Origin of the sequence: Allosphingosinicella sp. (genome assembly GCF_036403745.1) — a bacterium.
Lineage (GTDB): Bacteria > Pseudomonadota > Alphaproteobacteria > Sphingomonadales > Sphingomonadaceae > Allosphingosinicella.
Map to the genome: position 1 here is coordinate 1 of NZ_DASWQI010000043.1, position 114474 is coordinate 114474.

Consider the following 114474-nt stretch of genomic DNA (forward strand, 5'->3'; position numbering starts at 1 on the left):
GCCTTGGCGCGGTGCATGTGACGGGCGTCGGCCGGAACGGCGCTCAGGGCGACGGCGACCGCAGTGAACGCAAGCAGCGTTTTCATCTTGTTCTCCATTGTTACGGGAGCGGCCAGGGACACAGCTGAGCGCTCCCTTCCTGAGACCTAAAACGACAGGGAATGCCGCAAGTTGCGGCGTTCATCCCGCGGCAAGCACAATTTAATGTGGGTCCCCGAGTGCGGTTGCGGCGCGCGGGTCACCCGGCTAATCGGGCGCCGCGCTCCATGGACGGCGGCGACTGCTTCGAACCGCCGCGAGACAAGCAAGAAAGGTTGGCAAGCGGCCTCATGGCTCGAAAGACAATCGCGCTGATCGGCGCCGGAATGATCGGCGGCACGCTCGCCCACCTCGCGGCGATGCGCGAGCTCGGCGATATCGTCCTGTTCGACGTGGTCGAGGGCGTGCCCGAGGGGAAAGCGCTCGACATCGCCCAGGCGGGTCCGGTCGACGACTTCGACGTGAGCCTCAAGGGGTCGACCGACTACGCCGACATTGCCGGGGCCGATGTGTGCATCGTTACCGCCGGCATCGCCCGCAAGCCGGGAATGAGCCGCGACGATTTGCTCGGCATCAATCTGAAGGTGATGAAAGCGGTCGGCGAGGGCATCAAGACCCACGCGCCCGACAGCTTCGTCATCTGCATCACCAACCCGCTGGACGCGATGGTCTGGGCGCTCCGGGAGTTTTCGGGCCTGCCGCACAACCGGGTCGTAGGGATGGCCGGCGTGCTGGACTCGGCGCGCTTCCGCCACTTCCTCGCCGAGGAGTTCAACGTCTCGGTGGAGGACGTCACCGCCTTCGTGCTCGGCGGCCATGGCGACACGATGGTGCCGGTGCCGGCTTATTCGACCGTCGGCGGCATCCCGATCCCGGACCTCATCAAGATGGGCTGGTCCAGCCAAGAGAAGATCGACGCCATCGTCAAGCGCACCCGTGGCGGCGGCGGCGAGATCGTCGCCCTCTTGAAGACCGGCTCGGCTTATTACGCCCCCGCCACCAGCGCCATCGCGATGGCCGAGAGCTTCTTGAAGGACAAGAAGCGCGTCCTCCCCGCCGCGGCTTACCTGGAAGGCCAGTACGGCGTCGACGGCCTCTATGTCGGCGTGCCGATCGTCATCGGGGCCGGCGGCGTCGAGCGGATCGTCGAGATTGAACTGGACGAGACGGCGAAGGCCAATTTCGAAGTGTCGGTCGAGGCGGTGCGGGAGCTGCTCGAGGCCTGCAGGAAGATCGACAGCACGCTCGCTTGATGCTGCTCGCCTTCGCCTTGCTGGCGGTCCCCGCCCCCCACGCGCAAAGCGCGGAGGTGATGCAGGTCTACCGCGAGGCCTGCGTCGAGGGCGGCCTTCGCCTCACGGCCGAGCGGGGCAGGGTGGTGCGGTGGGAGGAACTTCCCGAATTCGCCCGTGACCTGCGCTGGGGCGATCTGGAGCCGGACCGGACCACCTATGTGGCGATGAAGGCGCCGCCGTCTACCTACGTGGCGCTCACCCACTTCAAGCCGGGCAATCGCGCGCATCTCGCGTCGGAGTGCATTGTCGCGTCGCGCTCGATCCGCATCGAGGACGCCGCCGTCGCCTTCTTCGAAGGTACTCCCAAGGCGCATCCGATCCGCTATCTGCCCTGGTCGCGCTGGTGGGATATCGACGTTCCCGAGCAGGGCTATCGCAAGACGCTCTGGGTCGCCTCGCACTCCAAATATGTCGTCCTCCAGACGACGCTTTATGACCGGCCGGCGGCTGCGGCCGGGCCTCGTTAGGATGGCATCATGTCGATACTCGTGAATTCGCAAACCAAGGTGATCACCCAGGGCTTCACCGGCAAGCAGGGCACCTTCCACACCGAGCAGGCGATCACCTACGGCACGAAGGTCGTCGGCGGTACTTCGCCGGGTAAGGGCGGCCAGACCCATCTCGGCCTGCCGGTGTTCGACACGGTGCAGGAGGCGCGGGAGGCGACCGGGGCCGACGCGTCCGTCATCTACGTCCCGCCGCCCGGCGCCGCCGACGCCATCCTGGAGGCGATCGACGCCGAGGTGCCGCTGATCGTCTGCATCACCGAGGGCATTCCGGTGCTCGACATGGTGCGGGTGAAGCGGGCGCTGACGGCATCCAAGTCGCGGCTGATCGGGCCGAACTGCCCGGGGGTGCTGACGCCGGGCGAGTGCAAGATCGGCATCATGCCCGGCAACATCTTCAAGAAGGGCTCGGTCGGCGTCGTCAGCCGCTCGGGCACCCTGACCTATGAGGCCGTGTTCCAGACCTCGAACGAGGGGCTGGGGCAGACCACGGCCGTCGGCATCGGCGGCGATCCCGTCAACGGCACCAACTTCATCGACGTGCTCGAACTCTACCTCGCCGATCCTGAGACCCAGTCGATCATCATGATCGGCGAGATCGGCGGCTCGGCCGAGGAGGAAGCTGCGCAGTTCCTCCAGGACGAGGCGCGGGCGGGGCGGTCGAAGCCCGTCGTCGGCTTCATTGCGGGGCGCACGGCGCCTCCCGGCCGCCGGATGGGCCATGCCGGGGCGATCGTCTCGGGCGGCAAGGGCGGCGCCGAGGACAAGATCGCGGCGATGGAAGCCGCTGGAATTCGGGTCTCGCCGAGCCCATCTGAGCTTGGCACCACCCTCACCGCCCTGCTGAAGGGCTGAGGGATAGGGGCGCACTCCCCGCGCGTTGCGCCGACGAGCATTGTGAAGAGGTAGGTGAAGTGGACGGTCTGAGCGGCGAACGGGAGCAAGGCCCAAGCTGGGCGCGCGCCAACTGGCCGCTCGTCGAGTTGGACGAGGTCAATGCCGGCCTCGACCCAACGCTAATGGAAATCGCCCCGGTCGCCGGCAAGGCGAAGCAGGCGGCCGTCCAGGCGGGCAAGACTGAGGCCGAAGTCGAGCAGGCTGCGAAGGACGCGATCCGCGCCTGGATGCTGATCCGCACCTACCGGGTGCGCGGCCACCTCGCCGCCGACCTCGATCCGCTCCACCTCTCCAAGCGCGAATTCCCCGCGGAGATGACGCCGGAGGCGCACGGCTTCACCGCCGCCGATTTCGACCGGCCCATCTATCTCGGCGGCACCCTCGGCTTCGAGTGGGCGACCTTGCGGCAGATCGTGCCGGTGCTGCAGGCCAATTACTGCGGCAAGGTCGGCCTCGAATATATGCACATCAACGACCTTGAGGAGCGCCGCTTCCTCCAGGAGCGGATGGAGGGGCGCGACGCGGAAATCCGCTTCACCCCCGAGGGCAAGCAGGCGATCCTCGCCAAGGTCGTCGAGGGCGAGCAGTGGGAGAAATTCCTCGCTCGCAAATATGTCGGCACCAAGCGCTTCGGTCTCGACGGCGGCGAGTCGATGATCCCGGCGCTGGAGGCGGTGATCAAATATGCCGGCGTCGGAGGGGTCGAGGACATCGTCTTCGGCATGGCCCATCGCGGTCGTCTCAACGTGCTCGCGAACGTGCTGGGCAAGCCCTACCGGGCGATCTTCTCCGAATTCGCCGGCGGCGCGACCAACCCGGCGGACGTCGGAGGCTCCGGCGACGTTAAATATCACCTCGGCACATCGTCCGACCGCGAGTTCGACGGGGTCAAGGTCCACCTCTCCTTGCTCCCCAATCCGAGCCATCTCGAGGCGGTGAACCCCGTCGTGCTCGGCAAGGCGCGGGCCCAGCAGGTGGCGCGCGGAGACGAGCACGGCAATACCGTGCTCCCCGTCCTCCTGCACGGCGACGCGGCCTTTGCGGGGCAGGGGATCGTCGCCGAAATCCTCGCCTTCTCGGGGCTGCCGGGCTACGGCACCGGCGGGACGCTCCACTTCATCATCAACAACCAGGTGGGCTTCACCACCTCGCCGCAATTCGCGCGGTCATCGCCCTATCCGAGCGACATCGCCAAGTCGGTCCAGGCGCCGATCCTCCACGTCAACGGCGACGATCCGGAGGCGGTGACCTACGCCTGCAAGGTGGCGATCGAGTTCCGTCACGCCTTCCACCGCGACATCGTCATCGACATGTGGTGCTACCGCCGCTTCGGGCACAATGAAGGCGACGAGCCGAGCTTCACGCAACCGCTCATGTACGACGCCATCCGCCAGCACCCGCCGGTGTCCGAGCTCTACGGGGCGCGGCTGGTCGAGGAGGGCGTGATCGGGCCCGACTGGCTGGAGAAGCAGGTCGCCTCCTTCACCGCGCAGCTCGAGGGCGAATTCGACGCGGCGAAATCGTATTTGCCCAACAAGGCCGACTGGTTCGAGGGCCGCTGGTCGGGCCTCGGCCGTCCCGACACGCCGGAGAGCGGCCGCCGCAACGTCGACACGGCCATCGCCGACGCGGTCTACAAGGAGGTGGGAAAGGTCCTCACCACCGTCCCGGACGGGCTGACTGTCCACAAGACGCTGCAGCGGATCATCGATGCGCGGCGGGCGATGTTCGAGAGCGGCACCGGCTTCGACTGGGCGACGGCTGAGGCTTTGGCCTTCGGGTCGCTCGTCAACGAAGGTTCGCAGGTGCGCCTGTCGGGGCAGGACAGCGGCCGCGGCACGTTCAGCCAGCGCCATTCGGTCTGGGTCGACCAGAATGACGGCCACAAATACATCCCGCTCTGCCACGCCGGCCCCGGGCGCTTTGAGGTGCGCGACAGCCCGCTCTCGGAGTTCGGCGTACTCGGCTTCGAATATGGCTACGCCCTCTCCGACCCGCGTACCCTGGTGCTGTGGGAGGCGCAGTTCGGCGACTTCGCCAACGGCGCGCAGGTGATCATCGACCAGTTCATCTCGTCGGGCGAGTCGAAGTGGCTGCGCGCCAACGGCCTCGTCATGCTGCTGCCCCATGGGTACGAAGGGCAGGGGCCGGAGCATAGCTCGGCGCGGCCGGAGCGCTATCTGCAGCTCTGCGCCGAGGACAATATGCAGGTCGCGAACTGCACGACGCCGGCCAATTATTTCCACATCCTCAGACGCCAGATGCACCGCGATTTCCGCAAGCCGCTGGTGATCATGACGCCGAAGTCGCTGCTGCGGCACAAGCTTGCGGTCTCGACCGCGGCCGAGTTCACCGGCGACAGCCACTTCCGCCGCATCCTCTCGGACCTGAACGGTCCGCGCGACGAGGACGTGAAGCGTCTCGTCCTCTGCTCCGGCAAGGTGGCGTACGAGCTGATGGAATCGCGCGACAAGGCCGGCGATACGAACACCGCCGTCGTTCGCGTCGAGCAGCTCTATCCCTTCCCCTCCGAGCCGCTGGTCGAGCGGCTGCGGCGGATGACGAGCCTCGAGGAGGTCGTCTGGGCGCAGGAGGAGCCGAAGAACCAGGGCTATTGGAATTTCGTCGAGGACCCGCTCGAACAATGCCTCGCGGAAGCCGGCGCGAAGCCGAAGCGGGCGGTCTATGCCGGCCGTGCCTCCACCGCCTCGCCCGCCACCGGCCTTGCCAAGCGCCACGCGCGCGAGCAGGCGGATCTCATCGCCGAGGCCCTCGGCCACTCCACCCACGAAGCCGAGCCACAGCGCAAGGCCGGATAAAAGGACTGCAATGGCGACCGATGTCAGCGTCCCCACCCTCGGGGAATCGATCACCGAAGCGACGCTCGGCCAGTGGCTGAAGCAGCCGGGCGACGCGGTGAAGGCCGACGAGCCGATCGCCAGCCTCGAAACCGACAAGGTCGCGGTGGAGGTGCCGTCGCCGGTCGCGGGCACGATGGGCGAGCAGCTCGTCAAGGAAGGCGATACGGTCGCCGTCGGCGCACTGATCGCGCGGATCGAAAGCGGGAGCGGCGCCGCACCCGCGCCCGCGCCCGCCGCCCAGCCCCAGGCCGCCGCGCCGCCCCCCTCGACCCCGGTGAACCCGAACGGCCCGGGCGAGAATGTCGAAGTTCGCGACGATGAGGACGGGGAGGGGAACAGCCTCACCTTGTCGCCGTCGGTGCGCCGCCTGGTCCTCGAGCTCGGGGTCGATCCGTCGAAGATCCGCGGCACCGGGAAGGACGGCCGCCTCACCAAGGACGATGTCCTCGCCGCCGCGCGCGACCAGAAGGCCGCCGCGCCGGCGCCCGCCCCGACGCCTCCTCCTCCTCCTTCTCCGCCGCCAGCCCAGGCCGCTGCTCCTGCCGCTCCCCACGCCTCGGGCGAGCGCCGTGAAGAGCGGGTGCGGATGACCCGCCTGCGGCAGACCGTCGCCCGCCGCCTCAAGGAAGCGCAGAACAGTGCGGCGATGCTCACCACGTTCAACGACGTCGACATGACGGCGGTGATGGAGGCCAGGAACCGCTACAAGGATTTATTCGAGAAGAAGCACCAGATCCGCCTCGGCTTCATGAGCTTCTTCGTGAAGGCGGCGGTGCTGGCGGCCAGGGACGTGCCGTCGGTCAATGCCTATATCGAGGGCGAGGAGATCGTCTATCACGATTATGTCGACGTCTCGGTGGCCGTCTCGGCGCCGAACGGCCTCGTCGTTCCCGTCATCCGCGATGCCGACAAACTGAGCTTCGCCCAGATCGAGCAGACCATCGCCGACTTCGGCAAGCGCGCCAAGGCGGGCACGCTGACCATGGCAGACATGACCGGCGGCACCTTCACCATCTCGAACGGCGGCGTCTTCGGCTCCTTGATCTCGACGCCGATCATCAACCCGCCCCAGTCGGCCGTGCTCGGCATGCACCGTATCGAGGAGCGGCCGGTGGTTCGAGACGGGCAGATCGTCGCGCGGCCGATGATGTACCTCGCATTGTCCTACGACCACCGTCTGGTGGACGGCCGCGAGGCCGTCACCTTCCTCGTGCGGATGAAAGAGGCTATAGAGGACCCGACAAGGCTGCTGATCGACCTTTGAGGCGATGATGAACTGGCGCGATCATATTCATTCCGACCCCGGCATTCTCGGCGGAAAGCCGGTGGTCCGCGGCACGCGTATCTCGGTCGAGCTGATCCTCGAATACTTTGCCGATGGTTGTACGCTGGAGGACGTTCTGGAGGCCTACGACCACATTACGGCGGAGGACGTCAGGGCCGCTCTCACCTTCGCCCAGGAGATGGTGGCGGAAGAGCAGGCCGTGGCTAAGAAGCGCGCCGCCTGACTTGAAGCTTCTCGCCGATGAGAACCTGAACCGGCTCATCGTGCGGCATCTGCGGCTGGTCGGCTTCGAGGTGGAGTGGGTCAGGGAATCCTGCCCGGGAGCGCAGGATGAAGACATTCTGTCCCGTCCCGACATCGGCGAACTCGTGCTCGTCACGTTTGACCGTGATTTCGGAGACCTCATCTATCGGCGGGGGTTTCCCACGCCTCGCGCCATCCTCTACAGCCGCCTCAGCAGGGCGAATCCGCAAGCGATCGCCGACCGCCTCGTCGCGCTGATTGAGCGCGGCGTCGTGGATAACCATATGACCACCATTGCCGCTCAGGGCGAGCGGTTGAAGGCATTCCCTGGAGTCGAGGATGGCAGAGACTGAATTCGATGTGATCGTGATCGGCTCCGGGCCGGGCGGCTACGTGGCCGCCATTCGTGCCGCGCAGCTCGGGCTTAAGACGGCATGCGTGGAGAGTCGGGAGACGCTGGGCGGGACCTGCCTCAACGTCGGGTGCATTCCGTCCAAGGCCCTGCTCCACGCTTCCGAGCTTTTCGAGGAGGCGAACCACGGCACGCTCGCCAAATGGGGCGTCAAGGTCGGCCAGGTCGAGCTCGATCTCGACGCCATGCACGGCGGGCGCAAGGAGGCGGTCTCCGGGCTCACCAAGGGCATCGAATTCCTGTTCAAGAAGAACGAGGTGACGTGGCTGAAGGGCCTCGGCCGCTTTACCGCCAAGGACCGGCTGGACGTCGCCGGCACCGAATATAGCGCGAAGAACTTCGTCATCGCCACCGGCTCTTCGGTGACGCCGCTGCCGGGCGTTGCGATCGACCAGGAGCGGATCGTCGACTCGACCGGCGCCCTCGAGCTGCCAAAGGTGCCGGGCCACCTCGTCGTCATCGGCGGCGGCGTCATCGGGCTCGAGCTCGGCTCGGTGTGGAAGCGGCTCGGAGCGAGGGTCACCGTGGTCGAATATCTCGACCAGATCCTGCCCGGCATGGACGGCGAGGTCCGCAAGGAAGCGAACAAGATCTTCAAGAAGCAGGGCTTCGAGTTCCGCCTGTCGACCAAGGTCACCGGCGCCGAGATGAGCGGCGACGGCGTCAGGCTCAGCGTCGAGCCCTCCGCGGGCGGCGCGGCCGAGACGATCGAGGCCGATGTCGTCCTCGTCTCCATCGGGCGGCGCCCGAACACCGACGGCCTCGGCCTCGAAGCGGCGGGGCTCCAGGTCAACACGCGCGGGCAGATCGAGGTCGATCACGATTTCCGCACCGCCATCCCCGGCATCTACGCCATCGGCGACGTGACGCCCGGGCCGATGCTCGCCCACAAGGCGGAAGACGAAGGCGTCGCGGTCGCCGAAATCCTCGCGGGGCAGGTCGGGATCGTCAATCACGACGTCATCCCGAGCGTCGTCTACACCTTCCCCGAGATCGCCGGCGTCGGCCTGACCGAGGAGCAGGCGAAGGCGCATGGCGAGATCAAGGTCGGCAAGTTCCCGATGATGGCCAACAGCCGCGCCAAGACCAACCGCGAGACCGACGGCTTCGTCAAGATCGTCGCCGACGCGCGCAGCGACCGGGTGCTCGGCGTCTGGATCATCGCGTCCGTCGCGGGGACGATGATTGCCCAGGCCGCCCAGGCGATGGAGTTCGGCGCCACCAGCGAGGACATCGCCTACACCTGCCACGCCCACCCCACCCATTCGGAAGCGGTCAAGGAAGCGGCGATGGCCGTGACGGGCAAGCCGATCCACGTCTAGGGTTTCTTGGCTGCGATCAGCAGGCCGAGCTCCGCGAAGACGGTTGGTTTGCAGACCGTGCGCCCGAGCATAGCCTTGCGTTCGAGAGACCGTCTTCACACGTCGTATCCGTACTGAAGCCGGCGACGTCCTGCGCTTCCTGGAACGCGGCGGCGGCGAAGGCGGCGGCCGATCGTGCTTCGCAGCAGCTTGCCTGGGCGGTCACCGTGGCTCATGTTGGGGGCGGGAGGATCCGGCGATCGAAGCGGGCGACCTCGAGGCCATAGGCCTGGCGCTAGGCTGTCCCGCCGAGACGGCCGCGCAGATTCATGCGCACGCGCGGGTGCACAGCTATGCGCCGCGATCGGTGCTGCTGCGGCAGGGCGATCGGCCGGCGATCGCGTTCCTGCTCGTGCTGGGCCGCGCCCACGCTTTGCTCTACGGCGCCGACGGACAGCTCGTGCTTCTCCACGAATATTGCCCGGGCGATCTGTTCGGCGCGTTGGCCGGTGCGCCAGGCGGTGAGGAGGAAGCCGATGTGGTGGCGGTCGAGCGGGTGCGCGCGCTGCTTCTGGAGACGGCGGCGCTGGTCGCGCTGGCGGAGCGGCACGGCTGCATCGGCCTTGCCTTGTCCAGGCTGCTGTTGAAGCGGCTGCGGGCAACCTCGGCGCGGATGTACGAACGGGCGACGCTGTCGGCCCCTGGCCGGGTCTGCGCCGAACTGCTGCGGCTGGCGCGCGACGATCCGGCGCGCGCGATCCGCCCCGCCCCCGTCATTTCGCAGCTGGCGCTCAAGGTCGGCACGACCCGGGAGACCGCGTCGCGAACGGTGAGTGCGCTGCTGCGCCGCGGGCTGGTGCGGCGGGACGGCGACGCCCTTATCGTGGTGGCGCCGCAGCGGCTCGAGGCGGAGCTGGTTTGAGCGCGTAGAGGGCAACCGGATCGGCGCCGGCGGCGGCGAGTTCACCGACCAGTTCGGAATCGATCCCGCCGTCCCGTGCGGCGGCGAGTGCGGCGGCGAAATCGGCGGTGACGCAGACGGTTCCGGCGGGGGCCGACGCGGCGGCGCCGGCGGCGAGCGCGGCCGCATCTCCGGTAATGCGGGCGCCGCTGCCGAATGGGTCCGCGACCGGATCGGCGATGCCATAGTGGCCGCCCACTCCGCTCTCGCCCTCGGCGGCCAGGCGGAGGGCGGCGGCGGCGGCTTCGTGCGCCGACCCGTAGGCGAAGACGATCTCGCGGCCCGTGAAATAGGGCGCCAAGCGGGGCAGGGGCAAGGCGGCGACGGCCCGGGCGGCCGCCTCGGGACCGGCGATGGGGTCAATTGCGACGGTCAGCAAAGCGAGCCGCTGGTGCGGCGCGGGCGGGAGCGGCGCGCGCTCGGCGGCCGGGGCGGTCTCGCGCGGCGCTGGGACCACGCGCTCGCGCCACCGGGAGGCGCGCGAGGGGGCGCCGTCGCCCTCTCCTTTCGGGCGGACGACAAGCCGCAGCGCCTCGCTCTCGAGCCGCCGCCCATTCAGCGCCGCAGCGCCCATCGCGATCTCGTCGCCGAGCGCGACCATCTCCCGATCGGGGGCGATGCCCACGGGAGCGACGGCGCGGACGGTCGCCGCCTGTTTGAGCAGCGCGTCGAAGCGCCGTCGCCAGCCCCGCCCGAACGGATCGACCGAGACGGCGGCGAACGCCTCCGCGCCCCCAGGCAGCACGGCGTGGAGCTCGGCGCCGCGCGCGACCAGCGCCTCGGCGACGATGATGTCGGCCCCCGCGGCGAGCGCGCCGTACCCGAAGCCGACCTTCTCCTCCTCGAGAATGGCGGCGATGCTCTCGTCCAGATGGGCGCGCCGGCCGACGCGGGCGTCGAACGACATGTGGCCGGCGAAATGGAGGGACCGCGGCGGGCGGTGCCGCTCAAGCCAGGCGGCGTCGCGGCCTTGCTCGGCGAGGATCAGGGCGAATTGGCGCAGGGTGGAGGCGTGGTCTTCCCAGGCTTGCGGCGCAAGGTCGATGGCCTCGGCGAAGGCGGCGCCGGCTTCGGCCTCGCGATCGAGGAGGAGGAGGGCTTCCGCGCGGGTCGCGGCGCGCCAATAGGGCGTCTCGGGTTCCTCAGGATGAGCGTCGAGCGAGGTGAGGACGTCGCGGGCGTAGGCGGCGGCCTGGGCGGGGTCGCCGCCAAGGAGGGAGAGGGTGGCTGCGTTGATGAGCGGGTAGGTCGCTCCATCGTGAATCCCGCGCTTATACGCCGCTGCCGCTCTCAGGTACAGATTCTCGCGTTTCGAACCATGCTCGCGGGCAGCTCTCTCTTTCAGGAGACGGCCCTCCACTCGGGCAGCTTCCGGGTCGTCCAATGCATCCGCGAACCCGCTCTCCACGAAAAGCCGCCAAGCATCGTCGAGGGCGCCGGCACCCACTCTGGCGACAACGCGGAGCAATGTGGATTTCGTCATCCCGGAATTTTCGCTTCCTTTCGACCCGCGTTCGTCGGCCGAATATGACGGCAGATATCCTATTGTTATAATCGGGCGTAAACGGGTGTGGTAACGCATTTGCCGCCCGAGCGCTTCGCGAGGCGGAAATGGGTGGTCTGATTACTCACCCGGAACCATTGCCGGGGAAGCGAATATCCGGATCGTCGAACTGGTGGGTGCCACCTGGCCAATCGGTGAAGTAGGCGATTCGCTGCTCATACGACACGCCGGGGCCGCCAATTGGTTTCGCAGCGAAATATGCGATGCGGCATAGCGGTGCTGGATCATCATATATCTTTCCGGTATCGTCTACATACTTAAGTTGGCCGTAGTATGACAGCGGGTTCGGATCGTCGTCAGAAAGCCACAGAAGTGCTATGCCTTCTTGCTTGCCGTCGTGGAGCGACGTGGTGAAATAACAGCCTAGAGCATGGTCTAGCTCAATCACGATGTACGAATCACGCCCAATGGTTAAATCAAGGTAGTTGTTTTCTTCAATATCAGGATCGTTGAGTTTGTGGCCGTTTTTCGCTATGTCGGATACGAAAACCTCGATCGTAGTGAAGTTTTTGCTCGGGATCTTGGTCGGCACATCGACGAAGGCGTACCGTGGAGTTCCATGAGGAAATCTGGTTAGCCTTCTGTAAACGACTTGTTCGGGTCTGAAATTACTAGGAAGATCTTCAGGTATATCGTTGACTGGAAGTTGGTTGAGCAGGGTTTTGCTAATCGCGGGCATTTTGATTCCTTTCTATGAGTGGTTTGCGTGTGCTTTCGCGCTCGCGCGTCGGATGCGGAGCTCCCATTGTTTCCAATTTTCATTACTCGAGTCGTGTGAACGGAGCGCCGCTGCCATTCTTCTTGCCTCGCCGAGTCTTTCTTGAGCTTCAGAGACGTGGCCATTTTCAAGCTCTATCTCGGAAATCCCGAACTGCGCGCGCATCCAAATGTCACGGTAATCAACATTATCGGGGTCGGACTTGAGCAGTGCTGCCATCAACTCTTCCTGCCGTGCCTTGTGATAGAGTACCTGGTCCCAGCGCCCATTCGCGTTCCAAGCCTTCATCATCCAAAGGTGCCGGTTGAGCACTGCTTCCACCGCCGCGGGAGTAGGGCCCGTCAGCCGCTGCGCTTGCTCCATCCGCTTGAGGGCGACGCTGCAAAGGCGAAGCGCGGCCACGGCGTCTCGCGGAGGCTCCAGAGCGATGACGCAAAGGTTGCCAGCCGCGAAACCCGCCTCCCTTATCCATTCGGCTTTGGGGGATCGCACGATCGCATGCTCTGCCAGTGTGCGGTATCGCTCGAAGGCGCTTTTTGCAGCGGCGAAGTTCTTGCGATTGTAGTCCACGGCGCCGACCCAGTACTCGCTTTGCGACTGCGCGAAGATGCGATCAGGATTGTCTGGATCCTTGAGCAGCAGCTCGGCGGTCGTCCGGGCCGCCTCCCGGAATTCGGAGAGAGCTCTGTCTTCCTTGCCTAGGTCCAGATCGTCTTCCCCGATAAGATGAAGAAGTCGCGCCCGCCGCTCGAGTGCGTCGTCAGTGAGTTCCCTCAGGTTTTGGGAGGCATAGTGGCGGAAAACCCGGTGGTTCACTGCAGTGGATATATCCAGTCTCTTTACGCCTTTCAGCTTTGTGCGCAGATCCGTCAGCATGAACTCGACCAGTCCTTCCGCTTCCGCTCTTTGCCGTTGGGCTTCGGCGCGGGCGGTGAGGGCCACCGCCGTCAGTATCGCCATGGCTAGCATCGCCGCGACGGCTGCCGCCGTGACGGCCGTCACGCGGCGCAATCTTCTTTGCGCGTCGCGTTGGACCAAGGCGTCAAGGTGGACCCCTGATAGGCCGGCGACGAGCTTGAGGAGGCCGAGGCGCTTGCCGTCGCCGCCGGGGCGCAGGTCGGCGGCAAGGGGCTCGATGCCGCCCGCCGCGAGGTTGAGCGGGAAGGCGTCGGCGGGTTCGCCGTCGAGGATCGCCGCGATGATCGGGCGGTCGGGGTGGAGGGTGCGGAAGGTGTCGATCTCCTTCGCCACCCATTGCGATGCCGCTGCCGCCGGGGAGCAGAGGATGACGAGGGCATCGGACACCGCGAGGGCGGTGCGCACCCTTTCGCTGAGATCGCCGGCGGCGGGGAGCTCCTCCCTGTCGCGGAAGATCGGGGTGAGCCGCGCCGGGATCGGCCCGCGCTCCCCCTCACGGCCGACCAGCCGGCGCGGGATACGATACGATTCGAGGCGGCGATGAAGCGCGCGCGCCGCCGCCGCGTCCTTGTGGCTGTAGCTCAGAAAGGCGGCGTAGCGCCTCTGCCCCTCGTCCACGTTCCGCACCCCCCTGCGGCCTAGAGTCGCCAGCCTACACCTTTCGGCGAAGAGTAAAAGACCGGCTACATCGTCTCACGTTTGTGGTTCGAGGCGGAATGCAGCGGCGTCGAGGCGACCATCGACTCGATCAAAGGCTTGGTCCGGCTCGCGGTGGCGCTGTGCGCCCCGTACGCCGCGAACCACGTGTCGCAGATCTTCCGCCGCGTCGCCGGTGGAGCTTCTTCCCGAGCTGCTGAAATCGCTGGCGCGCCACGCAGTCATCTGCGAACCCGTCTCACCCGGTTTTACCGGTTTTATCCGGTCGTTTTACGCCGCGGTCCGAACCTGCACCGGCACTACCGTCTGATCGCGTTGAAACGGCGGAGTATTTTCAGGCGCAGTGGCGTGCCTAGCCAGCGACAATCCAGAGGCGATATCGGCGCCTAATCGGTCACGAACCGGTGCATTAGAAGCCAAAGCGGCGCACGCCACGAGGGCTCACTATGGGCGCCGCCCTGTCTGGCCGCACCACAGAGGCGGTGAAGCCGATGAGGCTTCCATGTCGACCGCCCATTTAGCCGCGGGAACGACATCCGATATTGGTGGCACACGCCTTCCAGGAGTAAACCTTCTCACAGCGACGGAAGAATCCATTGATGTCTGAACCTCACCGGACCGTGACCTTCGACAACCTGTCGTATGAAGCCTTCGAGGTGGCAGCGCAGCTGTACGCGGTGCTCGCTTTCCCCGGTGACCAGGAATCTGGTCCCTGTATCGCTGCGGCGAATGCGCTCGCGGCACAAGGCGTACGAGGAGCATCGCCAAAAGTGCGGAGCACGTGGCCCCACTACGCGGTCTTTCCCGCGGCTGAGATCCGCCGGAGCTTACGCACGCTGAAGAGGCGTCTGCGTGATCGTTCATGGGCGGCTTGGATCGCCTTCGGATTTTTACAGAAGTCCCATTACAAGCGGCCAGCGGTCCTGCCGCCGGGGATGCGGAAAATGTCGGTCGGTGCGGCAGCGCGCATCGCCGGCACCCAGACCGGGGAGTCGGATCCAAAGAATTTTGAGAAACGAGGTTGGCGCCAGAGCAAACCCGTTATCCATTTAGCCACGGCTTTGGCGCGCCTGATCGAAATGGGGGAGATCAAGCAGCACCAGGATACCGGCACGATCGATTTCGACTTTGAAGATATCAAGGTCCACCGGCGCCTTGTAGCCCTAGCGGGTGAGCATGCTGAGATGCTCATCGCGCACCCGAAGTGCCCGGTAAGCCGCGAGGATCTCGTCGCGCTCCATTGGATAGAGTGACGCTCTACTTTTTGACCCTATTTTGAGGCCGCGAATGCGCACAGTTGGATAGCTCCACCTTCGATGGACCGACCGATGCCCGCAGACCTCCACGCCCTGCATCTAACCGTTGAGTATGCGTCAGTGGGCGCGCTGAAGTTCAACGAGCAGAATCCACGTGCGCACAAACCGCCGCAGGTCGCGGCAATCGCCAAATCCATCCGTACCTTCGGCTTCAACGTCCCCGTGCTGCTCGATGGAGATGACGCGATCATCGCGGGCCATGGCCGCGTGGCTGCCGCTTTGAAGCTGGGGCTGGCTCAGGTGCCAGTAATCAGGATCGAGCATCTCAGCCCGGACCAGCGCAAAGCCTACATGATCGCTGACAATCGGCTGACCGACATCAGCCGGTGGGACGAGCGTCTTCTGGGCGAGGTGCTTCGAGATCTCACCGTTGCGGAGCTGGATTTTGATGTCGAAGCGATGGGCTTTTCGGTGGCGGGAATCGATCTCAAGATCGATGCCCTGGACGAACCAGCCGGAGAGGATGACCTTGTCCCGCCCGGTGTCGACGGTCCGGCCGTGACAGCGCCCGGTGACCTCTGGCAGTTGGGGCGGCATCGTCTGCTGTGCGGCAGCGCCCTCGAAAGCGAAGCATGGCGCCTGCTCATGGCCGGTGAGAAGGCCGCCATGTGCTTCACGGATCCGCCCTATAACGTGGCCGTGCAAGGCCATGTGTCCGGCTTAGGCTCCGTTCAGCACCGCGAGTTCGCGATGGCGAGCGGTGAGATGGACCGGGATGAGTTTACCGAGTTCCTGTCCGCCAGCTTCCGCCTGATTGCGGCGAACAGCACCGCAGGCTCAATTCACTTCGTGTGCATTGACTGGCGCCACCTGGGGGAGATGATCGCCGCAGGAGAGGGGGCCTACACCGAGCTGAAGAACGTCTGCGTGTGGGCAAAATCATCGCCGGTGATGGGGAGCCTCTATCGCTCGCAGCACGAGCTGGTGTTTGTCTGGAAACACGGCCGCGGCCGCCACCGAAACAACGTCGCTTTGGGCCGATACGGGCGTAACCGGACCAACGTCTGGAGCTACCCCTCTATCGGAGCTTTCCGGCACAGCGAGGACAGCGACCTCCTCGCTGACCATCCGACCGTGAAGCCGGTGAAGCTCGTCGCCGATGCCATCCTCGACGTCTCCGCTCGCGGCGACATCGTGGTCGACCCCTTCATGGGCTCTGGCACAACCCTCATCGCGGCCGAGCGTGTCGGTCGGGTCGCTTACGGGCTCGAGATCGACCCGCATTATTGCGATACCATCATACGTCGGTTTGAGGCGCTGACGGGCGATCGAGCGGTCCACCTAACTGAGGGCATCAGCTTCGGCGAGATGGCGGAGCGGCGCACGGCCGCGGAGCAGGTGGCATGACCGCCGAGCGCGGAAGGAACGGCCGGTTCGGCCCGGCAACTGCGCCAATCCGAACGGCCGGCCGAGAAAGACCCGGTCGGCAGACGCGACTATCCTGAGCGAGGTGTATGCGCCCGTAGCCATCTCCGAAGGAGGGCGGCGGCGCAGGGTCAGCAAGCTCGCCGCGAACATGAAGCAGATCGCGAACCAAGGCGCTTCCGGGGACCTTAGAGCAGCCAAGGTCGCGGTCGACATGGCCATGAAGGTGGCGAGCCGCGCCGTCGTCACACCGGCCCCCCCCGCTCTTGCTGAAGCCGACGAAGCAATTGTCGCCCGGTTCCTGGAGCGGGTGCGGCTCTGCCAGCAACAAGAGGAGGTTCCCGATGCTCCCCCTGCCGAACTTTGACGAATATGATGCGATCACCCGGACCGACTTCAATGTTTTCGTGGAACGGGTTTTCGTCGAGCTCAACGGCTCCGCCACCTACCTCGACAACTTCCACATCGCAGCAATGGTGTCGGAGCTGGAAAAGGTCCGGCGGCACGAGACCCGCCGACTTGCAATCGCGCTCCCGCCGCGGAGCCTGAAGTCCCTGGTAGTGTCAGTGGCCTACTCCGCGTGGGTGCTAGGCCACGACCCCTCAGCGAAAATCATCTGCGCGAGCTATGGACAACAGCTTGCTGACGACCTCGCTCGCGATTGCCGGCAGGTCATGGAATCAGGATGGTACAAGCGCCTATTCCGGAGCGCCCGATTGCGGGCAGATCGGCGCGCAGTGGCGGCGTTCGAGACCACCGCCGGCGGCTACCGTCACTCCACGTCGGTGGGCGGCGTGGTCACCGGGTTCGGCGCCGACATCATCATCGTAGATGACCCAACGAAGCCGGAGGAGGCGATCTCCGACGTCGAGCGGGCCAAGGCGAACGCCTGGGCGTCCCACACGCTGTTCACTCGCCTTAACGACAAGGTGAACGGCGCCATCGTCATCGTCATGCAGCGCCTCCACGAGGATGACATGATCGGCCACGTCGGCCGCGTCAGCGACCTAAAGCTCGTCTCCTTTCCCGCGATCGCACAGCAGGACGAGGAGCATGTCCTCGAGACCCCCTTTGGCAGCTGGCGGCACCTTCGAGCGGAGGGGGAGGCACTCCATCCCAACCGCGAGCCCGTCGGCGTTCTTGAAGAAATCAGGAGGGCCATCGGCAACCAGCATTTTGACGGCCAATATCTCCAGACCCCGTCTCCGCCTGGCGGTCGAATCGTAAAGCCGGAATGGTTTCAGAAGTTCGACCTCGCAAGCCAGCCGCAGTTCGACCAGGTCGTGCAGAGCTGGGACACGGCCAGCAAGGCGAAGCAGCTCGCCGACTACAGCGTCTGCACGACGTGGGGAAAGCGGGGGAAGCACATCTTCCTGCTCCACGTGCTGCGAGAGCGGCTCGAATACCCCGAGCTCAAGCGCCGAGTGATCTCACAGGCGAACATTTTCGCCGCGCAGACAGTCCTCATCGAGGATGCCTCATCGGGGATCGCACTGATCCAGGATCTCAAGAGCGACGGGTTTTACAAGGCCCGCGCGGTCAAGCCGAAGGGGGAGAAGACGATGCGGATGAACGCCCAACCGGTGTCATTGAAGCCGGGATGGTGTCCATTCCGCAGGACGCGCATTGGCTCGCGTACTACCTCCACGAATTGTCGATGTTCCCCGCCGGCCGTTACGATGATCAGGTGGATTCGACGGCGCAGGCGCTTGAGTATCTGACCGACTCCACAGGGTTCGAAGGGTGGATGCAGTATATGGAAGAGGAGCTTCGGCGGCTGAACCCTCAGGATGAGGTGCCGTCGATTCGGGTCAACCATGTCGAGCTGGGGATGACATTTCACCTCATTAGCGGGAGGATCGCGGTCCGAGGCGCCGACGGCAGCTTCCTTGTGACCGAAGAGGAGCTTCGGCCGCTTCGACAAGTCGAGGGAATGATCCTGCCCGTCTCCGCGTAAATGCGCTCATATCGGGCGCTGCAGTCTGCCACCCCTATTGCCGTTGATGGCCGGAGCGGACCGTCTGCTTTGCGCCGGCGGTGGCGGGAAAGCGGACACTCCCAGGGACGCGGCGTCAATGTCCGCTTTCGACCCAAAGTGGACATTCAGGGCGGGCCATCGACGCGTCCGCTAAGCGCCACTAGCGGACGCTCGGGCCAACCGGTTGCACGGTCCAAAGCGGCCGTTCTTTTCCGGCGCGGTCCCCCAGTTCAGCACGGAAACGGGCGCTACAGGAGGCTCGCTCAGATCCGCGAGGGCCGAGCCAGCGACTCGAGTGTTTTGACCAGCGCCGCGACTTCGCTCTCGATTGAATGGATGCGCCCGAACAAGGAGGCGTTGAGCGAGGCGCGTTGGCGGACGATGTGGACGGCGCGCGTCACCGGGTCTGCAATCTCGGCCAGCGCCTCGCGCTCGTCCTTGCCGAAGAAGCTGCCGTCGGGGCGCGGGCCGAGCAGCAGCCAGCCGACCGTTCCCGCGCCGTCCGCGCGCAGCCGCAGCCGCGCCGGGAACATCGGGTCCCCGCGATCGCAATCGAGCGTCTCCGCATCGCCCGGCTGCCACGCCGCCTGCCAAGCTTCGACGTCGCCCGTGGCAACGTGCCGCGCGAAGGCGGGCGACAGCGGCTCGCCGGAGCCGCCGATCAGCACCGCCACCCGGGTCGCGCGCAACGCCTTTTCCACTTCGTCCGCGACCGTCGACAGCAGATCGTCGAGCGACGCGAACTCGCGCATGTCCCCCACCGTCGTCGGCAGGCGCCGGCGCAGTTGCACGAGGCCGCGCTGGAAGCGCCCCTCGGTCCAGCGGTGGACGCGGTTGTGAAGCGGTGCGACCAGCGTCGCGGCGACTGCGGCGCCCAATCCGGCGGCGAGGGCGCGGCTGGACTCGCCGAACATTTCCTCCCCCAGCACTTCGATGATCTTCTCCGATCCCGCGAACGCAGCGCCGAGCAGCAGGGTCAGGAAGGCATAAGCGGCCGAGCGGCTGATCACCGCATCGGCATCGTAGAGCCGGTAGCGCAGGAGCGACACGAGCAGCCCGAGCGCGAGCAGCGCCCAGGCGGTCGGAGCGATGACTGCGTCGAGCAGGCGCAGCCATGCATAGAGGAACTCGTCGTCGATCGAAGGGTAGACCTCCTCAATCACCCCGACGGCCGAGCCCAGCAGGCCTCCCACGGTGAAACCGAATGCGGCCCAGCGAATCTGCTGGCGCTCGATCTCCGATTCGACCCGGCGATAGCGCAGCGCCAGCGCAGCCACGCTCGAAACAATCAGAGCTACGCCCAGCAGGTTAAAGGCGGTCCATGAAGTCTGCTGGGGCAGCAATGCCACCAAAAGAATGCCCACGACTACCCACGAGGCGGTGAGAAAAGCGGCCCACAGCGTCCAGCGCGGCTCGAACCGCCCGCTCGGAAAGGTGAGGATGCCGACGGCCAGCGCGCCGAAACCGGCGATGCGTAGAATGTCGGTGATGCCCCGCGGCCCCCACTCGGCCAGCGTCGAAAAGGCTTGGCCGCTTCCCGCCGTGACACCGAGGAAAGCGAACGAGAGCAGGGCCGCCACCGGGTCCCGCGCGCGCCGGCGGAACAGCAGAAGTGCCGCCAGGATCGCGATCAAATTGGCGGCAAAGCCCAGCCCCCTTTCGATCGAAAGCAGTCCTTTGAAGCCGACGCCGATGCCTCGAAAGGCAAGGTCCAGATGATGCGGCCCTCGCCGGAGCCGATGCTGGCGAACGTCGCCGCCGGGCCCGCGCGTCGTGATCGCGACCACCGGACCCGGCGCCTCGCGCAGCCGCGCGGCAAGCAGTTCCCGTGAGGCGTCGGCCGGGAGCGGCCGTCCCGCCACCGCGACGACGCGCCGACCCGCTCTGATCCCCGCCGCCCGCGACTCGCCGCCCAGCGGCGTGCCGAGGGAGTTTCCACCCCACGAGCGCAGCCCAAGCTCGGCAAAGGGCTGCACACGCTGATCGTAACTCACCCTCTCATAATGAAGCCCGGCAACCGTCGCGGCGAGCGTCAGCACGAACAGCGGCCACCACAAAATGCGGAATGCCGTCAGCCAGGTGCCCGACAGCTGCGGGAGCGCGCGCGGCAGGCTCAGCATCCGGCCGCCCTCCCGCTTTTTGGCGCGCCGAGAAGCCGTGCCACCGTCGCTTCCAGCTCCGCAAAGCGCGTCTCGTGTAGGCGCTGCCGCGCTTCGGCCTGGGCCTCGCGCGCCTCACGCGTCGCGACGATCCGGATCGCCCGTGCGATCGGGTCGGCGATCTCCGCCAACGCCTCGCGCTCGTCCTTCCCCGGCGCGCTGCCGTCCGGCCGCGGGCCGACCAGCAAGGTGCCGATCTCAGCCTGCTGGTGGCCGATCCTCAGCGGCACAACGAGCGGGAAATCCCCCTCGCTGCCACGCCTCGCCACCGTCTCGCCGTCGATCGTCAGCGCGGACCGGACGGCGCGCGTGCCGGCCTCCACCCGCGCCAGCACCTCGTCGAGCAGCTCAGGCATCCCCGCCGTCTCGCGCAAATCGCCGACGCATTCCGGCAGGTCGCGCCTGAAGTGGAGCAAGGCCTTCTGAAAGCGCTGCTCGGTCCAGCGGTGGACGCGGTTGTGGAGCGGTGCGACCAGCGTCGCAGCGACCGCGGCGCCGAGGCCAGCGGCGAGCGCGCGGCTGGACTCGCCGAACATTTCCTCCCCCAGCACTTCGATGATTTTCTCCGATCCCGCGAACGCGGCGCCGAGCAGCAGCGTCAGGAAGGCGTAGGCGGCCGAGCGGCTGATCACCGCCTCAGCATCGTAGAGCCGGTAGCGCAGCAGCGAGACGAGCAGCCCGGCGGGGATCGCCAGTTGGGAGAGCGCCATTGCCAGATGCTTGGCGAGCGTGATCCAGGCGCGCATCCCTTCGCTCTGCACCGGGCGCTCCGCAACAAGCAGCGCGCCCGCGATCACATTCAGCAGTGCCATCGCGACGATTCCGAAGATTACGAACTTTACCTGCTGGCGTTCGATCCCGGCGGGCGTTCGGCGAAACTGCGCGATCATGGCGATCGCCAGCGCTACCGCGGCAGTCGCATAGAGACCTGGGAGGAGGAAGCCGAAGGTTCCAAGCCAATAAAAGCCCGCGATCCCGTATAGCACCAAAACGATGTAGGCGCCCAGCGCTGCCCAGTGCCATCGCGTGCTGAGCCGTCCGTCCGGAAAGAGCAGCACTGCGCAGACCCATGCCAGAAGAGTGATGCTGGTCTTCGCGGTGATGACGGGGTCCGGAACGGCTGCAACCCAGTTGACGATGGCGAATTGACCGAGCACGAGTGAGAAGCTCAGCAGCTGGGCCACGGGGTCGTTCGGCCGTCGGATGAACAGCAGCAGCGCCGCCGCCGACGCCACTAGGTTCGCCAGCGCGTAGAAGCCGAACTGGATCCATCGCCGCGCCTCGAAGGTCATTCCCGACCCGGCATACGCCGCCGAAGCAATGCCGGGATCGCGAGCGACGCGGACGGTATAGTTTTCGCCGGTCTGGCGCCTCAGCGTCAGCGTCGCGGTCGAGCCCGGCGGTCCTTTCAGAACCGCAGCCCGCGCGACCGGGTCGTAGGTGACTTTCCGCCCATCGACCGTCAGCAGAACGTCTCCGTCTTGATAGCCGGCGCGCCTCCCGGCCGTTCCGAAAGGGCCCCCCATCTGGCCCTCGAGCGATTCATAGATAAAGGGTGAGAAGCCCAGCGCGAAAGCCGCGCTCGTTGCGCGCTGTCCCGCCGCCTCTTCCGTTGGCTCAAAATAGATCGTGCCCACCAGTCCGCCGAGGAACAGCACCGCCCAGAGCAGCCGGTAGGCGTTCAGGAACGCACCGCCGAGGCGCGGCAGTCGCTTGGCGATCATGGTTGCATCCCCCTTCCGGCGGGCAGCCGGCACGCGATGGTGAGCGATGTAAGAATGCCGGTCAAGCCGCTGAGACGGGGCGTTAAACAGATAGATAAGATAGCGAGCCGTCGCCGATCGGCTCCGCTTCGCCGAATCGACGGTGGCGTTTAAATCAGTTGAGCGACTGGCATCGGTCAGAAGCTTTTGCCGCTGGCACGCCACCGGACGCACGGCCTGCCGGAAGCGTCCGCTTTCGGCTTCTCGGCGCCCCAACCCGACAGTCCGCTCCCGGCCAACCTCCTCCCAACGAGACACACGGGTTTTCCTCGCGGCCAACTTTGGCCGTTGAGGAGAAACATGATGGGACATTCGATCTACGACCCCGGCCAGGAGCACCGCACCGCGTGGAACGCGGGACACAAGCTGGGTGCGAAGCGCCCGCTGAAGCCGAAGCAGGTCTGGGGGATCCGCTTCTGGCTCGATCGAGAGGCTCGGCTGCGGGATCGCGCCCTCTTCGACCTGGCGATCGACAGCAAACTTCGCGGTTGTGATCTGGTGAAGGTGCGTATTGGCGATCTGGTCAGCGGAGGACGTGTTCGCGCGCGAGCCATGGTGATCCAGCAGAAGACCGGCAGACCGGTTCAGTTCGAGCTGCTCGAGCCGGCCCGCAGTAGCATATTAGCCTGGCTGGAGCGGCGGGGCGGTGCCGTCGACGAGTTTGCATTCCCCAGCCGCACTGAGCGTGAGCGCCACCTCAGCACGCGCCAATACGCCCGGCTCGTGGACGAGTGGGTGACGGCGATCGGTCTGCGGCGTGAGGACTATGGGACTCATTCGCTCCGGCGCACCAAGGCAGCGATAATTTACAAGCAGACCGGGAACCTGCGGGCTGTTCAGATTTTGCTCGGCCACACCAAAATCGAGACCACGGTGCGGTACCTCGGCGTCGAAGTGGAGGACGCGCTCGCGCTGGCTGAGGGAACGGAGGTCTGAGAGTAGAGACGGTGAGCCCTTTGGCACCCGCCGGGGGCTCACTCTCCGCCCGGCCACCTTGCGCCAACAGCGGACGCTCAGGCGGGCTGGCGAGTTTCCCGTGAGCTGACGTGTGCACGTGGCATGGTCTCAGGTCCGCTTTCGACCTGTGGTCGCCACTATCGATCGGGGATACCTTGCAGGTCGGAGGTGCGGTCGCACGCGGCGCCGGGGTGGATCGTCCCTCGATCACGTCCTGGAATCAGTTCTGGCCGTTGGGTACGTCTCGGCCTTCGCCGACCTACGCCTCGGTTAACACCCCCTTGTATTCAGGCTCTTCCAAGGTCCGTCCCGCGCCCTTAGCGACGCAGAGCAGCGGATCGTCGGCAACGGCGACGGGAAGTCCGGTGGACAGCGACAAGGCCTCATCCATACGTTTGAGGAGTGCCCCGCCCCCTGTGAGGACGATGCCCCTGTCGACGATGTCGGCGGCGAGCTCAGGGGCCGTGTTCTCGAGGGCGGTGCGCACGGCTGCGACGATCTGCCCGACAGAGTCGGAGATCGCTTCGGCAATCTCCGACTGGCTGATCACGATCTCCTTCGGCATCCCGGCCGACAGGTGGCGCCCGCGGACGCGGATGGTTGCGGCTTCCCCTTTAATGGGGGGCAGGGCGCTCGCCAGCTCGTGCTTTATGCGCTCTGCCGTCGCCTCTCCGATGACCAGATTGTACCGGCGCCGAACTGTGGCTGCGATGGCATCGTCCATCTTGTCGCCGCCGACACGGACGGACGTGCTGTACGCCAGCCCGTGCATGGACAATATCGCGACCTCGGTGGTTCCCCCGCCGATATCCACCACCATCGCTCCGATGGGTTGGGTGACCGGAAGGCCAGCGCCGATCGCAGCGGCCATCGGCTCCTCGATGAGCCAGACCTTGGAGGCGCCGGCATTCGTCGCCGCGTCGCGAATTGCCCGCCGCTCGACAGAAGTGGAGCCCGACGGCACGCAAATGACCATCTCGGGATGGCGGGTCAGCCGGGATGAGCCGCCGTGGGCCTTGTCGATGAAATGCTTGATCATCTGCTCGGCGACGTCGATGTCTGCGATGACGCCATCGCGCAGGGGCCGGATCGCCTGGATGTGCCCCGGCGTCTTCCCCAGCATCAGCTTGGCCTCGCTGCCCACCGCCTTGACGCGGCGGACGCCATTCGTAGTCTCGATCGCCACAACGGACGGTTCGTTCAGGACGATGCCCTTGCCGCGCATGTAGACGACGGTGTTCACCGTCCCGAGATCGATCGCGATATCGTTGGACGTCAGCCGAAGGAGCCGGGACAGGTACATTTTAAGCCTTTGCGGTACGGTCGAAACTTTGATCCGCTCGCTGCGAGCGGCCATCCCGGTTCAGGCCGCCTTCGACAGGAGGCAGCGCTCGCTCACGCCTTGTAGCGTGGCAGCACCGGCGGAAGCGTTGGCTTTCGCAGCGCGTGCGACGTGAAATTGCCGCTGTGTCGACACCGAAACTCGCTTGCAAAAGCGGCGGGCGCACCGGGCGCCCGCCCTTGTTAGCCCCCGATGGCCGGCGAGAAGTTCAGGCGCTCTTCAGATTGACGGCGCTGGTCTTGCCGCGCTTGTCGTTCTCGAGGTCGTAGGAGATGCGCTGCTCCTTCTCGAGCGTGTTCATCCCCGCCGCTTCGACGGCAGTCACGTGCACGAAGGCATCACTGCCGCCCGCTTCATTCGTGATGAAGCCATAGCCCTTTGAGGTGTCGAAAAATTTCACGGTGCCGATCGGCATAATCCATTCCCTCCTTGGTTAGGGAGCCGAAGGCCGGCGCCCGACGCTGATAGAAGCGAGAGAAGGAATAGGAGCCGCAAAGCACCGAAGACCGTCTGATAGCGACTCTAGCTTCCCCTATATGGGGGCCTGCGCCCCAAAATGACAGGGGCCGGGTGCACGGGGACGCGGTGCCGCATGCCCGGCAATTTTGAGTTTTAGGCGACCCTTCCCGTGAACGCGAAACGGTGCCAAATCAGCGCTGCTTCTTGGCCTTAGTCGCGGTGAAATCGGCGTCCTTGTTCGCTACCCAGTCGACGAATTTACGCACGTTTGGGTTCGCCAGCAGGCCCTCCACGTCCGTCCCATGGCGTTGTTCCTGCTCGGCCGTTCGATATCAAGTGAAGATGCTCTAGCGCCGACCTTGTCGGAAGCCAGACGGAGATTTGGGAAACGTCGATCGACACGATCCTGGGCAAGGTGCCCGACGGTCGCATCGTTCACTGAATTGAGAGGGCGGCTGCGTGAATGGCCGCTTTCGACCCAAAGCGGGCCTCAGGATTACCGGGGTCGACCTGATTTTAGTGCACCATCATCTCCACGCTAACCTCCCTTCGTAGAGGACATGCTCGCTTGCCCGCGGAAGTGTGTATGCGTCGAAAAGAGCATTGCCTCCGAGCGAGCAGGAAGCTCTCCCAGCGCGCTCGTCAGCGTGTACCCTAAGCTGGATGGCGAGGCTTAAGGGCAGCGCGCGGCACGAATACTGAAAGGCCGAATGTCGCCGCTGCGATGAGCAACACGCCCCAGAAGGTGAGGTGTAGGCCTTGCCCCAGTGCCACGCGGGTGGCGAGAACGTCCGCCGCCGAGCCGTGCCCACGGAGCAGGCTCTGCACCTGCTCCAGTGAGCCCGCATGGCCCCACGCTAGGCTCGCGGTCAAAATGGCGCCGAGCACGGTCGCGCCCAATGTGCTGCCGAGGTTGCGCGCGAATAGGTTCGATGCGGTTGCGGCTCCGCGCTCGGCCCAACCAACGCTGTCCTGGATCAGAACGATGGCTGCTGTGCTGAAAAACCCCATCCCCAGGCCCATGACGAGGGATCCAAGGCCCGCGAGGAGGGGGCTTCTCTCGGGCGACAGGAATACAAATGCGAGCCCACCAACAGGGAGCAGCGCGGCACCCGAGACCAAGATCCGCCGAAGGCCGAAACGCGCGAAATTGCGTGCACCGAGCGTCGCCGCGATAGGCCAACCGAGAACCATCGCGGTCAGCATGAACCCGGCGACCAACGGCGATCGTCCCATCACGGCCTGCACATACATTGGCAGAAAGGTAGTCAGCCCGATCACCGCCATGCCGCTGAACAAGGTCGCCGCGTTTGCCGCAGCGAGTGATCGGTGCGACCATAATGCGAAGGAGATCATTGGGTCGCGCGCCCGGCGCTCCTGCCGCACGAACAGTGCTGCGCTTAGAAGGCACACCGCTCCCGCAATAGCTGTCGTTCGCCCGTCCGATGCACCAGCCTGCGTGAGCGCCACCATGAGCGCTGCGACAGCAATCGTGAACAAGGTAGCGCCGGCCGCATCGACACTTCGGGCGTCGGCAGAAACCGTCTCCCGCAGGAATAGGAAGAAGCCGACCGCTGCGGCAATGCCGATCGGCACGTTGATCCAGAAGATCCAGGCCCAGCTCACGTGCTGAATGATCAACCCGCCGACGAGGGGCCCGACGACTGACGAGAAACCCCAAACGCTCGCAAGCCAGCCTTGAACCCGGCCTCGCTCATGGCCGGGATAAAGGTCTCCAACGACTGTCATCGACACGGGCTGGATCGCACCCGCGCCAAGGCCCTGAACGAGCCGAAACACGATCAGCGACGGCATCGACCAAGCGATGCCACACAGTATCGAGCCGGCGAGGAAGATGCCGATGCCCACGAGGAGAATTACGCGTCTGCCGTAAAGGTCGGACAGCTTGCCGAAGATGACGGTAGTCGCCGTCTGGGCCAGTAGGAACGACGAGAACACCCAGGAATAGAGGTGGAGATCCCCGAGCTCACCCGCGATTTGCGGCATGGCAGTCGCTACGATTGTCGCTTCGATCGCGATCATGAAGGAGGCCGCCATGATCGCGGCGAGGATCAAGGGGCGGCGCATGGTGGGCTTCGCCATCTTCGACGCTGATGCGGTGAGCATGTCCACTGCAGACCTTTCGGAGCGGCCTAAATATATCGGCTGGGAGGATTGGAACGCCTCGGGCAAGAACCCCAGAGGAGCTTCTGAACCTGGGAGCGAACGAACTGTTCCTGGCTGAGCACCAGGAGATGCGAGATTTGAAACACGTGGGCCTTTCAAGTCGGCACGCGGGGGGACGCCGGCAGATGGGGAGCAGCACGGAATTCACAAATGCGCTTTTGCAGCGACTGATTGCGGAATGTGCACTTCATTTTGGAACACCGGAACGGCAGCTTGAGGAACAGTCGCGGGAGCAGGAGTTAGACGTCCGCGGGAATTCCGCTCTGTGTCGCTGGGAGCTCGAAAGCGGACGCTCCGAGAGGCGGCATCAATGTCCGCTTTCGACCCATTGCGGACGCTACGGGTCGCGTGCCATCGGGGCCAATCAGAAGACAGGGTCGCGAAGCATGTGGAACATCATCTACGGCATCATTATCGGCGCCTGCCTTCTCGCTGTATCTCTCTTGATTATCGTCCCATACAGTTCAAACTTGCGCAGGGTTCGCAAGGGGGAGGTTGAAGTCTCAGGCCGCCTGTTCACTCGTGTATATAACCGATCGGAGCAGCCGTTTACATATTGGATGGGCATCGCATTTACGATCTTGATGACTGCGTTCGGCCTATTCATTCTCGTTATCTCTTTGGTAGTGCTCGTCCGCGCGTTTTCCGGAAGCCATGCACAGTGAGTGAAGGTCCGCTTTCCACCCATTGCGGACGTTGGGCAGCCTTCGCATCATCCCTCGCTGCTAGCGCTGGAGGCCTTGACCAGACGAATGGCGCTCCAGGGCCGGCGCCGTGTCCATCGGACAGTCACTGCCCGAGGCCAAGAATAGCACTTCGACCGGTGCGCGACAGCGGCACCCTACCTCGCGAAGCTTCTAACTGCCCTTCGGTGAAGGGGGTGGCGAACTCACAACCTGCCTCGGTATCGGTGGACCAGACCACGTGCGTCCGCCGAGCTTCTTGATCGGGCAGCTTGAGCCAGAAGGTTGTCTCTTCCCGCAGGGGGCTGTCACAAAGGATTTTGCACCCGTGACAATTCAGATCGATCACAAGGACGTCTTTCGAAGCACCTGCTTGCAGCGATTCCACGCGTGCTCCGAAGTTGACCAGCCGCCTGGCCGCCACTCGGTTGCCGGCCGGATCGAGCGCGGCCATTTTCGCTTTGATCATGATGAGCGTCTTTCGTTTCCGCCCGAAACGCGGCAGCCGCGGGTGAGAGCAGACTGGCGGTACCTTGCATGTCTTTAGATTTTGCCGCGCCGGCGATTGATCAGAAGCCGAGGCGCGACAGGCGAACACTCCGGACCTGGATGCCTTCGCTGCGGGCTCGCCAGACTCATAAACGACGAAGCGGAAGAACGCCGTCCTGAGCGGGCGACGACGCGGTTCCCGCCCTCCGGACTTTCGCCTGAAGGTCCGCTTTCGACCCATTGCGGACATCGCGGGTTTGCCGCACCATTGAGCGACGGACACTGCGTAGCTGAGGGGCGAAGGGGAACAGCATGTCACTGCTCTTGGGCGCTCTAGCCACAGCGGCGGCAGCGACCCCGGGACTAGCTTCCGTGAGCGGCCTCGAAGGCTGCTGGAGCGCTCCGGGGCAGGTGCGCGGCAAAGATGCGACTTCAGTGCTCCGAGGCGAATGGCACCTTGGGCGGCGCTATTTCGTGCTGCACCTGCGCTCCGTCGCACCAGCGCAAGCGTATGAAGCAGCGATCACCTATCGCGCCGGCGAGAAACCCGGTGGCATCGGATCATTCTGGATGGACACATTTGGCGGTCTTTATGAGCCATCCCTTGGCCTCGGCGCCGTGAGCCCGGATGGGTTTTACCTCGACTACCACTTTCCAGACGCCGCCTATCACAACCGCTTCGAACGCCGTGGCAAGGGCTGGCGCTGGACCATCGTCGAGCGGGCGCCTGGCAAACCCGACAAGCTCTTCGCCCGGTATGAGCTGGCGCCCGCGAGTTGCCGGGGAACGACATTCACTTTTTGATTGGCCTGCGCATGGGGCACGAGGCGTGATGTCCGCTTTCCACCCATTGCCGACACGCGGGAGCGTGCGGTTTATCGCGATCGTCCGGCGCCACCGGGAGCATTTGCCCGAGACGTGAGGACGGGCCTAGGCGATCGCCAGCGCGTATCCGCCCGGCGCTTGGCCCATGCGCAACCCCGCCACGAGCGCCTCCGGATCGGCGCCCGCCTCGCGCAGGCTTGCGAGGGTCGGGGCGCCGTGGCGCTTGGCGAGGCGGTGGCCTTCGGCGTCGGTGAGCAGCGGGTGGTGGTGGTAATGCGGGGTCGGCAGGGCGAGGAGGGACTGGAGGAGGCGGTGGACGTGGGTGGCGGGGAATAGGTCGCGGCCGCGCACTACGTCCGTTAACCCTTGGGCGGCGTCGTCGACGGTGACGGCGAGGTGGTAGCTTACCGGGGCATCCTTGCGGGCCAGGACGACGTCGCCGAACGCTTCCGGCTCCGCGGCCACCTCCTGTCCGCCGTCGAACCAGCTTAGCGGCCCCGCCCGCCTCGCCGCCTTGGCGACGTCGAGCCGCCAGGCATGCGACTCGGCCATTCGCGCCTTCTGCCCGCCGGGTGAGCGGCGTCGGCACGTGCCGGGATAATGCGGCCCGTCCGGGCCGTGCGGAGCGGCGGCGCTCGCAGCGATCTCCGCGGCGATGGCGGAGCGGGAGCAGAAGCAGGGGTAAGCGAGGCCCTGTGCCTTCAGCCGCTCCAGCGCCTCGGCGTAGAGCGGCAGCCGCTGAAACTGCCGGACCACGTCTCCATCCCAGTGAAGGCCGAGCCAGGCGAGGTCCTCCTCGATGCCGGCGACGAACGCCTCGCGGGTGCGGCCCGGATCAATGTCCTCGATCCGCAGCAGGAAGCGCCCGCCGCGCTCGCGTGCATAATCGTGCGCGAGCAAGGCGGAATAAGCATGGCCGAGGTGGAGCCGTCCGGTCGGGCTCGGCGCGAAGCGGGATACAATCTCCCTCAACGACTTGCCTCTTGACCGCGAGTCTTCGCCCATGCAGTCATGAGGGCGTCACCTTCTGCCGACAGAAGGGACTGGACCGGGGATGCGCCGCCCCCGTCCTGGGTGCGACAGGCCGGGCCGGACGTGTCCCACACGGGATACGGAGGGCCGTCGCGAGCGTATGTACCATCCCGACCTCATACGGCACCCCGACGGCTGCCCTGCTTTGGTCCTCAACGCCGACTACACGCCGCTGAGCTATTACCCCTTGTCTCTGTGGCCGTGGCAGACGGCGGTCAAGGCGGTGTTCCTGGAGCGGGTCGACATCGTCGCCCAATATGCCCGCGAGGTGCACAGCCCGACGCGGACTATGCAACTCCCCTCGGTGATCGCGCTCCGCCAATATGTGAAGCCGAGCGAGAACCCGGCCTTCACCCGGTTCAACCTGTTCCTGCGCGACCGCTTCCAGTGCCAATATTGCGGCGACGGGCGCGAGCTCACCTTCGATCATGTCGTGCCGCGCGCCCAGGGCGGACGGACCACTTGGGAGAATGTCGCCACCGCGTGCGCGCCGTGCAACCTCCGCAAGGGCGGACGGACGCCGCGCGAAGCGCATATGGCCTTGTTCCACCGCCCGTACCGGCCGACGAGCTGGCAGCTGCAGGAGCATGGCCGCTCCTTCCCGCCCAACTACCTCCACGCCAGCTGGCGCGATTACCTCTACTGGGACATCGAGCTGGAGGCCTGAGCGGCGCCGCGGGCGGAAAAATCGCGGGGGTGGACGAACTCGTTGCGGAACCAGGGATTGTCGCCGCCGTCGAAGCAGCGGTCCAGCCAGTCGAGCAGGGCGGCGACGGTGGGGCGGGTCCGCGCCTCCGGCTCGAACGTCGCGTAAACGTCGAAACGGACATTGAGCGGCGGATCGATCACCACCAGGTGCGGCGCCAGCGCGGCCACGTAGGTCGGCATGGCGGCGATTCCCGCTCCTGCTTCCACGGCGGCGAGCTGCGACGCGCTGGAGTTGGTCCGGATAGGCGCGAGCGTTTCCGGCGTCTCGCCGCCGAGGATAAACTGCAGGACGTGGGTGTTGAGGCCCGGCGCGGCCTGTTCGACCAGCCGGTGCCGTGCCGCCGCGTGCAGCCCCTCGGGCGCGCCGTTGCGGGCGACGTAGGCCGGCGAGGCGAACATCATGTAATGGAGCGTCGCCAGCCGCACCGCCTCCCGCCCGGGCTGCTCGGGCTTCTGGAAGGCGATGGCGACGTCGGCCACCTCGGTCGCGGCGGTCCGGAAATCGTAGCTGAAGGCGAGGTGGATGCTGGTTCCGTCGACGGCGTCGGCAAGGGCGGCTACGCGAGGGGTCAGCCAGAGCAGGCCGAGGCCTTCCGATACGGCGAGGCGCAGCTGGCGCGGATCCCCAGCCGGGCGCGCCGCAGCGCCCCGGGCAGCCTGCCGCATGCCGCGGGCGACCTCCAGCAGCCGGGCGCCCTGCGCGGTGACCGAGCTCCCCTCCCGGGTCCGATCGAGCAGCCGCGCGCCGCACGCCGCCTCCAGCCGCTCGATCCGCGCCCGCACCGTGTTGACCGACAGACGCCGCGCGTCCGCGGCGGCGCGCAGGCTTGCATGGGTGGCGACGTCGAGGAACAGCCGGAGGTCGTCCCAGTCGATGCGATCGAGGTCGAGACCCCCGGTAATTACCGGAGTGGCTGGTGGCTGAACACCCTGTTCGGAATTCTTCATCGCGACCGGCGGTCCCCACGGCTCTAGGAATTGTTCAAGCGTATGAAGGGCTAACGCCTGATTGCGACGATGACAAACAACCTGGATCAGGCGGGGCAGTGACGAAGAACAGCATGGGGGCTGCGGTGTCGGGGGACGCGCAGTCGGGGGAACATTCCTCGATCGAGGTGGCGCGGCGGATCCTTGCGATGCGCCGGCTGCGCGACCGGCTGCTCGGCGACTTTTTCTCCGAGCCGTCGTGGGACATCCTGCTCGACCTCTACGTGCAGACGCACGAGGGGCGGACGGTGACCGTGTCGCAACTCAGCCTCGCCACCGGCGCGCCGCCGACGACGGCGCTGCGCTGGATCAACACCATGGCCGAGGCCGGCCTGCTCAGCCGCCGGTCCGACGAAGCGGACGGCCGCCGCGTCCTCGTCAGCTTGAGCGAGCGCGGCGAGGAAGCGATGCGGCTGCTCCTCGCCTCGGTCCTGTCGGCGATCGAGACGCCGATCAACGGCCGGGCAATGACGGCGCGGAAACCCGCGCGGGCGAAATCGTTACGCTCGCGATGCGAGACTTCTCCCAGCTCCTCGACGCGCTCGTCTACACACGGTCCCGAAACGGCAAGCTGAAGCTGATCGGCGATTATCTTCGCCGCACCCCCGATCCCGACCGCGGCTATGCCCTCGCCGCTTTGACCGGCGAGCTAGACCTGCCGGGCGTCAAGCCGGCCGCGATCCGCGCCATCGTCGAGGCGCGCACCGACCCGGTGCTGTTCTACATGAGCTGGGACTATGTCGGCGACATGGCCGAGACGGTGTCGCTGCTGTGGGAAAAGCGCGAGGGCGAGCCCGAGGAGATCGATGACGGCAGCTTGCGGATCGGTGCCGTCGTCGAGCGGCTGCGAGGACTGGGGCGGGTCGAGGCGCCGGCCGCGCTGGCGAATATGCTCGACCATCTCGACGCCAGCGGGCGCTATGCGCTGCTGAAGCTGGCCACCGGCGAATTGCGCATCGGCGTCAGCGCCCGGCTCGCCAAGACCGCGCTGGCGCAGGCCTTCGGCCTCGACGTCGATGCGGTGGAGGAGGTCTGGCACGGTATCGGGCCGCCCTACCTCCCGCTCTTCGCCTGGGCCGAGGGGCGCGGGGAGCAGCCGACGGCGCGCGACGTGCCGGTGTTCCGCCCCTTCATGCTCGCCCACCCGCTCGAAGCGCTGCGCGTGTCGATGGATGACTATGCCGCAGAGTGGAAATGGGACGGCATCCGCGTCCAGATCGTCCGCGCCGGCGGCGAGACCCGCCTCTACAGCCGCGCCGGCGACGACATCAGCAAGAGCTTCCCGGAGGTCGCCGAGAACTTCCAGGCGGCGGGCGCCGTCGATGGCGAACTGCTGGTAAAGGGCGCGGCGCAGGGGGCGGAAACCGAGAGCGGCGGCGCGGCGAGCTTCAACGCCCTCCAGCAGCGGCTCGGCCGCAAGGCGGTCTCGGCGAAGATGCTGCGCGACTATCCCGCGTTCGTCCGGCTCTACGACATATTGTTCGACGGCGACGAGGACCTCCGCGCCCTCCCCTGGTCCGAGCGCCGGGCGCGGCTCGAGGCGTTCGTGCCGCGGCTCGACCCGGAGCGGTTCGACCTCTCGGCCCTCATCGACGCAGCGAGCTTCGAGCAGCTGGAGGAGATCCGCGCCGGCGCCCGCGACGCGTCGATCGAAGGGGTGATGCTGAAGCGGCGCGACAGCCCGTATGTGGCAGGTCGCCGCACCGGCCTCTGGTACAAATGGAAGCGCGATCCGCTCACCGCCGACTGCATCCTGATGTATGCGCAGCGCGGCAGCGGCAAGCGCTCGTCTTATTATTCGGACTTCACGTTCGGCTGCTGGAGCGAAAGCGGCGAGTTGCTCCCCGTCGGCAAAGCCTATTTCGGGTTCACCGACGAGGAATTGCTGTGGCTCGACCGCTGGGTCCGCAATCACACGCTGGAGCGGTTCGGGCCGGTGCGCGAGGTCGAGAAGAGCCTGGTGCTCGAAGTCGCCTTCGATTCGGTCCACGCCAGCCGCCGCCACAAATCCGGCCTCGCCATGCGCTTCCCTCGCATCTCCCGCATCCGCACCGACAAGCCGGCCGCCGAGGCTGACCGGATCGAGACGCTGCTGCGCATGGCGACCTGAGGAATGTTAAGGACTTAACCCCGGTTTTCCCACCGCGGGACGGTCGAAAAAGGGGGGCTGACAGACGTGGCGGCCTGGGTGAGGGACCGTCGCCCTGCGTCCGCTCCCCCAATTGGACGCCGCAACAAGGAGCAAGACGGCAATGACGCTTTCGATTTTGCCGCAGGGCGCCGAGGGCCGCCCGCACGACCCGCAGCAGCGGGGCTATTGCGTCGTCTACCATGAGGACGAGGTCAATCACTGCCCCGGCTGCGGCCGCACTCATTGGTATGTCGGCCGGGTCTCGGCGGAATGCGGCTTCTGCGCGACCGCTCTGCCGCTGGCCAGCGCCACCAGCCGCGGCGCCGGCACCCACAGCCGGGGCCACCGCCCGATCCTGCTCAGCGAAGCGGCCTGAGAGCGTCCCCCAAAGCTAGAAGGGCAGCCACTTACTCTTCTGGCTGAACTTCATGTATCCGGCGTTGACCCCCAGCCGGGCACCGACGCCCATGCGGATCGGGATCAGCACCATGTCGCCGCTCCTCAAGTAGCTCGCCGTCAAGCCGCCCACGACGTAGGCGTTGCCCTCGGCGGCCGGGAAGCGGCGGAACAGGCGCTCGGTGTCGTTCAGATTGTAGACCAGCACGAACACCTTGTTGGCGTCCGCGCCGAAATCGAAGCCGACCGACGGACCGGTCCAGTGGACCCGTCGGTCACCCTCGATCTGGTGGTGGAGGGTTCCCGAACCGTAGCGCAGGCCGACGACGAAAGCCCCGCCCGCCTCGCGCCCGGTGATGTAGGCGGTGGGCTGGCCCTGATCCTTGAGCAGCTTCTCGATCATGTCGGCGAGGCCGTTGGCGCCCTTGCCGAACACGCCCTCTGCTGCGCTCAGCACGTCCTTGTTGGCGACGGATTCGTTGGTGACTTCGGCATGCGCGCGCTGGAAGGCGACCTCTCGCCCCTGCTCCGCCAGCGGCGCGGCGGGCTCGACGGGCCTGGCCGGGGGCGCGTTGCGATCCGCGGGCGCCGGCGTCGCGGCACTCTGCCACTCGGGCACCTGACGCGCGTCGGCCGCCGGCTGCGGCGCGGCCGCGGGCGGCGGCGGACCATTGGGATCGACATTGGCGACCTGGGCGCCCGCCGGAACGGCGAGCCCCGCGGCGCCCGCAAGCGCCAGCAACTTCACGAACACGGACACGGACCTGCGCATGGCAAAACTCCCCCTTACGCTCCAGCGGGAAGACTAGGCCTATCAAGGCTTTCGCGGCAATGAACCGGCGACGAAGCGAGTCCCTGGCGCGGCGAAACCGACGCCCGCACCCGGTTGAAGAGCCGGCAAGCCCCCGCTATAGCCCGGCTTCGCCGTTCCCGGAGACGTGGGTGAGTGGCTGAAACCAGCGGTTTGCTAAACCGCCGTAGGGGGATTACTCCTACCGAGGGTTCGAATCCCTCCGTCTCCGCCATTTCCCTGTCCAGCAGTGTCCATTTCTGACCCAGAAAACCTAGGTTTTCTGCGGGTTTGCGGCTATTTCTACGTCCATCGCCAGCCACCCCGATTTGCCCACTTCCAGAGGAAAGTGGGGGCATTTGGGGGCACCGAAACGTGGAAAATGGGGGCACTTATGCTCACGGATCTCAAGGCGCGGCAGGCCAAGCCGCGGGAAGCTGACTACAAGCTGGGAGACACAGGAGGCCTCTACCTCCTCGTTACGAAAGCCGGGGCGAAATCCTGGCGCATGAAGTACCGCTTCGCCGGTAAAGAGAAGCGCCTAACCTTCGGCCGGTATCCTGAGGTGAGCCTCCTGGCGGCGCGCGAGCGGCGGGACGAAGCGCGGCGGCTCCTTCGCGACATGCGCGATCCTGCCGTCGAAGCCATGAAGCGGCGCCTGGCCGCGGCGGCCGCGGCCGAGGCGACGTTCGAGAAGGTAGCGCGCGAGTGGCACGAGCACCAGGCGCCGCGGTGGGTTCCGGTTCACGCTTCGGACGTGATTGGAAGCCTTGAGAAGGAGGTTTTCCGCCACCTCGGCTCCGTGCCGCTCAAGGAAATCGATGCGCCCCTCGTGCTGGCTGTGCTCAGGAAGATCGAAAAGCGAGGGGCTCTTGAGACGGCCAAGCGGGTGCGGCAGCGTATGTCAGCCGTGTTCGTCTACGGGATCGCGACCGGGGTCTGCAGCACCGATCCTGCTGCCACCGTCATGAGGGCCCTCAAGCCTGCGCCGAAGGCGACTCGCCAGCCGGCCCTTACGGACATCGAGGCGCTTCGTACGTTGCTGCGAACCGCCGAGGCGTCGGGCGCGAGCCCGGTGACGAAGGTCGCTTCACGCCTGCTCGCGCTGACGGCAGTCAGGCCGGGCGTTGTACGAGGAACGACTTGGTCGGAGATCGAAGGGATCGATTGGACCAAGGAGTACCCGGAGGAGGCGGAGGCAGGTCTTTGGCGCGTGCCGCCGGCCAGGATGAAGCTGGTCCTCGATAGGAAGGATGAGGAGACCTTCGAGCACCTAGTGCCGCTCTCGAGGCAGGCGATCGAGGCGATCGCCGCGATCCGCCCGCTGACCAAGCGTCTGCCGATCCTGTTTCCGAGCAATCGGCACCTGCATCGCCCTCTGAGCGAGAATGCGATCGGCTATCTCTACAATCGCTGCGGCTATCACGGACGGCACGTGCCGCATGGGTGGCGTGCGGCCTTTTCGACCGTCATGAACGAGCGAGCTGAGCGGCTCGGCCGGGCCGGCGATCGAGCCGTCATCGACCTCATGCTAGGCCACATCCCCAGCAACAAGGTGGAAGGGGCCTACAATCGCGCGGCCTATATGGAACGCCGCAAGGAGATCGCACAGGAGTGGGCGGACCTGCTTACCGACGGGCTCGCTCCGGCAACGGATCTGCTGAAATACTCCCGACGCTGAGGAAGGTGGTCTAGCCTTTGCGCGGGTGAGCCTCCGTCATGGATCGATATCAGACCTGTCACCGTGGGCTCAGCGATTTTAAGCCGCGATCCAGGGCCAGCGCGCGTGCATGGGCTGTGATCAAGGTGAGCTACCCTTGTAGTAGGGCGTGGGCAGACACCTCTCTTGCCGCGGGGCGGTCTTTTACGCTGACTTATCCATCACGGCTTCCGGAGATCCATTTGGGGGCGCGCGCTGTTCACCGGTAATTTTCTCTCCGAGACCCGCTCGCGGGAGCTGGAGCGCCTGGCCGATCCATTAGCACGCTAAGCTCGTCGAGGTCACTTGGAGCGAAAACGCGAATGCAGTGCGCGCGCAGCAGCGCCGCGGTGACCCCGGCTCCCGGATGGCGATGCCCGCTGAACGTTCCGTCGTAGACATAGCTGCTGCCGCACGATGGGCTGCCATCAGTTAGAAGTGCAAGACGGCAACCGTGATGCAGCGCCATGCGCAGTGCCTCCTGGGCACCGGCGACATAGTCTAGTGTCACGTCCCGTCCGTTGGATTCTACAACCTTTGCCCGAGCATGTAGAACATCGTTGCCCTCGCTTCCGGCGGCGATCTCAGCCGCTGGTCGGGGCGTCGGCAGACCGGCCATCAATTCCGGACAAGCAGCGAAGACGCGATTTTCCCGGCACCATCGCTCGATCAAATGATCGCTCAAGGTTTTGGCCGATCCATTGTGACGCACCGGTCTGCCAAGGAGGCAGGCGCTGGCCAATAGTTTGGGCCGGTCTGGCATTGCGCCAGCTAGTATAGCGGTCATTCGATGTCACGCCACGCGCCGGTATCGGTGCCTCTCGGCTCTAAACTCTGGCGCCTCCGCTTGCCCCAGCGACAATCGGTACGCGTGGCCGAGCCCAGACTCCCGATCGGGCGCCGTTGCGCCTGCCCTGAAGAGCACGGTTGGCATGCAGGGCGATTACCGTCCTGACCGCATTTCGATACTCCACGTGATGCCAAGTTCCCCCGCGGAGAAGGCTGGGCTGAAGCCGGGGGAGGCCATCTGTGCCGTCGATGGCGTCAGGGTCGTGAACGGATGGCTGAATTCTCCAATGCGAAGCTGGGGGACGCGTCCCCGCCGGCCGCAAGGTTCAGATAGGCCTGTGCTCGGGCCGGACGATCGACATCTACCTCGAATTTTTACTACGCAACACGGCTCGCGTTGCGGACGACGGGTTCGCGGTCAGCGGGAACGGCCGCTTTCGGCCGGTAGTGCTGAAAAACTCGGCACCAGCCCTTTTTCCTAGCCTGGCTGGAGCGCGTCAGCAGGCACGTACTCTGGGTTAACTTGAAACCTGCACCGTTGCGAGAGTTTGCTAAGCCGCTATAAACTTCGGGAATTCAGGAGATCGAACGATGTCAGGCCTCGCCCTAATCCTCAGCATGCTGCAAGCAACGTCAGTACCCGCTCAGGCCCTTCCTCCCGAAGATGCGCTTGGTCGTTACACTCTGTGCGTCACACGAATGGCGGCTCTAAGGGGCGGGAGTGATCCAGCGGATAAAACGGCAGAGGCGTCAGCCACTGCGTGCGAGAACTTGCTCAACGCCGCTGTAGATCAGATCCGGGTGGCCGCTACGGGTACTCCCGAGGAAGTGCGACACAGGGTCGGTGCGCTACTCGAGGTTCAAGCACGTCGGGAGGCTGTCGCGAGGACGGCGATCATCGAATCGTACGAGCATGAGAAACTCTGAACCCTTACCTGGGGCGGCATCGGCGGCTTTCCACCGATAGCCACGAAGAGGGACCCGCATAAGCGGCCTCAGCCCCGATGCTTAGCCAGATAGCGAACGCTGGCGCAGAATACGGCCGGCATGCAGGAACTCTCCAGCAAGGGCTGTTCCGAGCCTGCGGCCGAGATGCCCAACAGCGGACATTCGCGGGCGGTCGCTTTCGGCCATTGCCGACATCAACAGTACGACTCCTCCATCGTCAGCAGGGCGTCGGCAAACCCGACGGTTACCGCTTCGCGCGTGCCTGACAGGTGCGCATACGGGTCGTGGATGTAGGCTGACACACCGGTCCCATGCGCAAGAGGAGAGGAGGCACGCCGCCGTGAGCGACGGATGCGGAGAGGCCGCACCGGCTCACATCGGAGGCCGACATGATCAAGACCATTCCTCTTCTCAAGCTCATCCCCTCGCCGCGGAACGTGCGGCGGAGCACCGACGAGCAGGCGGACCTGCAGCTGAAGGCGGATATCGACGCGCGCGGACTGCTCCAGAACCTCGTCGTCGCGCCCGCTAAGAAGCCGCGCGGTGCCTTCACCGTCGAGGCCGGCGGGCGACGCCTGCGGGCGCTGAAGTCCCTCGCCGAGGAGGGCAAACTCGACGGGGCCTACGAGGTGCCGTGCCTCGTCATCGGCGACGGTGCGGTCGACCAGGAGGCGAGCCTGGCCGAGAACTTCCACCGCCTCGCCATGAACCCGGCGGATGAGTGTCTCGCCTTCGGGCAGTTGGTCGAGCAGGGGGCGGACGTCGAGGGCGTCGCCCGCCGGTTCGGCCTCACCGTCCGCTTCGTCGAGGGGCGGCTCCGTCTTGCCGCGCTCGCGCCGGTGGTGTTCGAAGCGCTCGGTGCCGGCGAGATCACGCTCGACGTGGCAAAGGCTTATGGCGCCACGCCCGACCGCGAACGCCAGGCGTTCGTGTTCGAGCAGGTAAGCCGCAGCTACATGGCGAGCCATCCTGACAGCATCCGGCGGATGATGACGCAGGCGACCGTGGGCGCGAGCGATCGCCGCGCCCGGTTCGTCGGCGAGGAGGCCTATGTGGCGGCCGGTGGGAAGATCGAGCGGGACCTGTTCTCGGACGAGGACGGCGCCCGTTGGCTCGACATCGCGCTGCTCGAACGGCTCGCCACCGAGAAGCTGGAAGCGCTCGCCAACGGGAAGGCGGCGGAGCTGGGTCTAGCGTGGGTCCGCCCGACGCTTGAGACCTGGATCGGCTATCCCGCGACGGCCGGCCTGAAGCGGATCGTGCCCGAGCGGGAGCCGCTTACCGACGACGAGGCCAACCGCATCGACGCGGCTCATGGGGAGATCGAGGCGCTGATCGCCATCATCGACGATGAGGAGACCTCCGAAGACGATCGCAATGAGGCTGAGGAGAAGGCCGGGGCGCTCGAGCGAGAGATCGCGGCGCTTCGCGACAAACCTGCGATCCTCGACGAAGCGCTGAAGCCGAAGCTCGGTGCGTTCCTCCTTCTCGACGATGCTGGGGCGCCGATGCTCGACGCCGTCTTCTACTCCGAGGAGGCGCTCGACCAGGACGAGGAGGCGGAGGATGACGCCGCCGGCACTCGGCCCCAGGTCACTGGCCCAGCTGCCGAGCCCGAACAGCCTCAGGACCGCGCGCCCGCGCTCTCCCGCGCCCTTGTCGATGAGCTCGCCATCCAACGGCGGGACGTGCTCGCGGTGCATGTCGCGGCGGATCCGGCGCTGGCGTTCGACCTTGCCATCTTCCTGATGGTCGATCGGGAGGCGGGCTATTCGAGCGAGAAGAGCGGCTCGTCTTTGGCTGCCCTTGCCCCTTCCGATCCGGTGTTCGGGTTCAAGACGCCCGACGCTCCGGCGACGGTGGAGCGAGCCCAGGTCGTAGAGCGGCTCGACCGCAGCTGGACCCAGGGTGCGACGCGCGGCGAGCGCTTCGACGCGTTTCGCGCCCTCCCCGAGGAGGCGCGGGCGGCCTGGCTCAGCGATGCGGTGGCGCGGACCCTGGAGGCGAGCGCCAATTCCCGTGAAAGGTCCTGCCGGTTCCACGACCATCTCGGCGGCCTCCTCGGAATTGACGTCGCGAAATGGTGGCGGCCGACCGGCGCCAACTATTTCGACCGGGTGCCCAAGGCGGTGACGCTCGCCGCGCTGGAGGAAGTGGGTGGCCCCGCCTTCGCCTCGCGTTACTCGGGCCTCAAGAAGGCCGAGCTGGCTCAATCCGCCGAACGCATTTTCGCGGGCGACTTCATCGCGGAGGTGGAGGTGAAGGAGCGGGCGCTCGCGTGGGTGCCGGAGGCGATGCGGTTTGCACCTGTGGTTGCGTCCGCGCCGGCCGCCGAGGACGAGACGCCGCCTTGGGAGGATGAGCCGGCGACGCCTCCCAGCTCCGACAGGGCCGACGAGGCCCCGGCTGAGAGTGGAGCGGGCGAGGCGGAGGACGACGGCGCTCAGGCGTCGGGGAGCATCGAGAAAGCGGCCTGACGCCTTCTCCCGCTTTTCAGGGGCGGTCCTTCGGGGCCGCCCCACCTTCTCGTCACCGGCTGGGGACGGCCACCGGATTTTGTGAAAACTGGCCAGAGGGCTTGCCCAAGAGGGATATGCAGGCACGCCCCACTTTCCGCCGCGATCGACCCGGACCCACTGCGCCTAGCTGAGGAGCCTCACTGAGCCGGCCGCCACGAGCCCGTCCGGACGGGCGGCGGATCGCTCACAGGAGATTGGCGAGGATGGCGCACGTCCGAACGGATCGCCGCCCGGTGTCCCTGTCGTTCCCAACCTGTGCCGAGAGGTCAGCGTTTAGCCGCTAGCCGATCCTCGTCTTTGCGGCGCCACGACCAGAAAGCGGACAGTCGCTGCGAAGCGGCACCTGTGCCCGCTTCCGACCCATTGCGGACATTGGCCAAGCAACGCTATCTCCAGCCTGTTACGGGAGTTGGTATGGTCGAGAGGTTCCGTGAGGCTGCGGCATCCGTCACGCGAACGGTCAGCCGGACGTTTGTCGTTGCCGGACGTTCTCGCAGGTCTGAATTTGGCTATTATTGGATTGCTTCCACTCTCGTCGGTGGAGCTGCCCGGCTTTCGGTTGGACCCCACCTCGGCTGGCCGTCGTCGGCGATGGTCCCAGACGCTATCAACCTCGTTGTCATCGTGCCGTTCTTTGCACTGTTTGCGAGGCGGCTTCACGACCAGGGCCGCTCCGCCTGGTGGGCGCTCGCGTTGCCGCCACTGGTTGCTGCCAACATCTACGATCACTTACGCGTCAACTTTCACGCATACGATGCCGCTTGGCCGGAACTGAGCATGTGGGAACTGATACTCCTAATCCCTGCCATCGGGTCGGTCGCGGTGATGTTCATTCCTGGTGATGTTGGTCCGAATCGCTACGGCCACGATCCACGGCTGGATGAGCGGGAGCCAGACACAGTCTAACGGCAGCTTGGTGCTGAGGCGCCAATGTCCGGTTTCCACCCATTGCGGACATTCGCGGCAATCCAGCCAAATGACGGCTTCGCGCCATCTGCGGTCATTTAGCGGCGCCTACTAAGTCCCTGAAAGCGGACAATCTCACGATATTTCCGAACGAGGCTAGCCTGCTGTTTTCGTTTGCAAGCTCCTCTCGATGGGGTACGCCGTGCCCAAGTGCGGGGGCGCAATGACACGAAGCGAAGAGATGAGCGCGGTTGTCGCTGCAAGGGGCAGAAGGCCGCTCTGCGACCTCTGTATCGCTGACCGGCTCGCGCTCAGCCGAAAGCAGGTATCCGCCGCCGGCAGGATCGGGGTCCGCGATCTGGGCTTTGAGCGTTTCGTGGGCCACTGTTCCGGCTGCTGCACGAACAGGAAGCTTACTGCCCCGCGCTAGCTTCGCGATGACGCGAGGAGGGGTCATTCGCGGCACCATATCGAGAGGCAATTCGCTCGTTGATGCGGAACGATGCTGTAGGATGCAGACCGACTCAGGCGGGGAACGCATGTGATGATTGATCGCCGCATGGCGCTGGTTGGCGGCGTCGCTTTGGCAGGGCTCGCGGCGAGCCGTGTCGCCGCGGCAGACAGGGGGATTGCAAACCTCGCCTACGATCGCGCCATCGTCATAGACGGCCTGGGCGGATTCAACGACCCCTACGGCCCGGAGGACGAGAAACAAATTAGTACGCGCGGGGCCGCGGAGCTGCGCCAGTCGGGTACGACTGCCGTCCACTTCACAGTAAATGAAGTCGGGAACGAGCCTGGCGCCTGGGAAAAGACTGTGGGGAACATCGCGCAGCTTGATCAGCTGATCGCCGACAACGCCGATGTCCTGCTCCGGGCGCTCAGTACCGGAGACTTCCGGGCTGCAAAGGCTTCGAACCGACTGGCGGTCTATTATGGTGTGCAGGACACCAGCCTCGTCGGCACCGAACTCGATCGCCTAGCTCTGCTCAAGGGGCTCGGAGTGCGTATCGTCCAGCTGACCTACAATCTCCGTAACCTCTCCGGGGACGGCAGTCTCGAGCCGGCCAATGCCGGGCTCTCGAAGCTCGGGCACGACACGATCGCGCGTATCGAACACGAAAAGTTGCTGCTCGATCTGAGCCACGGGGGGCAGCGTACGATCGCCGAGGCGCTGGCAGCGGCGACCCGGCCGCCGATCATCAGCCATACCGGCTGCCGAGCACTCAATGACAATCCGCGCAACGTGTGGGATGCCGAGATGAGGACCTGCGCAGACAAAGGCGGGGTGATCGGCATTTACTGGATGCCGTTCCTCGTGCCGAACAGCAGACCGACCGGGGCCGACGTCGTCGCACACATGACGCACGTACGGGACATCTGCGGCGAGGACCACGTTGCGATCGGCACTGACGGAATCATCGCGAAAACCGTGATCGACGAGAAGGCCCGCGCCACGCAGCGCAAGTTCTTCCAGGATCGCAGCAAGCGCGGCATCGCGGCGCCCGGAGAGGGGAGCGATATCTTCAACATCGTTGCCGAATGGGACGATGCAATGCGCTTCAGGCACCTGGCGGACGGGCTGTCGCGTGCGAGGTGGACGACGAGGCAAATCGAGAAGGCACTCGGCGCAAACCTCCTGCGCCTTTACGGTGATGTTTGGGGCACCTGATCTGAGCGCACGATCCACTTTGCGCCAAAGGCAGTCGTTTGGGCGCTCGTCGGCGCCTCCCGAACCCGGTCGTTCATGCCAATGCGCCGGGAGCGCGCGCCGCACCTGGCTGCCTAGCCTCTCCCGCGACTCCTGCAACTAACGGTGCTTGCCTCGCACCCCTAGTTTGTCCGTCGCGGCCGGTTTCCCCTCGCGTGGGCCGCCAGCGTCCAGGCGCTCGGTTTGAGCGTCCGCTTGAATGTTTTCCGGTCGATCGCGACCAGGCCGAACCGCTTCGTATAGCCCGACGTCCACTCGAAATTGTCGAGCAGCGACCAGTAGAGATAGCCCTTCACGTCGATCCCCTGAGCGATACATTTAGCGACTTCGGCGACAGTCGCGTCGATGAAGCGCGCGCGGATGGTGTCGTCGGTCGCAGCGATGCCGGTTTCGGTCAAATAGATCGGACGCCCGATATGCTCGGCGGCATACCGAATCGTCGCGCCGATGGCGTGCGGGTAGTTTTCGTACCCCATGTCGGTGAGCGGTACGCCCGATTCCGGCTTCATGAGCCCCTTGTCGTCGATCCGCAGCCGCGAATAGGTCTGGACTCCGATGAAGTCGGACCGGCGTGCCGCCTCGATCCAGCCGCCATACATGGTCCGTTCGGCCTCATGCGCGAGATTACCCGGTCCGACGCCCTGGATCTCCTGCATCGATAGCGTCAGGCCGACCGGGAAATCGCCCGGACCCGCCTTTATCGCGGCATAGCCCTTGGCGTGCGCATCGAGCATGACCTCTGTGATTTTGTCCGGATCTCCAAAGAGCATCGACGAGAATTTGGGCGAGTGCGTGCGCTGCGCCGCCGCCGCGATCATCGCATTCGCATTCGCTGCGGCGGCGTCGCTGGCGAAGCGTGGCAAGACCTTGCGCAGCAGCACGATATTGGCCTCATTGAAGGTCGAGGCCATCCCGATCAGGGGCCCCAGCCTCTGCGTCGCGCGCGCACAGAAACGGGCGAACAGATCGGCGCCGTCGGCCCTTTCGAACCCACCACGCATGGCGAACCACAGCGGGACGGTGAAATGGTTGAAGGTGACGATCGGCAGCAGCTTGCGGGCGTGGCACGCCTCGAGCACCCGTGCATAATGATCGAGCTCCGCTTCCGAGAACATTCCGGGCGCGGGCTCGATCCGCGCCCATTCGATCCCAAGGCGATAACAATTGAGCCCGAGGCTTGCCGCGATGTCGAGATCTTCCTCGTAGCGATGATAGCTGTCGGTCGCGTCGCCGGAAGGGTCGTTGAACGCAGTCGGGGTGATCGTCTCGAGCAGCCAGCTGTCGGAATTGGTGTTGTTTCCCTCGCTCTGGTGTGCGGAGATCGCGGTGCCCCACAGGAAGCTGGACGATCCGCGGGCGGCGCCGACGGGCGGGCGAGCGGCACCCGCACGGCCTGCAGCCATCACGCTGGCCGCGCCTACGACAAGCTGTCGCCTGGTAGGGTTCACGCGCATAATTCCTTCCTGGCAATTGATCTAAGTCGGTAGCGGCGCCGACGCCCCCGTGTCGGTCAGCGTCGGCGCCGCGGCGCTTCAGAGTTCAACTCAAGGTTGCGGCATCGCCGCCCACTTCTTGCGGGCATCGGTCATCGCTGCCGCCTTGGCCCGTTCGCGGATGGGCTGGAGCCGCATCGCTTCCGTCTTGGCACCGACGGCGAGGTAGGTGGTCGGCGGTGCGGTCACGGCAGGCCAGCGCGGCGAGCCTCCGCCGTTCGGATCGCCCGTCCGCGCAAAACGCACCCAATAATCCCCCATCATCTTCGAGACCGCCGCGTCCTGCGCATCCCAGCGATGTTCCACCGCTTTGGTGCCGAAGACATATTCCAGTTCACCGCCGTGATCGGTACCCGCGGCAGCGGCGCGCTGATCAACGGGCACCTGGTCGAAATAATAGACGAATGTTTTGTTGCCGGCTGCTGCATGCTGATCCGCAAGCGCGAAGGACGGCAGCACGAAACCGGCGTCCTCCGCCAGATCGACCGCGGCAATTGCTTCCGGCTTGCCGGTCAGCGCAACATAGCTCTGCAGCAAAGCCGGGAAATCTTTGCCCAGTAACGCCTTCGCTGCGTCCTCGGTCATGCCCCCAAGGCTCGATTCGTTAGAATTGCCGCCGATGATCAGCGGGATCTGCATCTCGGCGTTACGATAGAAGGGCTCCCCGGGGCTGTGTGCCACGACCTTGCCATCGATGAACGGAAAGGCGCGGCCGTTCTTCACGACCTCTGCCAACGGAATCGCGCGAAGCTGCTCGGCGGTCGCGTTCTTCAGCCCAAGGCTTGCAGCCCACAAAGTGCCGAGCATCTCCGCGTTGATCGCGCCGCCCCGAATGGGGAACAGGGGACTGCTGCCGGCGCCGGATTCCGAAATCGCTTTGTGGAACAGCCCCTTCGACACGGGCGACCCCATCAGGATCTGAACGCTGCCCGCGCCGGCGGATTCACCGAAAACCGTGACGTTGTCGGCGTCGCCGCCGAATTTCGCGATGTTTCGCTTGACCCATTGGAGCGCGGCGACTTGGTCCATGACGGCGTAATTGCCGAGCTCGCCGTCCGGATTTTCGCGGGTGAGCGCCGGGTGGGCGAAGAAGCCGAGCCGGCCGAGCCGATAGTTGATTGTGACGATGATCGCCCCGCGCGCGGCAAGCCTCACGCCGTCATAGAGCGGCACCCCGGCGGCACCGTAAGTGAAGCCGCCACCGTGAATGAAGACCATGACCGGATATTTGCCCGCGTGCGCGGGCCGCCATACGTTGAGGAACAGGCAATCCTCGCTCATCGGGCCTACTTGAGCCCAGGGCTCCTTATGCTCGGATCCCTGGGGACAGGCTGCGCCGTATCGGGTCGCGTCGCGCACCCCCTTCCAGGCGGCCGGTCTTACCGGAGGACGCCAACGCATCGGGCCGACGGGCGGGGCGGCATAGGGAATGCCCTTGAAGACGAGAGTGGCGTCCGCCTGCGCCCCCTGCACCGCGCCGGAATCGATTGTCACCTTTGTCTGTTGCGCGCCCGCGGCGGTGGCCAGCATCGCCGCAGCGAGCCCCACAAACCGCATTGTCCATCGACCCTTGTTCAGCATGTTCATTCCTTTCGTGATCTGTCGTCAACCTCACCGGAACTCTGCAGCGCCGCATCGAACGGGACTGTCGTGCGGTCGCCGATGCAGGCGAGTAAGCGTCGCTGTGGGGCGGCTCATATCCATGGGTCCGCGCGAACGGGCGCCCAGCTGGCCTGCTTGCGATCGGCGCCGTGCGACTCGACCATTCAATCCCCTCCCTCGCGCCGGTTTATCTCGGCTGCCGAGCGGCATCCTACCATCCCGCAAAAACATTCACTAGCGATTTAATGAAAGTTGACAGACAGCCGGTTTGGATGCCACTTAGCGACCGGACGCGCCGCAGAGCGCGTATCTTCAGAGAGGATGAATGATGCGCTATCTATCGCTGTCCGCGTCCGTAATCGCCCTTCTGGCCTCGGGCGCTGCCCAGGCCCAAACCGGATCTGCAGCCCCGCCCGCCCAGACCACCGACCCCGTCGCAGCCGCCGATCCACATTCGGACAACGATCAGGAAATCGTCATCACCGCCGAGCGGCGCGCGACGAATCTGCAACGCACCGGTGTCGCGGCGAGCGTGTTGACCGGTGAGGACCTGACCCGAAAGAGCGTGCTGTCGGTCGAGCAGCTGCAGTTTGCGACGCCCTCGCTGACCGTCAACACTTCAGGCCAGAGCAACAGCTTCAACATCCGGGGCATCGGTAAGACCGAGGTCACCAGCTCGATCGGTGTCGGCGTCGTCACCTATCGTGACGGCGTCGCGACGTTTCCGGGCTATTTCCAGACCGAGCCTTATTACGACATTGCCTCAGTCGAAGTGCTGCGTGGACCCCAGGGCACTTTCGCCGGAGGCAACGCGACCGGCGGCGCAGTGTTCATCACCGAGACCAACCCGACGACTGACAGGGTCAAGGGCTACGCGCTTGCCCAGTACGGCAATTACAACGACGTAAAGGTCCAGGGCGCCATCAACCTGCCGCTAAGCGACACGCTGGCGCTGCGCGTCGCCGGGAACTACGAGCGTCGCGATACATTCTTTCACGTCACCGGCCCGTTTACGGGCAACCCCGGCAACCTCGACTCGGTCAGCGGCCGCGCCAGCCTGCTCTGGCAGCCGGATTCGCATCTGCGTATCCTGATCAAGGGCGATTACAACAAGGTCAATTACGGCGGCTTCCCGGCTACCCCGGCATATTTCGGCACGGCCGCCGCGCCGACGCTGAACACGTCCGATCCGTTCGTCGTGACCAGCAACGCGCCGCTGTCCGGTCAGGACGAGTTCGGCCGCATTACCGCCAACGTCAGCTATACATTCGACAACGGCCTCGCGATCCGTTCGATCTCCGGCTACCAGAGCGGCACCACCCAGGAGCGGGTCGACACCGACGGTACCAGCGCCGGAAACGACACCTTCCAGGACCATGCGCGCGAGCGTATCTGGTCTCAGGAAGTGAACATCGTCTCGCCCGACAGCAAGCGGTTCACTTGGCTGCTCGGTGGTTACGTGCAGCGTGACAGCTACACCTTTCCGGCGAACGGCGGCTATCACGCGGTGTCGCCGGCCGGCGTTCTGCAGTCCCTGGAGATCATCGGCACCAATCCGCACACCGCGCTCGCCGCGTTCGGTCAGGTTGGCTACAAGCTGAGCGAGGCACTGCAGATCACGGTCGGCGGCCGCTGGTCGCGGACGACGTCGCGCAATGACGCGAGCTACCCCGTCACTCTTTTCCTGGGGTTTGCGGGCAACCCGCCCGCACCTCGCTTCCTCAATACGACGCTCGTCCAGCACGATTTCAACGCGAACAAGAAGGTGGACGGCAAGATCGCGCTGAACTGGACCATCGACCGTAACAATTTCGTCTACGCTTTCGTCGCCACCGGCTCAAAGGCGGGCGGTCTCAACGGCGTCAACCTGTTCGGGGTGACGCCCCGCGCGTTCAACCCGGAGCAGGTCACCGATTACGAGCTCGGGTATAAGGGCACGCTGATGGATGGCCATCTGCGCACGCAGCTGGGTGTCTATTACAACCGCTACAAGAACTTCCAAGTCTCGATCGTGGATCCGGCGACGCCGAACTTCACCTCGATCTTCAATGTGCCTAGCCCGAGCAAGTCCTACGGCGTGGAGGCGTCCGCGCAGGGGTCATTCGGCAAGTTCCTGTTCGACTTCTCGGCATCGCTCTCGCACTCGGAGGTCGGACAGTTCTTCGCTCGTGATCCGCGCCTCGCGACGACCGGGACATGCGACGCGATCAGCGGTCCTGCCACGGCGAGCTGCATCAATCTGGGGGGTCGCCGTCAAACCTATTCGCCGCAGTTAACGCTGACCGCCGGTGCGCAGTATGGCATAGCTCTTGCCGAGGACCTGACGCTCACGCCGCGCCTCGATTACGCGCACATCTCGAGCACCTGGGGTACGCTCTTCGAAAAGTCAGCCCTTGGTGACTATCTGGGCGAACGAAACATCGTGAACGCTCAGCTGACGCTGACCAAGGGTGACTGGTCGATCGGCGCGTACGGCACCAATCTGACTGACCAGCATTACATCGGGTCGCTCAACGGCAATCGTCGCATGCCGGGTGCGCCGCGGCAGTATGGCGTGCGGGTCAGTACGACGTTCTGAGGCTGAGACAGGCGCGGCCGGGGAGGCCACGCCCCTCTCCGCCATATTCCCTAGGCTGATAGGAACCCGTCACGTGCCAGACAGGCAAGTCAGCTCACGAAGCAGCCGTTACGCCTGGCTGGTGCTGGGAGTGCTGAGCTTCGTTTATGTCCTGAACTTTCTCGATCGCCAGCTTCTATCGATCGTCGCCAAACCGCTACAGGACGATTTGGGCATCACCGATGGCCAGCTCGGCCGGCTGGGGGGGCTCTATTTCGCGCTGTTCTATTGCATCCTCGGGGTGCCGGTCGCGTGGCTCGCGGATCGCGGCAACCGGGCGTGGGTGCTCTCCGCCGCCTGCGGCTTATGGAGCGCGGCGACGATCGCGTGCGGCTTGTCCCACAGCTATGGGCAGCTCGCCGCCTCTCGGATGAGCGTCGGGATCGGCGAGGCCGGTGGGGTGCCGCCTTCCTATTCGCTCATTTCCGACTATTTCCCGCCGCACCGCCGCGGCATGGCGCTCGGCCTGTTCAACCTTGGACCCCCACTGGGTCAGGCATTGGGCGTCGCGTTCGGCGCGAAGATCGCGGCCGCCTACGACTGGCGCCTGGCGTTTATCCTGCTCGGCGCAGCTGGGCTAATAGCGGCCGGGGCAGTTTGGGCGCTGGTCCGTGAGCCGAAGCGCGGCGCGACCGATACAGGGCCGGCCCCGGAGATGGCGGGCGAAGCGGCCACCTTTTGGGCAACGCTGCGCATGTTCTTCTCGCGGCCCGTCCTGATTCTCGTGTCCCTGGCGGCCGGCGCGACTCAGTTCGTGACCTATGCGACGCTGGGCTTCACCACGCTCTTCCTCATGCGCGAAAAGGGCATGACGCTCGATCAGATCGCGATCTGGTACGCTCTGGTACTCGCGGTCGGCGTCAGCGCCGGTATCTACCTGTCGGGATGGCTGGTCGACCGGTACGGGTCACGCGATCCCTACTTCTACGGCCTCGTCCCCGGTGTCGCGCTGGCGTTGGCGGTACCGTTCTTCATCGGCTTCGTGGCCGCTCCGACCTGGCCGGTAGCGATGGCGTTCCTGATCGGGCCGACCTTTTTCAACTATTTCTACCTTACGCCTGCGGTGGCGCTGGTCCAGAACAGCGTGGCGCCGCGGCAGCGCACGCTGGCGGGCGCGGTGCTGTTGCTGATCATGAACCTGATCGGGCTTGGCCTGGGTCCGACCTGGGTCGGCGGGGTGAGCGACTGGCTCAAGGCGAGCCATCCGGCTCATTCGTTGCAGCTGGCTTTCTATAGCCTGGTGCCATTCTACCTCATCGCGATCGCCCTCCACTTCGCGCTCGCACGCGTGCTCAAACGTCAACGTGGGGTCCGCCGGTGATCAAGCGCGAGGACCGCGCGTCTCCGGACAAGACGCCCGGCGTGGCGCATATCACGAAGGTAATTTCATGACCCCGGGTGCGATACAGCCCTATGCCCTGACACTCGAGAAGTTTATCGACCACGCGGCGAAATGGCATGGCAGTGCCGAAGTCGTGACCGGCGGCGAGGGCCGGTCCGCGCGGATAGATTATGCGTCGCTTCGGGCGCGCGCGAACCGCCTCTCCGGCGCGTTTGCTGCGCTGGGTCTGGAAGCCGGCGACAATCTTGGGACGATGGCGTGGAACAGCCAAGCTCATTTGGAGTGCTGGTTCGGCGCCATGGGTCCTGGGATCGTCTGCCACACCCTCAACCCCCGTCTCACGTCGGGGCATCTGATGAGGATGATCCACGCGGCCGGAAACCGCGTGCTCGCAGTGAGTCCGGGTCTTGCGCCACTGGTCGAAGACTTGATCGAGCGCTGCCCAATGATCGAGCATGTGATCGTGCTGGCCGAGCCGGGTGTCGAGGCGCCCGCTCCCGCCTCCAATCGCGTGCACGTGTGGGACTACGAGGAACTGCTCGCCGAGCATGGCGCCGCCGCCGTCTGGGGTGGGTTCGATGAGAACGCACCCGCCGGCCTGTGCTTCACGTCTGGCACGACGGGGCCGCCGAAAGGCGTCACCTACACGCACCGCTCAAATTATCTAGAAACGGTGCACCTGCTCCAGGCGGACGTAATCGGCATCACCGGCAGGGATGTCGTTCTGGTCGGCGTACCCATGTTCCACGCCAACGGCTGGGGCTTCCCATTCGCCGGCGCGGCGGTCGGTGCGAAGCTGGTGCTCCCCGGCCGGAACCAGGATGGCGCAAGCCTCGCCCGCCTGATCAATGATGAGGGCGTGACCGTCGCCGCCGGGGTCGCGACCGTGTGGCTTGGGTTGGTCGATTATCTCGACGCCACGGGGGACGCGGTGCCCTCGCTCCAGCGCATCCTACTCGGCGGATCGTCGGTGCCGCAGGCACTTATGGATCGCTTCGAAGAGCGACTTGGCGTCACCGTCCAGACAAGTTGGGGCATGACCGAGCTGTCGCCGCTCGGCACCGTCACGCCCGCTAACACCCTGGTCCGCATAGCTTCGAAATCCGGGAAGCCACCGATCGGCATCGATCTTAGACTGACAGACGCAAATGGCACGCCGTTGGCCGAACAGCGCGGGGACGAAGGACATCTTTGGGTGAAAGGCGCGAGCGCGGTCGAGCGCTATTTCGGCCAAGTCGAGCCGGCAACCGACGCTGACGGGTGGTTCGACACCGGGGATCTGGCGCGGATCGACGCCGACGGCAGTCTGAGCATCACCGGGCGGTCCAAAGACCTAATCAAGTCGGGCGGCGAGTGGATCAATCCGGCCGAGATCGAGGCGATCGTCGGCGCCCTGCCGGAGGTCGCGCTGGCCGCCGTGGTGGGCCGCGCCCACGAACGATGGGGAGAGCGCCCGGTGCTGGTCGTCGAGCCGCGGCGGGGCGCGGACCTGACGGACGAAAAGCTGCTCGGCGCTCTCCGTGGCCGTATCGCCAATTGGTGGCTGCCCGATTCAATCGTTCGCGTGGCCGCTATGCCGCTCGCGCTGACAGGTAAGATCGACAAGATGCGCTTGCGGGCCGAGTACGGCTGAGGCCATGAGCTTTACCGCCTTGACGACGCTACGCTCACAAGGCCGAAGGACAAGCATGACCGATGCGCCGAAACGACCAAAGCGCCGCCCCAAGACCAAGGCGGACCAGCGCGCCGCGACGATGGAGCAGATATTCGATGCTGCCGAGGAGCTGTTCGCCAAGCGCGGATTATACGGCGTCACGCTGAAGGAGGTCGCGCAAAAAGTCGGCGTGCACCAATCGCTCCTGCATTATTATTTCAAAGACAAGAAAGACCTGTTTGACGCGATGATCGCGCGCCGTGCGCCGGTGACGATCGAACGGCGCATGGCAACACTCGACGCCTATGAACGCGAAGCGGCGGGTCGGCCGACCGTGGAGGGTGCGCTTCACGCCTATCTCGACGCGGATCTCGATCTCTATGGCAAAGGCGATGTCGGCTGGCGCAATTTTGGTATGCTAGGCGCGCAGATGAGCAACACTGCCGAATGGGGCGCTGAGTTGATGGACACCCATTTCGACGTCGTGGTCCTGCGGCTGATCAAGATTCTGAAGCAGGCAATGCCGAACTGCCCGGAAGAGGATCTCTTCTGGGGTTATCATTTCGTCACCGGCGCCCTCATGCTCACGCTGGGCCGCACAGGGCGCATCGATAAACTGTCCGGCGGCCTGTGTCGGTCGGAAGATTTCGAGGCGGTGAAGGATCGGATGGCGCGCTTCATGGCGGCCGGCTTCATCGCTACCTGTGCCGCGCGCGCCGAAGAACGCAAGGCCAGTGCATGATTACGCTGCGCAAACTGTTCGTGCTCCTGGCGGGAATTGCCGCTCTGTCGGCGACCCCCGCTCAGCCTCAAACAGTTGGGGTTATGGACAAGCCCTGTGCGGGGCTTCCCGGAGCCCCTGCCGACGTCGCGGCGTATCTGGCGCAGAGGGCCGCAGCGTTGGGCCGCCACGTCTCGATCGCTCCGCCGACCGCTGAGACCTTGAAGCGCTATACTGCCTGGCAGGCGGTGCTGCGCGAAAGCGACTTTGCGGCTCTCTGCAGATATCAGGCCGAGAACGCCCTGTTGCCCGCGGCGGGCCATCACCGCGTCGTGTTCTTCGGCGATTCGATCACTGAACTATGGCGGCTCAACGCACCCGAACTCTTCACAAACGATGTGATCGGTCGCGGGATCAGCGGCCAGACGACGGAACAGATGCTGATCCGCTTCCGGGCCGACGTTATCGACCTGAAGCCTGAGGCCGTTCACATCCTGGCCGGCACCAACGACATCGCTGGCAATACCGGCGCAACCTCGCTGCCGTGGGTCGAAGCCAATATTCAGACAATGGTCGAGATCGCGAAAGCGCACGGGATCAAAGTGATCCTCGCTGCAGTCCCGCCAGCGGCCCGTTTTAGTTGGCATCCAGAGCTGAAGCCCGCAGCGACTATAATGGCGTATAACCGTTGGCTGCGCCACTACGCAGCGAGGCAGAGAATAACCTTCGCGGACTATCAGGCGATACTCGACGACGGTCACGGCGGGTTCGCGGCTTCACTGACGGGCGACGGCGTTCATCCCAATGCCTCCGGGTACGCATTGATGACCCAGCAAGCGCGACGAGCAATGGCGCGTGCGCGCGCAAAGCAGACATTAGCCCGTTCAAGGAACCGAGCCCTTAGCGTCTCGATGACGCCCACCGGATGAGTGACAAACAAGCTCAGGGTATGGATGGAGCTGTGAATAAAGATCCCTGCGCATCTTAAGTGTAGATCCGTGCTACATTAGATAATAGTGACCGGCCCGCACCGTGCCAATGAGCGCGTCGCCGCCTAGTGGAACGGCGATGGCCACGAACACAGCGGAATGCGCGATAGCTCTCCAGAAACGACCGTGGGCCATTGCTCGGTAGACTCACTCGTGCTGGGTCGGCCCAACAGAACGCTATTTCGATAGCTCACGGCTCAATCCCACGACGCGGACGCACCTCACAACAGGAGTGCTATTGTCCATTTTTCACCCTCAGCGGACTTTCACCGGGATCAGCTGAACTGCTGCCAAGGTCCGCAATGGGTGCGAAGCGGACGCTACCACGGAACGCTCCGGCCTGAGCGATCCAGATATTCCAGACCCGGACGGGCTCGCTTGGCAATGAGAACATCCACGATCTGCGGGACGGCCTCTTCGATTGTGATCGGCGCCCCCGGCCCGCCCAAATCGGTTCTAATCCATCCCGGCGCCATCAGGATCATTGCGCGCGCCCTTTGGGACTCACGCGCGGCGAAGCTTCGCATGAACTGGTTCAGCGCCGCCTTGCTCCCGCGATAGAGTTCCCTCGAACCCTTCACGTTGTCGGAAATGCTACCCTGCCCCGAGGACATTGCCCCAATCAAGCCATCGATCGGAACCAGATGTTCGAGTGCCTCGATCACCCGCATCGGACTCAACGCGTTCGTCATCATGACCCTGATGAACTCTTGGTCGGAAATGCCACCGATGCGCTGAAGGCCATTGGCGTCCTCCGCTGTCGTGCCGGAATTTACGAAAAGGATGTCGAGAACTCTATCCGACAGTTGTTCGCGTAAGGCGGCAATTTGAGCCTGCTCGTTTGTGTCAAGGAGCTTGATCTCCATCCGGTCTGCCGAAGTCTCGACTGGAGCCTCTGCAGGGCCACGAACGGTGCCAATTACCCGCCAATGTCTGGCAAGCAGCTCGTGAGCTATCGCCCGCCCGAGGCCTCGGGATGCACCGACTATCAACGCCGTCGGATCAGAAGCTCTTTCGGCGTCCGCGAGCATCGTACGATCTCCTCATCCATCGCCAAACGCCCGGCATTTCGTGTCGTTTCCCGCTATCGCCCAATGGCCGCAATGGGTCGTAAGCGGGCATAGAAGATGGGCGGCCGCGAGCGTCCGCTTTCCCGATCCCACCACCAGAACCAGACTGTCTGCTAGCGGCCAAAATCGGCCGCTCCTGTGCCGCTCAAATGCTCTGAATCCCGGTTACCAGCGGACGACTGGTCAGGCGTCCTCCAATCGCACCCAATCAGCGGACTCGAGTGCATATGGGGCAAACAGGAAATCTCGGATCGCTGCGATTTTGTCTTCGCGCCAGTCGACCAGCACAAAGTGCGCAGGTCGTTCCATCGCGCCGCGGTCAAACACCAGCATCGCCGGACGGCCCTCGACCGCGCCGAAGGCGAAACGCCACTTAGGCTCTCCAGCATAGCGCGTGAAATATGGAGCGATGCGGTCGCGGCCCTGCCATTGCAAACGGTTGACCAGGTCGAGCTTTACATCGGCGGCGAGCATCGCGCGGATCGCGTCGAAATCACCCGCGCGGAACAGCTTGGTGAACCTGGCCATCTGCTGTCGCGCCGCATCGGGCATCAGCGGCAGTCGCGTGTCGGCGGGCATGTCCGCCAGCTGCCGCAGCGCCGTTCGCCCGCGTTGCAACGCGGACTTTGCGGCGGCAGGAGTACAGCCGGCGATGCTCGCCACCTCAACAACCGAGTGGCCAAGCACATCCTTCAATATGACGGCGCAGCGCTGAAGCTCGGGTAGGCGCAAGAAGGTCTCGAAGCTCACCGCGATAATATCGCCGTCGGGCATCGGTGCAGCTTCGAGTTCGTCGGTGAGCGGGACTATCGAGCTGCGCGACCGACGACGCAGCAGGTCGAGGCTGGCGTTGTGCGCAATGCGGAACACCCAGCCCTCGAGGTCGTCGATGCCGGCGCTGTCGCTCCGTGTGCGCAGAACCTTGACCAGCGTGTCCTGCACAACGTCCTCACCGTCGAAGGCCGACCCCGTCATCCGCGCGCAGTAGCGATGCAGGCGTGGCCGCAGCGCGGTCAGCCGGTCCTCGAAGTTGTCTCTGGGCGTCATGTACGCGAAGTCTGTGCAGCGACATCGTCGAGGATCGTCGCCAACTTATCCGGCTGTGACAGGAAGGGTGAGTGGCTTGTTTCCATCGTATGCGTGATGGTGGAGCCGCCAATCGTCGGGTCAACCGTAGCGATCATATGATCTTGGCCGCTCAGAGGCACCGCGCGGTCCTGCGTGGTGCGAATATAATGGCGCGGCACCGATCCGAAGCGCTCCGGCGTGATATCCGACGGCGCCAACGCGCCACCATTGGGCTCATCACTGTGCAGTCCCGTTACGATCCGCTCGAAGTCGGTGTCGCATACGTCCGCGTAGAACGAAGCCTTGAGCAATGCACGGTAGGCGTCGTCGGCTGGACCGGGATTGATCCTGGTAGCGCCGATCGCGACGGGATCGCCCACGAACAGCCCGACCGACAACGCCGAGGCCATAGTTTCGTGCGGCAGCATCTCGAGCAGCGATATGCCGTGCGCGACCATGAACCCGGCGATGTAGACGATTGCGGCAAGCTGCTCGGGAATTCGTTCGGCGACCGCCGAGACAACCATTCCGCCGGCCGAATGCCCGACTAGAACGACTTTTCCGCCGCTGGTCGCTGCGGCGTCCTTCACTGCAGCGATTACCGCCGCGGTCCGCTCCTCCAGCGTAACCTCGGCAATGGGCGAAGGCTCGGCGGCGAAGGTGGCCGGATCGAACGGTCGTGCCGCGAGCGATTTTGGCGGGATCGTGTTGGCACCGGCGCCGGGCAGGTCGAGCGTCAGTACGAGATGGCCACGCGCCTCGAGTAATGGGGTGAGTTTGTCCCATGCCGATTGGCTATGCCAACCGCCGTGGACGAGGACAAATGCTGCATTGGGCGTCGACATCGTTGATCCTTGTTCGGTCGGGTTTACTTAAACTTCCTCGGTGTCGAAGGCTAAGATCTGGACGCCGCTGCTGTCGGGGGCATAGATCTGGCGATCCGCGGCACAGGCCTGGCCCTCGGGGCTGGCGAAAGCCTTTCGCATCGCTTCGACATCATCGAAATATACGGTACCGATCAGGTAAATGTCGGACGGCCCGGCCAGCGTCGAGATGGGGCGCGAGCTAACCTTGTATTTGCGGAATCCAGGCATCTTTTTGGCAAGGGGAATGTGCGTGCCGAAATAATGTTCTTTGAACGCCTCGATATCGGCGGGCGTTTTGTAAATCGCGACAAGCCGAGCCATTGCGGTCCTCCTTCAGGTCATTCACGCTTTGAGGACGAAACGGCAGCCCTAAACGGATCGCCGGATGGAAATTTTTTTGTGTTGCCTGGCGGAACCAGGTTGTCGGGACGAGACTAATGTCCGCTTCCCGCCTTCGATCGCCAAAAGTGGCCAGTCCGCTACCGGCCAGAATCTGCCGCCGAGCGAGCCGAGCCGAATGTCCGCTTTCCACCCGTTGCGGACATTCGCGGCCGCCCCTAGTTCTTGGCGTCTTACGGCGGCGGAGACGAAGATGCGGGACCAGCTGAAGAGGGCGGTGCTCGCCTTGGCTCAGCCGCCCGAGGTGCAGCTGGGATTGTTCCCCGATTTCGTCTGCAAGGCCGAGGAACTGGCCCTCGATTTCGAGGATGGCCTATATGAACTGGTGGGCCACGAGGACGAAATCACAGCCCAACAGCGTGCTGCCGTCGATGCGCTTGATGCTTTGCTCGCGATCATGAGTGGCCAGGGCAATGCCTCTTTCTGGACCGAAGAGGGAGTACGTTCCGATCCCAAGTGGGAGGAGATAAGGACCGCAGCCAAGGCCACTGCTGCCGCGTTCGGGTGGGAATTGCGGCCGCCCGGTCCCTCCGGCGCAATCTACGTACCTGCCGGTCGCTAGGTCCGCTTTCCACCCAAAGGGGACGTTCAGCGGGAGCGTCCGCTTGCGACCCATTGCGGACATTAGCCGACGCACTCCTCCTCGGTCTCGAGAGCGACGTTTGCCGATCACCTTGTGCGAAGCTCCTCCACCTTCGGAGTGCCGCACGCGTCCTTCTCAACGCCGTGATCGTGCCGGCCGAAGAGACCGCTCTCGACAGAGCGGGCGGCAAAATCCACCTCGTACTCGCAATTCCACGATTTGGATGAGGGATCGTAGGCGCCGAACCCCAAACCTCGCACTCTGATACGGAATTTGTGAGGCCCGAGTTGGACCGCGGAGAAGATGTCGCCGCCGAACGTCACCATCATAAGTCCGGGCAGTCCGCGGCGGAAGTGAAAAAGACGGATGGTCTGCTCAACGGTGCTGTGTTCCTCGACAGTGAGCAGCGTCGTTCGATCGGGAGCGGCCCATTTGCGCCTTAGCGCCACAGAGGTGGCAGCGCCGTCGGGCGTGCAGGCATCCTCAGACGTGGCGATCGTGCGATGAGCCAGTTTATAGCGATAGGCGCCGTCGTAGGCGCTGCCAGGAAGCGCCTCACATGCGGCCGTGACCGTGCCGACAACGGTCTTGACCGACAACGATTCCCTAGCGCCCGCTCCGGTGCAGAGAAGGGCCGGGGCAGTTGCTGCACCTAGTCTGTGCTTATCCAGATCATCCCCACCTGCGCGGGACGAATGGCTGCCACCGCTCGCGGCCCGGATCAACCGGGAAGGTAGTTCGCGTATCTGAAAACGGCTTGATCGCGGCCTTCGCTCCGCGAGGAGGTCGGAGACCGGCCGGGGCGATGCGCCACGTCCGCTTTCCACCCATTGCGGACATTGGGCGGGGCTGCGATGCTCTGGCATGGCGTTTGGGCTAGAGTATCAGTGCTGCTACTGCGAGGAGGCCATCGCCAAGGCTGACCGCATGGCCCTGAGCATTCTGCTGTCTCGCCTTCGGGCTCCTCGTGGCGGCCCAACCCAGCAACTCTTCGCGCACGCCCGATGCGCAGCTGAAAAGTTCGGCGGCAATCTGAGCCCATCCGTGCCCTTCGACGTGGAAGCCTTCGAGCCCGACTGAACGACCGCTTTCCGCGCGAAGCGACAGCGGCCGGTGATCAGTCCGTGGCGGCGCGGATGAAGAATCGCATGACGATAAAGAGGGCGGCGCTGCCAGCGGCCATCAGCAGCACCATCGGCGCATCATCGCGCTGTCCTATCGCCCCCATCCAGATCAGGCCGGCGAGCGCCGCAAGAACAATGGCGAACGCCCCGGCAGACCACATGCCTCGTAAAGCGGCCCTTCTGTAGCCGGGATCGATCTTCAGCGGGTCATCCATGGGCTGACCATACATCTCGGATGTCCGCTTTCCACCCTTTGCGGGCGTTCACCAGACGTGGGACTTAGCCTTACATTTGCCGTGGCTGCGCCAGGGCCAGCCTACGGTGTACGACGGCCAATTCCCTGCAGCCCCTGGAGGAGTGCGGCGAAGAGGGCTGGAACGGAGAGCAGCAGGCCCGACCAGGCGCTGAACGGAAGGGTCCAGCCGGGATGGGATGCCTGCACGACGGACTGGAGCAGGAGGAGCACCCCGACCGCGATCAGCCCTCCGACGATTGCAGCAATCAGCATCATGAATGGCATCCGAGCCCCCTTCCGATGTGTGTTGGCAATGTGACACAGTAGAGGCCCGGATCGCAACCCCCCGGCTTAGCTGCCGCCGGCGCTAAGGCGGCCGAGCGGCGACGGAGGAGCCGCTCACGGTGATTGTCCTAGTCGCCCGAGCGCGGGGAACAGTTCGTGTTACCGTGCCGTGACGCGAGCGTCTGCTTTCGACCCATTGCGGACATTCTGAGAGCCGCTAGTTTGCCTGACGAGGAATGAGGAGGCGAGCGTGGGGAAGCTGGTGAAGCATAAGCCTGTGGAGAAGCCGGAGTGAGCACCCTCCAAGTGCTATTGCTCGTCGTGGCGGTGGGGTTCGCAAGCGTCGTGACGTTGCTAGTGCGCATTTCGAACCATCTGCAAGCCATCCATGAACGCCATAAGAATCAGCGGGTGGAGAAGCCGGAGTGACGCGCCTTCGGAGCCGACAAACCCTGCTTCTGGTGCTCGCCCTACTCCTGCTGGCGGCGGTAATATGCCCGGAGGCTGCGTACAGCGAGTACACCCCCACGGCCCCCGCTCCATTCTAGTGGGTTTGTAAACGACATAATCGCCACCTTCGTTGCAAACAGGCGCGGGCTCTAACGTCCGCTTTCCACCCACAACGGACGTCCAGCGGGAGCGTCCGCTTACGACCTATTGCGGACATTCGGCTTCATTCGGCGGTGATAACCGCGTCTTCAAGCGAGACGGCATTGCATGTCCACAGGCTGCGCATGTCGTCCTCACGGATAACGGTGACCTTGCCGGTTATGTGGACCTGACGGTCAGAGAGCCGCCGAAGGTCACGCAGCGGGTATATGGTCGCGCACTTCGCCCAGTAGTCGAAGCCCGAGCCCTTCCGCTCGTGCTCGGCATCGAGATCGGCATCGCGGTTCTCCCAGAATGCACGGGTGTCGGTGCGCCAAGTAAAGTAACCTACGACGGTGACGGTCTGGCCCCTGCGGGCATGTGCCGTAGCGATCAGTGCCGTGGGGGTGAGCGCCTCCGTCCGTTCAGCTTGCAGAACCGCGCGAGGCGAATGCTGGCAACCGGAACTCCACAGAGCCACACCAGCAACGAGTAACTTTCTCCGGACCTTCATCGGCGTGAGCATACTCGACCGATGTCCGCTTTCCAGCCGTTGCGGACGTTCAGCGGGAGCGTCTGCTTTCGACCCATTGCGGACATTAGCAGCTCCGACCTATGCGTCGCGGATGAGGTCAACCTTATTAGTGACGTTGTCATTGACGCTGGCGCTAAGCGGATGCAGCTATCACTATGGTCTTCAAGCCGTGGCGCTCGAGGGCAGGGTGGCATTTGTGCCTCAGAAGGCCAAAAACACCGGCTGCTTTTCTGAGTTCAAGGTGACGGGCGAAGCTGGTGAAGTCATTTGGGAGCTGGAGGCGGGTCAGTATCTACCGCCGCCCTGTGAGAATAAGTTTCCAATCATCTACGGTTCCGCCCCGCGTGGCATGACCGAAACGGTCAAGGCGCGACCGCTGCGGGACGGTGTTCTTTACAGGGCCGAAGGCTGGGATGGGGACAGCTACTCTGGTGCGTTCCGGGTCCGCGGAAGGGCAGGCGTCGACAACCTCGAGACTGCTGAGTGAGTGCACGTGGCGGAGGCTTTGAGCTATCGAAGGCAGGCGCCGCGGCGTGAGAAAGCACCAGAGGAGGCGATCATGAAATCTGTTCTGTTCATCTTGCTCAGGGCGTTATCCGCCGCCGGAGCCATTGTAGCGGGACTAGCAACCGCCGCGGCCGCCCGGCACGACCCGGTTGCGGAAGCCCTCCACGCCTGCCTCGCCGCGCCGGATCATCCTTTCGAAGCGGCCCGGGCGTCCTCCCGGGTGCCGCCCGGCGTGATGGACAAGCCAGCGCAAGCAATACCGGTTGGCGGCCCGCGCGGTCGGGCATTCGCTTACGCGGGCAACCGGTCCAACGTAATCACCTGCGGCGTAGCCCTGTACGGGCCGGTTTCCGCCAGTGAGCGCAAGAAGCTTCGCCTCCAGATCGAGCAGGGCGCGTTACGGTTGCAGGCGGCGCCGCCGGATTTCTACAGGGTCGACGCCCGTGCCGGCACGGCATCCTACTGGGGTGATGTCCGTGCGCCTGGCCTCGTCGGCGTGCTGATGCTGGAGCGCTCGCCCGGAGGCGGCGCGCCGACGGTCGACATCGAGTATCACCGCATCCTGGTCCGTTAGTGCCCAGCGGTGCGTTCTATGCCTACACCGTGAAAAGCAGCTGCCGGGCTGTGAGGGCGGGTTGAAGGCCGGAGCGCTGGGCTCTCCAACCCGGCTGCTATTTCCGAGTGTCTGCGTTCGACCCATTGCGGACATTGAGGGGAGGTATAGAACTGCGGTCGATGGAGGTCCGGATAACGGCGCGGCACCGAGGGCCGCTTTGCGTGGGCGCATGGGTCGCGGCCTCCATCGCTCTGACAGGTCCGGTGCAGGCCAGACGTGATGCGGAAGTCGTCGTGGAGCCCATTCACTCCAGTCTTCCCCTCTACAACTTTGCCTGGGAGGACCTATGGCCTCGCGGCTTCGCCAATGGGGACACGTTTGGGTGCACGTCTCGGATTGGGTTCGGCGACTGGCGCTTCACCCCGGCCAAGACCAACCTACAACAGGAAGAGGCCTGGTACCGGTTCAGCAATTACGGGGTTTTCCATTGCGCCGCCGTCCTGGCGCGCGCGAACGCGCGAGCCAAGCTCGGAGCTGCTCACTGGGACTACGGATTTTTCGTCCGCCTCGGGAAGGCTAGGTATCAGTCGACCCAATGGGAGCTCTGGGCGCTTCAAGGTGGGATACTTCCCGGAAGCAACTACACCCTTCTCGCGCGGGAGCAGAAGAAGGCCGGGTTGATCGTTAAGTTTCGCGTCCTCCAGCAGCGTTGCCCATCCGACATGATCCGCGAGTCTCGGGGCTTGGACGTCTGGAGCACGCGTTATTGCGCGATCGACTCCCGGGCCGAACTGCTTTCCCTTGCCCGGAGGATGCTGGACCTTCCCGGAGCCGGGGAGATCGCGCGTGTCTATGGGGCCGAGTAAAGGCACGGTCGGTCGTGTTCGCTTTCCACCCATTGCGGACATCAGGCACACGCTCCAGAGGAACGGGTATGACGGAGCCCGAGCTAGCCGCCGCGTACATCGCTGAAACAATCGGGTCCTTCCTCGCCGGCACCGGCGGCGAGTGGGATTGGGATGACTTCACATCCTGTTCGCTCCCTGACGAGCGACTAGGCAGGATCCGTAGGCGAGCCGGAGCAGTGCCGCTTCCGGCCGGTATGGATGAGCGTGCCACCCTGCTACGCCTCGCCGAAGAGGCCGGGCAGTTGGCGTCTCGTCCAAACGTCCGGGGAGAGGAACCCGCTCCATCACAAGTGGCGGACTAACGTAGTCGCCCACCCATTGCGCACGTTCAGCCCGAGCGTCCGTTTACGACCCATTGCGGACCTTCGGACAAGGGAGCAGGATTCTCAGATGATCGAAGTCCTTCTTCTTCGTGCATGGCTGTCCGCGGCAGTCTCTGAAAGAACGATGCCTGCGCCGCAGGCGCTGCGGGTTCAGGCTGCCACAGCACCGCTCGGGTTCAGCGGCGCGACCCTCACCATTCGATCCTTCCAGACAACGCTCGGCAGGCGCGCAGAACGCTCCGTCGCGCTGAGGACCGCAGGCGGTGCTGTTCGAACGAGGCGGCTGAACGGGGAAGGCGGATGGACGGGCGCCAGCTCGCTCAATCTCTATCATGTCGAGCAGGACGTCTTCCTGGTGGTCGGTCGCAATAACTGCGTACGGATCGACCCAATTCGCACGTCGTTGAGCAGGTGCAGCCGGGCGACTGCCTGCGCGGCTCCGCACATGTTCATCGGGAGATTCGACTGGATGAACGGCTTCGATCCGCCGCACGGCAGGTTCGGCATCGGCTTCAGGTACCTGCCATCTTATGATGCCGCCGAAAGCGAGGGCTGCTGAAGCCGGCCTGGCGTCCGCTTTCCACCCATAGCCGACGTTAAGGGGAGCGTCCGCTTACGAGCCATTGCGGACATTCAGGCGCGGCCGTAGCCATTGCCGCGCATGTTGAGCTTTGTTTGGCACTTACGCGGCTCCGTCCCCGTGGATGGCGTGGGTCCTGATGTGGTCGCGCTCGACCCCGTGGAGCACCTGCTGGAAAGGCAACGGAAAAGCGTACGGGAGCGCGGCTCGGACTATCTTGTTTTCGACCACCCGCTTTGGCGCAATCCGTCAGGGCCAAACTGGCCCGCAATGGTGATTTACGACCATGGTCGATTTTGGATTGAGCAGGGCCTTCACGGGCGAAGGTTGCGGTACGACCTGCGAAGCCTCCACGGCACGATTGTCTGCCTGTCCGCAGCGTTCGCGGCGTTTTTCTTCGGCTTCGCTGATGACGGCCTCTCTGGAGGCCTTAAGTTTGCCGCTGGGGCGTTCGCCTGGCTCTATGGCATGAACATCCTATTGGCACTTGTCCGGGTGCCGTCTGCCATCCGCAAGGCCGTCACCAGCGATTAGTCGAATGTCCGTTTTCCACGTGCCCCGATTCTCAGAAGATTAGCTCACTGCGAAGGCACTCGCCGCAGCTGAGGCCGTGGAGGAGCGGCGCAGCAAGGGCCGGTCGAGCCGCCGCCGGAGCTGCGCTTCGTCCTGGCGTTCCTCGCCAACCGGGCGCCGGAGCGGTGGCCGTTCGACCAATCCTGGCAGCTCATGACGCGGCAGGCGGCCGACGACACGCTCGCGGCGACGTTCGGGCGGCAGCAGGGGCTGCTCGCCGCGATCAATGGGATTTACGTGCAGCTCGGTAGGTGCCGGCCCTGAAGCTAATCCGCCGCCCACGCTGTAGCCAATGCGGGGATTGTGGCGCTAAGCTGGCGCCAATTCCGAGGCTGGAGGAGCTGGCTATGGTGAAGCTGGAGAACCATAAGCCGGTGGAGAAGCCGGAGTGACGCGCCGCCGCTGGTATGTCGTCGGAGGCGCGATTTCCGGCACGGTGCTCGCGATCGCCCTTATTACGGGAACTACCCCGTGGAAAGGCGAGATGGTTTGCTATGCGGCCGATCCAATCGGCTTCAAGCTCTGCATGATCTCCTGGGTCATCGTTTTCGCCGCCTCTGCCTATGGCGTCCTCAAAGCGCCCTCGAGGTACGCACTCGCCGGATCGGAGGACGAGGACGAGGCGCGGTGGAATGGGAGGTTGCGGAAGGTGGCCGGGGCGAATGTGCTGGGGAAGCGCGAATGAGCCCCAGCTTCCGCCGGATCGGCCCGTTCATCCTCGTCACCTTGGTTTATTGGCCGATCGCTCTGATATTTCTCGGGCTCGCCACCATGGGCGACTGCTTTGATGCCGCATGCGAGGCCGGTCGTGCGCCTGCCCTCTGGCGGTTGCTTGCCGGTGAAGCCGCGCTCTATGGGATCATTATCTTCGTTATGATTAGGCGCCGCACCGCGCTCTAGCGTGTTTGCAAAGTATACAGATGCCTCGGCTTTTCTGAAACTCGCAGCGCAGCGTTTATTCGCGGGTTCGACTTGAGGTGGAGTCGATGGCGGCTGGACTGGTCATGCAGCGTCGGGTGCATAGCGGACGTTCGCGACGACATCATCGCACAGCTTCGCAGCTAGCGCCGAATCCGCAGATGATTTTATCAACCCTGGCGCACAGGACGAGGATCAGGACCGCTGCCGCTCCATAAGCTATGGCGCCGACGTTGTTCATCGCCATGCGACTCTCCGGCTCAGCGCTCATACCGCCAGTCTGCCGCTGGCTTCGTATGTCCGCAATGGGTAGAAAGCAGACGTTCGACTGGGCCTCCTCTTCATTACGCGCACCTTCCGAGCTATCGCCTTGGGCGTCTAAAGGGCAGCGGCGGAGCCTCCCTTTTGTCGTTCCTGAATTTTGCGCGCGAAGAGCGTGGCCAGTTCAACGTGCCGGGACGTGGTGACTGGCGGCCTCGCGTCGGCTGCGGCCGACAGCTCGTCGGCGAGCCGCCGCCGGAGATAGCGAAGAGACTGGGGATGGTCACCCGCACCGTCCGTGCCGGCGTTCTGCACCTCTGGTGCCGCGTGGCGCGGTGCGACTGCGATCCCCAGGATGGCCTCCGCGCGCATCCCCGCGATCTCGATGGCGGCCGGTGGGGCATGGTGGTTCAGGGACAATGAAGGAGGCACGACCGCGTTGCATAGAGGGACGTCTCGGATAAAAGGTGCACGGTCGCATCCTGCGCGAACGATGATCACCTCCAGCGCGCGCAGCATCCGGTCGGATGGATTGAGACTTCCCTGCGCGAGCATTCCTAAAGAACGAGGCCTCACGCTACAGGAGCGGAAGCCATCAAGATCCGCAATTGCGATCCTCAGGCTGCGGCTCCCCGCCGCAAGGGACAGAGTTGCGACTCCGCTCGCCGTGGAGGCGCCCGCCACGAAGAGGTCGACGTGCTGGACGATCGTCGGGCCGCCCGGCGGCGTGCTAGCGACGTCGACGAGGGGAGACAGGACCAGCGCCCTCAGCGGCGGTCCGGGCGGTGTTCGGGCGCCATGACCCATTATCCGCTCCTGTCGCGCCATTGCTTCCCAGCTACGCGCTGAGCCCGCGACCGGATGCACCGCCTCTCACGGCGGTGAGCGGCCTCCCTGGGACGGTCTGCCTTGCCTATGCCGCCTGAATCGTCTTTGCCGCCATGCTATGGCACCGAAGCTTCTCAGCCTGCTGCTCCTCCTTGTGGTCGGCTTCTTCGCCGCGGTGGCCTGCTCGCCGCTGAAAACCTTCAACCTCCTCGTGCCGAAGGACGCCGGCGGTGCGCGCGTGGCCGCGGGGCTCCCCTATGGCGAGGGACCCCGTCGGCGCCTCGATGTGTACGCGCCGCGAGTGGCAGGACAGGGGCGGCCGGTCGTCATATTCTTCTACGGCGGCGCGTGGAACAGCGGCACGCGCGAGGGCTACGGGTTCGTCGGCCAAGCGCTCGCGGCGCGCGGGTTCGTGGTCGTCATCCCCGATTACCGGCTGGTGCCGGAGGTGCGATATCCCGCCTTCATCGAGGACGGGGCTGCGGCGGTCCGGTGGGCGGCGGCCCATGCAGCGGAGTTCGGCGGCGATCCGAGACGCATCGTTCTCGCGGGGCATTCCGCGGGCGCCTACATCGCGGCGATGCTCTCGGTCGACGGGCGCTGGCTTGGCAGCGATCGCGCCCTGGTTCGGGGTTTCGCCGGCCTCGCCGGCCCATACGACTTTGCCCCGTTCGACGTTGCGGCCAGCCGGGAGGCGTTCGGCCGTTGGCCGAAGGCCGAGGAGACGCAGCCCGTCACTTGGGCCGGCGCCGGAGACCCACCGGCGCTGCTGCTCGTCGGAGACGCTGATCGAACGGTGCTTCCAAGGAACAGCGAGGCGCTGTCTGCCAAGCTCCGCGCGGCCGGAGTTCCGGCCCGCATAGTGCGATATTCCGGCCTCGGCCACGTCGGTGTCCTGACGGCGATCGCCCGCCCGCTGCGTGGACGGGCACCCGTCCTCGATGACGTCGCTCGCTTTGTAGACGAGGTGACGCGCGGCAAACCCACGCCTTAATTTGGAAGTGCTGATGCCGCGCTACCCGCGCCCGGCGTGGACGCACAACTGGCCTCTCTCGGCGAACCGCCAATGCCCGGCACTAGCTTTCGTTTTGGGGCTCAACGCGTCGGGTGCTGAAGGGCCGCGATTGGAGAGCGAGGTTCAGCTCCACTTTACCGGGTCCGGCAGCAACCAAGGCCGCAATCGCACGTTTGCACGCTCACCAATAGGAGAGTGAGATGAACCGGATCATTGCCGCTGCCGCAGGCATCGCCTTTGTCGCAGCGGGCGCTGCCGCGCCCGCGTCTGCAAAAGGCTGCATGAAGGGTGCGGCCGCCGGCGCCGTTGCTGGCCACCTCATGGGCCATCACGGCAAAGCCGGCGCGGCGGCCGGATGCGTTGCTGGTCATCACCACGCGAAGAAGAAGGCGAGGAAGCACTAGGCTCCTCTCCCGCTTCTTGCGTAGATCACCCAGGTTCCCTCGCCTGAGCTTGTCACTCGGCATGCGGGAACGAGGGCGCTGCCTCGTTTTTCGGAGGCCGGGATGAATTCCGAGGCGGGTGAGATGTCGGAATCCGGTCCGAGGCGGCGCATAGCGAAGACCTGCCTCGTCACCGCGCTGCTTTTGCTTGGCTTGTGGATCGAGCGGCATCTGCTCGCGGCACTCGTGTGGGCGGTGATCCTCGCCATCGCGACGGGACCGTTTTACGAGCGGCTCGCGCAGCGCCATCCACGGCTGCGTCGGGGCCTGCTGCTGCCAGCCTTGTTCACCGGCCTTTTTGCCCTGGCGCTGCTGGTGCCGCTTGCCGCCGCGGTGGCCGAAGGGGTCCGCGAGCAGGCAGACTTGATGCACTGGATCGCGTCGGCACGTTCCACCGGCGTCCCTGTGCCTGCCTGGGTGCCGCGGCTGCCGATCGGAGGCGCGTGGGCGGCGCACTGGTGGCAGGTGAACCTGGCGACTCCCGACGCCGCCGCGCGCGAGCTGGCGCACGTCCATGCAACCGCCATTCACCACAGCCGCGTCTGGAGCGGTGAGATTCTACACCGGACAATCGTCTTCGCCCTCACCCTCCTCAGCTACTTCTTCCTGCTGAAGGAGCAGGAGGCCATCCTTGCTCAGCTGCGGGTCACCGGCGCCCGGCTCCTGGGGCCAACGGGTGAGCGCGTTGCGCAGCAGGTGGTGCTATCGGTCCGAGGGACGATCAACGGTCTCGTCTTCGTCGGGCTGGGAGAGGGCGCCGTCATGACAGTCTTCTATCTCCTCGCCGGAGTTCCCCATCCGGTCCTTCTGGGCTTCGCGACCGCAATAGCGGCCATGATCCCGTTCGGCGCCATACTCATGTTCGGCCTCGCCGCCTTGCTCCTCCTCGCACAGGGATCGGTAATCTGGGCCGCAGCGATCGTGGCCGTGGGCCTGGTAGTGGTCGGCGTCGCCGACCATTTCGTGCGGCCCGCCCTCATTGGCGGCGCGACCCGCCTGCCCTTCCTGCTCGTGCTCTTCGGCATCCTCGGCGGCGTGGAGACGCTCGGCTTGCTCGGGCTCTTCATCGGCCCGGCGACAATGGCCGTCCTGATGCTCCTTTGGCGCGACTGTATGCGAGTGCCGACTGGCGGGCCGGAGCGAACGTTTGACGGGGCGCAGGCAGCGGAGCCTTCCCAGCCTCTGCCTTGAGCGCGCCTCCCCCTTTTGAGCGGCGAACTCTCTGCGAGGCCGCTTGGCTGTCGCACGCACGGCATCCTGTTAGTCGTTATCCGTGCGGCGACAAGAGGTGTCGCAGCACGTCCCCCGGCGGGGCAAGGGTGCCGCCGAAGATCACGAGGAGAAGTCCGCCTACCAGGCCAAAATTCTTTAGGAACTGCCAGAAATGCTCCCTCGCGACGCTGTCGTCGCGTGGAGACCAGAAATCACGATACCGCCAGAACGGGTGGTAGAGGAAAGCGGTGACGACGCAGAAGCCGGCGAGCAGGGACGCGGCGAGCGGATCGTACCAACCTGCAACGATGAAGACCGGCGTCGCCGCCTCGACGATTATCGCCAGGACGAGCATCACCCTCCCTCCCGGCAGTCCCGCGCTGCCGGTCTGGGCGAGCGAATTTCGCCAGTGGATGACCTTATCGAGCGCGCTGAACGGAAACATTGCCACGAGGCAGATGCGTGCGCCGTACCAGACGAGTGTGGGCAACCATGTCATGACGCTGGATCGCTCACCTTTGCCTTGCGTTCAAGCTGTGCGAGAGGGCCCTTCGTCTCGCCTCCAACCCAAGGAACGCACGACTTTGGAAGATGTCACCTATGACGTGATCATCGTCGGCTCGGGTGCGGGCGGCGGCACCGTCGCGCTCCAGCTCGCCGCGACCGGTAAGCGCGTCCTCCTCCTTGAGCGGGGAGACTATCTGCCGCGCGAGCGGCAGAACTGGGACGCCGACGCGGTGTTCGTCCAGGGGCGCTATCAGGCGAAGGAGACCTGGTATGGGCGCGACAGCGAGGCATTCCATCCGGGCCTCCATTATTTCGTCGGCGGCAACACGAAGGTCTACGGAGGCGCGCTCTTCCGGCTGCGGAAGGAGGATTTCGGGGCTCTGGTTCTGAACGACGGCATCTCGCCCGCCTGGCCCGTAAGCTACGATGAGTTCGAGCCCTATTATACGCGCGCCGAGCACCTCTTCGAGGTGCACGGCCAGCACGGCGTCGATCCCACGGAGCCGTGGGCGAGCGCACCATACAAGCACCCGCCCGTTTCTCATGAGCCCCGGATCGCGCAACTGTGCGAGGCCCTCCAGCGGGAGGGGCTTCATCCCTTCCCGCAACCGCTTGCCATGCTGCTGGACGAGGAGGGTGGAAAGCCCAAGCCACACAGCGCCTGCATCCGCTGCGACGCCTATGACGGGTTTCCGTGTCTCACCAACGGCAAGGCGGACGCACAGATCATCTGCGTCGACCCGGCGCTGACGCACGCCAACGTCACGCTTCTCACCGGCGCCTATGTCGAGCGGCTCGAGACGGATCCCGGCGGCCGGGCTGTCACGGCCGTGCATGTGTTGGGAGAGAAGGGGCCCCATGTCTTCCGGGGCGACATCGTCGTCGTCGCCTGCGGCGCACTCTCCTCCGCGCTGCTGATGTTCCGGTCGGCCAGCGATGCGCATCCGGAAGGCCTGGCGAACGGTTCCGGACAGGTCGGCCGCAACTACATGCGCCACAACAATTCGGCCCTGATGGCGGTCTCGCTCGAGCGGAACGACACGGTCTTCCAGAAAACGATGGCCCTCAACGATTTCTATTTTGGCGCCGACGATTGGGAATATCCGCTCGGCGGCATCCAGACGCTGGGGAAAAGCCACGGTCCTTCCGTCGAGGCTGAAGCGCTGCCAAAAATCCTGCAATGGTTCCCGGACAGGCCGTTCGCAGAGCTCGCCCGGCACGCCATCGACTTCTGGCTCATGAGCGAGGATCTTCCCAAATCCGAGAACCGGATCACGCTTGCCAAGGACGGGCGCGTGACGCTCGACGTGCAGCCGACGGGCGGGGAGGCTCACCGCCGGCTCCGGCACAAGCTCCAGGGCCTGCTCGGCAAGCTCGACGCACACCCCCACCTCATCGAGCGCTCGCTCTACCTCGGAAAGGACATCCCGATCGGGGGGACCGCGCACCAGGCGGGGACGATGCGCTTCGGGACGGATCCGGCCAGCTCGGTTCTCGATCTCGACTGCCGGGCGCATGAGGTGGACAACCTCTACGTCGTCGATGCCGGATTCTTCCCGTCGATCGGAGCGGTCAATCCGACGCTGACGATCATCGCCAACGCGCTGCGGGTCAGCGAGCACCTGAAGGCGCGGCTCGGGGCTTAGCCGCCGCAGAGCCGGGCATAGACACCAGGACCAGAAGCAGACCGCCGAGCGACAGCAGCGCCCCGGCCACGGCCACGGAGGGGTAGCCGAGGCCAAAGCGGATAACGGCGCCGCCCAAGGCCGCGCCGATTGCATTCCCGAGGTTAAACGCGCCGATGTTGATGGAGGAAGCGAGGTTCGGCGCTTCGGCCGAGACCTGCATCACCCGTGCCTGAAGCGGAGGGACGAGCGCGAAGGTGGCGACGCCCCAGGCGAAGATGGTCGGCGCAGCGCTCGTCTCGCTCCGCATCGTGAACGCAAACAGGAGGAGGAGCAGCGTCAGGCTCGAGAGGACCACCAGCAACGTTCCCTTGAGGGCCCGGTCCGCGAAGCGCCCGCCGAGGTAATTTCCGGCGGTGAGGCCGATGCCGTAGAGAACCAGCATTGCCGTAATGAAGGTCTGGGAGGCGCCGGCCTCCTTCTGCAGGATCGGCGCGATGTAGGTGAACACGGTGAACATTGCGCCGGAGCCCAGCGCCGTCGTGGCGAGGGCCAGCAGCACCGCGGGTCGGCCTAGCACCTTCACTTCGCGGCGGACATCGATTGCGCCGGCGCCCTTGTCTTTCGGGAGTGCCAGCAGGAGGCTCAGCATTGCGACTATGCCTAGAGCGCCGATGCCACCGAAGGCCGCCCGCCAGCCGATCCTCTGGCCCACCCAGGTCGCCAGCGGAACGCCGCCTATATTGGCGATGGTGAGCCCCATGAACATCGCCGCCACGGCGCTGGCGCGCCGCTCCGGCGCCACGAGCTTGCCGGCAACGACTGAACCGACGCCGAAGAAGGCGCCGTGGCAGAAAGAGGTGACGAGCCGCGCGCCGAGAAGGCTCAGATATCCCGGCGCGAGCGCCGACAGGAGGTTGCCGATCGTGAATAGCCCCATCAGCGCCACGAGGAGGGCCTTGCGCGGCAGGCGCCCGGTGGGCAGCGTCAGGAGGGGTGCTCCGAGAAGGACGCCCAGCGCATAAGCGGTAACGAGGAGACCGGCGGTGGGGATAGAAACACCGAGATCGGTCGCTATGACGGGCAGCAGCCCCATCGGCGCGAACTCGGTCGTGCCGATACCGAAGGCCCCGGCGGCGAGCGCGAGCAACGGGAGGTTGAGCTTCAAGTGATGGACACCTTGTTGTGCGGCACTGCGACAACCCCGAGTGGCACCGAGCGTTGCGATGGTTAGCCAGAAAGGTCGCATACTGCGCATCGCGCGGATCGGACTGACGGTCCCGCACCTCGACGCCAGCTGTGCTTTCTATTGTGAGGCGCTGGGGTTCGAGGAAGTCAGGCGTGAGCGACGGTCCGGCTCAGCCTTCGCCGCGCTGGCCGGCCTCGCCGGAGCGCGAGCCGAAGCTTCGATCCTGCGGCTCGGTGCGCAGGAGATCGAGCTTGTCGCCTACGAGGTCACAGGAAGACCTTATCCAACGCCGCGCGGAGCGGCGGATCCCTGGTTCCAGCACTTTGCCATCGTCACGAGCGAAATGGACGCCGCCTACCAATCGCTGCAGTCGCGGACGGGGTGGACACCGATCTCCTCCAATGGGCCGCAGCAGCTCCCGCCGGACAAAGGATCCATCGTCGCCTTCAAGTTCCGCGACCCCGACGGGCACCCTCTCGAGCTGTCGTGGTTTCCGCCGGAAAAGGCCGGCGCCTGGGGCAAGGCCGATGCATCCCGCCTGTTCCTCGGGATCGACCACAGCGCCCTGGCAGTACGGGATATGGCGAAGAGCCAGGAATTCTATCGCAACGGCCTTGGCCTCTTGCCGGCAGGGAGCCAGCTGAATGCCGGGCCTACGCAGGCGGGGCTGGATGGCTTGCCGGGAGCGGAGGTCGAGATCTCCAGCCTCAATACGGAGGAGGACGGGCCGCATCTTGAGTTGCTCCACTACCGGGGAGGCCATGGCCAGCCGTTTGATCGGTTTGCCGCGAATGATGTCGCAGCCACACGGATCATCTCGGCCGCGCGCAACAGCGAGGCTCTAGCCGCAGCATCGACGACTCGCGGCGGCCGACGGGTCTCGGCTCCGGGGGCGCGGCCCGGACGGGAGCTGCTTTCCGACCCCGATGGCCACCTCATCGAGCTCTTCGACGAGCCCCAGGCGAACGCGGGGTAAACGGAAGGCGGCTGGGGCGTTGCGAGCGAGCAACCGTCCAACAGGGCCACGCAACGTGGGCGCTGATGTGAGGACCGGGGCGTGAAAATTGGACGTGCTGGCAGCAAAAAGGCTCCGGAACGTCACCCATGATGTCCCGGAGCCTTCCTGCGCGGCCGCAGAGAAATTCCCGTCACCGCGAAGGGCCGACCCGCAACCGACTTGCAAAGGGAGACAGCGGGGCAGCTTCGCACTGCCTCTGTGCTCGGAAGGCCCTAGGATCCAATGAAATTTGGGTCATGTCGGTAGCTCCATCAACCGTGCCTTCGGTCCCCCATGTCTCGAGGCTGGATTGAGCTGCAGCGTGGCTTCGCCACGCGTGTAACGAAAATCAGAGTTTCGCCAGGCGTCCGCCGTCCACCGCAAGCGTGGTGCCGGTGATGAATTTCGCGTCGTCGCTGGCGAGGAACGCGACGGCTGCCGCGATATCCTCCGGAGTGCCGACGTCGGCCTTGTCGATGGTTTCCGCGCCCGACTTGAGATTGGGGTTGTCCCAGAGCATCGGCGTATCGATCGCACCGGGGAGCACCGCGTTGGCGCGGATGTTTCGCGCTCGGCCTTCGATGGACGTCGTGCGTGTAAGCGATAGCAGCGCCGCCTTCGCCGCCGAATAGGGGGCGGCGTTGGCCGATGTCTCGAGAGCGTGAACGCTGGCGATGTTGACGATCGCGCCTCCTGAGGCGGCCATGTGCAGGAAGGCCTGCTTCGTGAAGAACGCCGCTCCAAGCAGATCGACGCGAAGCACCTTGTACCAATCCTCGCTGACCCACTCGGACAGCGGCTTGAAAGTCATGAGACCGGCATTGTTGACGATGATGTCGAGCCTGGAGAATTTCGTCAGGATTGTCTCGACGCAGGCCTCGACTTGGCCCTCGTCCCCGACGTCGCAGGCCAGCCCGATGGCGGGCCGACCGTGGGCAGCTCCGATTGCCTTCGCTTTCGCGTCCGCAGCCGCAGGATCGAGGTCGGCAATCACCACGGTGGCGCCTTCCCGGGCGAGCCGGTCGGCGATCGCCGCCCCGATGCCGCCGGCCGCTCCGGTGACGATCGCGACTTTTCCGGAGAAGCGTTCATCCATGCTCGTTCCCTTTCGATGGCCGCAGGCTGGCGGCATAGTCGTTCAGCTCGCGGGCACGAGCGAGTTGGTCCTTCGCATGTTGCCCTTCGGCCCTGACCGGCATCACCACCGGCACCGTGAGGCATACGCTCTGCGTCGGGAGGACGTGCCGCCACTCCGCAATCAGCTGCTTGTACGCCTCGCCGACCGGACGGATCTTGCGATCGAGGTCGAAGAGGCCAACCGCGTTGACATTGTTGTTGCGCTCTCGAAGGGCGGTGTCCCAGTCAGTCTGGTCGGTCAGCGAGAACCAGGTGAAACCAACGATGGGAACGCCGTCGTTCCGAACGCGAAGGACGTTCGACCACTCTTTCCAAAGCCACTCCACCGCCTCGGTGCCGCGCGGCCCCTGCGCGATGTTCGTTTCGGTGTGCATTACCGGCAGGTGGTAACGGTGGTGATATTGGCGGGTGATGCCGTCGTACCCGAACACTTCTCCCGCCGGGCCGGTCGATCCATCGGCGGCGACCCGATGCTCGTTAGTGACGTAATAGTCGTTCCCCATGATGCAGTGCTGCTTGAGATGGTTGTCAGGGAAGAAGTTGTATTCCTCCCTGGTCATCCCGTTATCCAGCAGGAACTCGTACATCGCCGAGTCGACCCGGCGGCCGTAGTTGAGGTCGAGCGATAGGAAGCGCATTGCGTTGAGATGCTCGGCCGCCTCGATGGCGGCCGGATTTTCGGCGTGAAAATACTCGCTCGATTCGCTCTGGACAAAGATTGCGTCCGGCCGCACCTCGAGGATGCAGCGCATCGCGAGCACGTTGGCCCGGACGATATGCTTGAGGGCCGTCACGAACGCTAAGTCGCTCGTCATCTGCTCGTTCCACCAGCCATAGCGAGCCGAGAACATGGCGCAAATATACATCTCGTTGACCGGCGTGTAGAGCTGGCACCAGGAATAGCGCTCGGCGAACGCGCGGGCATATTTGGCGAACTCTGCCGGAAAGTCGGGGTTCTGGAAGTTGCCGAGCCAATCGGGAAGGCCGAAATGACACAGGTCGACGATCGGCACGATGTTGCGGCGTTTCAACTCGGCGAAGGTGAGGTCCGCAAAGGTCCAGTCGTATCGCTCCGATCCGATGAACGTCTTATGGATCGGTGGTCCGTAGCGCAGGAACTGGATGCCGAGCTCGGAGACGAGGCTGAAATCCTCCTGCCAGCGCTCATAGTGGCCGCAGCTCTCCATCTCATCGATGCGGACGCGGCCCCCGGCGATCGTCGGAACGCTGTTCTCGATCCCGGTGCAGAACATGAAGTTGGCGATCGCAGAAATCCTTTCGGCTACGCCGGCTTCGAGAGCGACCCCTCCTCATATTAGGGTCGTACCGGGAAAGCTACGCGTGGCGCCAAGGTCCGAACGGGGGTGTACCGTTTATCAGATGAAAGGATCCGCGCGACCGGCCTACAGGAGCTGGAGGTCGACAGTTCTCGTTGAGGGTCGCCGGCGCCAGTAACCTGCGCTCCCGCGATGCGACCGCCGTTCGGGCCGGCGCCCAAGGCCCAGTAGATGCTGACGTGCCCGTGACCGGTCCCTCTGTCATCCTTCTCGCGGAAATTCGGCCCCAACTCGGAGAGAACGGCCACCTTTCTGGTCGGCATGCCTCTGATGTGCCTGCTGCGCCAGCGTCTTCCGGTCCGGATCGTCGAGTTGCGTTGGCGGCACGGCGGCCGGCATCTTCCTCAATGACGAGGGCGGCCAAGGGCCCTCGGCTGATCCGTAGCCTCGGACGGCGTGGCGGCGAAGGCCGAGCCGGTGACGAGAAAGACGGCGCAGGTCGGCCCTGCCAAGCGACGCCAGCGCACGAGCGACTCCCTGAATCGGTGACCGGCACCTAAAAGGCTTTTCTCTGGACGGAGGATGAGAAGCGGAGGCCGGTCGGCTCGCCATCAGTGGAACCACGTCCTAGTCGGCGCAGCGAATATGGCCTGGGATCCGACGAACCCTGGCAGCCGTTCCTCCAAGCGCCTTCGCCGGAACGGAAGGGGAGTCGCGAATGTCGGGCCTGTGGAAGACGATTGTGCTGTTTGCACTGACCACCGCTGTGCTCTGGTGGGCAAACGATGTGGATGTCCGCAATGAATATACGGCGATCGACGCACTGCTTTGGCTCTGCCTGCCGACGACCTTGTGTCTGCTCGTTCGCGCTGTAGTGGAGACTAAGCGCGGGAGCGGCAGAGGCGGCGACTCCCGCGCCGCCGGGGGGTAGGAGACGGGACCTTGGTGGCCGCTCCGTCGCGGCTGAGGCGGCACTGCAGGCGCTCCGTCCCGTGCCAGACATCGAGAGGCCCAGGAGGATTCTCGTTGAGATAAATAAAGGTTCATTGGCGACGTCGCCCAGGAGAGTGCACTCCTCCCCTCTGCGGAGCCTGCGTTTCGCGGGAGCTATCTTGCGGGGTGGAGATCAACAAAGGTCATGGGAACGGATGCTCCCGCAAAACCCGCTGCGACGGCAGCCGGCGGCCAAGTGCGCCCGGTGCGCGAGACGGTCCAAAATCGCGGTCGTGTCCTCCGAAACCCGTTGGCGACCGACATCTTCGCGGACGCGGTGACGCAACTCGAGCACATCAACGGAACGTTGCGAATCGAGTTTGCAATCCTAAAGCCTGGTGAGCCATCTTCGGCGCCACGCCAGCTCGTGCAGGCAGCAAGGGTCGTACTCCCGGAAATCGTAGCTCAGCGGCTGTGTCTCGCCCTCTACGACTATCTGAAAAAGGAGGGCCTGGACCCGACCAATCTCGTGTCGAGGGGTATCACTGCCCAGTAGCTGCCGCCTCAACTGCCCCAGAATGCGAACATGGCGACAGCCGCCGCTGCTATGATGGCTGTCGCGCACCAGCCAAGGCTCACCAGAAGCTTCTGGCCGGTGAAGCGGCCCATCGTCTGCTGCCGGGAGATGACGAGCATCATCGCGGCCATGATAGGCACGGCGACTACGCCGTTGATGACCGCGCTCCAGAAGAGGGCCTTGATCGGATCGATCGGCGACAGTCGATTGCGATGCCAATGGCCATCGAGACGGTGATCACAGAGTAGAAGCCCTTCGCCTCCCACGGCTGGCTCCACTGCCACTCGCGATAGCGATCAATCCTCGGCGAAAAGTCCTGGGGTTACCGTCCTGAACGCCGACCGAACGACCGGCCTGCGTGTCAAACCAGGAATGCCAGGGCTGCGAATGCTGCTCCCAGAACTGCTCCCACACCGGCGCCGGCGAGCAGCCAAGTGCGCCGGGTTAAGGCCGCGATCGATGCCAGGGCGATAGCGATCTGGATGAAGGTCATCGCCATCGCGAGCTTGTTGTGCGGCGAGAGAGCCCGCTCCGCCTCCTTGTTTGCATCTTCCGACCCGGCGTCGAGCTTCTCGGCCCGCCGCTGAAGGTCCGCCTTCTTCGCTGCGTATTTGCCGACCTGCCCCTGGAAGTCCTTCTTGCGCGCGGCCGGCACGAGTTCGGCTGCGAGCGCCGCCAGGTGCTGTTTGCCGCTCTCCGCTTGGTAGTAAGCCCAGGTATCGGATGCCTTCGCCTTCAGGAGAACGGCTTCGTTCTTGTGGTACAGCGCTTCGTTCTGAGTGTGGCCGGCGAGGAAGCTGATCACCGCGCCGAAGGTTGCAAGAACAGCGGAAAAGACGGCCACTTTCTGCGCCAGTGGCACGCCATGCTCAGAGGCGTGCTCGAGCGCGTGCTCGTGACGCCCCTTTACCTCGAACTCTTCCTCCACGGCTAACTCTCCGAAACATCCTTGCGCCGCCGCGGCTATGCCGTGAAGGTTCCGGCCGGGCGAGCGGAAAGGCCGGACATGAGCAAAGAATTGCGGGCGATCCACACGCATGCGCTGGACTTCTGGCTCGCGCGAACCTCGGTCGTCCTCATCATCGGGCTCCAGCTGCTTCTGGTGAACCGGCTGACTATCGGGCCGCGCTGGTTCGCGCCGGCCCTTGAGGCGGCGTTGCTGCTGCCCCTCTCGGTCGCGACTGCGTGGGCACAGGACAAGGTGGTGCGTGCCTCTACCGACGAGCATTGGCATGTTATCGCCTCGAGGCGGCGGATGATCCGCCGCCTCGCAGTGCTGCTTACCGCCATCATCTCTCTCATGAACTTCGTCTCGCTCGCAATGCTGGTCTCGGCGCTCCTCTCGGGACACGCGGCGAGCGCGGGCAAGCCCCTGCTTCTCGACGCGCTCGACATCTGGGCAATTAACGTCCTCGCCTTCGCCCTCTGGTTCTGGAACCTCGACAGCGGCGGACCGGCTGCACGCAGCGTCACGCGGCGCTCGGACCCCGACTTCCTGTTCCCGCAAACCGCGACGAAAGCTGAGGGCGAGGAGTGGTCTCCCGGCTTCGTCGACTACGTGTTCCTCGCCTACACGAACGCCACGGCATTTTCTCCAACCGACACGATGCCGATGACGCAACGCGCCAAGGCCTTGATGATGGTGGAGTCGGCGATCTCCCTGCTAACAATCGCGCTGGTGGCGGCAAGGGCCGTGAATATCCTCTCCTAATTCTCAGCATCGGTCTGACGCTTCTATTTCAGAAGGTCGGCCAGGCCATGAGAGCGCTAGCGGACGAGCCTCCCGGCTGGTCCCTGCCTCTTGGACGGCGCGGTAACTCGGCACCGAAGAATGGAATTGGGGATCTGCTTATTCCATTGGACTTCGGAGTCCGCGGAAGCATTGGTGCTCCTGTGAATCGCAGCCGCTGATCTGACGCGGCTGCCGCCCGGCCGGATATCCGGCGGGGCTGTGGGTGGTGGGAGGCGGCAATTCCGCGGCCTCTCGCAAGAGGACGCCCACCATGGCCAAGAAACCCAAACTTACCGACATGCAGCTCGTGCTGCTGAGCACCGCCAGCCAGCGCGAGGACGGCAATCTCTTCCCCGTCGCTGAGTCGCTGAAGGGCGGCGCAAGCCGCATCCGCAAGGGCATCGAAGGTCTGATCGAGCGCGGCTATGTCGCCGAGGGTGAGGTCGCAGCGCAGGTGCCGAGCTGGCGCGAGGAGGGCGACCGCCGCCTCGGCGCAGCGATCACCGCAGCGGGTCGCGGCGCCCTCGACGGTGGCGAAGGCCTAGAGGACGAGGCGACGAATGGGACGCCGACCTTTCCGTCCCTGCCTACTCGCGGCGATACTGCGCGCAAGGCGGGCGAAATCAGGCCCGGCACGAAGGTGGCGCTGCTGGTGGAGATGCTGGAACGGGACGAAGGCGCGTCGATACAACAGATTGTCGAAGCCACCGGGTGGCTCCCCCACACGACGCGGGCGGCGCTTACGGGTCTGAAGAAGCGCGGGTTCGAGTTCAGCCGCGAGAAGGTTGAGGGCGTCGGCCGCTACCACGCGGAGCGGCCGGCATGATGGCGATCACGCTAGAGGAGGAACTGGCTGCGCTGGCGACGATGTCGCCGGCGCAGCTGCGCGATAAGTGGCAGCGGGTTTATCGGGGAGCACCTCCGCCGTTCGCGCCGGACCTCCTTGCCCGCGGCATCGCCTACCGCCTGCAGGAGCGCGTCTACGGGAAGCTGCCCACCGCCACCCGCCGCGAGATTGAACGCCTCCAGCGCCAGTTCGAGAGAACGGGAGAGGTGCTGACAGAGGCATGCGCAACCACGAAGCCGGGAACGGTGCTTGTGCGCGAATGGAAGCAGGAGCAGCACCACGTGCTGATCCTCGACGAGGGCTACCGCTACCGGGACCGCCGCTACGGATCGCTGAGCGAGATCGCAAATGAGATCACCGGAGCCCGCTGGTCCGGTCCTCGGTTCTTCGGGCTTCGGCAGGGACAGAATGGCGCTCGCAAGGCCCCGGAGCTGGCGGATGGCTAGAGACGAAAAGCCGCGCCACTCCGGCGCCACCCGCTGTGCAATCTACACGCGCAAGTCTACTGAGGAGGGGCTCGATCAGGAGTTCAACAGCCTCGACGCGCAGCGCGAGGCCTGCGCCGCCTATGTGCTGAGCCAGAGGCACGAAGGCTGGACCCTGCTTCCCGATTATTATGACGATGGCGGCTTCTCGGGCGGCAATATGGATCGGCCGGGCCTCCAGCGGCTGCTGGCTGATGTGAAGTCCGGCAAGGTCAATGTGATCGTCGTCTATAAGGTCGATCGCCTGACGCGGGCGCTGTCCGATTTCTCGAAGATCGTGGACATCCTCGACGCCGCCGGCGCCAGCTTCGTCAGCATCACCCAGTCGTTCAATACCACCACCAGCATGGGCCGGCTTACCCTCAATGTGTTGCTGAGCTTCGCCCAGTTCGAACGAGAGGTGATCAGTGAACGGGTGCGGGACAAGGTCGCCGCCTCCCGCCGAAAGGGCATGTGGATGGGTGGGACGGTGCCGCTCGGATACGACGTTGTCGATCGAAAGCTCGTCGTCAACGAAGCGGAAGCCGAGACCGTCCGGCATATCTTCCGCCGCTATCTGGAACTTCGCTCCGTGCGGGAGCTGATGACCGCTCTGAACGCCGAGGGCGTTCGCACTAAGGTTCAGACGATGCGGGACGGCACCAAGAGGGGAGGGGGCCCATTCGTCCGCGGCCCTCTCTACTGCCTTCTGAAAAACCCGGTCTACGCTGGAAAGGTACGGCATCATAAGGCCGTCTATCCCGGCCAGCACGAGCAGCTGATGCCCGAGGCGAGGTGGGAGGAGGTGCAGGCGCTACTCGCCGAGAACGGCGCGAAGCGGCGCCTTGGCACCAATGCGGCGGAGCCCAGCCTTCTTGCTGGTCGTATCCGCGATGGTGATGGCAGGCCGATGGTCGCATCGCACTCGACGAAGGGGGCCAGGCGATATCGGTACTACATCTCGGCACCGGGAACCGGTGAAGCAAAGGGGCTGCGATTGCCCGCCGGTGAGGTGGAGACACTGATCCGGCAAGCCGTGGCCGAACTGCTCAACGACGCCGGCAAGCTGGGGCACGATCTCGAGACGGCGGGGGTCGACGCGGAAATCTTCCCGGCGACGGTGCGATGCGCGCGGTTGGAGAGCGCGTGCCGGTCATGGAGTTCTCTGAGCTTCGCAGTCTGCTCGAGGAAATCGATGTGGAGGTGGCGATCGAGGCTGATCGCCTCGTTGGCACTTACGTCCCCGCGAGGCTGATCGGCTCGGAATGTCCCACGGGGCAGCAGCAGCGGTATGCATTCACTGTGCCAGGGGTCCTGACCCAGCGCGGTCACGAGGCGCGGCTCGTGCTTGTCCCGGATCAGTCCACCCGGCGGAGGCCGAATTCGAAGCTGATCTCTCTCGTGGTACGCGGCTTTGCCGCCCGCCGCGCGCTGATTGAGGAGCCGCCGCCGTTGGATCGGACGGAAGCAAATGCCCGCAAGTCTTACCTCTCGAAGGCAGCCCGGATCACCTACCTCGCGCCCGATATCGTGCAGGCAGTTCTGGAGGGGACGCAGCCCGCGTCGCTCGGTGCTCGACAGATTATCAGGACGGGCGAACTGCCGATTTCCTGGGCGGAGCAGCGGCGCCTATTTGGTTTTCAAGCTGCGGTCAGCTAGGTCCGCCTTGCGCCAAGAGCAGACGCTCGAGCGTGTCGGCGAGCCTCCTGGGAGCGGACATTCCGCCTCCAGGGATCTGCGAACGTTGGGAGCATCCCGGAGCAGTCTGTTCGAAGCACTAAACACTTGTTTTCGTTTGCAGTTTGCGCCCGATAAGATACGCTTGCCGCATAGCGGGGGCGCGATGACACGAATTGAACAAATGAGCGCGGCGGTAGGTCCCCGCGGCCAAATGCCGCTCTGCGACGCCTGTGTCGCTGACCGGCTGGCGCTCAGCAGGGCGCAGGTATCCGCCGTTGGGCGAGTGGGGGCGCGCCATCACGGCTTTCAGCGGTTCGTGGGCCGCTGTTCCGGCTGCTGCACGAACAGGACGGTCACGACCCTGCCTTGAGGCTGGCCGGCTGATCAGGGGTTATTCGGCCGCTCGCCCTTGTGGATCTCAGTGCGCCTCGATCGGACGCGCGGTCTGCTTCGGGGGACGGCAGAGCGGCACCAAGATCAGCGCGGCGAGGAACAGCCAGGCCATCAGCCGGAAAACGTCGTTGAAGGCAAGGGTCAATGCCTCGCGCACCAGCACGTTACCCATCACTGCCCGGCTCATTGCAAGTGCATGGTCCGGATCGGGCGTCACCGCCTCGAATCGCCGCGCGAGACCGGCGATCGCTTCACGCGCCGCGAGCGGCGATGCGCCCATCGCCTCATCGAGCCGCAGCATATGCAGCCGCGTCAGATCGCCCAGCCAGGTGTTCACCAGCGCGATGCCGATCGCTCCGCCCAAATTGCGCATCAGGTTGAACAGCCCCGACGCATAACGCAGCTCCGGCCCGGCCCACCCGTTGAGTGCCAGTCCGACGCTCGGCACGATGCACAGCATGATCGCAAAGCTGCGCACCGCTTGCGGCCAGAACAACGCGGCGAAGCCCCATTCCGGCGTCATGAATGAAAACAGCCAGAGCCCGGCCGCAAACAGGCTCAGCCCCGCGGTGACCATGATCCGCGGATCGATCCGCTGAGACAATCCCGCCGCGATCGGCACCCCCAGGAACTGCACCACCCCGGCGATGAACACCGTTGTTCCGATCTCGGCCGCGTTATAGCCGCGCACGCGCCCCAGATAGAGCGGCACCAGATAGGTGCCGGCATAGATGCCGAACCCGATCACCAGGTTGAACACGCACGCAAAGGCGAAGGTCGGGCTTCGAAACGGAGTCAGTTTCACGATTGGCCTGCTTGAGCGGAACGATCGCTCGATAAACAACCCGAACGCTACCAGCGCCACCCATGCCGCGCCCGCAATCCAAAGATCGTCGAACCAGCCGTTCTTCGGTCCTTCCTCCAGCACATATTCGAGCCCCGCGAGGAAGATCGCCATCGACGCCAGGTGCACCCAGTCGATGCGCCCAAGCATCTTCAAATCGCCGCGATCGACGCGGATCACCGTAAGCGCCAGCACCGTGACCACCGCGCCCGGCACCACATTGACGAAGAACACCCACCGCCACCCCGCGCCTTCGGTGATCCAGCCACCCACCGTGGGGCCCAAAGTCGGCGCCAGCACCGATACCATGCCGAGAATCGCCGGGATCATCGCCCGCTGCTTGCCGGAGAACATCGCGAACCCCGTTGCGAACACCGTCGGGACCATCGCCCCGCCGACGAAGCCCTGAACGGCGCGGAACACGATCATCGATTCGATGCTCCACGCCATTCCGCACAAGGTGCTGGCAAGCGTGAACAGCCCCGCCGACAGCGCGAAAAGCCAGCGTGTCGAAAGGGCCTGCGCCAGAAACGCGGCAAACGGGATCATCACCAGCTCGGCCATCAGATACGATGTCTGCACCCACGATATCTCGTCGGGTCCGGCCGACAGCCCCGCCTGAACCTCGTTAAGCGAAGCGGCGACGATCTGGATGTCGATGAGCGCCATGAACTGGCCGAACGCCATCACGCCGAAGATCAGGAATTTGGTCCGGTCGGGCAGCGCCATCGGATCGATCGGCGCCGCTCTGTGTGGCCGCACATCATCCATCGTTGCGCCCGCCATCGCCGTCTTGCCTCTCATCGGTCTTTATATTACATGCATCATATGAAGGGAGCCGGCAAGGCCATGCGTTATTCAAGCGATCACAAGTCCGAGACGCGGCAGCGGGTGTTGCAGGAGGCCGCGAGCGAGATTCGCGCGAAGGGCCCGGCCAGTATCGCCGTCGCCGGGATCATGGCCCGAGCCGGGCTCACGCATGGCGGCTTTTATGCCCATTTCGCTTCAAAGGACGAACTGATCGCCGAGGCGATCTCGGCCATGTTTGACGATGCCCACGGCCGCTTCGATCGCAGCCTCGCCAAAACCGATCCGCGTGCGGGCCTTTTGGCCTATGTCGATTTCTATCTGTCAGCGCGGCACCGCGATGCGCGCGAGCGGGGCTGCCCGCTTGCGGCATTGTCGTCCGATCTCCCGCGCCTGGCCGAAGAGCCGCGCGCCCGCTTCGGACGGGGTGTAGCGACGCTGACCGGATGGATCGCCGAAGCGCTGATCGGCCTCGGCATCGCCGAACCCGACCGCGAAGCCGCATCGATGCTGGCCGAGCTGGTGGGGGCGCTTTCGCTCTCCCGCGCTGTCTCGGACGGTGTCGAGTCAGACTCGATTCTCGAGCGCAGCAAGGCGGCGATCAAGCTGCGCTACGGACTGATTGCATGATCAGCACCAATGGCCGCCGACCCGCCTCCGCACCCTTCACGCTGCGGGTGATCATGCCATGAATGCCGCGAATTCACCAGAAACGTTTACGCCGGCAGCCGGCTCCTCGCGGCGGCGCCTCACGATCAGCCGCAAGCCATTGATCGTGGCCGCCATTGCCCTGGCCGTGGCACTCGCCGGTATTCTCTACATGCTGTCGCCGCGCACCAGCGAGTCGACCGACAACGCCTATCTCCGTGCGGACAGCACTAACGTTGCGCCGCGCGTCGGTGGGGTCGTGACGGCAATACCGGTCCGCGACAATCAAGCGGTGCACGCCGGCGATCCGCTGATCCGTATCGACAGCCGCGAATATGATGCGCGGCTCGATGCGGCCAACGCAGCCGTCGCCGATGCGGCGGCGGGCGTGGCCGCGGCGCGTGCTGCTTTATCGGGGATCAGCGCCGACGAGCGCCTGGCCGCCGCGCAGATCGAGGCCGCGCAAACCGGCATCCAGGGCTCCGAAGCGGAATATGCCCGCGCCGCCGCCGATCGCACCCGCTTCGAAACGCTCGCCGCGCAGGGCTTCGCGACGCGCCGCGACACCGAACGCGTCCGCTCCGTCGCGATCGGCGCCGCGTCGGCACGAGACCGTTCACGGGCCGACCGGGACGTCAGCAGCGAGCAGGCGGCCGTCACCCACGCCCGGCGCCCCGTGCTGCTCGCGGCGCTCGACCGCGCACTAGCCGCCGAAGCCCGTGCGCATGCCGCGCTTGATCTTGCGCAACAGGATCGCGGACACACCCTCATCCGCGCCCCGATCGACGGTATCGTCGGCAACCGCCAGGCGCAGGTCGGCGACTATGTCCAGCCGGGCTCCCGTCTGCTGACACTCGTGCCGACCACCGGGCTCTACGTAGTTGCCAACTTCAAGGAGACCCAGACCCGCCGGATGCTGGTTGGCGCCGCGGCGACGATCTCGGTCGATGCGCTTGGCGGCAAGCCGCTACGGGGCCACGTCGAAAGCTTCGCTCCAGCCTCGGGCTCCGAGTTCGCGCTGCTGCCCTTCGAACCCGGCTCGGGCAATTTCACGAAAATCGTCCAGCGCGTGGCGGTTCGCATCCGGATCGACGCGGGCCAGTCCGAGCTTCGGACACTTCGCTCCGGCCTTTCCGTCGACGTGTCCATATCGCTCAGCAAGTAGGACCGGCAGAGCCAGTACGCCTCCAGCGGCTGCTGCTACGTCGACTGTCCGAAAAGCGGATCGTCCGCTCTCGGCCAGGAGCGGATGCTTCGAAGTTCGTGAAAACCGGTTTGGGGACACTTATTCGGCGCCGGAGAATCGGGCCGCGAAGGCGCCGTTCTCGTGCGGACAAATCGTCTCTCAGTCACAAGCCGCGTGGACGGCCCCTGCAAGCGACGGAAAGGTGGCCGGTATTCCGGCCCTGTCGGAGAGACCATGAATCTGGCTAAGTCATTGAAATGGCTGGCGCCCCAGATGATGATTCGAACTCGCGACCCCAACTCAAATTGGGCGAAAAATACGGTCGACAATTCAAAAGCTTGTGCTGGGTCCTATCTCGCGGAGCGCCGCTCGGAGGCGAGTTCGCACATGACTGGGCGGACCTCGGTCATTCGCGTGCGGGTCACTGCTACGGGGATGATAAGTCACGCCGTCCAGGCTCATATGGTGACCGGACCTTGAGCGAGTTCTCGCCATCGACCAAGACGACCAGTCCCGCGACCTCTGGTAAGCCAAATTCCCTTGGGGACACGCCCTCGGCGAGCGCCGAGCGCGCGTTCCGCGCCCGCGACACCAGCGGACTTGTCCCATTGAGAAAGCCCAAGGTATCGGCGACGCGCTCCTCCGGATCGATTTTGACACGTCGGCGCCGCAGGCCGAGCTGATCGCGAAGTGCTCTGAGAACCGCCGCCGGAGAGCCGCCGGACCCGCGCGTCGATTTACCTCGGCTGCAAAGAGGCAATGAAATGGGATAGAATCGGATCGGTGTTGGTCGAAGGTTTTGTCAGGGAGCTTCGCCTTTACAGCCTCCGCCGCCGCAATGCTGATCCCGAATGCGTGCACATGCTCAGGCGCGCCTTGGGGGAGCGAACCGCACGTGCGCGGCACCCGCGCTGGATCGCCGACATGGTTATAGAAAGCGTAGAGCGCAGGAATGTTGTGGGCTTCCGCCGTAGCGATTAGCTGATCGATCTGCTGCACGGGCGGCTGCCGCTTGCCGATCAGTCGGTCGATGTCAGGGTATTCGATCTCGCGATTGTCCAAACGCTTGGCCTGCACTAGCATCGTGGCTGACACGCTCTCATCCACATTCATGAAGGAGAGCAGCCAATCGGCGCCGCTCTCTCCTTCCAGCGGCTTGCTGAAAGGAATCACATCGATGCTGCCCGGATAGCTCAGCCGGATATTCCGGATCAAAATGTCGGTGATGGTCTCTTCCTGCCATGGCACCCCAGCCGCTTTGGCCATCGCTCGGTCCGTCCAGACCTGGCGCGCCTGCTCCAGAAGAAAGATCTGCTCTTGAGTAAGACCTTGCACACAATGCCCCATCGTCCGTGACAGAGGACGTTTTCTGAAACGCTCCCCCGAGCGCTCTTTGCCTTCCAAGCTTGCTGCAATCCAAGCATGGCAGGTGGCTGCGCCCGATAGTCAATCTCTGCTTTCGAGCCATTGCGGCCGGGAGTGGTGGCGTCTATCCCATCGACGTACATGATCGCTAGTGCAGAAACCGAGCCAACTTTGCTAGCGGACCGCCTAGATCCGGCTCCTTCCGGGCAGCTGTGAACAGACCAAGTGTTGCTGCTTTGCATTTTCTGCCCGCAGCCATCGTCCGGATCATGTACGATGTGAATTCAGTGATGGTGGCATGGGGCGCCATGGAATAATATCTTTCTGACCCATCGATAGGGTAAGGAGGGCACGTGGAGCAATCGTCACCCAGTGCGGCATTGTCATTCGGGCTCTCCAAGTCCCGAATTGCCGCCTACGAGCGGTGTCCCCGGCGACTTTGGCTGCTCGTCCATCGTCCTGATCGTGCCGAAGCCGATGGCGCAGCGGACGTGCGTCTTGCAGAGAGCCGTTATGCCGGGATTATCGCCCGCACACTGCTCGAGGGCAAGCTTGTGGTGACTGAAACCGGTCTGGCCACTGCCGAAGCTCAGACCCGCGAACTAATAGCTGCTAAGACGGCTGCGATCTTCGAGGCGACGATTAGCCACGATGGAGTTCTCATTCAGGCTGACATTCTTGAGCATCAGCCGGACGATTCGTGGCGACTGATCGAGGTGAAGAGCTCGACGTCGGCAAAAGATGAGCACATCGCTGACGTTGCCACACAGCTCTGGGTGCTCCGGCAGTCGGGCTTCGAAATCTCGGGGGCAATTGTGCGACACGTCAACAATGCCTTCGTCCTCGCTGAGGGCGGTGCTCACGAAGGTTTATTCGCAGACGTCGATGTGATGGCTCGGGCGGCGCCGATTTCGGACGCTCGCGGCCAGGTCATCAAGTTTGCGCGGGAAACGCTGGGTGGATCTGAGCCAACGACCGCGATGGGAAAGCATTGCGATCAGCCCGCGACCTGCGAGTTCCATTCGCATTGCACCGCACAAGCGCCTCCGGGGCCTGAATGGTCGGTGAGCGTTCTCCCTCGCGGCGGCGGGAATGCATGGCTGAAGAAAGGCATCTTGGATCTGCTCAAAGTACCCGGCGATGGATTGACCAACCCCGTCCATGTGATCGTCCATCGAGCGACAGTGACCGGTGAACCCCATCATGATGTCCAGGGGGCCTGCGGCGCCGTTGCTGCATGGGCGTACCCGCGTGCCTGGCTCGATTTCGAAACAATCGCGTTTGCAGTGCCGCGGTGGGTGGGTACTCGACCGTACGAACAGATCCCTTTCCAGTTTTCGTGTCATTTAGAGCAGGAGGATGGCTCCTTGGCGCATGTGGACTTCCTTAGCCTTGACGGGAGCGATCCACGACGTCCCTGCGCTGAAGCGCTGATACGGCTCGTGCCGGCGAGTGGCGCGGTCGTCGCCTACAACGCTCCGTTCGAGCGTAGCTGCATCATTCGGCTGGCGGAGGCCTTCCCGGATTTACGCGGCGCTCTCGAAGATTTGGCGTCCCGAGTCGTCGACCTGCTGCCGGTGACTCGAGATGCCTGGTATCACCGTGACCAGCGCGGAAGCTGGTCTATCAAAGCTGTTCTCCCGACTATCGCTGCGGATCTTTGCTATGATGATCTAGCTGTCGGCGACGGTAATGCTGCCCAGGCCGCTTATGTTGAAGCAATCTCGCCGGATACACTGCCCGAGCGGCGAGAAGGAATTGCAACTGCCTTACGTGAATACTGTGCTCGTGACACGCTGGCGATGATCGTGGTCTGCCGCCACCTGTGCGGGCAACCCCGTCCTTAAAGGGAAGGACACGCCTCCTTGATGGACAAGGCGCCTGCGGCCGCGCCTAGGCTCGCGTGATGGTGCAAGGCGGGTTTGGGGACATTAATTTGCCCACGGAGAATTCCGGTCCAAAACTGCCAGCCGCCTCCGGACGAATCGTCTCTCGGCCACGAATGGCCAGAAGCGGGTCCGCAAGCCTCGGGAATGAGGCGACAATTCTGCACTTCCTGCAGAGACTCAAATTCCTGCTAAGTCATTGAAATCTGTCCGGTCGCAAATTGGCTGCACCGCTGCGTAAGAGGGCAGCGGCATAAATGCATCGAGGAGCAGGCACAAGCTTGCTCCGATTGGCTAGCTGTTTTGCAGACCCTTGCTCTTGTCTGGTGTTGGTGGAAGCCAGACTGGCTGCTTTGGAGCGACGCAGCCTTGTCGTCGTCCCAGTCAAGGCGGTCTACAAAAGGGGACATCCGACCGCCGATATCGTGACGGCTGCATTGGCGAACGGGGGATAGTACAATCGGCGCGGGGCTGCCGGGTGCCTTCCTGCTCAAACCTGACGACGCGATTCTTGACGGCCGGCGCGTGTCGCCGGCGCAGCGGTAGTGGGATCAGACGGCGATGGTAGGCCTGTTGGTCTAAGCGTCGGCTCGGCTTCCTGAGGATTACGGGCAGCAGGGCGTTGACCGGGCAGCACCAGCATCGAAGCCACTTCGGCTCTAACCCAAAGCAGCGATCCCATCCCGCGCCCGCGCTCAGGCCGCACGGCTTGAAGAAGAGAATTCCGGAGCGCTGAACGTGGCGGCCACACTCGGTGTGCCGGGAGTGCGGTTGAGCCTGACCAGATCGGCGAAGCCGTCGAGCCGCTCGATTTCGTCGACGCCGTAGGCCGTGAAGCAGTCCACGCCATAGACGTAGTTGGCGAGCAGCGGATTAGTCAGTGCCTGGCTTAAGGCGTCGGACGCCACCATCCTGCGGAGTAGATCGGGTAGCACCTGGTCGCGGCCGCGCGCCTCCACCAGCAGACCAACGGGAAGCTCCACCCGCTCAATGGCAGGCACAGCTGGACTGTCCGGGGTCGCGGGCAGGTCCTCATACAGCGCCTTCAGCTCCGCGATCAGGACGTCGTCCCCTTTCGCGAGCTGATCTATGCTCTCGTATGACGGCAGCTGCCATCGCCTACGATACGCGTTGAACCCAGCCAGCCGGAATTGGCGCGCGAAAGCGATGGAGCGAACCTCCGGCTGCTGCAGGAAACCCGGGGTGTTCCCGAGTTGGAGTCGCCCGGCGGCCTGACTCGCGGCCGCGTCGATGACGGCCTCCACTCCGACCTCTTCCAGCAGCGCGTTGTTGAACCGGAACTCCCGGTCAGTGAGCGTCCTGCCGTCCAGCTTGAAGCTGTCGGGCACCATCGCGTGCCACCGGTACAACAGGTTGAACTCAAGCGAGATCCGGTTCGCGCGGTACCACCGGCAGCGGTCGGCGAAGCCCTGCTCTAGGCGGAGCTTGAACGGCGAGCCCGCCAAATGGTTGATATAGTCCTCGACGATGATCTTGAGGAGCTGGACGATATTGATGTTGCGCGCCGTCTCGAACAGCCAGTCGTCGCCGTCGTCCTGCGACGCGCGATCCTCGTATTCCGCGGCCAGCCCATCGGCGAGCCGGTTGTGGTTGCGCAGGAAGACGGTACTCACCGCAGAGTAGAGCAGCGTGGAGTTCGCCCTCTCGAGGCCAGCTGCGTAGTGCCGAATCCAGCGGTCGTCGGTCTGGGTCCAGTCGCCGATATCCTTCAAGATCTTCCGCAAGTTGGCGGCGCAGCCATGCGGCGGGTCTCGACGGTCGAAGCTGGTCGCCTGGATGGGATCGAAGGCGATATCCGCGAACTCCTTCTTCACCTCCAGGGTCTCGGGGTCGACCAGGCGCTGCGGGTAGATGGGATGGGACCCATCCGGCACGAGCGGCTCGCCGCGACGAGACTTCAGGTGCCCGGCATGCAGCGACCTCAGCATGCGCGTCGACTCCTGGCCGAGACCGTAGATCTGGCAGAGGTCTATGTCGTGGTTGGAGGTATTCTTTCGCGCGTCGTCCGGACTGGTGCGCAGGAAGCTGTCTGTGAACCACTGGGCGAAGAAGCAGAACAGCACCGTCGTCTTACCGCTCGGCGTGAAGGCCCGGCGCTCGAAGAGCCTGCTGACGCCGTCGATCGGCGGCAGCGCCTCAACGTGGGCCGCGGAGATCGGCGGCAGGTGCCGGCCGGTGAAGGACCGGTCGACGAGGCTCGGCCACGCGGTGAAGGTAGAATGGGTCGGCACCCTTCCGTCGGCGCGTGGGATGGCACGCTTTCCTGGGGTCCACAGCGAGAAAGGATGGGGCCGCGGCGGGGGAGCCGAGGTCACCCCGTTGATGATCAGGCGGTTGATCGCGCGCTGGATCAGCGGGATCCGTTCGATCACGCGGGCGATGACCGGCCACCGCTGAACGAGCGAGATCAGCGGATCGCTCAGGTAGCTCAGCAGCTTCCGGCGCGGCTCCGGGGGCACCCGGGCGTCGTTCGGATCCGGCGGAGCGCTCCAGCTCATCAACCCGTAGAACGGCACGAACACGGCGGCGTAAGCGACGTGCGGCAGCACGTGGTGATACCAGATGTCCTGCAGGAAGAAGATGAACACGATGCCGACCGAGAAGTCGAAGAACGCGAACATCCAGAACCCGACCTTCCGGCGGCGATACATTAGGAAGATGGAGATCACTCCGCCGAAGAAGATCAGCCCGAGCAGCGTCCGCCACGGGTTGTCTTTGAACAGGAAGAAGTCGATGATACCGCGATAAAGCATAATGGTGCCGATGATGAGGCAGATTGCGTTCAGGAGGCGGCTTTCCGCCTGCTCGCTCAACTCAAGCCTCATAGTGTTCCGCTCCCAGCACGCTCAGGGTGGATCGCTCACGCTTCACGGTCAGAGGCTTTCCAGGTAGGCGATTAACGCCCGCTTCTGGTCGGGCGGGAGGTCGGTCCCGTATGCGTGCCCGGCGTTGCCGTTACCGGTCAGCCGCGTGTCGAAAAGGAAGCCGCTGCTGCAGGCGTAGCCCACCCGCACGAAGTCGTAAGTCCGGCAGCCGCGGTAGAAGTGCGCCGGACGCTCGGCCGGGCGGACCAGGAGCGCCATCAGGTTCGGCACCGACCCGTTGTGGAGATACGGCGAGCGAGCCCAGACGCCGTCCAGCGGCATGTTGGCGTAGCCGTGGGTCGAACGGTAATGGCTGAAGCGCCAGGTGTAAGCCTTGCCGACGTCGCGGAACCGGCGGACCATGTTGTCGTCGAACAGGGCGGCGCGCTGGGGATCAGTGCCGACGAGCTCGATGTCGGTCACCTGACCCGTGCGGCCGACGCCGGGCTGGTGGCACGCGGCGCATCCGCTCCGCGCGAACACCTCCCGACCAGCGGAGACCGCCTCCGCGTCGAGCGCCCTCGGGAAACGCGGCGGCTTCAGGTCGAGAAGCCACGCGGATACCTTGCCGATCTTGCGACGGTCGAGCAGCCATTCCGTGGCGCCTCCAGCCAGCGCGGCCGAGTAGTTGCGTTCGTCCAGCGAGTTGTTGTCGCCGTCCCAGTGGAACCACCCTTGGAGACGGGCGCGCTGGTTCCAAACGGAGGGGAAGTCGACAGTTCCGACCCTAGCGTCGCCACCCGGACGCAGGCCCCACCGCTCCCGCCACGCGTTGCCGGCGTCCGTCCGTCCTGGGCCATGCGTCGCCTTGACGTCCATCCATGCGAGGCTCGCCGCCAGACCCGGCGACGCCTCTCTGAGCCGTGGCATGATCACCAGCCGCAGCGCCTGCCGCTCGACCCAGCCAAGCGGTCGCCCATTCCTGGCGGCGCTGTTGATCACTGTGTCCGCCGTGAGTCTCGGATCCCGGCTCGCGCGTGCTAGGAAGCGGAGATACGCCTGGATGTCGAGCTGGGCCGCCGGCGCGCCGAGCACCAGTCTCTCCTTGCCGTCCACTTCGATCGCCGCGGCGTGGCAGGTCGCGCAGTTGAAGCCGACGCGGTCGACCGCGGTCCTCCGCACGCTGATGCCGATCGGAAGATCGTGCCCCTGCTCGTAGAGGAAGCCGAAGTGGCGCCAGCCGCCGGGCATTTCGGCGCGGAAGATCGTCGGCAGTTCGCGCCACACCACGTAGGGATAGCCGTTGGTTTCGGCACCGATGGAGCCGTACTTGAAGTCCTCGGCGGGCCCCGCGAAGGTGCGTGGCGGAAACGGTTTGATCGTCAGGCGCTGAAATTCGAGCCACACACACGTCGCGAGGATGGCCAGCGTGATGCCGAGCACCGGCAACGGCATCCCGCGCGATCGCCTCGCGAGCGGTGCCGTCGGATCGCGCGCCGCGCCGTCGGTCCGCTCGGGCGTCACCATGGCTGCCAGCTCCTCAGTTCGTCCAGCATGTCGGAGATGCCGAAGGAGCCGCACCACCTGATCGTCTTCTGCCACCAGGGCGTGATCAGCCAATTGTACTCGTTGGCGGCGATGAACACGAACAGGAGGGCGAGCAGGGTGAGCCCCGTCCATCCGACCCCCCGGCGCGGGGCCGGCAAGGGCGCCGCCTGCTCCGTCACGCCGTGCGCGCTCCCGGCGACCCTGGCAGGGGCAATGAGAAGGTATCCGGCGCGCCAGCGCTGTCTAGGGGCGTCACGCCGTTAGCGGCGTGCCTTGCCTCCCCCAGGGTGCGGTACACCGGCAGGCGCGCGCGATTGATGTAGCCGAGCGGCTTGTGCTCCGGTAGGCAGTGCCAGGGCGAGAACTGGAGGTTTTCGGCGAGCGGCGCCGTCGGGTCCACCCGCTGTCGTGACAGCGTCAGCTCCGCGACCGGCACCCGCTCCGCCCCGGATCTCGACCAGCTCACGCTGGGATCGTCGACGGGTTGGCGCTTATCGTCGGTCTGGATGTCGATCAAGAAGTCGAACGTGACTTCACCCCGCGCCAACCGTGAGCGCAAAGCCTCCGCCAAGCCGTCGATGCCGCTGAGCGCCGGCGCCTCACCAACTTCGCGCGGTAGGACGGCATACTTCACTACGGCCGCGCCGAGCCTGAAGGGCACGGTGCTGTAATAGGCTTGCTCGAGCGGAGACCTCGGCTGGCTTGATACGAAGCGGCGCAGCCTGAGCAACAGCCAAGGCCTGACGACGAGTCCCGCCCATGCGCATATCCGGGACCACCCGGTCCCCAGAATCGCGTGGTTCACACGGGCATAGTCTTTCGGTTCGCCGGTAAAGAAGGTCTCGCTATCCACCAGGACGAAGTCTTGGACCCGCGGGACCTGATGACCTCCAATCTCGCCTCGACCTGTCACGCCTAGAAGCTTGATCGCCATGCCGTGGGCGTCGGCGACCCGATCGTCGAATGCGCGGCCGTTGGAGAACCGCACCAGCGCGTCGAAGCTGCGGGGCTCGGCGAACACGCCGGTCCGAAGCTGAGGTGGAAGACCGTCGCGAACCCGGAAGACTGCCGATACACATCCATGATGCTTGGGATGCTGGCAACGGCGAACAGGCAAGGGCTGACGGGGAAGAGACGCGAGGTTGATCTCGACAAGTTCGGCGATCTGCCTTTCGTCGCCGTCCAACATCACACCTCCCCTGGCGACTCGACTGCGATCGGATTATGCACTTACATGGCAGATTTGAAAACCTCGAACCATCTTTCTCAAGTCCCGTCATCCACGTCTTTGAGAGCGGGCGCTGATATAGCTGCAACGACCGTGAACGAACGTCCGTTTCCAGGAAGCACTTAGACCGGCCCAAGCGTCGGCGTTGAGTCTCAGCCGGCTCGGCTGCCCGCTGAAGGAACGTCCGCATCGCGATCAACTTCCCAGAAGCGCCCAGTCTGCAGCCGGCCAGCTCCGGTCTCCGCAGGCTGGGATTCATTGTTGCTCACCGTTGCAGAGTGCGCCCGGTCAGTAAGGTTAGTCCTCACACCGATTGATTTCTGTCGCATAAGTTGGTCCGAAACGGCTCCATCCGGACTCTTGATATTTTCCGCCGGGGTCTAAGTAATCGGGACGAGTTCCCGGCGGCCCGAACGTTGCCCCGATCCCGCAGTGGCGTTGCGTTGTAGCGTGCCCAGCACAGGGGGATTGATGATGGCAAGGCACGACTGGCATTGGACGTTCGGAAACGGCGCGCACATCAGCTTCCCTGGTGGCGGAGAGCCAGTCACTACGGCCCCGCCTCATGCATTCAATTCGAGTGAGGGGTGCGCGACCTGGTCGGACTCCAGCGGAAATCTTGTCTTCTACACCGATGGGACAAGGCTGTACGACGCTGCGAACACGGTCATCAATCCGGGCCCCGGACTCGGCGGAACGAGCTCCTCGGCGCACTCGGCGATTATCGTGCCTCCGGCGGGTACCGGGACTCTCTTCCACATCCTGACAACGAGGGACTGGGATAGCACGCCCCCCAATCCCGGTCCCCTGACGCATACCACTGTGGCGGTTGCCGGGGGCGTCTCAATTGCCTCCGGGCCGACCAGCCTCACGACGTTCGGGCCCCAGCGCGCCGCCGAGAAGCTCGCCGCGACATCGCACAAGGATTGTAACAAATACTGGGTCGTATCCCTGAACATCGGCCAGACGCCGACGGGCGGATTGACGGGCCCTGGCACCTTCTACTCCATGCTCATTGATTCGGACGCGGGGCCGCTTCCCGACCCAGGTCACACCATTGCCTCGACCTTCTCCTACACCGCGTGGCACGGCTACTGCATCAAGTTCTCACCGGACGGTACACTGTTGGCGGTCACCTCGTACCCAAAGAGCATCGACCTGTTCAACTTCGACCGGGCGACGGGCGCCATAAGCGTGCATTCGAAGGTCGACACGTTCCCGGTAGGCAACGGGCCGTACGGCATCGAATTCTCGCCCAATGGCAAGTATATCTATTTCAGCAGTTTCGACGCGGGCTACGTGCGGCGGCACACGATCCCGGCCAGCGGCGCCCCAGCGACCGCGTTTTCAAGCACGACTCCAATTGGGTCCTGGACGCCGACGTCGCCGACCCCGAGCAATTATCGCGTCGGGGCGCTGCAGCTGGCGCCGAACGGACGGATCTACGGCACCAAGATGGCGCAGAACGGGCTGCTCGTCATCGGTGACCCCAACAACGCTACCGCGGTCCAGTTCAATGCCATCGCTCAGACGACGAGCGGTCCTCTCATCCTCAACGGCACCGGCTTCCTCGGGCTCCCCACCTTCACCCGCATCGCAGCGGATTGCGGCGACACGTGCCGCGAGTTGGCCGCGGCGGTCGACGCGCAACTGGCCGGAACCCCAAAACTCAACGCGCTGCGGCCTTGCAATCAGACCCAGCCGATCGACCAGCCACCCTGCCGGGCCGTCGATCTGCCGCACGTTGCGCCCTGGACCTCAATACGCTGGGGCGACAGCGAGTGCGATTGCATCGAAGGCGACGACACCGAGGTGCTGAGCCTCGTCGTCTGCAATCCTTACCGCAACCTCACGCTTTCGAAGCTCGTCGTCCACCAGCTGGTGGTGGTCCAGGCGAACGGAGCGCCGGTGCCGAACCTGCCGGACGGCAGCCCCTCGATCGCGCTCACGCCGATGGGGCCCTACTGCTTCGACGATCTCGCGCCCTGCACCTGTACGACGCGCCAGTTCGTGCTGCGGCTGCGCGGGGCGCCGGGCGGCCCCTATCGGATACTCGTGCGCGGCATCTGCTTCGATGCCTGCTTCCACGGCAATGAGGATGATTGTTTCCTCTTCAACGTCTGCAAGGATTGAGCAGCACAGACGCGGGGCCCGCGCCGACGGCGGCAACAGGTCGAACCACGCTTCATCCCACCACGCGAGCGCGGCGCTTTGGTCGAACTCATCGGGCGGGACAAGGCGTGCTTAAGCCATGATCTCCACATGCGCACACGGATATCGTGTGGCCGAACAGACCGCTACGGCCGGCTGTAGATCGATGCTGGCGGAGGCCCGCAGCGACCTTCGGGATATTCGAGCTCCAGCTGAAGCTTCGGCTTGGAATGCACCCCTCACGGGTGGCTCTCAATATAGGCGATCACGCGCTCCACCGTCGCATTTCGCGGCTCCCTCCCCTCTCGCAACTGAAAGACGAACTGAGGATCGCCGACGGCTTCAGTTCCAAAGCGGCTTGGAGCCATTCGTTTGGCACGCATGTGGCGTTCGATGATCTCAATCAGCATAGTGACCTGCGAATCGTATTTTTCCTAATCTCGCAGAGGTTTTCCTATTTGTCTAGGATAACAGACGTGCTATTGGACCCCATGGCTGAGGTCGACCAGAGGGCAGCGCTTGATCGCCTGATCACAGAACGGAGGGAGGACTACGCCGGCCTCTCCCGGCTGATTGGTCGCAACCCGGCCTACATACAGCAGTTCATCAAGCGCGGTTCGCCCAAGCGCCTTAGCGAGAAGGATCGTCGGATCCTTGCCCGCTATTTCGGGGTGGACGAACGAACCTTCGGCGCCGATCCCGACCATTCGGACGAGCCGTCTCCCGATATGTGTCGTATTGCGCGGCTTGACCTTAGCGCCTCTGCAGGGCCCGGATCCGTCGGTGATGGTGAGCGGCTGATCTCCTCCGTCTCCTTTGATCGGCGATGGCTACGGCGTCTTTGTGGAGCGAGGCCTGAAGATCTGTCGATCATTGAAGTTGAGGGCGACTCGATGTCGCCCACTCTCTTCGATGGCGACGAAATTATGGTCAACATCTCGGACAGCGCGGGCCGCTTGCGCGACGGGATCTACGTCCTGCGCAACGACGATGCACTCGTCGTCAAACGCCTGGCGATCAACCCGGCTACTCGCCGCGCTACCGTGAAGAGCGATAACCCGGCTTATCCGCTCTGGCCCGACTGCGACCTTTCCGAACTTGCAATCGTCGGACGGGTGGTGTGGACCGCTCGAAAGGTCTCGTAGCTCTAGGAAATATCCTATAAAATAACGTGCGAGGTCGTTTTATAGGATTTCCGAGGCGCTCGTGGCTGTAGTTCTCTTTGTGTTCCCCGAATCAACGGGCAGCAACCAAGGAGTGACCATCATGGCCGACATCAAACTGAACTTTATCAACCGCTCCAACGAGCGTGACAACACGAAGATCGTGCTGTTCCAGAAGGCTGAGTCCACCGGCTATAGCGAGCTTCCGCTGGCGTGGCTGGTGATCGAGCGGTGCGGGATGAACGCGCGCCACCCTTTCACCTATCCGATGACCATGCAGGTCACGACCCGCGATAGCTGGGGCAATTACCAGGAGCCCTTGAACGCGCAGCCGGGGCAGGCCTTCTCCCTCAGCACCACGGCGTCAGGTGATACGCTCGAACTGTCCGGCAAGGCTGGATACCCGGACGAGGTGGATGTCTGCAACAACCTCTCGGCGGGATCTATCGATGCAGTGATCTTCAAGGCCGGCAAGCCGCTGGCCCAGAAGAGCAGCATCGTCCCTGCGGACAAGGCTTCGTTCAAGTTTCTTCCGAAACTCTGGATCGGTGCGGTGTCCCAGATCGTAGAGGGCGAAGTGATGGACTCGGCCGTCGTTGACCAGTTGAACACCAAGTTCGACCTCACGGGGATCGCGAGCGCAGACATCGTAATGACCGGTGGTGGTGCTGGCCCGAACGCGTCCCCCTACGTATTCCAGCTGGAGAACGTGGTCACGCTCTGAAGAGGCAAACTCCGCTCCGCCTCATGCGGAGCGGAGTTTCCTGCACTAACTCGCGCTGCCGCAGTGCGGAGATCGTCATAACCGGTGTTTCTGCCAGCTCCGACGCGTGCCACTACGCGTTGCAGCTGGAGAATTTTGTAATGCTATTAGCCAGGGATGTCGGTGGCGACGTGTCTGCACGGTGAAACGGGCAGGCCGTCACCAGACCAAGTGACACTCGTCCGCCCGGCGCTGTATCCCGAAAGCCATCGTTCGTTCGGGCCGCGTCGATCGGCACGATGGGTCTAGAACGGACTGTCGGTTCTTCGGCGCTGACGGAACGTTCGCGGACGTTTGTCCACAATCCTTGGTTGGCAGTCCAGGCGCTACCGGCAGACACGAGTTGCCGCGCTCGGACACGGATAGTGGTTCGCATAAAAAACACGTTGGTCAAGAGCGCCGCCAACAAATCCAACATCCGTACGGGGCGTCCGGCCGCGCGGTCGTCCGCTAGTCGCACGCGCTGTGGCGGCGCTTCTCCGGGCGGCTTAGAAGAACGGCTGAGGGAGGCCGGGCATATCTGCGCTGCACCGGCTGCGATTCCACCGGGTTTGCGCTGGAGCCCATGATTAACCCCGGGACGGGGACGACCTGCCAATGCCGTCATATGGCCAGTGGGCGCGCGCGGGTGAACCGCTTCAGGAACTGGCGCCGGCCCTTTGGTCCGACAGCGATATCTTTGGGCCGAAAAAGGTCGATTTGGTTTCCACTCTAATATTGGATGTCCCGTGCAGCGATGGCTATCTGGATGCGAATGGCCCTGTAGCTGGCGGAAACCGGACGTCGAACCTATAACGTAACACATAACGCGGTTCTCGCCCTAAGATCGGTCGCGTCCCGATCGAACGGGTCAAAACGCAGGAAATTCGACGGGGTACAGAGACTAAAATGCGGATACTCCATCTCTCGGACATCCACTTCAACGCGCCGCAGTGCCTCGATCCGGACAGCGACAGCGACCGGCCTTATCGGACGCGGCTCGAGCGAGACTTGGTCAAGCGCGTCGCGGCGCTCGGCCCCATCGACGCCATCATGGTCGGCGGCGACATCGCCTACAAGGGAGATCCGCGGGAGTTCGAGGTGGCCCGGGAATGGCTGCTGGATCTGGCCACGAGCTGCCGCTGCGACAGCGCCAGCATCTGGGTGGTGCCCGGCAATCACGACGTCAACCGCAAGGCGTGCGAGGAAGCGCCGACGATGAATGCGCACGCCATGGTGTTCCAAGCGCCGGATGACGAGCGTCTGTGGATGCTCCAGAAGCAGCTCGGCCATAACGACACCGCCCAGGCGCTCTTCCACGGCCATGCCGCCTACAACGAGTTCGCCAAGCACATGAACTGCCAGGTCTATCCCGGGCATCTCTACTGGAAGCAGGAGCGCGAACTCGGCGCGGGGGTGATGGTCCGCATCCATGGCCTGACGTCGACGCTGCTCTCGGGCCGCAACGGCAACAACGATCCCCGGGGCAAGCTTTACCTCAGCCCCCTTCAGACCACGCTCGATCCGGTGCCGAACGTGGTCAACCTCACGATCTGCCACCATCCATTCGACTGGCTGATGGACGGTGACGACGTCGAGGACATGCTCAACGCGCGCGCGATGTTCCAAGTGTTCGGCCACAAGCACCGCCAGCGGATCTTGGAAGGCAAGACCTACGTCCGCTGGGGAGCCGGCGCCGTGAACCCGTCCCAATCCGAGCGGCAGTTCGAACCGGGCTACAACATCATCGAGATCGAAGTAGCAGGCGTAGGCGCGCAGCGACGGATCGAAGTCCGGAGCCACCTCTACAAGTTCCAGCCGCAGCCCGAAGGCTTTCAACCGATCAAGACAGACGACGAAAAGGATTTCTTCGCGCACTCGATCCCGTTCCCCGCCGAGGCGGATCATGTCGGCGGGGGAGCGGGCGGCAGGGTCGTGGAGGCAGTCGTGACGGAATCAATGGCGATCGGTGACACGGCTACCGAAAGCACGGCCGCGGCCGACACAGACGCGGAGGCATCGATGGGCGACCGGAGGACCAGGCATCTTGTCGACCGCTTCTGGGATCTTGATGGAAGCGATCGCCGCGAGATCGCGCTCGAGCTCGGTCTGATCGACAAGGACGAGATCAGGGATTTGCCGGAGCCGCAGCGCTACGGCATCGCGCTCATCCGCGCTAAGGAACGCGATCTCCTCGACCGGCTGGAGCAGCTGGTCGAGGAGCGCGAATGAGAATCAGGAAGCGAGAGTGACCATGCATCCGGACTTTCCGAAACTGTACGCCGAGATCTCGACTGACGGCGCGGAGCGCGAACTTCGCTGGGCTGGGATTGAGGCGTTCGCGGAGGGCAGTTCCAAGCACAAAGTCGAGGTGCTCGCACGTCTCGCCTTCAGGACGAAGCCGCCCGCCGGAGGGCATCAGGACGCCGAACTCGGGCGCGCGCTGACCGCCTTCCATACCGCCCTGTCGGATGCCGACCCGTCCATCGAGCACGGCGCGCGGCAGGACGAAATCCTCGCCGCCGGAGCGCTGCTGAAGTTCATGGAAGTGCGCTCGTTGCCCGCGCTGGCCGTGACGACCACAGCGTGCGGCGGAGCGCGCAATGCGCCGCTCCCGATTGATCTTGTCACCTCAGCAGAGAACACGCTGTCGCGTCTAGCGGCGGCGCGGCGGATGCGGGCCGACCTCAGCAAGATCAAAATCGAGGCGCCGGAGTTCACCTTCGAGCCGGACTTCGCGGAAGCCGCCGCAAACCAGCCAACCAGCTTCAGCGGTGTGTTCGAGCAGTTCCGTGAGATCGTTGACGAGGCGCTGGCGCAATTGGCCGGCAGCTTCAACGATTCGGTCGAGAAGCTCTTGGACGCCAACAAGAAGGCCGACGAGGAGCTGGATCTGCTCGCCTGGGTGTTCGGCGGCCACACTCTCGGATCGAAGGAGGCGTTCGAGAACGTTTCGGCGGAGCGCAAACCGCTCGAGTTCGCCCGTGACCTGGCGTCGCTGACCACAATCTACCCCGGCCCGAATTCGATACCGGCCCTGCTGGCCCGCGCGGGCGTTGAGGCCGGTGGCGATCTCGGCATCGCCGACGCGGTGAACGCCGTCACGGACGACTGGACCGCCGCCACCCTGAAGGACCGCACCCCCTCGCCGGCCACCTCTCCGATCCACTACGCGCTCTCCCGCAGGCAGGAGACCGGAGCCGGTGACGGCTGGCAGGCCGGCTGGGCTGCGGTCAGCGGCCTGGGGGTCGCGACCGCGCTACCGCCGCGCACCCTCGCGGAGCTCTTCTACCGCGAAACCCTCTGGCTTCGCTGATCCGAGATGGCCGATACCGAGCTGACCTGCGCAAACCGGCAATGCCGCGTGGTCGAGGACGGCAAGTGCGTCGAGGGCTACGACGAGCTGAACCAGTGTCCCTTCTACGGTCGCGAGCCAGACGCGGAGGAAGAGCAGGACCACGACGCCCAGGACAGCCAGCCGGCCTTCGATGGGATCGAGCTTCTCGACGCGCTCGCGCTGAGGAGCGGCCGCGCCAACCGGGTGCTGGCCGCCCTGCCGTCGCGGATGATCGGCATCGTCGGCGTCTACAATTCCGGGAAGACCAGCATCATCTCCGGCCTGTTCGACCTGTTCCAGATGGGGCCGGTCGCCGACGTGAAGTTCGCGGGATCGTCCACGCTTCACGGCCTCGAGATGATCTGCCACGACGTGCGTGTCGCGTCGCAGCGGGACGAGGCGCATTCGGAGAGGACGAAGCGCGGCGAGGTCAGGTTCTACCATCTCGACGTTCGCGACCGGAGCGGCTTGCAGACCCTCCTCATCGCGGACCGCTCCGGCGAGGAGTACGAGGAGGTCGCAGACCTAACGGCGAACGCCTCCGCGATGTTCGAGCTCCGACGCGCCGACGTCATCACCGTCCTCGTGGACGGACGCCGTCTATCGCTGCCTGCCGAGCGCGCCGACGCGATCGGAGCGATACCGCTGATTATCCAGGGCATGGTCGAGAACGAGGCGTTCGCGCGCAGACCCAACCTGGCAATCGTTCTTACCAAGAACGACTGGGTTCAGGCCTCCCCACGCAAGGATCGCGTCCAGCAGGACTTCGAGGCGGTCGTCCAGCGCATCCGGACCGAGTTCGCAGATAGGTTCGGCGAGATGAAACCGTTCGTCACCTCGGCGTCACCCAAAGACATGAACGTCGCGCGCGGAGCGGGACTGGCCGAGCTGCTGGAGTTCTGGCTCAAGCCGAATGCCGCTCCGAAGGGGGACCGGGTCGAATTTAGCAGCCGACGCGTCATCGACCGTTTCGTGATCCGGGAGACCGACATTGACTGACGACTCCCGACTGGACGTGTCGATCTCCATCATCGGGCTGCCAGGGTCGGGCAAGACAACATTCCTGGCGGCCTTGTGGGAACTCGTGAACGAGGCCCGCGTCGCGAAGGCGCTGCGGTTCCATTCGATCGGCAGCAATGACCAGACATACCTGCGCAAGATCCTCAAGGTTTGGCGTCGCGCGACGGAGCAAAGGCGGACCCGGACGACGGGGATCACCGCCGTCAGGATGAACCTCCAGAACGACGCCGGCGCGGTCGTTCAGATCGAGATGCCCGACGCGCCGGGCGAGGACTTCCGGTCCATGTGGGAGGATCGGGCGCTCGGTCGCGTTCTAGGCGAGAGCCTCGCGAGCGGGAACATCGTGCTGCTCCTCAACGGTGACCAGGTGAAGGCGCCGGACTGGGTCACGGAGCGGTCGGCGCAGCGGCGCGCCACGGGCCGCCAGAAGGCCGATCTGCTACCGCGGGACTGGGAGCCGCGGTTTGCGCCCACGCAAGTACAACTGGTGGACCTCCTCCAGATGATATCCCATGCGCCGGTCGGCGGCGCGGGCCGCAAGATCGCCGTCATGATCAGCGCCTGGGACAAGGCCGAGGGCGAAGGCCTAACGCCCCACGCCTTCCTGATCTCGAAGCTGCCGCTGCTCGCCCAATATCTCGAGGCGGGCCGGGACGGTTGGACGAGCCGCGTGTACGGTGTCAGCGCGCAGGGCGGCGAATACGACGGTAACGAGGAGAACGCCGAGAGGCGCGACGACGAGGAAGCAGAAGCCAAGCCCAAGGCCAAACTCAAGAAGGGCCGGGATGCGGATAGGCTGCGGGACGTGGACGTGCCCGCCGACCGGATCCGCCTCGTGTTCGGCAACCAGGAATCCAAGGACCTCACAGAGCCACTGCTATGGCTGATGGATTGACCCGCGACCGCATCAAGGTCGAGCAGACGCTTCATGGTTACAGCGAAGGCCATCGCATCATCGAAGGGTCGGTCAAGCTGCCGCAGGCCGACGCCCGCACGATGCTTGTCCTCAGCGACGCCTCTGGGAGCGGCGGCGGAATTCCCACGGAGGGGTATCTAACGGGATATCCCCTGTCGGAAACCGGAAAATACGTGATCGCACGCACGTGGGCCGCGCCGGAGATGAGCCGTCCAGGCTGCGTCTGGACACATTCCCTGCTGGTGGACTTCTCCGACCTTGCGCGGCTCACCTCCGGGAGCGAGTTCGCGGAGCGCTTCGTGCGCCCGGCGAGCAGGTCTCCGTCCGAGTTCGGCCGCACGATTGAGATCGATGTCGCGCGGACTCCGGCCGCCGTGACGGGCCGGGATCTGCAACGCGTCGGTCAATGGATTGGCGCCCTCTACGGAAGGCCCAAGAGCAGGATCATCGCCGAACGGGAAGGTCGCGCGGACGACGAGCTGGTGCTCGCGATCTGGATGCAACAGTGGCCGCGGCTCCGGCGCGCCTTCCGCTACTGCACCTTCTCGGCGGACGACCGCTCAACGTCCGCGGACGTATTCGACCTCCAGTTGGTCGATGGCGGACGATCGAGCCGGTCGAGGATTCCGGACGGCATACTCGCATCGTCCGTCGAGGGTGGCGAGTGGATGGACATCCTACTCCGCGATCTGGCCCAGCCTGCCGGATCGGGGCTCCGCAAATTCCTGCGGGACGTCGGCGCCGACGTCAGCAACGGCCGAACCGCCATGGCGCCGCTGACACAGCTGTTCGCCGCAGTCGAACCGTCGGCGAGCCCGATGCGCATCGCGGAGGCGATCCACGAGTTGGAGCGGCTCGGGCCTAGTCAGGGCAGGATGGGACGTGCGGCGGCGGCGAGGACGGTCCTCTCGCGACCGGACCTCGGAGACAGCAGTCTCTTCGAATTCGCGCTCGACCAGATTCAGTCCAACAGGGACCTCCTCGGCGTGGATCCCGCGCTCGTCGGTGGGGCGCTGCTCCGCTGGCGGCCGGACCTCCTCGGCGTCGCGATTGCCGACAACGATCCTCTCCTACGCGCCGTGGACGCCGCGCTTCCGCTCGCGGAAGCAGGCGAACTGGAAACGGTCGTCGGGAACGTTCCCGAAGCGGCGGCTAGGTTGCTGTCGGCACGGCCCGACATCCTCGCGCGAGCCTCCTTCTGGGGCATCCCATCGATCGACGCGCCGCGACTGATTGGTTCGCTGAATCTCAAAGCGGATCAGGTGATCCCGATCGTGGCCGCTCTCGTTGAAGCCGGCCGCAACGATTGCTCGACCCTCGCCGTCGATCGGTTCGGCGTCGAACCCGTGGTGACGGCGTTTTCGGGGCTGGACGCCGCTGGGATCCGCATGAAGCTGCCCTGGCTGCGCAGCATCGCTTGGAAGACCGACGGCCTGGCCGAGTGCATGGTCTCCGGAGCCCTGTCGCATCGGCCGTTGCTCATCGCGCTGGCGGCGATAGTCGATCCTGACGGAGTGCCGAACAACGCCGCCAGGGATCCGTGGGTGATCGCCGTCGAGCAGACTCGGACATCCGGGGACGTGCATGGAGAGGACCTGCTCGCGGCCTTCCTGTTCAACCGTGCCAGGGGGCGCCAATCGAAATCGCCGGGCCGCCTGTTCTTCCTCTCCGTGCAGCGCCTGCATGAGGCGATGGCCGCCTCGCGCCTCTCCAGCGACGCATGGGCGATCGCCAGCCGGCGCCTTCCGTGGGGCTCGCTGTTTCGCGAGTGGGACCCGTGCGAGAAGCTCAGGCACGCGGTGGTCAACGACTTCATCGACCGTGACCTTCCGCCGATCGAGTTCGGCACGGTAGTCGATGACGGCAACCTTTGGTGGACGTTCGTTAAGCTCGCCGCCGACACTTCGAGGGGTAAGAGGTATCTCGGCCGAGTCCGCAAGGCGCTGCGCGACGGCGACGAGTCTTGGTGGCGTGAGCGGTCGAAACTAATCGAGAGCAAGATCGGGTAGGTCGTCCATCCGATGACCGGCTACGGGCACTCCGCTCTTTTAGCATTGATCCCTCGAATAGCTGCGGCGAACAACGATGAACGAAGGTCCTGTATTGGGATGTGCAAGGGTCCGCCTTAACGCCGTCTTTTGGGATTTAGCGGCTCACCACCCTCCTAAACGAACTTCCGCTTCGCATGCCAGGCCGCCCGGAACCTACCGGTCCGCAATCGGCCGATGCCGTTGGAAAAGTCGGCTTCTAAGAGGAGCGGAGGGTTGGCTCAGCTGGGGCACGGCGCGGTGCCGGTCAGGCTGCTTCAGGAACGCTAAGTCTGAACAAAAGATCTTCTTCTCCGCGTCGCTCCTGCAGAGCCCACCCGGTCCGAGGTTGAGCACCTTCTTAGCCTTGGCCTCGCGCCAAGCTGAGTGGGGTGGGATGCCGCGGCGCATGCCGATCTCCGCTGCCGAGATGTGGGTCTTGGCGAGATCCAGCACGTACGGGACGGGCACGAGCTTCTCGCGAGTTCCGGCCCTAGTCGTAATGGCACCGAGAAGCGCCGTAGACTGGTGGCTTCCTACGTTGAGGACCTCGGCTGCATCGCATTTCGACATGGTGTCTGCGTAGACGATCTGCTTGTGGGCGGGGTCGGCAGGGTCGAAGGTCAATGCTCGGAGCTGCTCGATATCAGTCCTAGCAATGAGAACGCGCCGTGAGAGCGGCGCGACACCTGGAGCGAGGACAAAGTCGAGCCGCTCGTCCAGGTGCAGTGAGTTATCAATAAGCGCACGGAAGGCGGGCCCCCAAGGCTTGAGGCGGCCACCGACGGCCTTCATCGCAGAATGGAGCGGGAGGTTGCAAACCTTGGGGTCGCCGCATGCTTCCGCCGCTAAACGAGCGACGAGGTCGTCCAGGGACGAGGCGACGATCTGCATGGCTGCATATCGCGCCGTGATGTAAGGATGTTCCTCTCGCTCGAGCAGCCGCATGGCAACAAGTTGCTCGATACCGTTGCACGAGACGCCAACCGCCAAGCGGGCACGGTCGATTGGCATTCGGACGGCGAGAAGCTCTGAGATGATTTCGAACGCCTCGACGGGGAAGCGGGGTTCGGGTCTGCCCTTGTGGATCACGAACACCGACGGCAGCGCCTTGCGGCGGCGGAGGTCCGAGACTTCCGCCGTGCCGAGCCCCGTGACGTTGCAAGCGGCGGTGATACAGCGGGTCCGCTCGAGGATGGCGGGACCGTTGGGTCCATCAATATCAACCTCGGTTCTCCATTCGGCGATGAGCTCGTCCAGTTCAGGTGAGGTGCCGGCGTTCCGTCGGGGGGTGAGGAAGCGGATCGTTCGCCCTACGTTGCCGTCGCTATGCTTGGCGGTGCGCGTCGCAACGTGATCGGAAGCAAATGTTGTCAGGGAGCCCGGCCAACCAACCATCATCTGCCACGCACCGGCGACAGCGTGGCAGATTTGCATGGGCCGCGTCTTGAAGAAGAGGATCGCGGGATCGGTCGGGAGTGCAGTGTCTATCACAGGCAGCAAGTTAACGAGTACGTCGAGCGCGAGAGCTGGGCCCATGCGGGAGATGCGTTCTGGCAGAAGGGCTAGAGAGGCGGCGCGACGCTCAGGGAGGTGGTCCAAAAGGCCAACGGCTGCAGTAAGTGACGAACGGAGTTCCTCTGGTATGATGTCTCCCCGCGCGGTCTTAAGGTCCGTCATGCAGTGTTCGCAGCGGTCGATGCCGAGCGTGTGCCGCCAACCCGGGTGCTTCTCGCAGTATGGACATCTGTCGAGGAGCGTCTCCCACGTCTCACTGCAATAGGGGAAGACGCGGATGTGCCAAGCAGCGCGGTCATAGGCGCGGCCGATGTCCGGATCAGCGAGCGAGTTGGAGAGGCCGCAGGGTGAATAGCGGCGCACGCGCTTCTCGATGAGGAAGGTTGGAACTGCGACGCCGTTGAACATATGGCGATCATACCGGCTGATAGGGTCCGGAGCCGTCCGAGGCATGGCGCGCGCATGAAGTTCGCGCGCGTCCACGCCCATCGCAAGCGCAAGCGCCTCGATTTGCTCGGGTGACGCTGAGGGGGCGTCCTGGCGGTGATTGTAGACCACGCCGGCGTGCGACGTGATCTCGATCATTCTCTCCACATCGCCTACTTCGTCGGCCCAGCGGGCAACGGCGCCGTTGAAGGACTCACCGGAAATGAAAGTGAAGTCAGCCATGGGACGCCTCCCCATCAACCTCAGCGTTGTCGCTGTCGCTGTCGGGATCATGGTCGTCCTGGGCCTGCTCCTCGACCGGACGGTTCTCATGGTTCGGGTCTGAGCCCTCGAACGGGTTGTAGCCCATACGCTCGTTGCCGATCGCCCAATCCTGCACCGCGTCGGAGAGATCCTGGCGTGTGATGCTGTCATGGCCTGCCCGGGTGATGTTGATGATAGCCGTCTCGATGATGCGGCTGAACTGACCGATCAGCCCGTTTGCGGACTCGAGGAGCAGCTGGGCGATAATCGGATCACCGAGACCGGCCTTAGAGCTGATTACTCCGGCGTCCACGAGTGCCTGGTCGAACGCGTCCGCGAACTCCATGAAGTCGTTGCTGTGCGTGATCCACCGCAGGCGTCCGATGCTGACGGGCGTGTCGAGGCGGTTACCAAGGTCCTCGGTGGTCTTGAAGATCGCCTTAGCCTTGAGTTTGCCGATGAACGCGATGGCACAGTCGCAGTCGTCCAGGATATCGAGGATCTTCATCGCGATGATGGGGTGAATGGTGACGCGGCGGCCGGCGCGCTGGAACTCGTCGAAGATCAGGAGGTCAACCTTGTGGGCCTTAAGGCACCGTCGGGCGCGCGCCCAGCGCTTGTCGGGCGTGAGGCTTTCGGGCCGCGGCTCGCCGAGTGCGCGTAGTACGTCGGCGGCTATCGAGCCCACCGACCCCTCGCTATCAAGCTTCACGTACACGACCGAGGTGCTCGTCTCTCCGAGCTTCGCCTTCGTGCGCCGCACAAAGTCTCGGGCGCCGACGCTCTTGCCGGAGTAGCTTGGTGCGAGGATGCGCACACAGGGCTGCGGCATCCGCGCCATCCGCAGAAGTGGAGCTGCGACGCGCATCTCCTCGAAGGTTTCGTCCATCTCCTCCTGGGGAGCGTAGGGACTGCGGATACTCCGCACCACCAGCCGACGGTAAGCCACGAGCAGGTGTCCAGTCAGTTGTTTCGGGTCAAATGGCTTCCCGGTGAGGGTGGATACGACTTCCTGGAGCGACTCCAGGTCAAAGTCCGGATCGTCGAGCAGGTCAGGTTCTTGGTAAGGCATGGGAAATCTCCGTGGAGGAGCCCCGCCCGCACCGCGGGCGGGGCGTGCGATGTCAGGCGGCTTCGGTGTTACCGCGGGTGCTACGGCTGCGACGGTTCGGCCGTAGGAACTCCTCCTCTTCGACGTGCGAAACGCTGGCAGGTTGAGCGGCTCTCCCCTTGCCAGCGTCGCGAGAGTCCATGCGCCCCTCGCGGTCCAGACGGCCCGGTCGCGGTTTGCGGCGTGCCTCCGACCGCGGCGCCAGGATCTCGTTATCCAAAGCAGTCATCGATGCGCTATCGTGCGAGATGAAATCGTCGATCGAGACGGACTTCGCATAGTCCGTGTCGAGGTGGACGATGTTCCCCACGATTTGCCGCAGGCGCGGGATCTCGTAGAGACTGGCCAGCAGCTTGCGTTCGCGGTGCTTTGCCCCCGGTGCTATATTGCGGACGGCCGCGATGCGGCGCGCGCGGGCTTCGAGCCGCTCGGCCTCGGTGTTGAAGCCCTTGGGCGCGATCTCGTCTTGGTCGATTTCCGACAGGCGCCGCAACTCGGGCGGCGGGATTTCGCCATCCGCCGCCTGAGCCAGCCGCTTGCGGCGTGGCCTGGACGTCGCCTCAGGCTCAGCGGTGGCCTCCCTGCTGGCGAGCTTGACCAGCGCACGGTGGAACCAAAGCGGCATGCCGTCGGCATACGTTTCGTCCTGGCACTTTAGTTCGACATAGGACCTGGTTGTTTTGTCCCAAGCATGCACGACGGCGATGTTCTCAGGGTCGAACTTGATTTTGGTGACGACGCAAGCGTCATCCTTCGCCTGACGGCGCGGCTCGAACCGGAGGTTGTTGTTGATCAGCCGGGGAACGCCGCTGTGGCAGAAGTAGCGCAGACCGTTGAACATACGGGCCCCGCTTTTGGTGATCCGGACGTTCTGCTGGACATCGAGTGTGTCGAGGCGGAAGCGGCGGACGTCCCCCATTACGTCGATGCCATGTTTGTTGGCAGACCTTTGCCACTTGAGGGCCGGCTGACAGCCAATGCTTTCGTTGATCTCGGTGTGAAGCTCGGCGATGCCCTTATTAGCCAAGGCTTCGGTCTCATTGATCGTTACGGACGCGTATTCCTGACCATCGTGGCCGGAGCGCCGATTGTCCTCGATCGTGCTGGTGGCTCCGGGCAGGTGCTCGAGCATCTTGCGCTCGACGGTTCCGTTCACGCGTTCCCCGATCGCACGATAGCGGGGGGCTTTTATTGGGCAGAAGCGGACTGAGAAGCCGGCCGACTTGGCGGCGTCCTCTAGGCCGTGGCCGGTGAACTCGGACGCATTGTCGAGTATGATCTCGGTCGGCTTGCCGCAGATCCGCTTGAGAACTGGGTAGCGCTCGGCGTCTACTGGTGGTGGCCGTTTCGGAAGGTTCATCCGCCGCAGCACCTCGCACACGGTCGAGTAGCTGGGCGGACGGAACGTGATCACCCATGCCACGATCGCGCGGCTGTGCACGTCGATTGCGAAGGTGAGCCATGGTTTGCCGCAGACAATGTCGCGCTCAATGTCGATAACGAGAAAGGCGGACAGTGGCGTGTGGTCGATGATGACCTTCTCAAGAATGCGGCTCGCGATGAGCGGCTGCCCGCCGCCACGCATCTTGCTGTCCATCATCTCCTTGCCGTCTTTGGCGGCGACGGTGTCTGAGCTGCGGACGTTAATGCACGCGCGCCGGAAGGTGTCGTAGGAGAAGATCGGGTAGGGATCGTCAGGCTTCGGGTAGAGCGTGCTCATCCCCAGGTTGACCTCGCGCAGCTCGGTGGCGGCGAGGGCGTAACCCGCGGTCATCGGTCGCTTTGTATTCTCGGTGTCGAGGGCATGCTTCTGCTTGATCTCCTCCGCGACGTCGTCGAGGTAGGGGGCGCGAGGCACCTTGCCGGAGAGGCGGACCATCAGCTTGGGCAGGCGTGCGCCGGGTTTGCCGCGCTCGGAACGCCAGCGTTTGATTGTATGTGCGTTGTCGGGCTCCCCGAACTGCGCGCGCAGCTCCTCGGTCCAATGTTTTTCCAGCCCCTCGTTGATCGCCTTCACGCCGTTTTTCACGCCGTTGTTGTCGAGCACGTCGACTTGGGCCAGCGTCTTGCGGAGGCCAGGATCGATCTCCTCAAGGTCTGAAATGTCGAACTCGGCCGTGGCGGCGAGGAGGCGTGAGGCGACGACGTTCTCAGGGAACGCTATTTCGATGCGATCCTCGATGATGAGGCCGTCGAAGTCATCGTCCGTCGGCATAGCGGTGCCGCCCTTACCGTCGGGGATGAGAAAGGGCTGGCCGGTGTGGCAGTCCATAAGCATCATGCGACCAGGGATGGGGTATGTGGGCGCCTTGTGCGGGCGCCCATCGATCCGGATGATCGTGCCCACCGGATAATTGTACTTGGGTTGGGTCTGGTTGTTCACGCTACTTCTCCATGTGCGGAGAGCGTGCGTCGGCGTTCCGCCGACCGCAGGCACGGTCTCGGTTGAACCGAGCCTGCAAACCCGGACGGGGTCGCCGGAGTGGCGGCCCGATTTCGGTGTTTGGCGCCGCCCGTCGCGGCGGCCGCGATCGCTAGCTCATGTGCCAGCCCAGGATGGCGCGGCTGCGTTTATCCACGACGACTGTCAGGATGGGGCGGCGCGTGACTGCTCCGTGTTCGTCAATCATCACTTCAGAAAAGCCTTCGAGGGGCCATGTCTGGACAATGGTTTCTATTGGCGTGACGCAAGCACCCGGGATTGGTTTGAAGTGGTAGGGATTATACGGGCGACGAGCCAAGGGCGGCTCGTTGCGGCCGCTAAATCGCCGAAGAGGGGCTTTTACCTCGTTGCGAGAGCGGGTGCGACGGGCGTGTTTCATTTGACGGCTCCCATCAGTGGATGCGCAGTGGGGTGCAGTTGGTGAGCAGTTTGCGCAGGTCGATCTCGACTCGCCGGCGGACCGTGAGGCCCTGGACCACGGCGGCGCCGCGGGCGGGACAGCGGGGATCGATGACGTTGGCGAGTTCCCCATAGGTCGTCTCAGTGCCGCGATTTACCGCAAAGCCCTCGAAGCGGCGGATCTGCTCGGGCGTCATCGTGACGAAGCGCCGTCCGGCGAAAGTTTCAAGATTGTCGCGGTGGTGGCGGTTTTCGACGATCTCCTCCGCCATGACGAGACGGAAGCGCATGCCGATGCGGCGGCAGATTTCGTCGGCGCAGGCCAGTTTAAGTCGGTACGTCGAATCTTCGAGCTGCCGCTCGTCCTTCTTAATTTCCCAGAGCTCGTCTGGACCATCCACGCGATTGACGAGGAGGTCCGCATACCATTCATACCATTGATCCCCGATGGGGAAGCGAAGCAGGCAAGGCTCACTCTGCGCCCAAGCAACGGCGAAGTCGCATTCTGCGGCGAGGAGGGCAGAGCGTTGAGTCGTGCCCTCCCAGTGCTGGAGGCGCTGCCGCTTCCAACCCGGCCACCAGCCGTTCTCGTGAGCAAGTTTGCCACTGAAAGTGCGTAGTGAGCCGCCGTCCGCTTCCATAATCATCTCGCCCATGCTGGTCAGGCGCTCGTCGGCGACGGGCAACTCCTCGCCACGGGGCACGAGCCGGGTGCGGTCGGGCCTGAAGCTCGGATCACGCAGCTGACTGTGCAGGTCGATTCCGGCGACGAGCTTTTGCGAGAGGGGGACGCGGACCGCTCCTTCCTTCAGCTTTCTCGGGGGGACCCTCACGCGACATCTCCAATTCGCGCGACTTTCCAGCGCCGTTGAGGCGGCAGAGGAGGCGCGCCTGAGACGCCTTGGGCGACCGATATCAGGTTGCCGGTTTGCCCGTGGCGGTGATCGGTTGCGACGCGCTCGCTACGCTTGCTCCTGGTCACGATTGTACCTTCGGCAGGTCCACCACAGGTAGCGCGCGCAGCCGCCACGGTGACGTTCGACTGGAACTCCGCCGCCTCCAGGTCGTCGGGAAAGGTGGCGGTTTCAGATCGCCTTCGCTTGCTGAGTTGTTTTCATCATCCACGTGCGAGTCTCCAGATAACTTTCGAGCTGGATATGGGGCGGATCCGCCGGGTGTCAATCGAAATTTGTCTGGAGATCGAAAATAGTTTGGAGATTGCTGCATCCCGAGGTATGCGAGCGGCATGGCGAAGGAGCGCAAGGACAAAGGGCTGGCGGCGCATCTGGGCGATCCCGTCCCGGAGCGTGAAGCAATCATGTGGGCGGAGCTGAGCGTCGCGCAGCGTGCGAAGGCCATGCAGCGCATGACGGCATTGCAGCGCTGGATAGATTCCGATGGCGCTATCGACGCGAAGCAGGCCGCCGCTGACGCGGGCGTTAGCGTTACGCGTATGTACGAGATGGCCAAGGCATGGCGTGAGAAGAGATCATTGGCATCGCTCGGCACGTTCGCCGGTGCCCCCAAGACCCGGGTTGGAAAGCACGACGCGGCCTTAAGGAGGGCGTTGCCGTCGGTGGTCGCGGCAGATCCGAAGAGCAGCGTGCGCAAGCTTGCTCTCGACCTCGAGGGCGCGTGCGGCATTCCGGCAGGCGACATGCCGAGCCACAACACACTTCGTCGATACGTCGAGGAGGAGTTGCGCCGGCTTGATCAGAAGACGATGGCGGGCGACGACGTTATGTTGGATTGCGCCGCATGCACTTTGACCCCCACCGACACAGTGCTGCTGACGCTATTCGCGATCCTTGATCGATGGACTCAAGTCGTGCTCGGTGCCGGCTTTGGGGATCCAGCGGACAGCCGCGGAGGATATGCGCTCGCTGCGCGTGATGCGTTGAGGCGCCTTGATGCCGGCCAACTCTCTGACTTGCCGTGGGTTGAGAGGATGTCGCGAGCGGAAATTGTCGTGGGTCTGGATGAGGATCGGTGGGGCGACGTGCGCAAGAGATTCGCTGACGATGGAATAGCGGCCCCCGTGGAGCCGTCGACGCGCGAGAAGCGCTTTGGACGTTACCTCCGTTCGGTGACGGGGCTGCGGATCGGAAGTGTCGTCATTCTGCCTCGCCATACCGAAGCCAGCCTGGCGGGTGACCTCGTGCGAACGGTCT

Annotated in this window: 105 protein-coding genes and 1 tRNA gene (1 of these 106 only partly in view); 64 read left to right on the forward strand and 42 right to left on the reverse strand. The window is 64.6% G+C overall.

Annotated features, from left to right (window positions below; genetic code table 11):
• The first annotated feature begins 329 nt into the window (after nucleotides 1-329).
• The 9 genes from mdh (at nucleotide 330) to VGC56_RS06730 (ending at nucleotide 9761) form a co-directional block, all read left to right on the forward strand.
• Complete coding sequence (gene mdh / locus VGC56_RS06690; protein WP_464124109.1) at nucleotides 330-1292, forward strand: malate dehydrogenase; 963 nt, start codon at nucleotides 330-332, stop codon at nucleotides 1290-1292.
• Nucleotides 1289-1801, forward strand: coding sequence for a hypothetical protein (locus VGC56_RS06695; RefSeq protein ID WP_464124110.1), 513 nt, complete (start codon nucleotides 1289-1291; stop codon nucleotides 1799-1801). Before mdh ends, VGC56_RS06695 begins: the two co-directional genes overlap by 4 nt.
• Before the next feature lie 9 nt (nucleotides 1802-1810).
• Complete coding sequence (gene sucD, locus VGC56_RS06700; protein WP_464124111.1) at nucleotides 1811-2695, forward strand: succinate--CoA ligase subunit alpha; 885 nt, start codon at nucleotides 1811-1813, stop codon at nucleotides 2693-2695.
• A gap of 59 nt (nucleotides 2696-2754) precedes the next feature.
• Nucleotides 2755-5556, forward strand: coding sequence for a 2-oxoglutarate dehydrogenase E1 component (locus VGC56_RS06705; RefSeq protein WP_464124112.1), 2802 nt, complete (start codon nucleotides 2755-2757; stop codon nucleotides 5554-5556).
• 10 nt (nucleotides 5557-5566) lie between these two features.
• Nucleotides 5567-6862 carry a 2-oxoglutarate dehydrogenase complex dihydrolipoyllysine-residue succinyltransferase gene (gene odhB, locus VGC56_RS06710; RefSeq protein WP_464124113.1) on the forward strand — a complete coding sequence of 432 codons (1296 nt, stop codon included), beginning with the start codon at nucleotides 5567-5569 and terminating at the stop codon, nucleotides 6860-6862.
• 4 nt (nucleotides 6863-6866) lie between these two features.
• On the forward strand, nucleotides 6867-7106 hold the full coding sequence (locus VGC56_RS06715; protein WP_464124114.1) for a DUF433 domain-containing protein: 240 nt from the start codon (nucleotides 6867-6869) through the stop codon (nucleotides 7104-7106).
• A 1-nt stretch (nucleotide 7107) separates the two neighbouring features.
• Nucleotides 7108-7479 (forward strand): DUF5615 family PIN-like protein, encoded by a 372-nt coding sequence (locus VGC56_RS06720; protein WP_464124115.1) that lies wholly within the window; start codon nucleotides 7108-7110, stop codon nucleotides 7477-7479.
• Nucleotides 7466-8860, forward strand: coding sequence for a dihydrolipoyl dehydrogenase (gene lpdA, locus VGC56_RS06725; protein ID WP_464124116.1), 1395 nt, complete (start codon nucleotides 7466-7468; stop codon nucleotides 8858-8860). The genes VGC56_RS06720 and lpdA overlap by 14 nt, the downstream gene beginning before the upstream one ends.
• Before the next feature lie 322 nt (nucleotides 8861-9182).
• Nucleotides 9183-9761 carry a Crp/Fnr family transcriptional regulator gene (locus VGC56_RS06730; protein WP_464124117.1) on the forward strand — a complete coding sequence of 193 codons (579 nt, stop codon included), beginning with the start codon at nucleotides 9183-9185 and terminating at the stop codon, nucleotides 9759-9761.
• On the opposite strand, the gene VGC56_RS06735 is transcribed toward VGC56_RS06730, so the two are convergent.
• The 3 genes from VGC56_RS06735 to VGC56_RS06745 all read right to left on the reverse strand — a co-directional run bounded on the left by VGC56_RS06735 (nucleotide 9718) and on the right by VGC56_RS06745 (nucleotide 13618).
• Nucleotides 9718-11283, reverse strand: coding sequence for a hypothetical protein (locus VGC56_RS06735; protein ID WP_464124118.1), 1566 nt, complete (start codon nucleotides 11281-11283; stop codon nucleotides 9718-9720). The two genes, VGC56_RS06730 and VGC56_RS06735, sit on opposite strands and share 44 nt — an antisense overlap.
• A gap of 145 nt (nucleotides 11284-11428) precedes the next feature.
• Nucleotides 11429-12043 (reverse strand): hypothetical protein, encoded by a 615-nt coding sequence (locus VGC56_RS06740; protein WP_464124119.1) that lies wholly within the window; start codon nucleotides 12041-12043, stop codon nucleotides 11429-11431.
• A gap of 12 nt (nucleotides 12044-12055) precedes the next feature.
• The gene (locus VGC56_RS06745; protein WP_464124120.1) at nucleotides 12056-13618 is read right to left on the reverse strand and encodes a toll/interleukin-1 receptor domain-containing protein; all 1563 of its coding nucleotides are present in this window, start codon (nucleotides 13616-13618) and stop codon (nucleotides 12056-12058) included.
• Between the two features lie 81 nt (nucleotides 13619-13699).
• On the opposite strand from VGC56_RS06745, the gene VGC56_RS06750 reads away from it, so the two are divergent.
• The 6 genes from VGC56_RS06750 to VGC56_RS06775 all read left to right on the forward strand — a co-directional run bounded on the left by VGC56_RS06750 (nucleotide 13700) and on the right by VGC56_RS06775 (nucleotide 18295).
• A complete protein-coding gene (locus VGC56_RS06750) occupies nucleotides 13700-14047 on the forward strand; it encodes a hypothetical protein (protein WP_464124121.1) in 348 nt (115 codons plus the stop codon).
• A 230-nt stretch (nucleotides 14048-14277) separates the two neighbouring features.
• Nucleotides 14278-14910: a hypothetical protein gene (locus tag VGC56_RS06755; protein WP_464124122.1), complete on the forward strand. Its 633-nt coding sequence runs from the start codon at nucleotides 14278-14280 to the stop codon at nucleotides 14908-14910.
• 75 nt (nucleotides 14911-14985) lie between these two features.
• A complete protein-coding gene (locus VGC56_RS06760) occupies nucleotides 14986-16320 on the forward strand; it encodes a site-specific DNA-methyltransferase (protein WP_464124123.1) in 1335 nt (444 codons plus the stop codon).
• A complete protein-coding gene (locus VGC56_RS06765; RefSeq protein WP_464124369.1) occupies nucleotides 16259-16705 on the forward strand; it encodes a DUF5681 domain-containing protein in 447 nt (148 codons plus the stop codon). Before VGC56_RS06760 ends, VGC56_RS06765 begins: the two co-directional genes overlap by 62 nt.
• On the forward strand, nucleotides 16683-18059 hold the full coding sequence (locus tag VGC56_RS06770; RefSeq protein ID WP_464124124.1) for a phage terminase large subunit family protein: 1377 nt from the start codon (nucleotides 16683-16685) through the stop codon (nucleotides 18057-18059). The genes VGC56_RS06765 and VGC56_RS06770 overlap by 23 nt, the downstream gene beginning before the upstream one ends.
• Nucleotides 18026-18295: a hypothetical protein gene (locus VGC56_RS06775; RefSeq protein WP_464124125.1), complete on the forward strand. Its 270-nt coding sequence runs from the start codon at nucleotides 18026-18028 to the stop codon at nucleotides 18293-18295. The genes VGC56_RS06770 and VGC56_RS06775 overlap by 34 nt, the downstream gene beginning before the upstream one ends.
• A gap of 284 nt (nucleotides 18296-18579) precedes the next feature.
• On the opposite strand, the gene VGC56_RS06780 is transcribed toward VGC56_RS06775, so the two are convergent.
• Entirely contained in the window at nucleotides 18580-20436 is a 1857-nt protein-coding gene (locus VGC56_RS06780) for a hypothetical protein (protein WP_464124126.1), read from the reverse strand.
• Nucleotides 20430-22412: a hypothetical protein gene (locus VGC56_RS06785; RefSeq protein ID WP_464124127.1), complete on the reverse strand. Its 1983-nt coding sequence runs from the start codon at nucleotides 22410-22412 to the stop codon at nucleotides 20430-20432. Before VGC56_RS06785 ends, VGC56_RS06780 begins: the two co-directional genes overlap by 7 nt.
• A gap of 129 nt (nucleotides 22413-22541) precedes the next feature.
• Here VGC56_RS06785 and VGC56_RS06790 point away from each other — a divergent pair, with 129 nt between their 5' ends.
• Nucleotides 22542-23174: a tyrosine-type recombinase/integrase gene (locus tag VGC56_RS06790; protein ID WP_464124128.1), complete on the forward strand. Its 633-nt coding sequence runs from the start codon at nucleotides 22542-22544 to the stop codon at nucleotides 23172-23174.
• Nucleotides 23175-23454: 280 nt separating this feature from the next.
• Here VGC56_RS06790 and VGC56_RS06795 read toward each other — a convergent pair whose 3' ends face one another.
• From VGC56_RS06795 to VGC56_RS06805, 3 genes are all read right to left on the reverse strand, one after another.
• Complete coding sequence (locus VGC56_RS06795; protein ID WP_464124370.1) at nucleotides 23455-24498, reverse strand: rod shape-determining protein; 1044 nt, start codon at nucleotides 24496-24498, stop codon at nucleotides 23455-23457.
• A gap of 247 nt (nucleotides 24499-24745) precedes the next feature.
• A complete protein-coding gene (locus VGC56_RS06800; RefSeq protein WP_464124129.1) occupies nucleotides 24746-24952 on the reverse strand; it encodes a cold-shock protein in 207 nt (68 codons plus the stop codon).
• Nucleotides 24953-25650: 698 nt separating this feature from the next.
• Entirely contained in the window at nucleotides 25651-27129 is a 1479-nt protein-coding gene (locus VGC56_RS06805) for an MDR family MFS transporter (RefSeq protein WP_464124130.1), read from the reverse strand.
• A 440-nt stretch (nucleotides 27130-27569) separates the two neighbouring features.
• On the opposite strand from VGC56_RS06805, the gene VGC56_RS06810 reads away from it, so the two are divergent.
• Nucleotides 27570-27848, forward strand: a complete 279-nt coding sequence (locus VGC56_RS06810) for a hypothetical protein (protein ID WP_464124131.1) — start codon at nucleotides 27570-27572, stop codon at nucleotides 27846-27848.
• A 124-nt stretch (nucleotides 27849-27972) separates the two neighbouring features.
• Here VGC56_RS06810 and VGC56_RS06815 read toward each other — a convergent pair whose 3' ends face one another.
• A complete protein-coding gene (locus VGC56_RS06815; RefSeq protein ID WP_464124132.1) occupies nucleotides 27973-28335 on the reverse strand; it encodes a PilZ domain-containing protein in 363 nt (120 codons plus the stop codon).
• Nucleotides 28336-28727: 392 nt separating this feature from the next.
• Here VGC56_RS06815 and VGC56_RS06820 point away from each other — a divergent pair, with 392 nt between their 5' ends.
• Complete coding sequence (locus VGC56_RS06820) at nucleotides 28728-29159, forward strand: hypothetical protein (RefSeq protein WP_464124133.1); 432 nt, start codon at nucleotides 28728-28730, stop codon at nucleotides 29157-29159.
• Between the two features lie 126 nt (nucleotides 29160-29285).
• On the opposite strand, the gene gluQRS is transcribed toward VGC56_RS06820, so the two are convergent.
• Nucleotides 29286-30152 (reverse strand): tRNA glutamyl-Q(34) synthetase GluQRS, encoded by an 867-nt coding sequence (gene gluQRS, locus VGC56_RS06825; protein WP_464124134.1) that lies wholly within the window; start codon nucleotides 30150-30152, stop codon nucleotides 29286-29288.
• A gap of 160 nt (nucleotides 30153-30312) precedes the next feature.
• On the opposite strand from gluQRS, the gene VGC56_RS06830 reads away from it, so the two are divergent.
• Nucleotides 30313-30879 (forward strand): HNH endonuclease, encoded by a 567-nt coding sequence (locus VGC56_RS06830; protein ID WP_464124135.1) that lies wholly within the window; start codon nucleotides 30313-30315, stop codon nucleotides 30877-30879.
• Here the strand turns inward: VGC56_RS06830 and VGC56_RS06835 are convergent.
• Nucleotides 30852-31868, reverse strand: coding sequence for a LysR family transcriptional regulator (locus VGC56_RS06835; RefSeq protein WP_464124136.1), 1017 nt, complete (start codon nucleotides 31866-31868; stop codon nucleotides 30852-30854). The two genes, VGC56_RS06830 and VGC56_RS06835, sit on opposite strands and share 28 nt — an antisense overlap.
• 98 nt (nucleotides 31869-31966) lie before the next feature.
• On the opposite strand from VGC56_RS06835, the gene VGC56_RS06840 reads away from it, so the two are divergent.
• The 3 genes from VGC56_RS06840 to VGC56_RS06850 all read left to right on the forward strand — a co-directional run bounded on the left by VGC56_RS06840 (nucleotide 31967) and on the right by VGC56_RS06850 (nucleotide 34414).
• Entirely contained in the window at nucleotides 31967-32482 is a 516-nt protein-coding gene (locus VGC56_RS06840; RefSeq protein ID WP_464124137.1) for a winged helix DNA-binding protein, read from the forward strand.
• Entirely contained in the window at nucleotides 32419-34017 is a 1599-nt protein-coding gene (locus tag VGC56_RS06845; RefSeq protein ID WP_464124138.1) for a cisplatin damage response ATP-dependent DNA ligase, read from the forward strand. Before VGC56_RS06840 ends, VGC56_RS06845 begins: the two co-directional genes overlap by 64 nt.
• Nucleotides 34018-34159: 142 nt before the next feature.
• Nucleotides 34160-34414, forward strand: coding sequence for a hypothetical protein (locus VGC56_RS06850; protein WP_464124139.1), 255 nt, complete (start codon nucleotides 34160-34162; stop codon nucleotides 34412-34414).
• A 15-nt stretch (nucleotides 34415-34429) separates the two neighbouring features.
• On the opposite strand, the gene VGC56_RS06855 is transcribed toward VGC56_RS06850, so the two are convergent.
• Nucleotides 34430-35206 carry a DUF1134 domain-containing protein gene (locus VGC56_RS06855; RefSeq protein ID WP_464124140.1) on the reverse strand — a complete coding sequence of 259 codons (777 nt, stop codon included), beginning with the start codon at nucleotides 35204-35206 and terminating at the stop codon, nucleotides 34430-34432.
• A gap of 160 nt (nucleotides 35207-35366) precedes the next feature.
• Between VGC56_RS06855 and VGC56_RS06860 the strand changes: the two genes are divergently transcribed.
• Both VGC56_RS06860 and VGC56_RS06865 read left to right on the forward strand, forming a co-directional pair.
• Nucleotides 35367-35459: transfer RNA gene (locus tag VGC56_RS06860), tRNA-Ser, on the forward strand.
• Between the two features lie 159 nt (nucleotides 35460-35618).
• Complete coding sequence (locus VGC56_RS06865) at nucleotides 35619-36905, forward strand: tyrosine-type recombinase/integrase (protein WP_464124141.1); 1287 nt, start codon at nucleotides 35619-35621, stop codon at nucleotides 36903-36905.
• Nucleotides 36906-37143: 238 nt separating this feature from the next.
• Here the strand turns inward: VGC56_RS06865 and VGC56_RS06870 are convergent, their stop codons facing one another.
• Nucleotides 37144-37710, reverse strand: a complete 567-nt coding sequence (locus VGC56_RS06870; RefSeq protein WP_464124142.1) for a 2-thiouracil desulfurase family protein — start codon at nucleotides 37708-37710, stop codon at nucleotides 37144-37146.
• A 145-nt stretch (nucleotides 37711-37855) separates the two neighbouring features.
• Between VGC56_RS06870 and VGC56_RS06875 the strand changes: the two genes are divergently transcribed.
• The 4 genes from VGC56_RS06875 to VGC56_RS06890 all read left to right on the forward strand — a co-directional run bounded on the left by VGC56_RS06875 (nucleotide 37856) and on the right by VGC56_RS06890 (nucleotide 43757).
• A complete protein-coding gene (locus VGC56_RS06875) occupies nucleotides 37856-38194 on the forward strand; it encodes a PDZ domain-containing protein (RefSeq protein ID WP_464124143.1) in 339 nt (112 codons plus the stop codon).
• A gap of 855 nt (nucleotides 38195-39049) precedes the next feature.
• A complete protein-coding gene (locus VGC56_RS06880; protein ID WP_464124144.1) occupies nucleotides 39050-41137 on the forward strand; it encodes a ParB/RepB/Spo0J family partition protein in 2088 nt (695 codons plus the stop codon).
• A 456-nt stretch (nucleotides 41138-41593) separates the two neighbouring features.
• A complete protein-coding gene (locus VGC56_RS06885; RefSeq protein ID WP_464124145.1) occupies nucleotides 41594-42085 on the forward strand; it encodes a DUF805 domain-containing protein in 492 nt (163 codons plus the stop codon).
• A 544-nt stretch (nucleotides 42086-42629) separates the two neighbouring features.
• Nucleotides 42630-43757 carry a dipeptidase gene (locus tag VGC56_RS06890; protein ID WP_464124146.1) on the forward strand — a complete coding sequence of 376 codons (1128 nt, stop codon included), beginning with the start codon at nucleotides 42630-42632 and terminating at the stop codon, nucleotides 43755-43757.
• A 161-nt stretch (nucleotides 43758-43918) separates the two neighbouring features.
• Here the strand turns inward: VGC56_RS06890 and VGC56_RS06895 are convergent, their stop codons facing one another.
• On the reverse strand, nucleotides 43919-45199 hold the full coding sequence (locus VGC56_RS06895) for a glycoside hydrolase family 1 protein (RefSeq protein WP_464124147.1): 1281 nt from the start codon (nucleotides 45197-45199) through the stop codon (nucleotides 43919-43921).
• A 141-nt stretch (nucleotides 45200-45340) separates the two neighbouring features.
• On the reverse strand, nucleotides 45341-46876 hold the full coding sequence (locus VGC56_RS06900; protein ID WP_464124148.1) for a carboxylesterase/lipase family protein: 1536 nt from the start codon (nucleotides 46874-46876) through the stop codon (nucleotides 45341-45343).
• A 340-nt stretch (nucleotides 46877-47216) separates the two neighbouring features.
• Between VGC56_RS06900 and VGC56_RS06905 the strand changes: the two genes are divergently transcribed.
• From VGC56_RS06905 to VGC56_RS06925, 5 genes are all read left to right on the forward strand, one after another.
• Nucleotides 47217-49469 (forward strand): TonB-dependent receptor, encoded by a 2253-nt coding sequence (locus tag VGC56_RS06905; RefSeq protein ID WP_464124149.1) that lies wholly within the window; start codon nucleotides 47217-47219, stop codon nucleotides 49467-49469.
• A 130-nt stretch (nucleotides 49470-49599) separates the two neighbouring features.
• Nucleotides 49600-50829: a spinster family MFS transporter gene (locus tag VGC56_RS06910; RefSeq protein ID WP_464124150.1), complete on the forward strand. Its 1230-nt coding sequence runs from the start codon at nucleotides 49600-49602 to the stop codon at nucleotides 50827-50829.
• Nucleotides 50830-50896: 67 nt separating this feature from the next.
• A complete protein-coding gene (locus VGC56_RS06915) occupies nucleotides 50897-52483 on the forward strand; it encodes an AMP-binding protein (RefSeq protein ID WP_464124151.1) in 1587 nt (528 codons plus the stop codon).
• A gap of 55 nt (nucleotides 52484-52538) precedes the next feature.
• Complete coding sequence (locus VGC56_RS06920) at nucleotides 52539-53246, forward strand: TetR/AcrR family transcriptional regulator (RefSeq protein ID WP_464124152.1); 708 nt, start codon at nucleotides 52539-52541, stop codon at nucleotides 53244-53246.
• Entirely contained in the window at nucleotides 53243-54154 is a 912-nt protein-coding gene (locus VGC56_RS06925) for a GDSL-type esterase/lipase family protein (protein ID WP_464124153.1), read from the forward strand. The genes VGC56_RS06920 and VGC56_RS06925 overlap by 4 nt, the downstream gene beginning before the upstream one ends.
• Before the next feature lie 380 nt (nucleotides 54155-54534).
• Here the strand turns inward: VGC56_RS06925 and VGC56_RS06930 are convergent, their stop codons facing one another.
• The 4 genes from VGC56_RS06930 to VGC56_RS06945 all read right to left on the reverse strand — a co-directional run bounded on the left by VGC56_RS06930 (nucleotide 54535) and on the right by VGC56_RS06945 (nucleotide 57539).
• On the reverse strand, nucleotides 54535-55245 hold the full coding sequence (locus tag VGC56_RS06930) for an SDR family NAD(P)-dependent oxidoreductase (RefSeq protein WP_464124154.1): 711 nt from the start codon (nucleotides 55243-55245) through the stop codon (nucleotides 54535-54537).
• Nucleotides 55246-55467: 222 nt separating this feature from the next.
• Complete coding sequence (locus tag VGC56_RS06935) at nucleotides 55468-56331, reverse strand: sigma-70 family RNA polymerase sigma factor (protein WP_464124155.1); 864 nt, start codon at nucleotides 56329-56331, stop codon at nucleotides 55468-55470.
• On the reverse strand, nucleotides 56328-57197 hold the full coding sequence (locus tag VGC56_RS06940; protein ID WP_464124156.1) for an alpha/beta fold hydrolase: 870 nt from the start codon (nucleotides 57195-57197) through the stop codon (nucleotides 56328-56330). Before VGC56_RS06940 ends, VGC56_RS06935 begins: the two co-directional genes overlap by 4 nt.
• A 27-nt stretch (nucleotides 57198-57224) precedes the next feature.
• A complete protein-coding gene (locus VGC56_RS06945; RefSeq protein WP_464124157.1) occupies nucleotides 57225-57539 on the reverse strand; it encodes an EthD family reductase in 315 nt (104 codons plus the stop codon).
• A gap of 271 nt (nucleotides 57540-57810) precedes the next feature.
• On the opposite strand from VGC56_RS06945, the gene VGC56_RS06950 reads away from it, so the two are divergent.
• On the forward strand, nucleotides 57811-58179 hold the full coding sequence (locus tag VGC56_RS06950; RefSeq protein WP_464124158.1) for a hypothetical protein: 369 nt from the start codon (nucleotides 57811-57813) through the stop codon (nucleotides 58177-58179).
• Nucleotides 58180-58286: 107 nt separating this feature from the next.
• Here the strand turns inward: VGC56_RS06950 and VGC56_RS06955 are convergent, their stop codons facing one another.
• From VGC56_RS06955 to VGC56_RS06970, 4 genes are all read right to left on the reverse strand, one after another.
• Nucleotides 58287-58799 carry a hypothetical protein gene (locus tag VGC56_RS06955; RefSeq protein ID WP_464124159.1) on the reverse strand — a complete coding sequence of 171 codons (513 nt, stop codon included), beginning with the start codon at nucleotides 58797-58799 and terminating at the stop codon, nucleotides 58287-58289.
• A 518-nt stretch (nucleotides 58800-59317) separates the two neighbouring features.
• Nucleotides 59318-59539 (reverse strand): hypothetical protein, encoded by a 222-nt coding sequence (locus tag VGC56_RS06960; protein ID WP_464124160.1) that lies wholly within the window; start codon nucleotides 59537-59539, stop codon nucleotides 59318-59320.
• 101 nt (nucleotides 59540-59640) lie between these two features.
• The gene (locus VGC56_RS06965) at nucleotides 59641-59844 is read right to left on the reverse strand and encodes a hypothetical protein (RefSeq protein WP_464124161.1); all 204 of its coding nucleotides are present in this window, start codon (nucleotides 59842-59844) and stop codon (nucleotides 59641-59643) included.
• Nucleotides 59845-60517: 673 nt separating this feature from the next.
• Nucleotides 60518-60958, reverse strand: coding sequence for a hypothetical protein (locus VGC56_RS06970; RefSeq protein ID WP_464124162.1), 441 nt, complete (start codon nucleotides 60956-60958; stop codon nucleotides 60518-60520).
• Between the two features lie 100 nt (nucleotides 60959-61058).
• Here VGC56_RS06970 and VGC56_RS06975 point away from each other — a divergent pair, with 100 nt between their 5' ends.
• The 7 genes from VGC56_RS06975 (at nucleotide 61059) to VGC56_RS07005 (ending at nucleotide 65314) form a co-directional block, all read left to right on the forward strand.
• On the forward strand, nucleotides 61059-61454 hold the full coding sequence (locus VGC56_RS06975) for a hypothetical protein (RefSeq protein WP_464124163.1): 396 nt from the start codon (nucleotides 61059-61061) through the stop codon (nucleotides 61452-61454).
• Between the two features lie 72 nt (nucleotides 61455-61526).
• Nucleotides 61527-62048 carry a hypothetical protein gene (locus VGC56_RS06980; RefSeq protein WP_464124164.1) on the forward strand — a complete coding sequence of 174 codons (522 nt, stop codon included), beginning with the start codon at nucleotides 61527-61529 and terminating at the stop codon, nucleotides 62046-62048.
• 203 nt (nucleotides 62049-62251) lie between these two features.
• The gene (locus VGC56_RS06985; protein ID WP_464124165.1) at nucleotides 62252-62896 is read left to right on the forward strand and encodes a hypothetical protein; all 645 of its coding nucleotides are present in this window, start codon (nucleotides 62252-62254) and stop codon (nucleotides 62894-62896) included.
• Nucleotides 62897-63328: 432 nt separating this feature from the next.
• Nucleotides 63329-63820 carry a hypothetical protein gene (locus VGC56_RS06990; RefSeq protein WP_464124166.1) on the forward strand — a complete coding sequence of 164 codons (492 nt, stop codon included), beginning with the start codon at nucleotides 63329-63331 and terminating at the stop codon, nucleotides 63818-63820.
• Between the two features lie 162 nt (nucleotides 63821-63982).
• On the forward strand, nucleotides 63983-64375 hold the full coding sequence (locus VGC56_RS06995) for a hypothetical protein (protein WP_464124167.1): 393 nt from the start codon (nucleotides 63983-63985) through the stop codon (nucleotides 64373-64375).
• Between the two features lie 427 nt (nucleotides 64376-64802).
• Nucleotides 64803-65099, forward strand: coding sequence for a hypothetical protein (locus VGC56_RS07000; RefSeq protein WP_464124168.1), 297 nt, complete (start codon nucleotides 64803-64805; stop codon nucleotides 65097-65099).
• Nucleotides 65096-65314, forward strand: coding sequence for a hypothetical protein (locus VGC56_RS07005; RefSeq protein ID WP_464124169.1), 219 nt, complete (start codon nucleotides 65096-65098; stop codon nucleotides 65312-65314). The genes VGC56_RS07000 and VGC56_RS07005 overlap by 4 nt, the downstream gene beginning before the upstream one ends.
• A gap of 396 nt (nucleotides 65315-65710) precedes the next feature.
• On the opposite strand, the gene VGC56_RS07010 is transcribed toward VGC56_RS07005, so the two are convergent.
• On the reverse strand, nucleotides 65711-66148 hold the full coding sequence (locus VGC56_RS07010) for a hypothetical protein (protein WP_464124170.1): 438 nt from the start codon (nucleotides 66146-66148) through the stop codon (nucleotides 65711-65713).
• A 391-nt stretch (nucleotides 66149-66539) separates the two neighbouring features.
• Between VGC56_RS07010 and VGC56_RS07015 the strand changes: the two genes are divergently transcribed.
• From VGC56_RS07015 to VGC56_RS07025, 3 genes are all read left to right on the forward strand, one after another.
• The gene (locus VGC56_RS07015) at nucleotides 66540-67415 is read left to right on the forward strand and encodes an alpha/beta hydrolase (RefSeq protein ID WP_464124171.1); all 876 of its coding nucleotides are present in this window, start codon (nucleotides 66540-66542) and stop codon (nucleotides 67413-67415) included.
• A 221-nt stretch (nucleotides 67416-67636) separates the two neighbouring features.
• Complete coding sequence (locus VGC56_RS07020; RefSeq protein WP_464124172.1) at nucleotides 67637-67840, forward strand: hypothetical protein; 204 nt, start codon at nucleotides 67637-67639, stop codon at nucleotides 67838-67840.
• Nucleotides 67841-67963: 123 nt separating this feature from the next.
• Complete coding sequence (locus VGC56_RS07025) at nucleotides 67964-69070, forward strand: AI-2E family transporter (protein ID WP_464124371.1); 1107 nt, start codon at nucleotides 67964-67966, stop codon at nucleotides 69068-69070.
• 76 nt (nucleotides 69071-69146) lie between these two features.
• Here the strand turns inward: VGC56_RS07025 and VGC56_RS07030 are convergent, their stop codons facing one another.
• Nucleotides 69147-69590, reverse strand: coding sequence for a DoxX family protein (locus tag VGC56_RS07030; RefSeq protein WP_464124173.1), 444 nt, complete (start codon nucleotides 69588-69590; stop codon nucleotides 69147-69149).
• Nucleotides 69591-69675: 85 nt separating this feature from the next.
• Here VGC56_RS07030 and VGC56_RS07035 point away from each other — a divergent pair, with 85 nt between their 5' ends.
• The gene (locus VGC56_RS07035; RefSeq protein ID WP_464124174.1) at nucleotides 69676-71244 is read left to right on the forward strand and encodes an FAD-dependent oxidoreductase; all 1569 of its coding nucleotides are present in this window, start codon (nucleotides 69676-69678) and stop codon (nucleotides 71242-71244) included.
• Here VGC56_RS07035 and VGC56_RS07040 read toward each other — a convergent pair.
• Nucleotides 71210-72391, reverse strand: a complete 1182-nt coding sequence (locus VGC56_RS07040) for an MFS transporter (protein WP_464124175.1) — start codon at nucleotides 72389-72391, stop codon at nucleotides 71210-71212. The genes VGC56_RS07035 and VGC56_RS07040 overlap by 35 nt on opposite strands.
• Nucleotides 72392-72431: 40 nt before the next feature.
• On the opposite strand from VGC56_RS07040, the gene VGC56_RS07045 reads away from it, so the two are divergent.
• Entirely contained in the window at nucleotides 72432-73388 is a 957-nt protein-coding gene (locus VGC56_RS07045) for a VOC family protein (RefSeq protein ID WP_464124176.1), read from the forward strand.
• Between the two features lie 370 nt (nucleotides 73389-73758).
• Here VGC56_RS07045 and VGC56_RS07050 read toward each other — a convergent pair whose 3' ends face one another.
• Nucleotides 73759-74505 (reverse strand): SDR family NAD(P)-dependent oxidoreductase, encoded by a 747-nt coding sequence (locus VGC56_RS07050; protein WP_464124177.1) that lies wholly within the window; start codon nucleotides 74503-74505, stop codon nucleotides 73759-73761.
• Nucleotides 74498-75799: a family 1 glycosylhydrolase gene (locus tag VGC56_RS07055; protein ID WP_464124178.1), complete on the reverse strand. Its 1302-nt coding sequence runs from the start codon at nucleotides 75797-75799 to the stop codon at nucleotides 74498-74500. The genes VGC56_RS07050 and VGC56_RS07055 overlap by 8 nt, the downstream gene beginning before the upstream one ends.
• A 1267-nt stretch (nucleotides 75800-77066) precedes the next feature.
• Between VGC56_RS07055 and VGC56_RS07060 the strand changes: the two genes are divergently transcribed.
• Nucleotides 77067-77312, forward strand: coding sequence for a hypothetical protein (locus tag VGC56_RS07060; protein ID WP_464124179.1), 246 nt, complete (start codon nucleotides 77067-77069; stop codon nucleotides 77310-77312).
• 8 nt (nucleotides 77313-77320) lie between these two features.
• Here the strand turns inward: VGC56_RS07060 and VGC56_RS07065 are convergent, their stop codons facing one another.
• On the reverse strand, nucleotides 77321-77611 hold the full coding sequence (locus VGC56_RS07065) for a hypothetical protein (protein WP_464124180.1): 291 nt from the start codon (nucleotides 77609-77611) through the stop codon (nucleotides 77321-77323).
• A gap of 83 nt (nucleotides 77612-77694) precedes the next feature.
• Nucleotides 77695-78261: a DUF4337 family protein gene (locus tag VGC56_RS07070; RefSeq protein ID WP_464124181.1), complete on the reverse strand. Its 567-nt coding sequence runs from the start codon at nucleotides 78259-78261 to the stop codon at nucleotides 77695-77697.
• Nucleotides 78262-78282: 21 nt separating this feature from the next.
• Between VGC56_RS07070 and VGC56_RS07075 the strand changes: the two genes are divergently transcribed.
• The 5 genes from VGC56_RS07075 to VGC56_RS07095 all read left to right on the forward strand — a co-directional run bounded on the left by VGC56_RS07075 (nucleotide 78283) and on the right by VGC56_RS07095 (nucleotide 82035).
• Nucleotides 78283-79044 (forward strand): hypothetical protein, encoded by a 762-nt coding sequence (locus VGC56_RS07075; RefSeq protein ID WP_464124182.1) that lies wholly within the window; start codon nucleotides 78283-78285, stop codon nucleotides 79042-79044.
• Between the two features lie 292 nt (nucleotides 79045-79336).
• Complete coding sequence (locus tag VGC56_RS07080; RefSeq protein WP_464124183.1) at nucleotides 79337-79891, forward strand: DUF3489 domain-containing protein; 555 nt, start codon at nucleotides 79337-79339, stop codon at nucleotides 79889-79891.
• Nucleotides 79888-80358 carry a DUF2924 domain-containing protein gene (locus VGC56_RS07085; RefSeq protein WP_464124184.1) on the forward strand — a complete coding sequence of 157 codons (471 nt, stop codon included), beginning with the start codon at nucleotides 79888-79890 and terminating at the stop codon, nucleotides 80356-80358. The genes VGC56_RS07080 and VGC56_RS07085 overlap by 4 nt, the downstream gene beginning before the upstream one ends.
• Nucleotides 80351-81631 (forward strand): recombinase family protein, encoded by a 1281-nt coding sequence (locus VGC56_RS07090; protein ID WP_464124185.1) that lies wholly within the window; start codon nucleotides 80351-80353, stop codon nucleotides 81629-81631. The genes VGC56_RS07085 and VGC56_RS07090 overlap by 8 nt, the downstream gene beginning before the upstream one ends.
• Complete coding sequence (locus VGC56_RS07095) at nucleotides 81574-82035, forward strand: hypothetical protein (protein ID WP_464124186.1); 462 nt, start codon at nucleotides 81574-81576, stop codon at nucleotides 82033-82035. The genes VGC56_RS07090 and VGC56_RS07095 overlap by 58 nt, the downstream gene beginning before the upstream one ends.
• A 439-nt stretch (nucleotides 82036-82474) precedes the next feature.
• Here the strand turns inward: VGC56_RS07095 and VGC56_RS07100 are convergent, their stop codons facing one another.
• Entirely contained in the window at nucleotides 82475-84097 is a 1623-nt protein-coding gene (locus tag VGC56_RS07100) for a DHA2 family efflux MFS transporter permease subunit (protein ID WP_464124187.1), read from the reverse strand.
• A gap of 24 nt (nucleotides 84098-84121) precedes the next feature.
• Between VGC56_RS07100 and VGC56_RS07105 the strand changes: the two genes are divergently transcribed.
• Together VGC56_RS07105 and VGC56_RS07110 are read left to right on the forward strand one after the other, a co-directional pair.
• Complete coding sequence (locus tag VGC56_RS07105; RefSeq protein ID WP_464124188.1) at nucleotides 84122-84730, forward strand: TetR/AcrR family transcriptional regulator; 609 nt, start codon at nucleotides 84122-84124, stop codon at nucleotides 84728-84730.
• 58 nt (nucleotides 84731-84788) lie between these two features.
• Nucleotides 84789-85913, forward strand: a complete 1125-nt coding sequence (locus VGC56_RS07110) for an HlyD family secretion protein (RefSeq protein ID WP_464124189.1) — start codon at nucleotides 84789-84791, stop codon at nucleotides 85911-85913.
• Nucleotides 85914-86264: 351 nt separating this feature from the next.
• Here the strand turns inward: VGC56_RS07110 and VGC56_RS07115 are convergent, their stop codons facing one another.
• Nucleotides 86265-87338 (reverse strand): DUF6615 family protein, encoded by a 1074-nt coding sequence (locus VGC56_RS07115; RefSeq protein WP_464124190.1) that lies wholly within the window; start codon nucleotides 87336-87338, stop codon nucleotides 86265-86267.
• A 314-nt stretch (nucleotides 87339-87652) separates the two neighbouring features.
• On the opposite strand from VGC56_RS07115, the gene VGC56_RS07120 reads away from it, so the two are divergent.
• Nucleotides 87653-89146 carry a DUF2779 domain-containing protein gene (locus tag VGC56_RS07120; protein ID WP_464124191.1) on the forward strand — a complete coding sequence of 498 codons (1494 nt, stop codon included), beginning with the start codon at nucleotides 87653-87655 and terminating at the stop codon, nucleotides 89144-89146.
• Nucleotides 89147-89880: 734 nt separating this feature from the next.
• Here VGC56_RS07120 and VGC56_RS07125 read toward each other — a convergent pair.
• From VGC56_RS07125 to VGC56_RS07140, 4 genes are read right to left on the reverse strand one after another with little or no spacing between them, the layout of a single operon-like run.
• Entirely contained in the window at nucleotides 89881-92019 is a 2139-nt protein-coding gene (locus VGC56_RS07125; RefSeq protein ID WP_464124192.1) for a peroxidase family protein, read from the reverse strand.
• A 60-nt stretch (nucleotides 92020-92079) separates the two neighbouring features.
• Complete coding sequence (locus VGC56_RS07130; RefSeq protein WP_464124193.1) at nucleotides 92080-93537, reverse strand: c-type cytochrome; 1458 nt, start codon at nucleotides 93535-93537, stop codon at nucleotides 92080-92082.
• On the reverse strand, nucleotides 93531-93737 hold the full coding sequence (locus VGC56_RS07135; protein WP_464124194.1) for a hypothetical protein: 207 nt from the start codon (nucleotides 93735-93737) through the stop codon (nucleotides 93531-93533). The genes VGC56_RS07130 and VGC56_RS07135 overlap by 7 nt, the downstream gene beginning before the upstream one ends.
• On the reverse strand, nucleotides 93734-94747 hold the full coding sequence (locus VGC56_RS07140; RefSeq protein ID WP_464124195.1) for a catalase family protein: 1014 nt from the start codon (nucleotides 94745-94747) through the stop codon (nucleotides 93734-93736). Before VGC56_RS07140 ends, VGC56_RS07135 begins: the two co-directional genes overlap by 4 nt.
• 861 nt (nucleotides 94748-95608) lie before the next feature.
• Here VGC56_RS07140 and VGC56_RS07145 point away from each other — a divergent pair.
• Nucleotides 95609-96919, forward strand: coding sequence for a hypothetical protein (locus VGC56_RS07145; RefSeq protein WP_464124196.1), 1311 nt, complete (start codon nucleotides 95609-95611; stop codon nucleotides 96917-96919).
• A gap of 257 nt (nucleotides 96920-97176) precedes the next feature.
• Here the strand turns inward: VGC56_RS07145 and VGC56_RS07150 are convergent, their stop codons facing one another.
• Nucleotides 97177-97347 (reverse strand): hypothetical protein, encoded by a 171-nt coding sequence (locus VGC56_RS07150; RefSeq protein ID WP_464124197.1) that lies wholly within the window; start codon nucleotides 97345-97347, stop codon nucleotides 97177-97179.
• A gap of 81 nt (nucleotides 97348-97428) precedes the next feature.
• Here VGC56_RS07150 and VGC56_RS07155 point away from each other — a divergent pair, with 81 nt between their 5' ends.
• From VGC56_RS07155 to VGC56_RS07185, 7 genes are all read left to right on the forward strand, one after another.
• Nucleotides 97429-98082: a S24 family peptidase gene (locus VGC56_RS07155; protein WP_464124198.1), complete on the forward strand. Its 654-nt coding sequence runs from the start codon at nucleotides 97429-97431 to the stop codon at nucleotides 98080-98082.
• 121 nt (nucleotides 98083-98203) lie between these two features.
• Nucleotides 98204-98824, forward strand: a complete 621-nt coding sequence (locus tag VGC56_RS07160; RefSeq protein ID WP_464124199.1) for a hypothetical protein — start codon at nucleotides 98204-98206, stop codon at nucleotides 98822-98824.
• Nucleotides 98825-99751: 927 nt separating this feature from the next.
• Complete coding sequence (locus VGC56_RS07165; protein ID WP_464124200.1) at nucleotides 99752-101074, forward strand: metallophosphoesterase; 1323 nt, start codon at nucleotides 99752-99754, stop codon at nucleotides 101072-101074.
• Between the two features lie 22 nt (nucleotides 101075-101096).
• The gene (locus VGC56_RS07170; RefSeq protein WP_464124372.1) at nucleotides 101097-102158 is read left to right on the forward strand and encodes a GTPase-associated system all-helical protein GASH; all 1062 of its coding nucleotides are present in this window, start codon (nucleotides 101097-101099) and stop codon (nucleotides 102156-102158) included.
• Nucleotides 102159-102164: 6 nt separating this feature from the next.
• The gene (locus VGC56_RS07175; RefSeq protein ID WP_464124201.1) at nucleotides 102165-103178 is read left to right on the forward strand and encodes a TRAFAC clade GTPase domain-containing protein; all 1014 of its coding nucleotides are present in this window, start codon (nucleotides 102165-102167) and stop codon (nucleotides 103176-103178) included.
• The gene (locus VGC56_RS07180) at nucleotides 103171-104094 is read left to right on the forward strand and encodes a TRAFAC clade GTPase domain-containing protein (RefSeq protein ID WP_464124202.1); all 924 of its coding nucleotides are present in this window, start codon (nucleotides 103171-103173) and stop codon (nucleotides 104092-104094) included. The genes VGC56_RS07175 and VGC56_RS07180 overlap by 8 nt, the downstream gene beginning before the upstream one ends.
• Nucleotides 104091-106124: a GAP1-N1 domain-containing protein gene (locus VGC56_RS07185; protein ID WP_464124203.1), complete on the forward strand. Its 2034-nt coding sequence runs from the start codon at nucleotides 104091-104093 to the stop codon at nucleotides 106122-106124. The genes VGC56_RS07180 and VGC56_RS07185 overlap by 4 nt, the downstream gene beginning before the upstream one ends.
• Before the next feature lie 195 nt (nucleotides 106125-106319).
• On the opposite strand, the gene VGC56_RS07190 is transcribed toward VGC56_RS07185, so the two are convergent.
• The 5 genes from VGC56_RS07190 to VGC56_RS07210 form a co-directional block, all read right to left on the reverse strand.
• A complete protein-coding gene (locus VGC56_RS07190) occupies nucleotides 106320-108329 on the reverse strand; it encodes a hypothetical protein (RefSeq protein ID WP_464124204.1) in 2010 nt (669 codons plus the stop codon).
• On the reverse strand, nucleotides 108322-109422 hold the full coding sequence (locus VGC56_RS07195; protein WP_464124205.1) for a TniB family NTP-binding protein: 1101 nt from the start codon (nucleotides 109420-109422) through the stop codon (nucleotides 108322-108324). The genes VGC56_RS07190 and VGC56_RS07195 overlap by 8 nt, the downstream gene beginning before the upstream one ends.
• A 52-nt stretch (nucleotides 109423-109474) precedes the next feature.
• The gene (locus VGC56_RS07200) at nucleotides 109475-111844 is read right to left on the reverse strand and encodes an integrase catalytic domain-containing protein (protein WP_464124206.1); all 2370 of its coding nucleotides are present in this window, start codon (nucleotides 111842-111844) and stop codon (nucleotides 109475-109477) included.
• 151 nt (nucleotides 111845-111995) lie between these two features.
• Entirely contained in the window at nucleotides 111996-112283 is a 288-nt protein-coding gene (locus tag VGC56_RS07205) for a hypothetical protein (RefSeq protein ID WP_464124207.1), read from the reverse strand.
• A gap of 13 nt (nucleotides 112284-112296) precedes the next feature.
• On the reverse strand, nucleotides 112297-113136 hold the full coding sequence (locus tag VGC56_RS07210) for a hypothetical protein (RefSeq protein ID WP_464124208.1): 840 nt from the start codon (nucleotides 113134-113136) through the stop codon (nucleotides 112297-112299).
• A gap of 413 nt (nucleotides 113137-113549) precedes the next feature.
• Here VGC56_RS07210 and VGC56_RS07215 point away from each other — a divergent pair, with 413 nt between their 5' ends.
• On the forward strand, nucleotides 113550-114474 hold the 5' portion of the coding sequence (locus VGC56_RS07215) for a hypothetical protein (RefSeq protein ID WP_464124209.1). The gene runs 143 nt beyond the window's last position; 925 of the gene's 1068 nt are visible here — the first part of the coding sequence; its start codon is at nucleotides 113550-113552; its stop codon lies beyond the right edge, outside the window.

What these genes read in the sequence shown, in the direction of transcription:
- mdh (WP_464124109.1), top strand. Translation starts at nt 330, where the DNA reads ATGGCTCGAAAGACAATCGCGCTGATCGGCGCCGGAATGATCGGCGGC.
- sucD (WP_464124111.1), top strand. Translation starts at nt 1,811, where the DNA reads ATGTCGATACTCGTGAATTCGCAAACCAAGGTGATCACCCAGGGCTTC.
- odhB (WP_464124113.1), top strand. Translation starts at nt 5,567, where the DNA reads ATGGCGACCGATGTCAGCGTCCCCACCCTCGGGGAATCGATCACCGAA.
- VGC56_RS06715 (WP_464124114.1), top strand. Translation starts at nt 6,867, where the DNA reads ATGATGAACTGGCGCGATCATATTCATTCCGACCCCGGCATTCTCGGC.
- lpdA (WP_464124116.1), top strand. Translation starts at nt 7,466, where the DNA reads ATGGCAGAGACTGAATTCGATGTGATCGTGATCGGCTCCGGGCCGGGC.
- VGC56_RS06735 (WP_464124118.1), bottom strand. Translation starts at nt 11,283, where the DNA reads ATGACGAAATCCACATTGCTCCGCGTTGTCGCCAGAGTGGGTGCCGGC.
- VGC56_RS06740 (WP_464124119.1), bottom strand. Translation starts at nt 12,043, where the DNA reads ATGCCCGCGATTAGCAAAACCCTGCTCAACCAACTTCCAGTCAACGAT.
- VGC56_RS06760 (WP_464124123.1), top strand. Translation starts at nt 14,986, where the DNA reads ATGCCCGCAGACCTCCACGCCCTGCATCTAACCGTTGAGTATGCGTCA.
- VGC56_RS06770 (WP_464124124.1), top strand. Translation starts at nt 16,683, where the DNA reads ATGCTCCCCCTGCCGAACTTTGACGAATATGATGCGATCACCCGGACC.
- VGC56_RS06780 (WP_464124126.1), bottom strand. Translation starts at nt 20,436, where the DNA reads ATGCTGAGCCTGCCGCGCGCGCTCCCGCAGCTGTCGGGCACCTGGCTG.
- VGC56_RS06790 (WP_464124128.1), top strand. Translation starts at nt 22,542, where the DNA reads ATGGGACATTCGATCTACGACCCCGGCCAGGAGCACCGCACCGCGTGG.
- VGC56_RS06795 (WP_464124370.1), bottom strand. Translation starts at nt 24,498, where the DNA reads ATGTACCTGTCCCGGCTCCTTCGGCTGACGTCCAACGATATCGCGATC.
- VGC56_RS06800 (WP_464124129.1), bottom strand. Translation starts at nt 24,952, where the DNA reads ATGCCGATCGGCACCGTGAAATTTTTCGACACCTCAAAGGGCTATGGC.
- VGC56_RS06810 (WP_464124131.1), top strand. Translation starts at nt 27,570, where the DNA reads ATGTGGAACATCATCTACGGCATCATTATCGGCGCCTGCCTTCTCGCT.
- VGC56_RS06815 (WP_464124132.1), bottom strand. Translation starts at nt 28,335, where the DNA reads ATGATCAAAGCGAAAATGGCCGCGCTCGATCCGGCCGGCAACCGAGTG.
- VGC56_RS06830 (WP_464124135.1), top strand. Translation starts at nt 30,313, where the DNA reads ATGTACCATCCCGACCTCATACGGCACCCCGACGGCTGCCCTGCTTTG.
- VGC56_RS06835 (WP_464124136.1), bottom strand. Translation starts at nt 31,868, where the DNA reads ATGAAGAATTCCGAACAGGGTGTTCAGCCACCAGCCACTCCGGTAATT.
- VGC56_RS06845 (WP_464124138.1), top strand. Translation starts at nt 32,419, where the DNA reads ATGCGAGACTTCTCCCAGCTCCTCGACGCGCTCGTCTACACACGGTCC.
- VGC56_RS06850 (WP_464124139.1), top strand. Translation starts at nt 34,160, where the DNA reads ATGACGCTTTCGATTTTGCCGCAGGGCGCCGAGGGCCGCCCGCACGAC.
- VGC56_RS06855 (WP_464124140.1), bottom strand. Translation starts at nt 35,206, where the DNA reads ATGCGCAGGTCCGTGTCCGTGTTCGTGAAGTTGCTGGCGCTTGCGGGC.
- VGC56_RS06865 (WP_464124141.1), top strand. Translation starts at nt 35,619, where the DNA reads ATGCTCACGGATCTCAAGGCGCGGCAGGCCAAGCCGCGGGAAGCTGAC.
- VGC56_RS06870 (WP_464124142.1), bottom strand. Translation starts at nt 37,710, where the DNA reads ATGACCGCTATACTAGCTGGCGCAATGCCAGACCGGCCCAAACTATTG.
- VGC56_RS06875 (WP_464124143.1), top strand. Translation starts at nt 37,856, where the DNA reads ATGCAGGGCGATTACCGTCCTGACCGCATTTCGATACTCCACGTGATG.
- VGC56_RS06880 (WP_464124144.1), top strand. Translation starts at nt 39,050, where the DNA reads ATGATCAAGACCATTCCTCTTCTCAAGCTCATCCCCTCGCCGCGGAAC.
- VGC56_RS06885 (WP_464124145.1), top strand. Translation starts at nt 41,594, where the DNA reads ATGGTCGAGAGGTTCCGTGAGGCTGCGGCATCCGTCACGCGAACGGTC.
- VGC56_RS06890 (WP_464124146.1), top strand. Translation starts at nt 42,630, where the DNA reads ATGATTGATCGCCGCATGGCGCTGGTTGGCGGCGTCGCTTTGGCAGGG.
- VGC56_RS06895 (WP_464124147.1), bottom strand. Translation starts at nt 45,199, where the DNA reads ATGGCTGCAGGCCGTGCGGGTGCCGCTCGCCCGCCCGTCGGCGCCGCC.
- VGC56_RS06900 (WP_464124148.1), bottom strand. Translation starts at nt 46,876, where the DNA reads ATGAACATGCTGAACAAGGGTCGATGGACAATGCGGTTTGTGGGGCTC.
- VGC56_RS06905 (WP_464124149.1), top strand. Translation starts at nt 47,217, where the DNA reads ATGATGCGCTATCTATCGCTGTCCGCGTCCGTAATCGCCCTTCTGGCC.
- VGC56_RS06915 (WP_464124151.1), top strand. Translation starts at nt 50,897, where the DNA reads ATGACCCCGGGTGCGATACAGCCCTATGCCCTGACACTCGAGAAGTTT.
- VGC56_RS06920 (WP_464124152.1), top strand. Translation starts at nt 52,539, where the DNA reads ATGACCGATGCGCCGAAACGACCAAAGCGCCGCCCCAAGACCAAGGCG.
- VGC56_RS06925 (WP_464124153.1), top strand. Translation starts at nt 53,243, where the DNA reads ATGATTACGCTGCGCAAACTGTTCGTGCTCCTGGCGGGAATTGCCGCT.
- VGC56_RS06930 (WP_464124154.1), bottom strand. Translation starts at nt 55,245, where the DNA reads ATGCTCGCGGACGCCGAAAGAGCTTCTGATCCGACGGCGTTGATAGTC.
- VGC56_RS06935 (WP_464124155.1), bottom strand. Translation starts at nt 56,331, where the DNA reads ATGACGCCCAGAGACAACTTCGAGGACCGGCTGACCGCGCTGCGGCCA.
- VGC56_RS06940 (WP_464124156.1), bottom strand. Translation starts at nt 57,197, where the DNA reads ATGTCGACGCCCAATGCAGCATTTGTCCTCGTCCACGGCGGTTGGCAT.
- VGC56_RS06945 (WP_464124157.1), bottom strand. Translation starts at nt 57,539, where the DNA reads ATGGCTCGGCTTGTCGCGATTTACAAAACGCCCGCCGATATCGAGGCG.
- VGC56_RS06950 (WP_464124158.1), top strand. Translation starts at nt 57,811, where the DNA reads ATGCGGGACCAGCTGAAGAGGGCGGTGCTCGCCTTGGCTCAGCCGCCC.
- VGC56_RS06960 (WP_464124160.1), bottom strand. Translation starts at nt 59,539, where the DNA reads ATGGATGACCCGCTGAAGATCGATCCCGGCTACAGAAGGGCCGCTTTA.
- VGC56_RS06965 (WP_464124161.1), bottom strand. Translation starts at nt 59,844, where the DNA reads ATGCCATTCATGATGCTGATTGCTGCAATCGTCGGAGGGCTGATCGCG.
- VGC56_RS06970 (WP_464124162.1), bottom strand. Translation starts at nt 60,958, where the DNA reads ATGCTCACGCCGATGAAGGTCCGGAGAAAGTTACTCGTTGCTGGTGTG.
- VGC56_RS06975 (WP_464124163.1), top strand. Translation starts at nt 61,059, where the DNA reads ATGAGGTCAACCTTATTAGTGACGTTGTCATTGACGCTGGCGCTAAGC.
- VGC56_RS06980 (WP_464124164.1), top strand. Translation starts at nt 61,527, where the DNA reads ATGAAATCTGTTCTGTTCATCTTGCTCAGGGCGTTATCCGCCGCCGGA.
- VGC56_RS06990 (WP_464124166.1), top strand. Translation starts at nt 63,329, where the DNA reads ATGATCGAAGTCCTTCTTCTTCGTGCATGGCTGTCCGCGGCAGTCTCT.
- VGC56_RS07005 (WP_464124169.1), top strand. Translation starts at nt 65,096, where the DNA reads ATGAGCCCCAGCTTCCGCCGGATCGGCCCGTTCATCCTCGTCACCTTG.
- VGC56_RS07010 (WP_464124170.1), bottom strand. Translation starts at nt 66,148, where the DNA reads ATGCTCGCGCAGGGAAGTCTCAATCCATCCGACCGGATGCTGCGCGCG.
- VGC56_RS07015 (WP_464124171.1), top strand. Translation starts at nt 66,540, where the DNA reads ATGGCACCGAAGCTTCTCAGCCTGCTGCTCCTCCTTGTGGTCGGCTTC.
- VGC56_RS07020 (WP_464124172.1), top strand. Translation starts at nt 67,637, where the DNA reads ATGAACCGGATCATTGCCGCTGCCGCAGGCATCGCCTTTGTCGCAGCG.
- VGC56_RS07025 (WP_464124371.1), top strand. Translation starts at nt 67,964, where the DNA reads ATGTCGGAATCCGGTCCGAGGCGGCGCATAGCGAAGACCTGCCTCGTC.
- VGC56_RS07030 (WP_464124173.1), bottom strand. Translation starts at nt 69,590, where the DNA reads ATGACATGGTTGCCCACACTCGTCTGGTACGGCGCACGCATCTGCCTC.
- VGC56_RS07050 (WP_464124177.1), bottom strand. Translation starts at nt 74,505, where the DNA reads ATGGATGAACGCTTCTCCGGAAAAGTCGCGATCGTCACCGGAGCGGCC.
- VGC56_RS07055 (WP_464124178.1), bottom strand. Translation starts at nt 75,799, where the DNA reads ATGTTCTGCACCGGGATCGAGAACAGCGTTCCGACGATCGCCGGGGGC.
- VGC56_RS07080 (WP_464124183.1), top strand. Translation starts at nt 79,337, where the DNA reads ATGGCCAAGAAACCCAAACTTACCGACATGCAGCTCGTGCTGCTGAGC.
- VGC56_RS07085 (WP_464124184.1), top strand. Translation starts at nt 79,888, where the DNA reads ATGATGGCGATCACGCTAGAGGAGGAACTGGCTGCGCTGGCGACGATG.
- VGC56_RS07090 (WP_464124185.1), top strand. Translation starts at nt 80,351, where the DNA reads ATGGCTAGAGACGAAAAGCCGCGCCACTCCGGCGCCACCCGCTGTGCA.
- VGC56_RS07100 (WP_464124187.1), bottom strand. Translation starts at nt 84,097, where the DNA reads ATGAGAGGCAAGACGGCGATGGCGGGCGCAACGATGGATGATGTGCGG.
- VGC56_RS07105 (WP_464124188.1), top strand. Translation starts at nt 84,122, where the DNA reads ATGAAGGGAGCCGGCAAGGCCATGCGTTATTCAAGCGATCACAAGTCC.
- VGC56_RS07110 (WP_464124189.1), top strand. Translation starts at nt 84,789, where the DNA reads ATGAATGCCGCGAATTCACCAGAAACGTTTACGCCGGCAGCCGGCTCC.
- VGC56_RS07130 (WP_464124193.1), bottom strand. Translation starts at nt 93,537, where the DNA reads ATGGTGACGCCCGAGCGGACCGACGGCGCGGCGCGCGATCCGACGGCA.
- VGC56_RS07140 (WP_464124195.1), bottom strand. Translation starts at nt 94,747, where the DNA reads ATGTTGGACGGCGACGAAAGGCAGATCGCCGAACTTGTCGAGATCAAC.
- VGC56_RS07150 (WP_464124197.1), bottom strand. Translation starts at nt 97,347, where the DNA reads ATGCTGATTGAGATCATCGAACGCCACATGCGTGCCAAACGAATGGCT.
- VGC56_RS07155 (WP_464124198.1), top strand. Translation starts at nt 97,429, where the DNA reads ATGGCTGAGGTCGACCAGAGGGCAGCGCTTGATCGCCTGATCACAGAA.
- VGC56_RS07160 (WP_464124199.1), top strand. Translation starts at nt 98,204, where the DNA reads ATGGCCGACATCAAACTGAACTTTATCAACCGCTCCAACGAGCGTGAC.
- VGC56_RS07165 (WP_464124200.1), top strand. Translation starts at nt 99,752, where the DNA reads ATGCGGATACTCCATCTCTCGGACATCCACTTCAACGCGCCGCAGTGC.
- VGC56_RS07170 (WP_464124372.1), top strand. Translation starts at nt 101,097, where the DNA reads ATGCATCCGGACTTTCCGAAACTGTACGCCGAGATCTCGACTGACGGC.
- VGC56_RS07175 (WP_464124201.1), top strand. Translation starts at nt 102,165, where the DNA reads ATGGCCGATACCGAGCTGACCTGCGCAAACCGGCAATGCCGCGTGGTC.
- VGC56_RS07190 (WP_464124204.1), bottom strand. Translation starts at nt 108,329, where the DNA reads ATGGCTGACTTCACTTTCATTTCCGGTGAGTCCTTCAACGGCGCCGTT.
- VGC56_RS07195 (WP_464124205.1), bottom strand. Translation starts at nt 109,422, where the DNA reads ATGCCTTACCAAGAACCTGACCTGCTCGACGATCCGGACTTTGACCTG.
- VGC56_RS07205 (WP_464124207.1), bottom strand. Translation starts at nt 112,283, where the DNA reads ATGAAACACGCCCGTCGCACCCGCTCTCGCAACGAGGTAAAAGCCCCT.